At 68.6% G+C, this 114,780-nt stretch carries 101 protein-coding genes and 2 tRNA genes (2 of these 103 running past the window's edge); 59 read left to right on the forward strand and 44 right to left on the reverse strand.

What is annotated here, in order from left to right; all coding sequences use genetic code 11:
- On the forward strand, positions 1 to 713 hold the 3' portion of the coding sequence (tssH, locus tag ASE83_RS08820) for a type VI secretion system ATPase TssH (protein ID WP_055788357.1). The gene continues 1,909 nt to the left of window position 1, outside the view; the window shows 713 of its 2,622 coding nt (coding positions 1,910–2,622); the start codon falls outside the window, past its left edge; its stop codon occupies positions 711 to 713.
- A gap of 193 nt (positions 714 to 906) precedes the next feature.
- Positions 907 to 1,134, forward strand: coding sequence for a hypothetical protein (locus ASE83_RS08825; protein ID WP_055788358.1), 228 nt, complete (start codon positions 907 to 909; stop codon positions 1,132 to 1,134).
- 29 nt (positions 1,135 to 1,163) lie between these two features.
- On the opposite strand, the gene ASE83_RS18930 is transcribed toward ASE83_RS08825, so the two are convergent.
- Entirely contained in the window at positions 1,164 to 1,358 is a 195-nt protein-coding gene (locus tag ASE83_RS18930) for a hypothetical protein (protein ID WP_235515983.1), read from the reverse strand.
- On the opposite strand from ASE83_RS18930, the gene ASE83_RS08830 reads away from it, so the two are divergent.
- The 6 genes from ASE83_RS08830 to ASE83_RS08855 all read left to right on the forward strand — a co-directional run bounded on the left by ASE83_RS08830 (position 1,263) and on the right by ASE83_RS08855 (position 14,958).
- Positions 1,263 to 2,093: an NlpC/P60 family protein gene (locus ASE83_RS08830; RefSeq protein WP_235515982.1), complete on the forward strand. Its 831-nt coding sequence runs from the start codon at positions 1,263 to 1,265 to the stop codon at positions 2,091 to 2,093. The genes ASE83_RS18930 and ASE83_RS08830 overlap by 96 nt on opposite strands.
- Complete coding sequence (locus ASE83_RS08835) at positions 2,090 to 2,623, forward strand: hypothetical protein (RefSeq protein WP_156352943.1); 534 nt, start codon at positions 2,090 to 2,092, stop codon at positions 2,621 to 2,623. The genes ASE83_RS08830 and ASE83_RS08835 overlap by 4 nt, the downstream gene beginning before the upstream one ends.
- A gap of 100 nt (positions 2,624 to 2,723) precedes the next feature.
- Positions 2,724 to 4,418: a ShlB/FhaC/HecB family hemolysin secretion/activation protein gene (locus tag ASE83_RS08840; RefSeq protein ID WP_055788370.1), complete on the forward strand. Its 1,695-nt coding sequence runs from the start codon at positions 2,724 to 2,726 to the stop codon at positions 4,416 to 4,418.
- A 9-nt stretch (positions 4,419 to 4,427) separates the two neighbouring features.
- Entirely contained in the window at positions 4,428 to 11,072 is a 6,645-nt protein-coding gene (locus ASE83_RS08845) for a filamentous hemagglutinin N-terminal domain-containing protein (protein ID WP_055788372.1), read from the forward strand.
- Entirely contained in the window at positions 11,069 to 14,182 is a 3,114-nt protein-coding gene (locus ASE83_RS08850; RefSeq protein WP_156352945.1) for a CHAT domain-containing protein, read from the forward strand. Before ASE83_RS08845 ends, ASE83_RS08850 begins: the two co-directional genes overlap by 4 nt.
- 2 nt (positions 14,183 to 14,184) lie before the next feature.
- Positions 14,185 to 14,958, forward strand: a complete 774-nt coding sequence (locus tag ASE83_RS08855; RefSeq protein WP_055788378.1) for a CPBP family intramembrane glutamic endopeptidase — start codon at positions 14,185 to 14,187, stop codon at positions 14,956 to 14,958.
- A gap of 2 nt (positions 14,959 to 14,960) precedes the next feature.
- Here the strand turns inward: ASE83_RS08855 and ASE83_RS08860 are convergent, their stop codons facing one another.
- Positions 14,961 to 16,280 (reverse strand): M23 family metallopeptidase, encoded by a 1,320-nt coding sequence (locus ASE83_RS08860; protein ID WP_055788382.1) that lies wholly within the window; start codon positions 16,278 to 16,280, stop codon positions 14,961 to 14,963.
- A gap of 122 nt (positions 16,281 to 16,402) precedes the next feature.
- On the opposite strand from ASE83_RS08860, the gene tssK reads away from it, so the two are divergent.
- The 6 genes from tssK to ASE83_RS08890 are packed head-to-tail and all read left to right on the forward strand — an operon-like array spanning position 16,403 to position 25,580.
- The gene (gene tssK, locus ASE83_RS08865; RefSeq protein WP_235513191.1) at positions 16,403 to 17,737 is read left to right on the forward strand and encodes a type VI secretion system baseplate subunit TssK; all 1,335 of its coding nucleotides are present in this window, start codon (positions 16,403 to 16,405) and stop codon (positions 17,735 to 17,737) included.
- Positions 17,734 to 19,098, forward strand: coding sequence for a type IVB secretion system protein IcmH/DotU (gene icmH / locus ASE83_RS08870; protein ID WP_055789218.1), 1,365 nt, complete (start codon positions 17,734 to 17,736; stop codon positions 19,096 to 19,098). Before tssK ends, icmH begins: the two co-directional genes overlap by 4 nt.
- Entirely contained in the window at positions 19,098 to 22,592 is a 3,495-nt protein-coding gene (gene tssM / locus ASE83_RS08875) for a type VI secretion system membrane subunit TssM (RefSeq protein WP_055788385.1), read from the forward strand. The genes icmH and tssM overlap by 1 nt, the downstream gene beginning before the upstream one ends.
- Positions 22,589 to 23,032: a type VI secretion system-associated protein TagF gene (tagF, locus tag ASE83_RS08880; RefSeq protein WP_055788388.1), complete on the forward strand. Its 444-nt coding sequence runs from the start codon at positions 22,589 to 22,591 to the stop codon at positions 23,030 to 23,032. Before tssM ends, tagF begins: the two co-directional genes overlap by 4 nt.
- On the forward strand, positions 23,029 to 23,778 hold the full coding sequence (locus ASE83_RS08885) for a PP2C family protein-serine/threonine phosphatase (protein WP_055788390.1): 750 nt from the start codon (positions 23,029 to 23,031) through the stop codon (positions 23,776 to 23,778). The genes tagF and ASE83_RS08885 overlap by 4 nt, the downstream gene beginning before the upstream one ends.
- A complete protein-coding gene (locus ASE83_RS08890; protein WP_055788393.1) occupies positions 23,775 to 25,580 on the forward strand; it encodes a serine/threonine-protein kinase in 1,806 nt (601 codons plus the stop codon). Before ASE83_RS08885 ends, ASE83_RS08890 begins: the two co-directional genes overlap by 4 nt.
- Before the next feature lie 49 nt (positions 25,581 to 25,629).
- Here ASE83_RS08890 and ASE83_RS08895 read toward each other — a convergent pair.
- The 9 genes from ASE83_RS08895 to ASE83_RS08930 all read right to left on the reverse strand — a co-directional run bounded on the left by ASE83_RS08895 (position 25,630) and on the right by ASE83_RS08930 (position 34,252).
- Positions 25,630 to 25,705, reverse strand: a tRNA-Phe gene (locus ASE83_RS08895).
- 29 nt (positions 25,706 to 25,734) lie between these two features.
- Complete coding sequence (locus ASE83_RS18150; RefSeq protein WP_082443252.1) at positions 25,735 to 25,935, reverse strand: DNA gyrase inhibitor YacG; 201 nt, start codon at positions 25,933 to 25,935, stop codon at positions 25,735 to 25,737.
- Complete coding sequence (locus ASE83_RS08900; RefSeq protein WP_055788398.1) at positions 25,913 to 26,887, reverse strand: ribonuclease; 975 nt, start codon at positions 26,885 to 26,887, stop codon at positions 25,913 to 25,915. The genes ASE83_RS18150 and ASE83_RS08900 overlap by 23 nt, the downstream gene beginning before the upstream one ends.
- Positions 26,880 to 27,449, reverse strand: a complete 570-nt coding sequence (locus ASE83_RS08905; RefSeq protein ID WP_055789221.1) for a Maf family protein — start codon at positions 27,447 to 27,449, stop codon at positions 26,880 to 26,882. Before ASE83_RS08905 ends, ASE83_RS08900 begins: the two co-directional genes overlap by 8 nt.
- Before the next feature lie 28 nt (positions 27,450 to 27,477).
- Positions 27,478 to 27,696: a translation initiation factor IF-1 gene (gene infA, locus ASE83_RS08910; protein WP_003049127.1), complete on the reverse strand. Its 219-nt coding sequence runs from the start codon at positions 27,694 to 27,696 to the stop codon at positions 27,478 to 27,480.
- Between the two features lie 284 nt (positions 27,697 to 27,980).
- Entirely contained in the window at positions 27,981 to 29,915 is a 1,935-nt protein-coding gene (locus tag ASE83_RS08915) for an alpha/beta hydrolase family protein (protein WP_055788400.1), read from the reverse strand.
- A gap of 136 nt (positions 29,916 to 30,051) precedes the next feature.
- The gene (locus ASE83_RS08920) at positions 30,052 to 32,226 is read right to left on the reverse strand and encodes a sodium-translocating pyrophosphatase (protein ID WP_055788403.1); all 2,175 of its coding nucleotides are present in this window, start codon (positions 32,224 to 32,226) and stop codon (positions 30,052 to 30,054) included.
- 122 nt (positions 32,227 to 32,348) lie between these two features.
- Complete coding sequence (gene thiL / locus ASE83_RS08925) at positions 32,349 to 33,224, reverse strand: thiamine-phosphate kinase (protein WP_055789223.1); 876 nt, start codon at positions 33,222 to 33,224, stop codon at positions 32,349 to 32,351.
- Entirely contained in the window at positions 33,221 to 34,252 is a 1,032-nt protein-coding gene (locus ASE83_RS08930) for a DUF2332 domain-containing protein (protein WP_055788406.1), read from the reverse strand. The genes thiL and ASE83_RS08930 overlap by 4 nt, the downstream gene beginning before the upstream one ends.
- Before the next feature lie 50 nt (positions 34,253 to 34,302).
- Here ASE83_RS08930 and hisG point away from each other — a divergent pair, with 50 nt between their 5' ends.
- The 3 genes from hisG to nusB all read left to right on the forward strand — a co-directional run bounded on the left by hisG (position 34,303) and on the right by nusB (position 37,202).
- Positions 34,303 to 34,953, forward strand: coding sequence for an ATP phosphoribosyltransferase (hisG, locus tag ASE83_RS08935; RefSeq protein ID WP_055758115.1), 651 nt, complete (start codon positions 34,303 to 34,305; stop codon positions 34,951 to 34,953).
- Positions 34,950 to 36,251, forward strand: a complete 1,302-nt coding sequence (gene hisD, locus ASE83_RS08940; RefSeq protein ID WP_055788410.1) for a histidinol dehydrogenase — start codon at positions 34,950 to 34,952, stop codon at positions 36,249 to 36,251. Before hisG ends, hisD begins: the two co-directional genes overlap by 4 nt.
- Before the next feature lie 483 nt (positions 36,252 to 36,734).
- Positions 36,735 to 37,202, forward strand: a complete 468-nt coding sequence (gene nusB, locus ASE83_RS08945) for a transcription antitermination factor NusB (RefSeq protein ID WP_055788413.1) — start codon at positions 36,735 to 36,737, stop codon at positions 37,200 to 37,202.
- A gap of 289 nt (positions 37,203 to 37,491) precedes the next feature.
- Here nusB and ASE83_RS08950 read toward each other — a convergent pair whose 3' ends face one another.
- From ASE83_RS08950 to ASE83_RS08965, 4 genes are read right to left on the reverse strand one after another with little or no spacing between them, the layout of a single operon-like run.
- The gene (locus tag ASE83_RS08950) at positions 37,492 to 38,403 is read right to left on the reverse strand and encodes an alpha/beta fold hydrolase (protein WP_055788415.1); all 912 of its coding nucleotides are present in this window, start codon (positions 38,401 to 38,403) and stop codon (positions 37,492 to 37,494) included.
- Entirely contained in the window at positions 38,400 to 39,302 is a 903-nt protein-coding gene (locus tag ASE83_RS08955) for a pirin family protein (RefSeq protein ID WP_055788417.1), read from the reverse strand. Before ASE83_RS08955 ends, ASE83_RS08950 begins: the two co-directional genes overlap by 4 nt.
- A complete protein-coding gene (locus ASE83_RS08960; protein ID WP_055788420.1) occupies positions 39,302 to 40,006 on the reverse strand; it encodes a glutathione S-transferase in 705 nt (234 codons plus the stop codon). Before ASE83_RS08960 ends, ASE83_RS08955 begins: the two co-directional genes overlap by 1 nt.
- Positions 40,003 to 40,293 carry a BolA family protein gene (locus tag ASE83_RS08965; protein WP_055788425.1) on the reverse strand — a complete coding sequence of 97 codons (291 nt, stop codon included), beginning with the start codon at positions 40,291 to 40,293 and terminating at the stop codon, positions 40,003 to 40,005. Before ASE83_RS08965 ends, ASE83_RS08960 begins: the two co-directional genes overlap by 4 nt.
- A gap of 90 nt (positions 40,294 to 40,383) precedes the next feature.
- On the opposite strand from ASE83_RS08965, the gene ASE83_RS08970 reads away from it, so the two are divergent.
- Positions 40,384 to 40,944: a J domain-containing protein gene (locus tag ASE83_RS08970; RefSeq protein WP_200921880.1), complete on the forward strand. Its 561-nt coding sequence runs from the start codon at positions 40,384 to 40,386 to the stop codon at positions 40,942 to 40,944.
- A 157-nt stretch (positions 40,945 to 41,101) separates the two neighbouring features.
- Here the strand turns inward: ASE83_RS08970 and ASE83_RS08975 are convergent, their stop codons facing one another.
- Genes ASE83_RS08975 through ASE83_RS09005 form a run of 6 tightly spaced genes read right to left on the reverse strand, consistent with a single transcriptional unit; the run spans position 41,102 to position 44,627 of the window.
- A complete protein-coding gene (locus ASE83_RS08975) occupies positions 41,102 to 41,563 on the reverse strand; it encodes an SRPBCC domain-containing protein (RefSeq protein WP_055788431.1) in 462 nt (153 codons plus the stop codon).
- The gene (locus ASE83_RS08980) at positions 41,560 to 42,045 is read right to left on the reverse strand and encodes a VOC family protein (protein ID WP_055788434.1); all 486 of its coding nucleotides are present in this window, start codon (positions 42,043 to 42,045) and stop codon (positions 41,560 to 41,562) included. Before ASE83_RS08980 ends, ASE83_RS08975 begins: the two co-directional genes overlap by 4 nt.
- A complete protein-coding gene (locus ASE83_RS08985) occupies positions 42,042 to 42,809 on the reverse strand; it encodes a VOC family protein (protein WP_055788438.1) in 768 nt (255 codons plus the stop codon). Before ASE83_RS08985 ends, ASE83_RS08980 begins: the two co-directional genes overlap by 4 nt.
- Positions 42,806 to 43,531: a DUF1428 domain-containing protein gene (locus tag ASE83_RS19070; RefSeq protein ID WP_082443253.1), complete on the reverse strand. Its 726-nt coding sequence runs from the start codon at positions 43,529 to 43,531 to the stop codon at positions 42,806 to 42,808. Before ASE83_RS19070 ends, ASE83_RS08985 begins: the two co-directional genes overlap by 4 nt.
- Entirely contained in the window at positions 43,528 to 44,217 is a 690-nt protein-coding gene (locus tag ASE83_RS09000) for a glutathione S-transferase family protein (protein WP_055788441.1), read from the reverse strand. Before ASE83_RS09000 ends, ASE83_RS19070 begins: the two co-directional genes overlap by 4 nt.
- Positions 44,214 to 44,627 (reverse strand): VOC family protein, encoded by a 414-nt coding sequence (locus ASE83_RS09005; RefSeq protein ID WP_055789230.1) that lies wholly within the window; start codon positions 44,625 to 44,627, stop codon positions 44,214 to 44,216. Before ASE83_RS09005 ends, ASE83_RS09000 begins: the two co-directional genes overlap by 4 nt.
- A 71-nt stretch (positions 44,628 to 44,698) precedes the next feature.
- Here ASE83_RS09005 and ASE83_RS09010 point away from each other — a divergent pair, with 71 nt between their 5' ends.
- From ASE83_RS09010 to ASE83_RS09025, 4 genes are all read left to right on the forward strand, one after another.
- On the forward strand, positions 44,699 to 45,379 hold the full coding sequence (locus ASE83_RS09010) for a winged helix-turn-helix transcriptional regulator (protein WP_055788444.1): 681 nt from the start codon (positions 44,699 to 44,701) through the stop codon (positions 45,377 to 45,379).
- Positions 45,380 to 45,442: 63 nt separating this feature from the next.
- Positions 45,443 to 46,441: a cobaltochelatase subunit CobS gene (gene cobS, locus ASE83_RS09015; protein WP_055788446.1), complete on the forward strand. Its 999-nt coding sequence runs from the start codon at positions 45,443 to 45,445 to the stop codon at positions 46,439 to 46,441.
- Between the two features lie 188 nt (positions 46,442 to 46,629).
- Positions 46,630 to 47,016 (forward strand): acyl-CoA thioesterase, encoded by a 387-nt coding sequence (locus tag ASE83_RS09020; protein ID WP_055788449.1) that lies wholly within the window; start codon positions 46,630 to 46,632, stop codon positions 47,014 to 47,016.
- Positions 47,017 to 47,139: 123 nt separating this feature from the next.
- Positions 47,140 to 47,433 carry a hypothetical protein gene (locus ASE83_RS09025; RefSeq protein ID WP_055788452.1) on the forward strand — a complete coding sequence of 98 codons (294 nt, stop codon included), beginning with the start codon at positions 47,140 to 47,142 and terminating at the stop codon, positions 47,431 to 47,433.
- A 99-nt stretch (positions 47,434 to 47,532) separates the two neighbouring features.
- Here ASE83_RS09025 and ASE83_RS09030 read toward each other — a convergent pair whose 3' ends face one another.
- Together ASE83_RS09030 and ASE83_RS09035 are read right to left on the reverse strand one after the other, a co-directional pair.
- Positions 47,533 to 48,237: a GNAT family N-acetyltransferase gene (locus tag ASE83_RS09030; RefSeq protein ID WP_055788455.1), complete on the reverse strand. Its 705-nt coding sequence runs from the start codon at positions 48,235 to 48,237 to the stop codon at positions 47,533 to 47,535.
- Positions 48,234 to 50,048: a hypothetical protein gene (locus ASE83_RS09035; RefSeq protein ID WP_055789233.1), complete on the reverse strand. Its 1,815-nt coding sequence runs from the start codon at positions 50,046 to 50,048 to the stop codon at positions 48,234 to 48,236. The genes ASE83_RS09030 and ASE83_RS09035 overlap by 4 nt, the downstream gene beginning before the upstream one ends.
- A gap of 65 nt (positions 50,049 to 50,113) precedes the next feature.
- On the opposite strand from ASE83_RS09035, the gene ASE83_RS09040 reads away from it, so the two are divergent.
- Together ASE83_RS09040 and ASE83_RS09045 are read left to right on the forward strand one after the other, a co-directional pair.
- Entirely contained in the window at positions 50,114 to 50,584 is a 471-nt protein-coding gene (locus ASE83_RS09040) for a GtrA family protein (RefSeq protein WP_235513192.1), read from the forward strand.
- 1 nt (position 50,585) lies between these two features.
- Positions 50,586 to 51,308, forward strand: a complete 723-nt coding sequence (locus tag ASE83_RS09045; protein ID WP_055788458.1) for a class I SAM-dependent methyltransferase — start codon at positions 50,586 to 50,588, stop codon at positions 51,306 to 51,308.
- A 312-nt stretch (positions 51,309 to 51,620) separates the two neighbouring features.
- On the opposite strand, the gene ASE83_RS09050 is transcribed toward ASE83_RS09045, so the two are convergent.
- Positions 51,621 to 52,847, reverse strand: coding sequence for an ABC transporter permease (locus tag ASE83_RS09050; protein WP_055788461.1), 1,227 nt, complete (start codon positions 52,845 to 52,847; stop codon positions 51,621 to 51,623).
- Positions 52,844 to 53,764, reverse strand: coding sequence for an ABC transporter ATP-binding protein (locus tag ASE83_RS09055; RefSeq protein ID WP_055788464.1), 921 nt, complete (start codon positions 53,762 to 53,764; stop codon positions 52,844 to 52,846). The genes ASE83_RS09050 and ASE83_RS09055 overlap by 4 nt, the downstream gene beginning before the upstream one ends.
- Before the next feature lie 59 nt (positions 53,765 to 53,823).
- Between ASE83_RS09055 and queG the strand changes: the two genes are divergently transcribed.
- A complete protein-coding gene (queG, locus tag ASE83_RS09060; RefSeq protein ID WP_055788467.1) occupies positions 53,824 to 54,903 on the forward strand; it encodes a tRNA epoxyqueuosine(34) reductase QueG in 1,080 nt (359 codons plus the stop codon).
- 442 nt (positions 54,904 to 55,345) lie between these two features.
- Here the strand turns inward: queG and ASE83_RS09065 are convergent, their stop codons facing one another.
- The 3 genes from ASE83_RS09065 to ASE83_RS09075 form a co-directional block, all read right to left on the reverse strand.
- Positions 55,346 to 56,818, reverse strand: coding sequence for a GGDEF domain-containing protein (locus ASE83_RS09065; RefSeq protein ID WP_055788470.1), 1,473 nt, complete (start codon positions 56,816 to 56,818; stop codon positions 55,346 to 55,348).
- A gap of 48 nt (positions 56,819 to 56,866) precedes the next feature.
- A complete protein-coding gene (locus ASE83_RS09070; protein WP_055788474.1) occupies positions 56,867 to 57,526 on the reverse strand; it encodes a peptidoglycan-binding protein in 660 nt (219 codons plus the stop codon).
- 69 nt (positions 57,527 to 57,595) lie between these two features.
- Positions 57,596 to 57,937, reverse strand: coding sequence for a hypothetical protein (locus ASE83_RS09075; RefSeq protein WP_156352956.1), 342 nt, complete (start codon positions 57,935 to 57,937; stop codon positions 57,596 to 57,598).
- A gap of 98 nt (positions 57,938 to 58,035) precedes the next feature.
- Here ASE83_RS09075 and ASE83_RS09080 point away from each other — a divergent pair, with 98 nt between their 5' ends.
- The gene (locus ASE83_RS09080; protein ID WP_055788480.1) at positions 58,036 to 59,061 is read left to right on the forward strand and encodes a glycosyltransferase family 2 protein; all 1,026 of its coding nucleotides are present in this window, start codon (positions 58,036 to 58,038) and stop codon (positions 59,059 to 59,061) included.
- A gap of 258 nt (positions 59,062 to 59,319) precedes the next feature.
- Here ASE83_RS09080 and ASE83_RS09085 read toward each other — a convergent pair whose 3' ends face one another.
- The gene (locus ASE83_RS09085; RefSeq protein ID WP_055788483.1) at positions 59,320 to 59,571 is read right to left on the reverse strand and encodes a ribbon-helix-helix domain-containing protein; all 252 of its coding nucleotides are present in this window, start codon (positions 59,569 to 59,571) and stop codon (positions 59,320 to 59,322) included.
- Complete coding sequence (gene cobT, locus ASE83_RS09090; RefSeq protein ID WP_055788486.1) at positions 59,568 to 61,397, reverse strand: cobaltochelatase subunit CobT; 1,830 nt, start codon at positions 61,395 to 61,397, stop codon at positions 59,568 to 59,570. The genes ASE83_RS09085 and cobT overlap by 4 nt, the downstream gene beginning before the upstream one ends.
- Positions 61,398 to 61,627: 230 nt before the next feature.
- Between cobT and ASE83_RS09095 the strand changes: the two genes are divergently transcribed.
- The 22 genes from ASE83_RS09095 to ASE83_RS09200 are packed head-to-tail and all read left to right on the forward strand — an operon-like array spanning position 61,628 to position 75,906.
- Positions 61,628 to 62,245: a flagellar basal body rod C-terminal domain-containing protein gene (locus tag ASE83_RS09095; RefSeq protein WP_055788489.1), complete on the forward strand. Its 618-nt coding sequence runs from the start codon at positions 61,628 to 61,630 to the stop codon at positions 62,243 to 62,245.
- A complete protein-coding gene (locus ASE83_RS09100; protein WP_055788493.1) occupies positions 62,242 to 63,000 on the forward strand; it encodes a flagellar hook-basal body protein in 759 nt (252 codons plus the stop codon). The genes ASE83_RS09095 and ASE83_RS09100 overlap by 4 nt, the downstream gene beginning before the upstream one ends.
- 11 nt (positions 63,001 to 63,011) lie before the next feature.
- Positions 63,012 to 63,899, forward strand: a complete 888-nt coding sequence (locus tag ASE83_RS09105; protein ID WP_235513214.1) for a flagellar basal body L-ring protein FlgH — start codon at positions 63,012 to 63,014, stop codon at positions 63,897 to 63,899.
- The gene (gene flgI / locus ASE83_RS09110) at positions 63,899 to 65,008 is read left to right on the forward strand and encodes a flagellar basal body P-ring protein FlgI (RefSeq protein ID WP_055788499.1); all 1,110 of its coding nucleotides are present in this window, start codon (positions 63,899 to 63,901) and stop codon (positions 65,006 to 65,008) included. The genes ASE83_RS09105 and flgI overlap by 1 nt, the downstream gene beginning before the upstream one ends.
- A gap of 8 nt (positions 65,009 to 65,016) precedes the next feature.
- Positions 65,017 to 65,352 carry a flagellar basal body rod protein FlgB gene (locus ASE83_RS09115; RefSeq protein WP_055788502.1) on the forward strand — a complete coding sequence of 112 codons (336 nt, stop codon included), beginning with the start codon at positions 65,017 to 65,019 and terminating at the stop codon, positions 65,350 to 65,352.
- A 2-nt stretch (positions 65,353 to 65,354) separates the two neighbouring features.
- On the forward strand, positions 65,355 to 65,762 hold the full coding sequence (locus tag ASE83_RS09120; RefSeq protein ID WP_055788505.1) for a flagellar basal body rod protein FlgC: 408 nt from the start codon (positions 65,355 to 65,357) through the stop codon (positions 65,760 to 65,762).
- Entirely contained in the window at positions 65,759 to 66,055 is a 297-nt protein-coding gene (locus ASE83_RS09125; protein WP_055788508.1) for a flagellar hook-basal body complex protein FliE, read from the forward strand. The genes ASE83_RS09120 and ASE83_RS09125 overlap by 4 nt, the downstream gene beginning before the upstream one ends.
- Position 66,056: 1 nt before the next feature.
- Positions 66,057 to 67,223, forward strand: coding sequence for a flagellar basal-body MS-ring/collar protein FliF (gene fliF / locus ASE83_RS09130; protein ID WP_055788511.1), 1,167 nt, complete (start codon positions 66,057 to 66,059; stop codon positions 67,221 to 67,223).
- Complete coding sequence (locus ASE83_RS09135; RefSeq protein WP_055788514.1) at positions 67,210 to 67,512, forward strand: hypothetical protein; 303 nt, start codon at positions 67,210 to 67,212, stop codon at positions 67,510 to 67,512. The genes fliF and ASE83_RS09135 overlap by 14 nt, the downstream gene beginning before the upstream one ends.
- Positions 67,509 to 68,153: a hypothetical protein gene (locus ASE83_RS09140; protein ID WP_156352959.1), complete on the forward strand. Its 645-nt coding sequence runs from the start codon at positions 67,509 to 67,511 to the stop codon at positions 68,151 to 68,153. Before ASE83_RS09135 ends, ASE83_RS09140 begins: the two co-directional genes overlap by 4 nt.
- A complete protein-coding gene (locus ASE83_RS09145) occupies positions 68,150 to 69,457 on the forward strand; it encodes a FliI/YscN family ATPase (RefSeq protein ID WP_235513194.1) in 1,308 nt (435 codons plus the stop codon). Before ASE83_RS09140 ends, ASE83_RS09145 begins: the two co-directional genes overlap by 4 nt.
- On the forward strand, positions 69,450 to 69,896 hold the full coding sequence (locus ASE83_RS09150; protein WP_156352962.1) for a hypothetical protein: 447 nt from the start codon (positions 69,450 to 69,452) through the stop codon (positions 69,894 to 69,896). The genes ASE83_RS09145 and ASE83_RS09150 overlap by 8 nt, the downstream gene beginning before the upstream one ends.
- Positions 69,893 to 70,675, forward strand: a complete 783-nt coding sequence (locus ASE83_RS09155; protein WP_055788526.1) for a hypothetical protein — start codon at positions 69,893 to 69,895, stop codon at positions 70,673 to 70,675. The genes ASE83_RS09150 and ASE83_RS09155 overlap by 4 nt, the downstream gene beginning before the upstream one ends.
- Before the next feature lie 3 nt (positions 70,676 to 70,678).
- Positions 70,679 to 71,119, forward strand: coding sequence for a flagellar hook assembly protein FlgD (locus ASE83_RS09160; protein ID WP_055788529.1), 441 nt, complete (start codon positions 70,679 to 70,681; stop codon positions 71,117 to 71,119).
- Positions 71,120 to 71,122: 3 nt separating this feature from the next.
- Positions 71,123 to 72,301 carry a flagellar hook-basal body complex protein gene (locus tag ASE83_RS09165; protein ID WP_055788532.1) on the forward strand — a complete coding sequence of 393 codons (1,179 nt, stop codon included), beginning with the start codon at positions 71,123 to 71,125 and terminating at the stop codon, positions 72,299 to 72,301.
- Complete coding sequence (locus ASE83_RS09170) at positions 72,298 to 73,038, forward strand: FliM/FliN family flagellar motor C-terminal domain-containing protein (protein WP_055788535.1); 741 nt, start codon at positions 72,298 to 72,300, stop codon at positions 73,036 to 73,038. The genes ASE83_RS09165 and ASE83_RS09170 overlap by 4 nt, the downstream gene beginning before the upstream one ends.
- On the forward strand, positions 73,035 to 73,295 hold the full coding sequence (locus ASE83_RS09175; RefSeq protein ID WP_055788536.1) for a FliM/FliN family flagellar motor switch protein: 261 nt from the start codon (positions 73,035 to 73,037) through the stop codon (positions 73,293 to 73,295). Before ASE83_RS09170 ends, ASE83_RS09175 begins: the two co-directional genes overlap by 4 nt.
- Complete coding sequence (locus tag ASE83_RS09180; protein WP_055788539.1) at positions 73,283 to 73,615, forward strand: hypothetical protein; 333 nt, start codon at positions 73,283 to 73,285, stop codon at positions 73,613 to 73,615. Before ASE83_RS09175 ends, ASE83_RS09180 begins: the two co-directional genes overlap by 13 nt.
- Complete coding sequence (gene fliP / locus ASE83_RS09185; RefSeq protein ID WP_055788541.1) at positions 73,612 to 74,271, forward strand: flagellar type III secretion system pore protein FliP; 660 nt, start codon at positions 73,612 to 73,614, stop codon at positions 74,269 to 74,271. Before ASE83_RS09180 ends, fliP begins: the two co-directional genes overlap by 4 nt.
- Complete coding sequence (locus ASE83_RS09190) at positions 74,268 to 75,002, forward strand: sigma-70 family RNA polymerase sigma factor (RefSeq protein WP_156352965.1); 735 nt, start codon at positions 74,268 to 74,270, stop codon at positions 75,000 to 75,002. Before fliP ends, ASE83_RS09190 begins: the two co-directional genes overlap by 4 nt.
- A 14-nt stretch (positions 75,003 to 75,016) precedes the next feature.
- On the forward strand, positions 75,017 to 75,565 hold the full coding sequence (locus tag ASE83_RS09195) for a tetratricopeptide repeat protein (protein ID WP_156352968.1): 549 nt from the start codon (positions 75,017 to 75,019) through the stop codon (positions 75,563 to 75,565).
- On the forward strand, positions 75,565 to 75,906 hold the full coding sequence (locus tag ASE83_RS09200; RefSeq protein ID WP_055788550.1) for a hypothetical protein: 342 nt from the start codon (positions 75,565 to 75,567) through the stop codon (positions 75,904 to 75,906). The genes ASE83_RS09195 and ASE83_RS09200 overlap by 1 nt, the downstream gene beginning before the upstream one ends.
- Positions 75,907 to 76,029: 123 nt before the next feature.
- Here the strand turns inward: ASE83_RS09200 and ASE83_RS09205 are convergent, their stop codons facing one another.
- Genes ASE83_RS09205 through ASE83_RS09225 form a run of 5 tightly spaced genes read right to left on the reverse strand, consistent with a single transcriptional unit; the run spans position 76,030 to position 81,291 of the window.
- Positions 76,030 to 77,157, reverse strand: coding sequence for a tetratricopeptide repeat protein (locus tag ASE83_RS09205; RefSeq protein WP_055788554.1), 1,128 nt, complete (start codon positions 77,155 to 77,157; stop codon positions 76,030 to 76,032).
- Between the two features lie 4 nt (positions 77,158 to 77,161).
- Positions 77,162 to 79,198: a flagellar biosynthesis protein FlhA gene (locus ASE83_RS09210; RefSeq protein ID WP_055788557.1), complete on the reverse strand. Its 2,037-nt coding sequence runs from the start codon at positions 79,196 to 79,198 to the stop codon at positions 77,162 to 77,164.
- 3 nt (positions 79,199 to 79,201) lie between these two features.
- Positions 79,202 to 80,260: an EscU/YscU/HrcU family type III secretion system export apparatus switch protein gene (locus tag ASE83_RS09215; RefSeq protein ID WP_055788560.1), complete on the reverse strand. Its 1,059-nt coding sequence runs from the start codon at positions 80,258 to 80,260 to the stop codon at positions 79,202 to 79,204.
- Positions 80,260 to 81,012, reverse strand: coding sequence for a flagellar biosynthetic protein FliR (locus ASE83_RS09220; protein WP_055788564.1), 753 nt, complete (start codon positions 81,010 to 81,012; stop codon positions 80,260 to 80,262). The genes ASE83_RS09215 and ASE83_RS09220 overlap by 1 nt, the downstream gene beginning before the upstream one ends.
- 9 nt (positions 81,013 to 81,021) lie before the next feature.
- Entirely contained in the window at positions 81,022 to 81,291 is a 270-nt protein-coding gene (locus tag ASE83_RS09225) for a flagellar biosynthetic protein FliQ (RefSeq protein WP_055788566.1), read from the reverse strand.
- 206 nt (positions 81,292 to 81,497) lie between these two features.
- Between ASE83_RS09225 and ASE83_RS09230 the strand changes: the two genes are divergently transcribed.
- The 5 genes from ASE83_RS09230 to ASE83_RS09245 all read left to right on the forward strand — a co-directional run bounded on the left by ASE83_RS09230 (position 81,498) and on the right by ASE83_RS09245 (position 96,268).
- The gene (locus ASE83_RS09230; protein WP_055788569.1) at positions 81,498 to 91,487 is read left to right on the forward strand and encodes a LysM peptidoglycan-binding domain-containing protein; all 9,990 of its coding nucleotides are present in this window, start codon (positions 81,498 to 81,500) and stop codon (positions 91,485 to 91,487) included.
- A complete protein-coding gene (locus ASE83_RS18480) occupies positions 91,484 to 91,993 on the forward strand; it encodes an Imm26 family immunity protein (RefSeq protein WP_156352971.1) in 510 nt (169 codons plus the stop codon). Before ASE83_RS09230 ends, ASE83_RS18480 begins: the two co-directional genes overlap by 4 nt.
- Positions 91,994 to 92,226: 233 nt before the next feature.
- Positions 92,227 to 92,673 carry a hypothetical protein gene (locus ASE83_RS09235; protein WP_055788572.1) on the forward strand — a complete coding sequence of 149 codons (447 nt, stop codon included), beginning with the start codon at positions 92,227 to 92,229 and terminating at the stop codon, positions 92,671 to 92,673.
- Between the two features lie 149 nt (positions 92,674 to 92,822).
- Positions 92,823 to 94,916, forward strand: a complete 2,094-nt coding sequence (locus tag ASE83_RS09240) for a TonB-dependent receptor (protein WP_162236606.1) — start codon at positions 92,823 to 92,825, stop codon at positions 94,914 to 94,916.
- Entirely contained in the window at positions 94,913 to 96,268 is a 1,356-nt protein-coding gene (locus tag ASE83_RS09245; RefSeq protein WP_055788577.1) for a PepSY-associated TM helix domain-containing protein, read from the forward strand. The genes ASE83_RS09240 and ASE83_RS09245 overlap by 4 nt, the downstream gene beginning before the upstream one ends.
- A gap of 2 nt (positions 96,269 to 96,270) precedes the next feature.
- Here the strand turns inward: ASE83_RS09245 and ASE83_RS09250 are convergent, their stop codons facing one another.
- From ASE83_RS09250 to ASE83_RS09265, 4 genes are all read right to left on the reverse strand, one after another.
- Positions 96,271 to 97,248, reverse strand: coding sequence for a haloacid dehalogenase-like hydrolase (locus tag ASE83_RS09250; protein WP_055788580.1), 978 nt, complete (start codon positions 97,246 to 97,248; stop codon positions 96,271 to 96,273).
- Positions 97,248 to 99,296, reverse strand: a complete 2,049-nt coding sequence (locus ASE83_RS09255) for a phosphocholine-specific phospholipase C (RefSeq protein WP_055788583.1) — start codon at positions 99,294 to 99,296, stop codon at positions 97,248 to 97,250. Before ASE83_RS09255 ends, ASE83_RS09250 begins: the two co-directional genes overlap by 1 nt.
- 187 nt (positions 99,297 to 99,483) lie before the next feature.
- Positions 99,484 to 101,865, reverse strand: a complete 2,382-nt coding sequence (locus ASE83_RS09260) for a TonB-dependent receptor domain-containing protein (protein ID WP_055788586.1) — start codon at positions 101,863 to 101,865, stop codon at positions 99,484 to 99,486.
- Positions 101,866 to 101,981: 116 nt separating this feature from the next.
- Positions 101,982 to 103,199: a DUF5690 family protein gene (locus ASE83_RS09265; protein WP_235515980.1), complete on the reverse strand. Its 1,218-nt coding sequence runs from the start codon at positions 103,197 to 103,199 to the stop codon at positions 101,982 to 101,984.
- Positions 103,200 to 103,552: 353 nt separating this feature from the next.
- On the opposite strand from ASE83_RS09265, the gene ASE83_RS09270 reads away from it, so the two are divergent.
- Positions 103,553 to 104,548, forward strand: a complete 996-nt coding sequence (locus tag ASE83_RS09270) for a ligase-associated DNA damage response exonuclease (RefSeq protein ID WP_055788589.1) — start codon at positions 103,553 to 103,555, stop codon at positions 104,546 to 104,548.
- 473 nt (positions 104,549 to 105,021) lie between these two features.
- Here the strand turns inward: ASE83_RS09270 and ASE83_RS09275 are convergent, their stop codons facing one another.
- Both ASE83_RS09275 and ASE83_RS09280 read right to left on the reverse strand, forming a co-directional pair.
- Complete coding sequence (locus tag ASE83_RS09275; protein WP_055788591.1) at positions 105,022 to 105,450, reverse strand: immunity 8 family protein; 429 nt, start codon at positions 105,448 to 105,450, stop codon at positions 105,022 to 105,024.
- 342 nt (positions 105,451 to 105,792) lie between these two features.
- Entirely contained in the window at positions 105,793 to 106,494 is a 702-nt protein-coding gene (locus ASE83_RS09280) for a hypothetical protein (RefSeq protein WP_055788594.1), read from the reverse strand.
- Between the two features lie 275 nt (positions 106,495 to 106,769).
- Between ASE83_RS09280 and ASE83_RS09285 the strand changes: the two genes are divergently transcribed.
- The 5 genes from ASE83_RS09285 (at position 106,770) to ASE83_RS09305 (ending at position 111,365) form a co-directional block, all read left to right on the forward strand.
- Entirely contained in the window at positions 106,770 to 107,204 is a 435-nt protein-coding gene (locus tag ASE83_RS09285; RefSeq protein WP_055788597.1) for a DUF3576 domain-containing protein, read from the forward strand.
- A 10-nt stretch (positions 107,205 to 107,214) separates the two neighbouring features.
- Positions 107,215 to 109,710, forward strand: coding sequence for a leucine--tRNA ligase (leuS, locus tag ASE83_RS09290; RefSeq protein WP_055788599.1), 2,496 nt, complete (start codon positions 107,215 to 107,217; stop codon positions 109,708 to 109,710).
- Positions 109,707 to 110,192, forward strand: a complete 486-nt coding sequence (gene lptE, locus ASE83_RS09295; RefSeq protein ID WP_055788602.1) for an LPS assembly lipoprotein LptE — start codon at positions 109,707 to 109,709, stop codon at positions 110,190 to 110,192. The genes leuS and lptE overlap by 4 nt, the downstream gene beginning before the upstream one ends.
- Positions 110,189 to 111,193, forward strand: coding sequence for a DNA polymerase III subunit delta (holA, locus tag ASE83_RS09300; RefSeq protein WP_055788605.1), 1,005 nt, complete (start codon positions 110,189 to 110,191; stop codon positions 111,191 to 111,193). The genes lptE and holA overlap by 4 nt, the downstream gene beginning before the upstream one ends.
- An 85-nt stretch (positions 111,194 to 111,278) precedes the next feature.
- Positions 111,279 to 111,365, forward strand: a tRNA-Leu gene (locus ASE83_RS09305).
- Positions 111,366 to 112,095: 730 nt separating this feature from the next.
- On the opposite strand, the gene ASE83_RS09310 is transcribed toward ASE83_RS09305, so the two are convergent.
- The 3 genes in view from ASE83_RS09310 to ASE83_RS09320 are tightly spaced (at most 10 nt apart) and all read right to left on the reverse strand, a layout consistent with a single transcriptional unit that may run on beyond the window.
- A complete protein-coding gene (locus ASE83_RS09310; RefSeq protein ID WP_055788608.1) occupies positions 112,096 to 112,962 on the reverse strand; it encodes a class I SAM-dependent methyltransferase in 867 nt (288 codons plus the stop codon).
- Complete coding sequence (gene thrC, locus ASE83_RS09315; RefSeq protein ID WP_055788611.1) at positions 112,962 to 114,356, reverse strand: threonine synthase; 1,395 nt, start codon at positions 114,354 to 114,356, stop codon at positions 112,962 to 112,964. Before thrC ends, ASE83_RS09310 begins: the two co-directional genes overlap by 1 nt.
- 10 nt (positions 114,357 to 114,366) lie before the next feature.
- Positions 114,367 to 114,780, reverse strand: the 3' portion of a protein-coding gene (locus ASE83_RS09320; protein ID WP_055788613.1) for an SURF1 family protein. The gene runs 195 nt beyond the window's last position; 414 of the gene's 609 nt are visible here — the last part of the coding sequence; its start codon lies off the right edge, out of view — the gene reads right to left on this strand; it ends in the stop codon at positions 114,367 to 114,369.

The raw sequence follows: 114,780 nt of genomic DNA on the forward strand, positions 1-114,780 counted from the left end.
AGGCGCATACCGTATCGACGCTGAAAGGCGCACCCGCCGGCTATGTCGGCTATGGCCAAGGCGGCGTGCTGACCGAGGCGGTGCGGCGGCGGCCGTACAGCGTCGTGCTGCTTGATGAGGTCGAGAAGGCTCATCCGGACGTCCACGAGATGTTCTTCCAGGTGTTCGACAAGGGGTTCATGAACGATGCCGAGGGGCGGCACATCGATTTCCGCAACACGGTGATCCTGCTGACTTCGAACGTCGGGACCGACCTGATCGCGACGCTGACCGAAGATGAGGAGACAGCGCCCGCCCCCGATGCGCTGGCGACGGCGTTGCGGCCGGAGCTGCTGAAGGTGTTTCCGCCCGCGCTGCTCGGGCGGCTGTCGGTGCTGCCCTATTATCCGCTCACCCGCGACATGCTGGCCGGGATCGTCCGCCTGCATCTGGGGCGGATCGAACGGCGCATCCGCGACAACCACGGCATTGCCCTGACCATCGATCCGGCGGTGGTCGACCATATCGTCGACCGCTGCACCGAAGCGGCGTCGGGCGGGCGGATGATCGATGCGATCCTGACCAATTCGATGCTGCCGGACATGTCGGTCGCGCTGCTGGAACGACGGATGCGCAGTGATGAGGTGCGCTCGATCGCAGTTGCGGTGGACGGCGATGCGCTGTCCTATCGGTTCGACGGTGCTGTCGACGCGGTGGATGGGGTGGGCACATGATTGCCGAAGAACGGAGTCGCGCCGTACCCTGAGACCGATCGAGAGGAGCGTATATGCCTCAAGAGCGAATCCGGCGAGAACGTGGCGATGGTGGTCGCTGTCCGGTGCTGACCCTGCCGAACGGATGCTTACCGGCGATGCGCGGCACGGTCGATCTGTGGCCCCATTCCGTCGTGTCGGCGGGGGTACGCGGATGATGCGCACGCTACGCTGGATCGCGACCGGAATCATGGCGGCGGGGGCGGCGTGGATCGCCGTCGATATGCTGCAAGAGGCGTATGGCGCCAGGCCGCCCTATCACGGGCAGGTAGCGAACATGGACAAATGGACCAGCCCATGGCCGACGCTGATCGCCATCGAATGGCTGGCGCTGCTGGTCGCCCTGACGCTGCTGCGGGGGCGGACCGACAAAAGACGGTAAACGATGCATCTATTGCGAAGGCGGAACGTTCAACGTTCCGCCGATTTAAAGGCGGAGACGGAATCGTGCGATTTGGAGAGATCGATCGAGGCGCCCGGGGCCAGCAGGTCCAGATGTTGCAGCATCTGTTGAACACGACGGCGCGTCCCCGCCCCCCACTGGAACTGGACGGTGTATTCGGCCAGGCGACCGAACGCGCCGTGCGCAGCTATCAGCAGGGCCATGGGCTGGAGGTCGACGGCGTGGTTGGTGCGAAGACGTGGTCCAGCCTGGGCATCAACGGATCGGCACTGCCGCGAACCCCGTCGCCTGCGCGATCGTCGAACGGCACGCCGACCCGCGCGGTGACGGCACCCTCCATCCGTAACCTGCCGATCGGCGATGCGCCGCTGGGCCGAGGCATGGGCGGTACCGCGACGGCGACCCGGCCCGCCCCTGCGCGTCCGGCCCCCGCTGCACGACCGACACCGCATCGCAGCGCGCAACTGGAGCCGCCCGGCTCGACCATCGGCGCACCGTGGATGCGGGTGGCGTTGGCCGAAAAGGGGGTGTCGGAAGTGGCTGGGCGGTCGCACAACCCGCGTATCGTTGAATATCATGCCACCACCACGCTGGCGGCGAAGACCGACGAGGTCGCATGGTGCGCGTCGTTCGTGAACTGGTGCCTCGAACAGGCCGGTATCCGTGGCATCCGTAGCGCCCGCGCCGCCGACTGGGGCCGGTTCGGCGTGGCGCTGAGCGAACCGCGCTATGGCTGCATCGTCCATATCTATCGCACGCCGCGCGGCGTCGATGGCGCGACCGGATCGTCGTCGGGAAACCATGTGGCGTTCTTCGTGGGGCAGACCGCGACGCATATCCAGCTGCTGGGCGGCAATCAGGGGAACCAGGTAAAGGTCTCCAACTACCCGCTCAAGCAATACACAGTGAAGGCCATGCGCTGGCCGGAGGGACGATGAGGGGACCGGCGAAGATGACGATCGGGCTGGGTGCGCTGCTGCTGGTGTCGGCCTGTGGCGGTAACGAAACGGCGGTCGAGACGAATGTGACGGAGGCTGCCGCGCCGGTGGAGACACCGGTCGCGGCGGCTACACCGATGGCGGCGGCGACCGTGACGCCGGCGGCACCGGCGGAGAAGCAGTCGCTCGACGCATTCTGGACGAAGTTCCGCGCGGCGGCGCTGGCGAAGGATGCCGCCGGGATCGCCGCGCTTAGTGCGCCGGTGGTGGTGCAGCGCGGTGATCTGGACGACGCGCCCGAGAAGCGGCTGTCGCCAGCGCAAGTCCCGGCGGTGTTGGCCGCGCTGCTTGAGCAGACCGATGGCGTCGATGCGGCAAATCGCACCCAGCGACAGATGTTGCAGGCGATGCCCGTGCCGAAGCGCGACGGCGCCTTTCCGGAAGACCAGTTCCGCTTTGGCAACATGGAATTCGAACGCGGGGCGCAGGGCTGGCGGCTGGTACGGCTGTATTACGAAGCTGCCGAATAAGCAGGTCGACTGATGTCCGGCGACACGGGATCAACCGGCGTCGGCGACAAGGGGGAGTATCGGTTTGCGGAAGCTGGGTTCGGGACGTTGGAAGCTGCTGATGGGGGCGGTCGCGTTGAGCGTTCCCGCAACGGCATGGGCGCAGGTGGCGCCGCTGCCCAGCCGGCAGGAGGTGACCCCGCCCGCACCCGATCCCGGTCGGACGCCGCGGGCAGAGGTGGACGCACGCGGCGCGTTCGCCATCGGCAACTGCCCGTTCGCGGAGTCGCCGCTGCGTGTCTCGCTGAACCGCGTCGCCTTCAGCCGCGCCGACGGCGCACCGTTGCAGCCGCAGATCGCCGAGGCGCTGGCGAAGGTGCAGCCGACTACCGGCGACCAGTCTATCGCGACGGTGTGTGAAATCCGCGACCGTGCCAATGCCGCGCTGCGGTCCGAAGGGTGGATCGCGTCGGTGCAGATCCCGGCGCAGGAGATTGCCGACGGCGTCCTGAGGTTGGAGGTGGTGACCGCGCGGATCGTCGAACTGCGCGTACGCGGCGATGCCGGCCGCTACGAACCCCTGCTGCGCCAGCGCCTCGCGCGAATTCAGGCGATGGACCCGCTGAACGAGCGGGAGGCCGAACGGCTGCTGCTGCTGGCGGGCGACGTGCCGGGGCTGGACGTCGCGCTGTCGCTGCGCGCTTCGGGCGGCAAGCAGGGCGACGTGATCGGCGACCTGACGGTCAGTTCGCGCCGGTTTGCGCTGTTCGCCAATGTGCAGAATTATAATTCTGCGTTGCTCGGTCGGGAAACCGTCTATGCGCGTGGCGAATTGTACGGGCTGACCGGGCTGGGCGACATCACCTATCTGGGCGCGTCGGCGGCGGTCGATTTCCCCGAACAGTTCATCGTGCAGGGCGGGCATATCTTCGAGGTCGACAGTGCCGGCACCAGTTTCGGTGCGCGCGCGACCTATGCCTGGTCGCGGCCCGATCTGGGCGCGCTCGACCTGCGCACCAACACGCTGATCGCGGGGTTCGACGTGGCGCGGCCGCTGGCGCGATCGATCCGGTCGAACGCGCGGGTGCGCGGGGGGCTGGACTATATCGATCAGGTGTCGCGCGTCGGTGGCGGTCGCGATGCGGTGACGCTGACCCGCGACAAGCTGCGCGTGGTGTTCGTCGGGTTGGACGGCGACCGGCAGTTCGTCGACGCGAACGGCAATGTCTGGCTATCAATCGCGGCCAGTGGCGAACTGCGCAAGGGGTTGGGCGTCCTCGACGCCAGCGCGCGCGGGTTCGGCAGCGGCACCCTGACGTCGCGGCTCGACGGCAATCCCCAGGCGCTGGTGTTCCGCAGCGCCCTCGACGCGACGGTGCGGATGGGGCCGGTATTCAGCGTGGCGGCGCAGGGGCAGTTCCAATGGTCGAACGACCCGCTGCTCAATTACGAGGAGTTCGCGCTGGGCAGCCTGACGATCGGGCGGGGCTACGACCCCGGTTCGAACAGCGGCGATCACGCGGTCGGCGGCCGGTTCGAGGCGCGGGCGGACGTTCCGTTGTGGTCGCCGGTGCAGGCGCAGTTCTTCGGTTTCTACGACCATCTGTACCTGCGCAATCTCGACCGCACCGCGATCGAGGGGCCGCGTAATTTCAAGAGTGCGGGGGGGGGCGTCCGGCTGTCGCTGCCCGGCAGCGTCGTGCTCGACGTCGCCTATGCCAAGCCGCTCGACAAGGCGCTGTTGCTCGACGAACGTCGTCCACCGGCACGTGTGCTCGTTTCGTTGACCGCGCAGTTGCGCGATCGCGCCCGATAGGAAATCCCGATGCCCGTCGTCGCCACCGCTCGCCGCCTTCGTGCCGTCCTCGCGCTCACCACCGCCTGCGGTGCGCTGTATCCGGCGCTCGCCATGGGGCAGAGCGGGCAGGTACGCCTGCCGACCGAAAGCGACGTGCGCGACGTGCGGACCGACGGGTTGCGCCCCGACTTTCGCGATAGCAGCGACAAGTTGCGGGTCGACCTGCGCGGGCGGAACACCGTCATCGACTGGAACGGGTTCAACATCCCGGAGGGCAAGGAGGTCGATTTTACCGACGGGCGCCTGCTGGGCAGTCTGCGCGGCGACATCGCGGTGCTGAACCGCGACGTATCGAGCAAGCCGTCCCAATTGCTGGGCAAGCTCAGCAGCGATCCCAACGTCGCGGTATGGGTGCATAACGCGAACGGCATTCTGGTCGGATCGAAGGCGGCGTTCAACACCGGGTCGCTGGTGCTGACCACGCTCGACATCGCGCCGGAAGATTTCGTCCGGGCGGGCGACAGCTACCGGTTGCAGGCGAACGCCGGCAGCCAGGCGGCGATCATCGTCGAACAGGGCGCGAAGCTGCGCGTCGATGGCAGCACCCGTGGCCTCGTGATGCTGGCCCCGAAAATCGACGCCCATGGCGAATTCGTGGCGGAGGGGCAGGACGTCGCGTTCGTGACGGCCAGCGACGTGACGCTCGACTATCGTTCCGGCAGCCCGTTGTCGGTGACGCTGAACCGGGGCAGCGCGGTCGCCGGGACCAGCCAATATGTTCGCGGCACGGTGGCGGGCAACAACGCGATCTTCGCGCTGGCGTCGCAGAATACGCTGACGGATTCGCTGTTGCAGGTGTCGGCGGCGGTGACCACTGCCAGTACCGGATCGCGCGGGATCGTCCTGTCGGCGGGCGTGCCGACGACGGCGGTCGGCGGCATCACCGTCGCGGGCGATGCGGCGGCGACCGGCGGGGTCGCGCGGCTGCTGGTCGACGGGGCGCTCCGCACCGATAATCGTGACGCCGACATCGTTGCCGGGGCCAGCGGCGCGGTGACGCTTGGCGGGGCCGTGCAGACCCGCGACCGGCTGAGCGTAACCTCGGGCGCGGCACTGCGCGTTGCCGGCAACGTCACGGCCGGCGGCGATATAGTATTGTCCGGGCGTGGCGTGACGCTGGGTGCGACCGATCCGGTGACGCAGCGCGCGGGCGGGCAGTTCCAGGTGCGTTCGACCGATGGCGATATCGTCGGGATCGGTGCCGTGACATTGCGGTCGGGCGATACCGGTGATGCGGGCCTGTCGTTCGAAACGCTGGGCAGCAGCGCGGGCAATATCGTACTCGGCAGTCGCAGCCGGTTGATCGCCGGCGACGACCGGCGCGGCGGCCTGACGCTCACGCGGCGCGACAGTGCGAACACGATCGACATCGGGACGGTCGAGGCGCGGACGCTGCGTGGCGCGGTCGGCAGCGGCGTGATCGGCACCGGCGACGTGAACGTGCGCGAGGCATTGTCGATCGGCGGCACGAACGTGGTGACCGGTGCGCTATCGTCCGATCGCGCGATCGACGTGCGCGGGAGCGGCACGGTGACGACCGGTGCCATCGCCGGCGGTGCGGGCGTCAGCGTCGTCGCGGGCGGAGCGCTGACCATCGGTGGCGATGTCACGGCGGCCGACGATGTGGTCCTGCGGGGTGCATCGGTGACGCTGGGCGGCTCGGCGCTGCGCAGTGGCGGCGCGATCGACGTAACGGCGCTGAACGGCGGGATCGCGGGATCGCGTGCGCTGACGATCGCATCGACCAGCGGCCAGCGCAGCGACGTCATCAAGCTGCAGGCGGCGGGTGCGCAGGGTATCGTGCTGGCCGATGGTAGCACGATCACCGGCGGCAGCAACCGCGCGCTCGACGTGCGGGTGTTCGCGGCCAGCGAGGCACCGGTCAAGCTGGGCGACGTGACGGCGCGGTCGCTGGGGAGCATCGCCGCGTTGGACGGCGATACCGCAGCGGGCGGTGCGTTTCGGTCGGCGGGATCGCTGACGTTCGGGCGGCTCGACCTGACGAACGGCTTCGCGGCCGAAAGCACCGGCGGCAACCTGACGGTCGGGCGGATTTCGATCGCGGGCGCATTGCAGGGGATCGATCTGCGCGCGGCCGGCACGCTGTCGGTGCAGAACGATATCAGCACCAGCGGCGCGGTGACCCTGGCGAGCGGCACGGGATTGACGCTGGGCGCGATCGAGAGTCGCGACCGTGCGGTGACGCTGACCAGCGGCGGGACATTGCGGGCCGATCGGCTGACGGGCGCGACCGGCGTTATGGCCAGCGGAAGCGCCGTGACGCTGGGCGAGGTGCGCGGTGGCAGCGGCGCGGTGTCGCTGACCGCAGGTTCGGGCGACCTGTCGCTCGCCAGTGCCACCGGGCGCAGTGTCGCGCTGAACGCCGGTGGCGGGATCGGCGTTGCGGGTTCGCTGACCAGCGATGCGGGCGCGGTCGATGTCGGTGCCGCCCGCGCGATCGCGGTCGCGGGTGCGGTCCGCACCATGGGCGGCAATGTCCGTATCGCCTCGACGGGTGGCGCGGTGGCGGTGACGGGCGGGCTGACGTCAGACGGCGCGGCGACGCTGTCGGGATCGGCGATCACGCTGGGCGGTACGCAGGCCGCGCGCGGCGCCTATCGCGCCACGGCGTCGGCAGGCGGCATTACGCGCGGCGGCACCGGCCTGTCGATCCGGGCCGACAGCGATTCCAGCGGCGGCGAAGAGGTGACGCTGAGCGCGGCGGGCGGGGCGATTGATCTGGTTGACACGCGGATCGGCGCGGGCGGCACGGTGCGGCTGACCACCGATGGCGGGGGGATCGACGTCGGCGCCGTCGAGGCGGCCGGGCTGGTGGCCACCGGGGCAACGGCCACCGGTTCGGTGATCCGGACCGGCGACCTGACGGTCGGCGGGCCGGTCACGCTCCGCGCGGCGGGAGATGTAACGACGGGATCGATCGCGACCGATGGCGCGGTGACGTTGGCAGGTAACGCGGTGCGCTTCGGCAATATGCGTGGCGCCAGCCTGTCGGCGATCGCCACCGGTGGCCCGGTAAACGGGGGCGCGATCGATACGAGCGGCGGCGTACAGGTGCAGGCGGCGAACGGCGCACTCACGCTGGGGCGCGTCGCGACGACGCAGGGGGACGTGGCGTTGAGTGCGCTGGGCCCGGTCTTCGTACAGGGCGTGGCGTCGGGCGGTACGGCATCGGTCGTCGGTACGGGGGCGGGCAACGATGTCTCGATCGCCGATGGCGTCGGCGCCAATGGTGCGGTGACGGTGCGGTCGGGACGCGACATCCGTACGCCGTTCGTCCGCAGCGCGACCGGTGCGCTGACGGTGGCTGCGCCCAATGGCCGGCTGGCGGGCTTCGTCGCCGGGACCGGCACCAGCCTGTCGGCCGGGGCGGGGCAGCCCTTTTCGCTGACGGTCGGCACCGATGCGGTGCTGGGCGACGTGGTGGGCGGCAATATCGCGATCACCGCGACGGCGATCACCGCCAACCGGATCGATGGCGGCGCGCTGCCCGTCGCGCTGAACGCGACGGTCGGCGACCTGACCGTGACCGGACCGGTGACCGGCAGCACCGTGTCGCTGACGGCGGCGGGACGGGCGCTGCTCGGATCGGTTGATGCGTCAGGCGCGGTGACGCTGGGCGGGGCGCAGGGATTGTCGTTCGGCCGGGTATCGGGCGCGTCGATCAGCGCGACCGGCGGCGCGATCCGCGGAACCGCGTTGGCATCGAGCGGAACGGTCGCGTTGCGCGGTGGCGATGTCGCGCTCGACCGGGTCGACGCGGGCGCCTTGACGGCCGATGCGACCGGCACGCTGGCGATCGGCACGGTACAGGCGACCGGCGATGCGACGCTGAGCGGCGCGGCGGCCAATTTCGGCGACGTCACTGCCGGCGGCGCACTGGGTATCGCCACGACCGGCGCGCTGCGCTTCGGCCGATTGACCGGTCAGGCCGTCGCGGCGACCGCACAGGGCGGGGCGCTGGAGGGAACGGCGGTGGTCGCGCGCGGCGATGCGACCGTGGCCGGACAGTCGGTCGACGTCGGTTCGATCGACAGCGGCGGGGCGCTGTCGGCGAGGAGCGCCGCCGCATTGGCGATCGGCACGGTCAGGACGACGGGCGATGCGGTGCTCGCTGCGGGCACGACCGGCAGTTTCGGCACGGTGACCGCCGGCGGTGCGCTGCGCGCGACCTCGGCCGGGGCGCTGCGGTTCGATCGGTTCGCGGGGCGGAGTGTCACCGCCACGTCGCAGGGCGGGGCGCTGACCGGCGGAACGGTCAACGCGACCGGCGATGTCGCGTTGGGCGGCCAGTCGGTCGAGATCGGACCGGTCGAGGGTGGCGGATCGCTGATCGCCGATGCGACGGGCGGCGGGCTGCGGCTCGGGACGATCGCGATGGGTGGCAATGTCACGGCCCGCGCCACGGGTGCGGCGACGTTGGCGAATGCGGTGACGGCCGGTGGCGCATACCGGGTGACAGCCGGTTCGATTGCGCTGGATGGCAGCCAGCGGGCGGGCGGCGAGGTCCGGCTGATCGCGACCGGCGGCACGATCGGCGGCGGATCGGGGCTGACGCTCGCCAGCGGAACCGCTGCCGGTACCGCCGCAGGCGCGGCACCGGTCGTGCTCGACGCGAGCGCGGGCATCGACCTGTCGGGCGCGACGCTGCGGGTCGGTGCGGGATCGGCGCTGGCGGTGCGGGCCGGGCGGGGGCAGGCGATCCGCCTGGGATCGGTCGAGGCCGGATCGCTGGGCGGGTTCGACGGCAGCGCGCCGGTCGACCGGCTGACGCACGATGCGAGCGTGACGACCGGCGACCTGAAGGTCGGACGGGTGGCGATGACGCTGACCGGCGGCGACCTGACCACCGGGCGGGTCACGGCGACGGGGGCGGTATCGCTGATCGCGACCAACGGGTCGGTCCGGGGCGGCGACCTGAGCGCCGGTATGCTGGAGGCGCGGGCGGGGTCGACGCTGGCGCTGGGCACGGCGACGGTCGGCGGGACCGCCACGCTGGAGGCCGGCACGATCGACCTGCGGTCGCTGACCGCGCAGGCGCTGACGATCAGGACCGCCGGAACCCTGGGAGATACGGGGGGTGGCGCGACGGCGCTGCGCACGACCGGCGGCGACCTGACGGTGGAGGCCGGTACGGCGCGGCTGGCCGGCGTCGAATCGGCCGGATCGGCGACGCTGCGGGGCGGCGCGATTGAGGTGCGCGAGCGGTTGTCGGCGGCGCGGGCGTTGCTGGTCGAGGCGCGGTCGGCGCTGACCCTGCAGAACGCGGCGGCGGGCGGTGACCTGTCGCTGACCTCGGCGGGCGCGGTCAATGCGGGCGAGGTTACGGCGGGCGGTGCGCTGTCGGTCGACGGGGTCGGGGTCACGCTGGGCGCGGTGCGCGCCGGCGGAGCGTTGAAGGCGACCAGCAGCGGGGGACTGTCGCTGGCATCGGGCAGCGGGAACGGCATCGCCCTCGACGCGGCGGGGCTGGTGCGCGCGGGGGCGCTGACCGGCGGGCCGTCCGTGTCGATCCGTGGCGCCGATGCCGAATTGTCCGGGGCGATCCGTGGGTCCAACGTGCGCTTCGCCACCCGCGACCCGGCGACGACGGCGCTCAGGATCGGCGACGGAACGGGCTCGACCGGATTCCGGCTGTCGGCGGCGGAGGTCGCGCAGGTCGCGGCCGATACGCTGGCGTTCGACGGCGGCGCGGGAACGATGGAAATCGGCAGCGTGACGCTGGCGACCGAAGTCGGGCGGGCGGTCGAGATGCTGTCGACCGGCGATGTGCGCGTGACCGGACAGGTGCGGGCGAGCGGCACCGGACGCAGTGTCCGCATCGGTGGCGACGGGGCGAACGGCAATGCCGCGACGATCCACCTGATCGCCACCAGCGATGCGGGCGGGCGGCTGTTGCTGGGCGACAACGATCTCGACCTGCGGGGCAACCGGATCGCGGCGGGGTTGGCGCCGGGATTCCTTGACACGCTGGCACCGGGCGATGCCGGGCGGGCGCAGGCGCAGGTGCTGATTGGCAATCCCAATTCGGCGCTGTACAATACGCAGCTGGGCGGCGGGTTCTTCGCACCCGATGCGACGACGATGATCGCCGCCCGGTCGCTCACCGTCCGCTTCGGCGACTATGCGCTGTTCCAGAATACGGCGGTGCCCGGTCGGTCGTCGGGCGTCACCGTCGGGTCGCTGGCCGCGCCGGTCACGCCTGCGCTGCGCATCGCGACCTTCGGCACTCCGTCGACCGCCAGCTTCGCATTCTTCGGCGAGATCAACGGGATAACCGGGGCGGGGGCGGCGTTGTTGGGGAATCCGGTGATCGATATTCAACCGGCGCTGTTGCCCAACAGCCGGATCAACGGCTGTCTGGCCGGATCGGGCGCGGGGTGTCTGACGACCATCGTCATCCAGCCGACACTGCAGGTGTTCGACTGGGACAGCCAGGCGGTGTTCGGCATCCTGCAGGACGTGTCGTTGCCCTTCACCCCGATCATCGGCGGCAACAACGAAGCGTTGCTGAGCGACCTGCCGGCACTGTCGCCCGAGACCCCCGCCGATGCCGCCGCCCCCGCCCCGACTCTGCAGGAGCCGAAACCTTGATCCGTAGCCGTATTGCCCCGTTATTGTCGGGTGCCGCTGCCGCCGTCCTTGCCGGCTGCACCGCCACGCCGCCGGCACGGCTCGACAGTTTCAACCTGGGCAGCAATGCGGCGGGTGAGCGGTGTTCGGCGGCGCGCAACTGGGGCGATGCGGCGACGCCCGACCCGTTCTCGCGCGCCTACGCCATCACCTGTTCGAGCGTCGCGGCCAGCCGCCCGCTGGGCAGCGTCCGGATCGTGCCGGTCGAGCCGGCGGCGGTGGCGGCACTGGATGCGCAGTTCGATTGCGCCGACCGACGCGACGTGACGATCGCCGGCACCCCGGCGACGGCCGGGCGCTGTTTCGACCGGCAGACCGGGCTGGAATCGATCCGGCTGGACCTGACGCGCGGGCAGCGGCGCTATGTCGCGGCGGGTGCGCCCGCGATCTTGCCGCAGGTGGAGGAGGCGCTGACCATCGCCGCCGGGCTGCGCCGACCGGCTGTCGCCGCGACCTATGTCGCGACCGCCAGCGTCGATGCCGCCACGCTGCCGCCGCGCGCCGGCAGCGTGCCGGCCGATACGTTGCCGCTTCCCGAAGCGACCGCCAGCGCCGCGCTGACGCAGGGGATCGCGCTCAATCACAAGGGGCTGCATGTCGACGCGTCGCGCGTGCTTAACGACGCGCTGACCCGGCTGACCCCGGATGCACCGCCGGCGTTGCAGGCCGAATTGCTGCTGGAAGCGGGACTTGCCGATTCCAACATCCGGTTCCCCGATGCCGCCGCCCAGCATTTCGAGGCGGCGCGGGTGATCTTCGTCGCGGTGCCGGCGGCGCGGACGCCGTTCCTGCTGCGCAAGCTCGACACCTATCGCGCGCTGGACGCGATCAACCGGGGTGCCTTTGCCGAGGCGCTGGCGACGCTCGATCGTACCGGCGGGATGCCGGGTGCGACCGACCGGCCGCTGGAGGATGCCGCGACGCTGGTCGCGCTGAACCAGCCGGCGGCGGGCGACCGGGGAATGCCGGCGCTGGCCGATACGGCGCAGCTGTCGCGCCTCGTCCTCGATGCGCAGTCGCATTACGCCCGCAGCATCGCGCTGCTGGGGCAGGGCGACCGGGCCGGCGCGCTGCGCGAAATCGATGCCGCCGCCGGCATCTATCGCCCGTTGACCAACGAGCGGCTCGACCAGACGCAGCTCTATTGGCTCGGCGCACGGATCGCCCGGCAACAGGGGCGGCTGCGCGCACAGGCAGGCGAGTATCGCGCCGCGCTCGACCATTATACTACGACCGTCGACCTGCTGCGGCGCGGGTCGATCGCCAATGCGGGCACCGGCAGCGAGCCGGCGATCGCCGAGGCCGAGCTGGAACGCGCGGCGGTCTATGCCCGGGCCGGTGCGTCGCGGGCCGACGCACGTAGCGCGTTTCGCGATGCGGTCGATGCGGTCATCGCGTCGGGCGGGACCGCGCCCGGCGGTGCGATCGGCATGGAGGATTATCTCGACCTGCTGGTCGCCGAATCCGCCAAACCTGCGGCGGACACCTACGACCTGTTCTTCCGCGCGGTGCAGGCGGCGGGTGAACCGGCGGTCGCGCGGCAGATCACCGAGTTGCGCAACGTCGTCACCGCCGACCCGGCCGTCGGCGCGGCGGTGCGCGAGCGGGCCGATCTGGAGCGCGAACTCACCCGGCTTAGCTATGCGCTGTCGAGCGGCGGGGAGGGCGCGCCGGGCAGCTCCACGGCGGAATTGAACCGCGCGCGCGAAACGGCGGAGAACCGGCTGCTCGCGGTCGATGCGCAGCTTGCTGCCGATCCGCGCTATCGCACGCTCGACGAAAGCCCGGCGACGCTGGCCGAACTGCGCACCGCGTTGCGGCCGGGCGAAACGTTCCTGAAGCTCACCACGCTTAACCGCCGCATCTACGGCATGGTCGTGACCGCCGACCGGACCTATCTGTATCAGGTCGCGGAAAGCGAGGCGGCGCGCGGCGCGGTGCTGCAACTGGCCGAACAGCTGCGCGCGTCGATCGACGGCGATCTGGCGCTGGGCAAGCTGGTGCCGTTCGACGAGGCGCGCGCCTATACCCTTTATCGGTTGGTCAGTGGACCGGCGGCACCGGTGCTGGCCGGATCGCGGGCGATCGTGGTCGATCCGTCGGGACCGCTGCAACAACTGCCGGTCGGGGTGCTGGTCACGCGCTATACCCCCGACGCGCCGGACGCACCCCGGCGCGATCCGTTCGATTTTTCGCGCACCGCGTTCCTTGCCGCCACTGCGTCGATCTCGACCGCCTTGTCGCCGAGATCCTTCCTGGTGTCGCGCGCGTTGCCGGCGTCGCGGGCGCAACGGGCGTTTCTGGGCCTTGGCCAGAACCAGCCGGGATCGCCCGTGCCCGCGCCCGGCGCGAACGGAGCGATACGGGTAGGGTTCGGCTGCATGGTCGCCGCCGACCGGCTGGGCGCGATCGCCCGGTCGCTCAAACCGATCGACGGGCGCGAACTGACCATCGCCGCCGGCGCGCTGGGCACCCGCGATGCACAGTTCGTCACCGGCGCGGCGTTCAGCGATACTGGGGTCGAGGGCCGCAGCGATCTCGACCAATATGAGGTCGTGCATTTCGCGACGCACGGTATCGAGGAAGGGCTGTGGGGCTGTTCCAAATCGCCCCCCGCGCTGGTCACGTCGTTCGGGCAGCCGGGATCGGACGGGCTGCTCGACTTTTCCGAAATCGCGAAGCTGAAGTTCGACGCCAATCTGGTCGTGCTGTCGGCATGTGACACGGCGGCGGGCGTGCGGGGCGAGGCGCTGCGCCGCGCGATCGGGCAGGAAGGACCGGGATCGACGCTGGAGGGGTTGGTGCGGGCGTTCCTGACCGCCAATGCGCGGTCGGTCCTCGCCACCTATTGGCAGGTATCGGCGGAGCGGGAGAGCACCGAGTTCATGCGCAGCTTCTATGGCGAGGCGCGCACCCACAGCATCGGCGAGGCGCTGCAACGCGCGCAGCGGACGTTGATCGCGCAGCCGCGCTATTCGCATCCCTTCTACTGGGGGCCGTATTTCCTGGTGGGGGACAGCGCCAAGTCGATGCTGGGCGGCGGAGCAGGCGCGCGGGTCGCGGCGCGCTGACCATGCGCGCGCGGGCGATCGCGCTGGCCGGTGCCGGGGTGCTGGCGACCTGGGTGTGCCTGTGGGGCGTGACGCCGTTTGCCGATCACCTGATGCGGGGTGCTTCCCCGGCGGTGGCGGAGACCGGGTTCAATGTGGTCGTCTTCGGCGCGATCCTGTTGCTGGCGTGGGGGCTGGGCAGGGTTGCGGGCGTGTCGTGGCGATGGACCGGGTTCGCACGGGGGGCTGCGGTCGGGCTGGCCGCCGTGCTGCTGGCGGTCGGCTATTGCGCGCTGGCCGGGACGCTGGGTCGGGGTGGCGGCCCGTCCGCGTCGTTCACGCTGCCGCTGGGGCTGCTGGTCGTACTGGTCCAGGTGACGGCGGAGGAGGCGATGTTCCGGGGCCATGTCCAGCCGTTGCTGGTGCGCGCCGCGGGGGCCGGGGTGGCGGTGCCGCTGACGGCGGTGGCGTTCGCCGCGCTCCATGCGGTGCTGGGCGGGGTGGAACCGGTGATGCTCGCCAACATGCTGCTGGGCGGCGTGCTGTTCGGGCTGCTGGCGCTGTATCGCGGACTGGGAGCGGCGATCGGCGCGCATGTCGCGTGGAACGGTGTCGAGCAACTGGGCGTCGGGTTGGACCCGAACCCCGGCATCGGGCCGTTCGGGGCGGCGATCGACCTCGACCTGTCGGGTGCCGCCTTATGGGGCGGGACGACGGCGGGGCTGAACGGCAGTGTCGCCATGACCCTGGCGTTGCTGGCGGCGATCCTGTTCGTCGTCTGGCGGCGGCCGGTGTGAAGCTACATCGTCTCCGCCCGTTTCGCGTCGATCGCGTCGCGTACCTTGCGGAAGGCGGCCATCGCCGTGCCGGGGATCGATCGGCCGCCGCCGGTTTCGATCGACATCGGATCGACCGCCTGACCATCGATATGGACCTCGTAATGCAGATGCGGGCCGGTCGAGCGGCCGGTGGTGCCGACCTCGCCAATCTGCGTGCCCTGCGCCACGCGGCTGCCGGGCACGATCGCGGCGGCGATGCGGTTCATGTGCAGGTAGAGCGTTTCCCAGCCATTGTCGTGGCGCAGCCGGACGAAATTGCCGTTCGCGCCCTTCATGCCGGCAAAGGTGACGGTGGCGTCGCCCGCCGCGAAGATCGGCGTGCCGGTCGGCGCGGCGAAATCGGTGCCGCGATGCAGCTTGCGGAACCCCAGGATCGGATGGCCGCGCATCCCGAACCCCGAACTGATCCGCGCCGCATCGACGGGCGTGCGCATCAGCGCGCGCCGGCTGCTGCGTCCGCTGCTGTCGAACCATTCCGCCTCTGCCTCGCCCGGCAGGCGATAGTGATAGAGCGCGCGGGTCTTGGCGGCGGTGGCGAGCGAGGCATAGACCAGTCGCGGCGCGCCGACCGGTTCGCCATCGGCGTTGACGCGCTCCTCGAACCCCGCTTCGAACACGTCGCCCGCCGATACCTCGCGCTGGATGTCGAAGTCGTAGCGAAAGGCGTTGGCGAACGCGCCGACCAGGACGTCGTTGACCCCGGCCGCGACGGCGGAACTGTAGAAGCTCTCCCCATCCAGCTCGCCGCGCACGAAGCGCAGCCGGCGGGTAAGGTTCGCGGACAGCGGCCTGGCGATCAGCGTGCCGTCGCCGCCGCGACCGATCGCGACGCCGCCGCCATCGGCATGGGTGACGGTGACGTCGTGCAGGGTGGTGCCCGCCAGCGTGACGTCGAGGCGGAGCAGGCCCGGCGTGTCGCCCAGCGCGCCCTGCGCCAGTTCGGCGGCATGGGTAGCATCGGCGGCGGCGATGCCGAGCGAGCGCAGCGTCGGCGCGATGGCGGCAGTCCCGGCGATGTTGAGCACCCGCTGGTCATAGTTTGCACCCGCGCTGGGGACCGGCGCGGGCGTCGGGGCGACGGCACTTTTGTCCGCCGGCCGGGCGGCATAGGCGAGGATCGCTCCGCCCAGCGTGACGGCGACGCTGGCGATCAGCGGCGTCCGGTTCCGGGTATGCCCGACCGGCGGCGGTACGGCAGTCGACGCAGGAGCCGGTGCGGGGCGGGGGCGGCTCCACGAGCGCGGGTCGTAGGACGGTTCGGGATCGTCGCGATGCTGCATGGCCTGCCCTTGGAACCAATAGCGGCGCCGGGCGTCCCTCCGGCAGCTATTGCTGTGGCGAAACGATCTGGCGGTAACTTGGCTCCGGCGCGGTGTGTTTCGTTGGGAGGGGGAATAGGTTGGTGAAGAACCGCGTGGCATGGTCCGAGGGCATGTTCCTGCGGCCCCAGCATTTTCAGGCGCAGGACCGCCATGCCGAGGCGCAGCTGAACGCGCGGATCGCATCGATCCGGCCATGGGCGTGGGGTCTGACCGAACTGGTGATCGACGAGGATGTGGCGACGCTCGGCAAGTTCGCGGTGACGCGCGCGACCGGTATCCTGCCTGACGGGACGCCGTTCTCCATTCCCGACGACATCCCGCCGCCGCCGCCGCTCGACATCCCCGCTGACGCGCGCGACGCGCTGATCTCACTGACGCTGCCGGTGTCGCAACCGGGCGCGGTGCAGTTTCGCGAGGCGGACAGCGGCAGCCCGGACGCGCGCTTCCTGGTCGACGATGCCGAGGTCGCCGATTCCTTTTCCAGCGACCGGACCAGCGAGCCGGTCGGCCTGGCGCGCCCCAATCTCCGCTTCGGCGTCACCCGCGACCAGACCTATGGCCGGGTGACGCTGGGCCTCGCCCGCGTGCGGGAGGTGCAGAACAAGCGGGTGATGCTCGACGACCGCTATATCCCGGCGACGCTGGACATCGCGGCGGCGGCGCGGTTGCGCGGCGGACTGTCGGACATTGCCGGGCGCGCCGGGCAGCGCGCGGGCGAGCTGGCGCTGCGTGCGGTCGAGGCGACCGATGGCGGGTCGGACACCTTTGCCGGGTTCCTGCTGCTGCAGGCGCTCAACCGCTGGCTGCCGGTACTGGATCATCTCCAGCATCTGCCGATGGTCCATCCCGAACGGCTGTTCGAGGCGTTGGTGTCGATGGCGGGCGAGCTGGCGACGCTGATCCGGCCCGAACGCCGTGCACCGCCGCTGCCGCGCTACGACCATGAAGATCCGCAGCAATGTTTCGATCCGGTGTTCGACCTGCTCCAGTCGATGCTGTCGGCGGTGTTCGAACGCTCGGCGGTGCAGCTGCCGCTCGATCAGGCGGGGCCGGGGGCGTATGTGTCGCGGATCACCGACCACGCGCTGTACCAGACCGGCTATTTCTACCTCGCGGTATCGGCTGCCGCGCCGGTCGAGGAAATCCGCGGCCTGTTCCCCTCGGTCGCGAAGATCGGCGCGGTGCAGCGGATGCGACAGATCGTCGATTCCGCGCTGCCGGGCGTGCCGCTGCGCCATACCCCCACCCCGCCGCCACAACTGCGGGTGCTGCCCGGATTCGTCTATTTCGAGCTGGATCGCGGCGTGCCAGACTGGGCGGAATTCCAGCAGGCGACTGCGCTGGGGCTGCATGTCGCGGGTGACTGGCCGGGGCTGAAGCTCGAACTGTGGTGCGTGAAACGGAGCGCGCGGTGACCGAAGACGGCGACGAGGGCGACAAGACGGTCTTCCGGCCGTCGCCATTGCAGGGGCTGCGACAGAATGCGGCATCGAATGCGGGCTATGGCGCGCCGCCGCCGCTGTCGCGCACCGGCCACGCGCCGGGGGGGGCAAGCCTCGCCCCGTCGCGACTTTCCGAGGATGACGTGCCGCTGCCGGCCACGCCGCCCAAGGTCCGCAACATCATGCTGGCGGAGGCGGAGCCGGTACTCGCCCTGCTGGCGGCGGTGCGGGCGGGCCGGGTGCGGATGCCCATGCCCGAATTCCACCGCGAATGCGCCAAGGCGATCGCGACGTTCGAGCGCGCGATCGCCGCCCATTATCCCGAGGAAAAGCGCCAGCGCGCCAAATATGCGGTCTGCGCCACCGCCGACGACATCGCGCAGAACCTGCCGGGCATCGGCACTGACGGCGCCGAATGGGCGCGGCGGTCGATGGTCGTGCAGTTCTTCCACGAAAATATCGGTGGCGACCGGTTCTGGCAGCTGGTCGACGACATGCTGCGCACGCCGAACGACAATCTCGACCTAATCGAGCTATTCCATGCGTGCCTGGCGGCCGGGTTCGAAGGGCGGTTCCGCGTGATGCCCGACGGGCGGCGGCGGTTGCAGGAGATCATGACCCGGCTGTACGGCGCGCTGCCGCACGTCCGCAGCCTGTCGCAGGTCGAACTGGTTCCCAACTGGCGCGGCGAAAAGGCCCCGCCGGCGCGGATCGGGATGAACATCCTCGCGCTCGCGGCGGCGGGCGCGCTGGCGCTCCTCGTGCTGGTCTATGCCGTGCTGCGGTTGATGCTGGCGTCGAGCGGCGACATGCCGACCGACCGGCTGGCGGCGCTGAACCCCGACAGCCGCCTGACCCTGTCGCGCCCGGCCGAGACGATGGCGGCGGCGCGCAGCGAACAGGCGTCGCGCCTTGCCAAATTCCTCGAACCCGAAATCCGCGAAGGGCTGGTGACGGTCGAGGAGGATGCGCAGACGGTGCGGGTGCGCACCACGGTCGGCCAGCTGTTCGAATCCGGGTCCGACGAACTGGAGGCGGGGCGCGAGACGCTGTTCCACCGCATCGGTCGCGCGATCGAGGGGGAGCGGGGATCGGTGCTGATCGAGGGTCATGCCGATAACGACCGCGTCGCGACGGTGCGCTTCCCCGACAATATGGCGCTGTCGGAGGCACGGGCGGAAACGGTCGGGCGGCTGATCCGCGACGACCTGTCCGATCCGTCGCGCGTGACTACCAAGGGGCTGGGGGAAAGCGTGCCGATCGCCACCAACGATACGCCCGAGGGCAAGTCGCAGAACCGCCGGGTCGAGATCATCGTGCCGAGGCGTTCGTGATGCGGCGGTTCTTCACCAACTGGTATGCCGTCACGCTGTTGTCGGTGCTGGTGCTGGCGCTGATCGTCGTCTTCGCGCTGCCGCTGTTCTTCGCCTTCTTCCGCCCGTGGAGCGTGCGGATCGCGTTCGTCATCGGTATCGCGCTGCTGTGGGGCGCATGGTGGGGCTGGCGGCGCTGGCGGGCGAAGAAGCGGTCCGATGCGATCGCAAGGGAACTGGCCGGACCCGATGCGGCGGAGGAAGAGGGCAAGGCGCTGGGCAGCCGGATGGGCGACGCGCTGGCCAAGCTGCGCAGCGCGTCGGGCAATCGCCGCGATTATCTCTACAGCCGCCCATGGTATGTCATCATCGGCCCGCCGGGTGCGGGCAAGACGACGGCGCTGCTCCATTCGGGCCTGCGCTTCCCGTTCGTCGAACAGGCGGCGAAGGGCGTGGGCGGCACCCGCAACCTCGACTTCTGGTTCGCCGACGAAGCGGTGCTGGTCGACACCGCCGGGCGCTATACCACGCAGGATTCGGACGCGACCGTCGATGCGGCGGGGTGGAGCGCGTTCCTGAACCTGCTCAAGCGCCATCGTCCGGCGCAACCGATCAACGGCATCATCGTCGCGATCGGCGTCGACACGCTGGTCGGCAGCGACTGTGCGGCGATCGACGCCCATGCGAGCGCGGTGCGGCGGCGGCTGGTCGAGCTGCGCCGGACGCTGGAGACGGCGGTCCCGGTCTATCTGATCGTGACCAAGGCCGATCTGCTGGCCGGGTTCGATACCTATTTCGACGACCTCGACGTCGAGGGACGGCGCGCGGTGTTCGGTGCGACGCTGCCCTATGGCGATGGCCGCCCGAGCGCCGAGGCGCTGGCGCAGACGTTCGACGTGTCGGCGCAAGCGATCGCCGACCGGCAGGCCCGGCGGTTGTTCGAGGAAGTCGATCAGCGCCGGCGCGGCATGATGCTGGGTTTCCCGGCCCAGTTGCGGAGTCTCCGCGCACGGTTGATGCGGTTTGCCGAAGGGGCGTTCGTCGCGGGCGACGATGCCCCGGCGCAGCTACGCGGCTTCTACCTGACCAGTGGCGTGCAGGAAGGCGCGCCGCTCGACCGCATCCTCGCCGCGATGGGCGACGTGTACGAGGCGCCGGCCGGGGGCGTGGAGACGCGCAGCCGCGCTTATTTCCTCAACCGGTTGCTGACCGAGGTGATGTTTCCCGAAGCCGGGCTGGGGTCGACCGACCTGCGCGCGCGGACGCGGCATCGCGCGCGTCTGGTTGCGGCGCTGGCGGCGATCGGGATCGCGACCGCGCTGGTGCTGACGGCATGGGGCATCAGCTATGCCCGCAACCGCACGTTCCAGAACCGGCTGGCCGAGCGCGCACAGCTGGCCGAGAAGCAGCTGCGCGAAGCGGGCGTCGATCTGGTGCAGGTGCGCGAGGACGATGCCGACCTGCGCGCCGCGCTGCCCGCGCTGGATACGCTGCGCAATCTGCCGCGCGGCTATGCCGAACGGCGTGCCGGCGGACCGCCGCTGATGATGACGTTCGGGCTGTACCAGTCGAGCCTGAGCAGCCAAGCGGAGGAAAGCTACCGCGTGGCGCTGCGGCGGATCATGCTGCCGCGGCTGTTGCTGCGGCTGGAGGCGGTGATGCGTGCCGACGGGCGCGATCCGATGCGGCTGTACGAACCGCTGAAAGTCTATCTGATGCTCGGCCAGCAGGGGCCGATGGATGCGAAGGCGGTGAAGGCATGGGTGACCGCCGACTGGGCAGGCGAACTCTACCCCGGTGCCGACAGCCAGGCGGAGCGCACCGCGCTGACCCGGCATCTCGACGCGCTGCTGGAGGATCGCGACATGGCGTCGGTCTGGGCCAATCGCCGCCCGCCGCTCGATGCCGGGTTGGTGGCGTCGGCGCGGGCGGCGGTGCAGACGCTGAGCCTTGCCGATCGCGCCTATGCGGTGATGCGGCAGAAGGCGGCGTCGGCGGGGCCGGCATGGGAAGCGGCCAACATATTGTCGCAGGGCGATGTGCTGGCGTTCGCCAATCCGGATGCGGTCGCCGCCTATCGCATCCCCTATTTCTTCACCCGTGCGGGCTATGAGAAGGCGTATCTGCCGGGGTTGGCGACGGTGCAGCAGGATCTGAAGCGCGACCTGTGGGTGCTGGGCGGGGCCGGTGAGGCGGGCGTTGGCGAGGAATTGTCGAACGTCCGCCCCGGCGTCGCCGGCCTGTATGCGAAGGACTATATCGCCGCATGGGACGGGATCATCGCCGCGATGAAGCCCGGCGCCTATTTCCGCGATCCCGCCGCGTTCGGCGCGCTGACCAAGAGTCCGTCGCCGCTCAAGCGCGTGCTGCTCGAACTGCGCAAGAACACGATTTTCACCGGCGGGGTGCAGGCCGGGCTGGCGCGGGCCGGACGCTATGGCATGAACCGTTCGCGGCTGGGTCGTGTCGCCAACGAAGTCGGTCGCGACCGCGCCAGCGGGATCGACGCGGGCGACGAGATCAGCGGCTATTTCGCCAACCTGCACGAATATGTCGGTGACGGGCGCGGGTCCGCGCCGGTCGACGAGTTCATCGGCGGGATCAAGGCGGCGGGGCAGGCGGTGATCGCGGCGCAATCGGTCGGAGGCGGCGGCGGATCGGATGCGACGCAGGCGGCGATGGCCACCGCCCTCGCCACGGTCAAGGCATCGGCGGCGCAGGCCCCGCCGCAGCTGCAATCCTTCGTCAATGCGGCGGCGGGCGGCGGTGCCGCGGCGCAGATCGGCGCGGCGAGCGGTGCGGTGACCGATGCCTATGCCCAGAGCGTCCTCCCGGCGTGTCAGGGGGTTGCCCAGGAGCACTACCCTTTCTTCGCAAGCGCCCCGGATGCGCCGATGGCTGAGACGTTGCGCGTCTTCGGCATGGGCGGGGTGATCGATTCCTTCGTGCAGCAGCGGCTGGCGACGATGATCGATACCGGTGGGCCGGTATGGCGCTGGCGCGACGGCGATCCGGTGGCGGCGGCGCTGAACCCGGCCACGCCCGAGGCATTCGCGCGCAGTGCCGAACTGCGCGACCTGCTGGCCGGCGGGTTGCCGATCAAGGTGGCGGTGTCGCGCTTCGGGCAGGGAGTCGCGACGGTCGAGCTGTCGAGCGGCGGAACGCGCTATCGCTTCACCCCGACCGGCAATCAGCCGCGCCCGCTGCTCTGGTCGGCCAATGGCGGCCTGCCCGAGGCGTCGCTGATCCTCTATGGTCCGCCCGCGCCCGGTGCCGCGCCGGCCGGCGGCGATGCCCCGCCCGGACCGGAACTCGCCCGGATCGAGGCGGAGGGGCCGTGGGCGCTGTTCCGGCTGATGGACCGTGCCGAAAAGCGCAATGCCGGCGAGCAGCGGATCGAGGCGGGGTTCGGCGACGGCGCAGCGCGCAGCACCTTGGCCATCGTGCTTCCGACGAAGCGCAATCCGTTCAGCCGTGCCGGACTGTGGTCGTTTCGCTGCCCGAGGACGCTATGACGGCGTGGGTGTTCGGCAAATTGCCGGCCCATGGCGATTTCGTCGCGCGGGGCATAGATGCGGCGACGCGGGTGACGCTCGACGCATGGCTGGCGACGGCGATGGAGACCGCACGCCAGCGTTACCCGGACGATTTTGCCGATCGGTTCGACCGGGCGCAGCCGTGGCGTGCGGCAGGCGAGGGCGTGGCCGGGGCGATCGCGGCGTCGCAGGATGCGGTGGGGCGGCGCTTTCCGCTGCTGCTGCTGACCGACGGCGTTCGTCACGACTCCGCCGCGTGCGAGGAGCTGCTCTATGCTGCGATTACCGAAGGGTGGGACGCGGATCGCCTCGCGACGGTCGGTGCCGCGCCGCTTGGAGGCGTGGCGCGGTGGGTCGGGGCGGGGCGCGCATCGGACGGTGCGTGGCCGGCCGATCTGATCGCCGAGATGCTGGCATGAACGTTCGTGCGCGCGGGTTCGCCGCGACCCATCCCGGGCTGAAGCGCCGCATCAACGAGGACCGGTTCTGCGCGCGCCCCGACCTCGGCCTATGGGCGGTGGCCGATGGCATGGGCGGTCATGCGCATGGCGACTGGGCATCGAACGCGGTGGTGCAGGCATTGGAAGCCGTCATGCTGCCGGCCGACTTCCATGACGCGACCCGTATGGTCGCCGATGCCGTCCACAGCGCCAACCGCCGCATCTGGGGCGAAGCGCAGCGGCGCACGCAGCAAATGGGGTCGACCGTCGTCGCGCTGCTGGTACAGCATGGCTGCTTCTCGGCGATCTGGGTGGGGGACAGCCGCGCCTATGTGCTGCGCGACGGGGTGCTCCATCCGCTGACCCGCGACCACAGCCAGGTGCAGGAAATGGTCGATCGCGGGCTGATTTCCCCCGAGCAGGCGCGCGACCATCCGCGCGGCCATGTGCTGGCGCGGGCCGTCGGCGTCGGCGCGCGGCTGGAGGTCGATGTCGTGACTGACGATGCGCTGCCGGGCGACCTGTTCCTGCTGTGCAGCGACGGACTGACCGCGACCACCGACGAGGCGACGATTGCCGCCGTAATGGCACTACCCGACCGGCAGGCCGCGCTCGACCGGCTGATCGCGGGTGCGCTCGCGGGCGGTGCGCCGGACAATGTGACGATCGTGCTGGTCGCGGTCGAGGAAGCGACGGCGCTGTCGCCGGGACGGGGCGGGGCATGACCGGCGACGAGGACGACGACCGCACGGTGTTCCAGCCGGGCGAAGGCGATGGCGATCGGACGGTCTTCGAACCCGTGGGCGGTATGGTGTCGCAACGCAGTGCGCACATCCAGCCGGGCGACGTGCTGAACCACATGTTCGTCGTCCGCCGCTTCCTGGCGCGCGGCGGCATGGGCGAGGTGTTCGAGGGTGCGAACCTTGCCACCGACGAACGCGTCGCGATCAAGGTGATGTTGCCGGCGCTGGCCGCCGATCCGAACGTCATCACCCTGTTCAAGCGCGAGGCGCAGACGCTGACCCGGCTGCATCACGAAGCGGTGGTGCAATATCGCGTGCTGGCGATGGAGCCGGAACTGGGCGTCCTCTACATCGTCACCGAATATATCGACGGGACCAGCCTGTCGGACGTCTTGCCGACGCTGCATCCCGATCCGGCGGCACTGGGTGGGCTGCTCAGGCGGCTGGCGTCGGGACTGGCGGCGGCGCACCGGCTGGGCGCGATCCACCGCGACGTAGCGCCGGACAATGTCCTGCTGGGCGGTGGCGAGTTGCGCCGCGCGAAGCTGATCGATTTCGGCATCGCCAAGGACCTCGACCCCGGCACGGCGACGATCGTCGGCGACGGGTTTGCGGGCAAGCTCGGCTATGTCGCGCCGGAACAGCTTGGCGATTTCGACCGGGCGCTGGGGCCGTGGACCGATGTCTACAGCCTGGGGCTGTTGATCCTCGCCGTCGCGCGGGGGGCCGATCTGGGGCTGGGCGGCACCCTGGTCGATGCGGTCGACAAGCGGCGCGCGGGGCTGGACCTGTCCGCCGTGCCGGTGCCGTTGCGCGGCGTCGTCGAGCGGATGGTGCGGCCCGATCCGGCGCAGCGGCTGCGCGACATGGACGCGGTGCTGGCGGCGCTCGATGCGGCGGAGGTGCCCGGTGCCGCGCCCGCCGGCCTGCCGCGCCGCTGGCTGTGGGCGGCGGGTGCGGTGTTGGTCGCCTTCGTCGTCGCCATCGCGCTGCTGTTGTCGGGGCGCGGGGGCGACGACCGTCCCCAAGGCGACACGCCGCGCATGACGCGGGGCGATCCGGTGCAGGAGGCGCGATCGGCGATCGACACGGCGCTGCCGTCGGTCGGCTGTACCTGGCTCAGCATCACCGATGTCGCGGCCGCGGGCGGCGGGGTCGACGTCGCGCTGACCGGCGTGGCGGGCGATCCGGCGCAGGCGCAGCGCGAGATCGCCGAAACGCTCCGCGATCGTGGCATCGCCGCGCGCAAGATGGATTTCGCCGACGTGGCGGTCATCACCCCGGCGGGTTGTGCCGCACTCGATGCCTATCGCCAGATTCGCGCAACCGGACCCAATCGGCTGAGCGTGCCGCAACGCCGGTTCGAAATGCGCGCGCAGGCCGGCAACTCCGCCTATGCCGGGCGGCAGGCGGCGAGTGCGATCGTCGGCATCGACATTGCCGATCCGTCGCTCGATTTCGCGTTGCTGGGTATCGAGCCATCGGGGCGGATCGAGATGCTGATCGCGGACCGCCGTGCCTTTGCCGACGTGCTGCGCGCGTCGCGGAACGAGGTGCCGATCAAGGATTTCGGCAACGACCGCTACCGGTTGCAGATCGATCTGGACCATGCCGGCTGGTCGGGGCTGTTGCTGGTCACCGGCAAGGGACCGTTCGAACCGGCTATCCTGGCCCCGCCGCTCGGTAGCCGGGGCAGCGACTGGCGCGACAGGATCGCGACGCTGGCAGGCGAGCGCGGCTGGCGGACCGAGATGATCTGGTTCGAATCGGTCGCCGCACGCTGAACACGCTCGCTGGTGCAGCGTATCGGTGGTTTCGGCGATCGGGAGAAAGTGGTGCCCGGAGACGGATTCGAACCGCCGACACTGCGATTTTCAGTCGCATGCTCTACCAACTGAGCTATCCGGGCACGCCCGGTTGCCCGGGGGAGCGCGCCTGTTAGCGGTGCCTATCGTCGCTGTCCAGCCCGGTTTCACCTTTTTCATCGGACGATGCCGCCGGCCCCGGAATGCGGTATCCCTCCCCCATCCAGTGCAGCATGTCGCGGTCGCGACAGCCGCGGCTGCAAAAGGGGCGATAGGCGGCGTCCGTCGGGGCGGAACACAGCGGGCAGTTGTTACGGGAAGCGGGCCTGGACATGTCCGGCCGATATGGCGAGGCCGGCGTCACCCCGCAAGGCAAGCGTGGTGCCGAGCCTGCGTTCGGCCGCCTGTACCCAGTCCGGCCGTGCGGCGATGGCGGCGATGACGGCCGGGTGCGCGGTCAGCGTGCGTTCGCCGCTGCCCCGGTCGCGCTCCGCCTGCCGCAGCAGCGCGCGGGCATGGGCGGGAACGTGCGCGAACAGTTCGGGAAGCGACGCACGCGAGCGGCGGCGGACGATCTGGAGAAAGCCGAAGCCGTTGACGGCGGTGCGCTCATAGGGTTGCGGCAGGACCGCGTCGACCGCTTCGGCGGCGGCGAGGCGGACGGCCTTGTCACCCACCGTCGGCAGGTCGATGCCGATCGAACCGGCAAGGTCGAGCCGGGCGATGGCGCGTGCCGCCGCCCGTGCGCCGGTGATCGCCAGTTCGGCGGGCGCGCATTCGCCGTCAATGTCGATCAACGTCATGGCAGGCGTCAGCGCGATGGTGAGCGCGCCGCCGGGAAAGGCGACCTGTCCGGTGGTCGCTTCCTCGATCAGCAATGCCCAGCCCGCTTCGCCCAGTAGGTCGCGGTCGAACGGGCCGACGAGGCGCGCGCTTGGAAGATCGGCGAGGGAAGGGCCTTCGCATGGGCCGGCATCGGGCAGTGCGGGGCGGGCGCGGGCGCGCTTGGGCTTGCCGGGTTCGGGTGTGGCGGGGCGGGTGATCTCCACCAATAGCCTCGCGCCTTCGGTCACGGCGCGGGGGAGGGGGTGGAGCAGCGCCTCGCCCCCGTCCCAGGCGACGATCCCTTCGTTCCGCACGGTTATGCGGCGGACGAGACGGGCGGTCAGGATCGTGCCGGCGTGCAGGGCGTCGTCGGGTTCGATCCGCGCCTCGACGATCTCGCCATCCTCGATCCGCGCCGCGCGGACCTCACCGATGCCGCGCTCGACGATCCAGTCAGCCAAGCGGAACGCCGGCGGTTTCGAGGAGCGCGCGCGTGTCGAACAGCGGCAGGCCGATCACGCCCGAATGGCTGCCCGATAGGAAGCGGACAAAGGCTTCGGCGCGGCCCTGAATCGCATAGCCGCCCGCCTTGCCCAGCCCTTCGCCGCACGCGACATAGGCGTCGATCTCGCGCGGTTCGAGACGCTTGAAGGCGACGATGGTGTCACTGACACGGGTGCGCGCGGTGCCATCGGGCATCAGCACGCAGATGGCGGACAGGCAGTGATGGCGACGGCCCGACAATAGCCCCAGCAGCTCGCGCTGCACATCCTCCGTCGTGGCAGGGGGCAGGATGCGGCGGCCGAGCGCGATGGTGGTGTCACCGGCCAGCACGACGGCCCCCTCCTGCGGTCCGATCGCACGCGCCTTGGCCTCGGCAAGACGGAGGGCATAGCGGCGCGGCAGTTCGCCCTTCAGCGGGGTTTCGTCGATGTCGGGCGCCTCCACCCGGTCGGGCACCGCGCCGATCCGCGCCAGCAGGTCGCGGCGACGGGGCGAGGTCGAGGCAAGGATCAGGCGCATGGCCGAGCGTCCGGTCATGCGGACCCGCTTACTTGAAGCGGTAGGTGATGCGACCCTTGGTCAGGTCATAGGGGGTCAGTTCGACGAGAACTTCGTCGCCGACCAGCACGCGGATGCGGTTCTTGCGCATCTTGCCGGCGGTGTGCCCCAGGATCTCGTGATCGTTCTCGAGCCGGACGCGGAACATCGCGTTGGGCAGCAGTTCGACCACCTGGCCGCGCATTTCGAGAAGTTCTTCCTTCGCCAAACAAATACCTCATGAGATTATGGCGCACCGGCAACCGGGCGGGTTCCCATAGGCGCTAAACGATAAAAAGGAAAGCGCGAACGACCGGACCCGTGATGGACACGGCCGGTCGATGCTGCATCGGCAAGATAGGGGCCGGTGGCGGGAAGGGCAAGGCCGCGGCCCGTACGTCATCGCATTGCTACGAAGCATCCGACCCAGGCGGTACTTCGATACGCCATTTCGACAGGCTCAATGGCTACTCAGTACAAACGGCTGAATTGCTTCCTGCCTGCGTCCCCCTCCTATGACGGATTATGCTCCTTCAGGAACGCGGTCATCTCGGTCAGGAATAGCAGCCGGTCCTCGCTGCGCGAAAAGAAATGGTCGCCCAGCGGCTGTTCGACATAGCGGTACGGCTTGCCCGCGCGCTTCAGTTCGGCGGCGAGGGTGCGTGACTGGGCGACGGGCACGCGCTTGTCGACCTTGCCGTGCATCAGCAGGATCGGGGTCGAGAAATCCTCGGCATGGAAGCGCGGCGAGATCAGCTGGAAATCGGGAGCCTGGCTCTTCAGCCAGTCGCCGATGGTGCGCCCGTTCAGGAACTGGCTGTCATAGCGGCGCAGCGCAGCCAGGTCGGACACGCCGGCATAGCTGATGGCGCAGCGATACAGCTTCCCGTCGCGCTGCGCGGCACGCATCGCGGCGTATCCGCCATAGGAGGCGCCGACCATGCAGACCCGCTTCGGGTCGGCGATGCCCTGTTTCGCCAGATGGGTTACGGCATCGTTCAGGTCGTCCTGCATCTTCAGGCCCCATTCGCCCGCGCCCTTCTTGGCAAAGGCGACGCCATAGCCCGACGATCCACGGTAATTGGGCTGGACCACGACATAGCCGATCTCGGCCAGATATTGTGTCCACCAGTCCCAGCCCTCGCTGTCGCGCGCCGAGGGACCGCCATGCGGCAGGACGATCAGCGGCAGGTTCTTCTGCCCCGGCCGGTGGCGCGGCATGGTCAATACCGCTTCGATCGGCGTCCCGTCGCGCGCGGCATAGCGGATGGTGCTGACCGGCGAGAGGCGGCGGCTCTGCAATATCGGGCTGTTCCAGGCGAGCCGGTTCATCTTCGCATTGCCGGTGTCCCAGAAATACAGGCCGCCGGGCTGCGAGGGGGCGGCGACTTCGATCAGGAAGCGGGTGTGCGTGCGGTTCCACGACACGATGCGGGCGCGGCGGTCGCCGACCGATCCGTCGATCGCCTGCTGCAATTCCTTCAGACGCTCGTCGAACCATATCGAACGGCCAAACCGGTCGGTCACGGTGGCGCCGATGGCGTCATTTTCCTGCGGGTTGTCGACGATCCCGTCGACGTCATACCCCTCCACCCCATACAGCTTCTTGCCGAGCTTCAGGTCGGGCAGCGACACTTCGTAGAGCGAGGTGAAGCCGTCCTCGTCGTCGAATGCGACGGCGGTGGTGCCATCGGTGCGGAAGGTGAGCGGGATGGTCATTCCGTCCTCGTCCTTGCGCGCACGCCGAGCGATCGGGCGGAAGCTTTCGCGGTTGTTCGCGCGGTAAAGCAGCGCCGAACTGCGCGTGGCATCGTTATATTGATAGGCGGCGCGGACCTGCCCCTCGCCATCGGCATACCAGGTGTGGACGTTCGGGCGCCCCTCCGCCACGCGGCGCGACTTGCCGGTCGACACATCGATCTCGAACACCGACGGGTTGAAGTCGACCTCGGTTTCGATGCCGGTCTGTTTCGACAACAGGATGCGCGGGGTGCCGTCATGCGCGACCCAGATCACGTTGTCGGCGCGCACGCCCGAGCTGTTCCAGTCCAGCCTGCGCGTGGTCTTCAGGTCGGTGCTGATCGCCAGCACGCGGGTGACGTAGATTTCCTGTCCGAAATAGTCCTGCTGCGCGCCCAGGCCGATCACCACCCAGTCGTCATTGACCCAGCGCCACCAGTTGATGTCGGTATTGTCGGGCGCGCCCATGGTGTGGCGTTGCGTGGCATCGACCAGCGAGGTGAGGAGCAGGACCTGCCGCCCGTTCACTGCTCCCTTGGCCAGCAGGCGGGTGCCGTCGGGCGACAGGCTGGGCGATTCGAGCAGCGGCAGTTCGGCGAAGGTGGTGATCGGTACGGGTGCGGCCGGGTCGACCGCCGCGACGGGCGGCGGGCTTTGTGCCGGCAGGGCGGTGGCAAGCGCAATTCCGATCCATGGCAACAGCCGCATTCTGATCCCCCGTATGCGGTCCGGGGCCGGGCGGCACGCGGCGATGCCCCCGGCAGCGCGCGTCCGTCCTGTCGAAAAGCCCCCGCCGTTCAGGCGCGATGGTAGCGCGCGGGCGGCGGGGTGCAATCCGCAATTTCTACCCGGCACCGCCCCCGGCCAACGCCGCGAGCAGGAGCAGGGCGACGATGTTGGTGATCTTTATCATCGGGTTGACCGCCGGGCCGGCGGTGTCCTTGTACGGGTCGCCCACCGTGTCGCCGGTGACCGCCGCCTTGTGCGCCTCGGACCCCTTGCCGCCGTAATTGCCATCCTCGATATATTTCTTGGCATTGTCCCACGCGCCGCCGCCGCTGGTCATCGAGATGGCGACGAACAGGCCGGAGACGATGACGCCGAGCAGCATCGCGCCCAGCGCCGCGAACCCCTGCGCCTGTCCCGCGACCCATGTCACGATGTAATAGACCGCGACCGGCGAGAGGACGGGGAGCAGCGAGGGGATAATCATCTCGCGGATCGCGGCGCGCGTCACGATGTCGACGGTACGGCCATAGTTCGGACGGCTGGTGCCGGCCATGATGCCCGGATCGTCGCGGAACTGGGCGCGGACATCCTCCACCACCGATCCCGCCGCGCGACCGACCGCGGTCATGCCGAACGCCCCGAACAGATAGGGGAGCAGCGCGCCCAGCAGCAGCCCGACGATGACGTACGGGTTGGACAGGGAGAAATCGACGGTCAGGTCGGGGAAGAACAGCTTCAGGTCGGTGGTGTAGGCGCCGAACAGCACTAGGGCGGCAAGCGCGGCGGAGCCGATGGCATAGCCCTTCGTCACCGCCTTGGTCGTGTTGCCGACTGCGTCCAGCGCGTCGGTGCGGTGGCGGACCTCTTGCGGAAGGTTCGCCATCTCGGCGATGCCGCCGGCATTGTCGGTGACCGGACCATAGGCGTCGAGCGCGACGACCATGCCGGCGAGCGCCAGCAGGGCGGTGGCGGCGAAGGCGACGCCGATGATCCCGGCGAGCTGGTACGACGCGACCACCGCGACGACGATCACCAGCGTCGGCAGCGCGGTCGATTCGAGGCTGATCGCGAGGCCTTGGATGACGTTGGTGCCGTGGCCGGTGACGCTGGCCTTCGCGATCGACTTGACCGGGCGATAGGCGGTGCCGGTGTAATATTCGGTGATCCACACCAGGGCGGCGGTCACGGCCAGGCCGATCATCATGCACCAGAACAGGTCCATGCCGGTAAAGCTCTGTCCGGCGACGGGAGCCTGAGCGCCCAGCGCACCCTCGACAGTGAGCGTATCGCCGGCGGGATCGAGGAAGCCGGCCCCGCCGATCACGGCGTTCAGGTCGCCCAGCGCATAGCTGGCGGCGAAATAGATGGCGGGAACGGCGAGCAGCGCGGTGGTCCAGAACCCCTTGTACAGCGCGCCCATGATCGACTGGCCCTTGCCGAGGCGAACCATATAGGTGCCGAGGATCGAGGTGACGATGCACACCCCGCCGACGATCAGCGGCAGCGCCATCAGTCGCAGCAGTTCGGCGGGCGGCGCCTGTACCAGCAGCGCGATCGACACCATGGTCAGGCCGATGGTGACGACATAGGTTTCAAACAGGTCGGCGGCCATGCCCGCGCAATCGCCGACATTGTCGCCGACATTATCGGCGATGACGGCAGGGTTGCGGGGGTCGTCCTCCGGGATGCCGGCCTCGACCTTGCCCACCAGATCGGCGCCGACGTCCGCCGCCTTGGTGAAGATGCCGCCGCCCAGCCGCGCGAAGATCGAGATCAGCGAGGCGCCGAAGGCCAGCGCGGTCAGCGCCTCGATCACTTCGCGGTCGCCGGGACCATGGCCGGCAATGGCGACGAGGTACCAGAAGATGCCGGCGATCGCGAACAGGCCGAGGCCCGCGACCAGCATCCCGGTGATCGCGCCCGATCGGAACGCCATGGTCAGGCCGCCCTGCAACGAACCCCGCGCGGCCTCCGCCGTGCGGACGTTGGCGCGGACTGAAATCTCCATCCCGACATAGCCTGCCACGCCCGACAGCACCGCGCCGATAACGAAGCCGACGGTGGACAGCGCGCCCAGCGTCGGGAACAGGATGATGGCGACGATCACGCCGACGATGGCGATGGTGCGGTACTGGCGGCCGAGATACGCCTTGGCCCCTTCCTGAATGGCGGCGGCGATGTCCTGCATCCGCGCGTCGCCGGCCGGTGCGCGCAGCACCTGCATACTGGTGAAGATGCCGTAGAGTATGGCCAACGCGGCACATGCCATGGCCAGATAGACGATCGTCATCCGCAAACCCCTCCTGAACGGGGCCGCCCGGCTGTCTCGTCGGGTCGATGCCCTTGATGGGGCGCAGCTTATGCCGATGGGCGGGGGGTGCAACCCCAAATCCTGCCCGTGCCGGGGAGGATTTAGTGCTGGTAGCCGAGGCGGTCGGGCAGGGGGATGGGACGGCCGCCGTCGAGCAGCGTCAGCCCTTTGCCTGACGCGAACGTGCCGATGCGGGTGGCGGCGACCGGCGGCTGGGTGTCGCAGGCGAAGAGCAACTCGTAATCGTCGCCGGCCGTCGCGGCGGTCAGGGCGTCGTGGCCGAATGCCTCGAGGTCGTCCGACAGCGGCACCAGCGCGAGGTCGATCGTCACCGCAAGGCCGCTGGCCGCCGCCATCCGCCGTGCGTCGATCAGCAGGCCGTCGGACACATCCATCATCGCGTGAGCGACTGGAGCCAGGACCTGTCCTTCGGCAAGGCGCGGGGTCGGACGGCGATAGCGCGCGAGCAGGCTGGGCGGTCCCGCCGCTCCTTGCGCGATGGCGAGGCCCGCGCCGGCATCGCCGACCGTGCCGGTTATCCACAGGCCGTCCCCGACGCGCGCGCCGTCGCGACGCGGCGCATGGGCGCTGCGGCCGATCGCGGTCAGCGACAGGATGCGCGGGGCCTGCGGGGGCAGCTTCACCGTGTCGCCGCCGAGCAGCGGGCAGTCGTAGGTGCGCAACACGTCGTCGAGGCCGGTCAGGAAGGCGCGGTCCCATGCGTCGTCGCCGATCGGATAGCCGAGCATCACCCCGACCGGCACCGCGCCCTTGGCGGCGAGGTCGGACAGGTTGGTCGCGACCAGTTTCCACGCGACGTCGGCGGGCGGGTCGAGGGCAAGGAAATGCACCCCCGCAACCAGCAGGTCCTTGGTGAGTACGAGGTCGCCCAGATGCGCGGCGTCGTCGCTGAGGCCGTGTGCCCCGGCGTGAAGCGGCAGGCGGCGCAGCGCGGCGAGGAAGTCGGCTTCGGTCACCCGCCCGCGATCCACGCGCCATGGGCATGGGCGGTGGCGAGCATCCGGGGCGTGCCGTGGCCGGGCCAGCTCTGCACGATCAGTTCCTGCCGCTGCAATACGCGGTCCGGCTCCATCCGGACCCAGGCGAGCGGGCGGTCTGGCGTGGCATGGGCGGCGGCGGCCTCCATCATCGCGGTGATCGCCGCGCGGCGATCGTCACCCAGATATTGCCAGACGACTGAGTGCATCAGGACGCGGGTGATGCCCGCCGCCTGCGGTTCGGACAGGCGTTCGCGGAGCCAGTTGACCGCGTCGCCCTGCACCAGATCGACCGGCCGGGCGCGCTGCATCTGGGTGGCGGCGGTCAGGCGTGCCTGCCGCTCGGGCTGGTCGGCCCAGATATAGCCGGCGAGGCGGGTGGCGACCGCAGGATATGTCGCGTCGAGCGGCTGGATGTCGACGCCGCGTACCCGTTCGATGCGCAGCGGCTCGGGCGGTGGCGGTGCGCCGCGCCAGTCGGGACGGATCGTGACCGGCGCGTCGGGTGGGCCGACCGTCACCCCGCCCAGATCGAAGCGATAGCGGTCGATCAGGAGGTTCAGCCCGGCGCTCGACCCGATCTCCAGCAACTCGACCGCCGGACCATGGCGCGCCGCGACGGCGAGCAGCCCGGCCATGAGCACGCCCGATCGCATCGGTTCGTTGGTCTGCGGCGGACCGTCGAGCCAGGGCAGCAGCGCGGCGTCATGATCGGTCAGCACGCGGGCGAGGATCGCTGGCGCGTCGCCCTCCCCGGCGAACAGCGTGGTCAGGCCGGGATCGACGCCGGTGCGCGCCAGTGCGTGCAGCCCGCCGACCAGCCGCAGCGGCAACGCGTCGGGGATCGGTTCGCCCGGCCAGTCGAGCGTCCGTCGCCCGGTGTCGCTGTCGCGGGTCAGCGCATCGGCGAGCGCGGCGCAGACGCTCGCGGTGATCGGTGCGTCCATCGCCGCGCAGAACGCGGCCTGCTGGCGAAAGGCTTCGCGATTCGTCGGTTCGTCGGCCATGGGCCGCGTGTTGCGCCCGCCGTGCGCCCCAAGTAAAGCCCGGCGTGCCCATGACCGATCCCATCATCATCGCCGTGCCCAAGGGGCGTATCCTCGACGAAGCCATGCCGCTGCTCGCGCGGGCCGGCATCGTGCCCGAAGCGGCGTTCCGCGATCCCGACAGCCGGGCGCTGCGCTTCCGCACCGACCGCGCCGACATCGACCTGATCCGGGTGCGCGCCTTCGACGTGGCGACGTTCGTGGCGCATGGCGCGGCGCAGCTGGGCATCGTCGGGTCGGACGTGCTGGCCGAGTTCGACTATTCGGAACTGTACGCGCCGGTCGACCTGAAGATCGGGCATTGCCGTATCTCGGTCGCGGAACCGGCCGGCATGGCCGCGACCGACGATCCGCGCGGGTGGAGCCATGTGCGCATCGCCACCAAATATCCGCATACCACCCAGCGCCACTTCGCCGCGCGGGGCGTTCAGGCGGAGTGCGTGAAGTTGAACGGCGCGATGGAACTGGCCCCGGTGCTGGGGCTGGCGCCGCGCATCGTCGACTTGGTGTCGTCGGGACGGACGCTGAAGGAGAATGGCCTGGTGGAAGTCGAAACCATCGCCGAGGTGACGTCGCGGCTGGTCGTCAATCGCGCGGCGTTCAAGACGCGCGAACAGGTCGTGCCGCTGGTCGATGCGTTCCGCCGGGCGGTGGCGGCATGATCCGGCTGGATGCGGGCGCGGCGGGGTTCGCCGCCGACTTCGCCGCGTTGGTCGATGCCCGGCGCGAGGCGGACAGCGATGTGGCGCGTGACGTCACCGCAATCCTGCGCGCGGTGCGCGACGATGGCGACGCGGCGGTCAGGGCCTTTACCGAGAAGTTCGACGGGCACGATCCGGACGCGACCGGATGGCGGATCGAGCGGGCGACGTGCGAGGCGGCGCTGGCCGGGCTGGAGCCCGAATTGCGGGCGGCGCTGGAATTGGCGCACGACCGGATCGTCGCCTATCATGCCAAGCAGCGGCCCGAGGATCGCGACGAGGTCGACGCCGACGGCGTGCGGCTGGGCGCGCGGTGGAGCGCGGTCGCGGCGGCGGGGGTCTATGTCCCCGGCGGACGGGCGGCATACCCATCGTCGGTGCTGATGAACGTCGTGCCGGCCAAGGTCGCCGGGGTCGAGCGGATCGTGATGGTGACGCCGACGCCGAAGGGCGAAGTGAATCCGCTGGTCCTCGCCGCCGCCGCGCTGGCGGGGGTGGACGAGGTGTGGCGGATCGGCGGGGCGCAGGCCATCGCCGCGCTCGCCTATGGCACCGACCGGATCAGGCCGGTCGATGTCGTCACCGGGCCGGGCAATGCCTGGGTCGCGGAGGCCAAGCGGCAATTGTACGGCGTCGTCGGCATCGACATGGTGGCGGGACCATCGGAGATCGTGGTGGTCGCCGACGGGCAGAATGATCCGGAATGGATCGCCGCCGACCTGCTCAGCCAGGCCGAGCATGACCCGACCAGCCAGTCGATCCTGTTCACCGACGATGCGGGTTTCGCCGATGCGGTGGCGGAAGCCGTCGACCGGCAGATCGCCGAGCTGGCCACCGGACAGGTGGCGCGGGCGAGCTGGGATGCGAACGGGGCGATCGTGATCGTGCCGACGCTGGTTGATGCGATCCCGCTGGTCGATCGACTGGCGCCCGAACATCTGGAACTGGCGGTCGCGGACCCTGAACCTTTGTTCAAGGCGGTGCGCCATGCCGGGTCGGTGTTCCTCGGCCGCTATACGCCCGAAGCGGTCGGCGATTATGTCGCGGGACCGAACCATGTGCTGCCGACCGGACGGCGGGCGCGGTTCGCGTCGGGGCTGTCGGTGCTGGATTACATGAAGCGCACCAGTTTCCTGGGGCTGGACGCGACGGCGCTGGCGAAGATCGGGCCGGCGGCGGTGACGCTGGCCGGGGCCGAGGGGTTGCCGGCGCACGCGAGGTCGGTGGCGATCCGGTTGGGCGCGCCGGACCAGGCGTAGCGGAGCTGCGCCAAGCCGTAACAGGCGCGTCCGGCCGGTGGCGCTGGCAGCGCCATCCGACGCCACGGGCTTTGCCCGTGGCGGGCTTAGGTCGGGGCTTTCGGTTGCCGCAGGCCTACCTACCCCCCCGCTCCCTTGTCGGGGAGGGGAGTATTTTCGCCCCAAAGTTCACGAAGTTCACACTCGCCACACATTTCAAATGCGCGTCGCCCCAGCGTAGGCCGGGGCCTTTTGCGGCGAGGAGGGCGCTTCGTTACCGGGAGATCCCAGCCTTCGCTGGGATGACGTTCGAGGCGGCGGGCGACCAGCTTTCGCGCCAAAGTTCACAAAGTTCACACTCGTGCGCAATTCGCGCGCCGGGTGGATCGGGGCGTGCGGCGGGCGGACGGTTCAAAGAGCTTGGGGCGATGCTGGCACGGAGCGGGCATGTAGGAAAGCGGCCCCTCGACTTGGCCCCCAAGGTGGGTCTATGGGGCGGCGCTTATGACCAGCAAGAATTCCCGTCCGCGCGGCGCCCGTCAGGCCCGCGCCGCCGCCCGGTTGGCCGCCGTCCAGGCGCTGTACCAGCATGAGATGGAAGCGACGCCGATCCCGGCGCTGCTCCACGAATTTCACCAGCACCGGCTGGGCGCGACGATCGAGGACGTCGAATATGCCGAGGCCGACGTCCATTTCTTCGACGATGTGGTCAAGGGCGTCGATGCCCGCCGCGAAGAGATCGACGCGCTGATTTCGACCAAGCTGTCGAGCGGATGGACCATCGACCGGCTGGACAAGCCGATGCGCCAGATCCTGCGCGCGGGCACGTACGAGTTGCTGGCGCGGGTCGATGTGCCGGTGGCGGCGGTCATCAGCGAATATCTTGACGTGGCCGATGCGTTCTATGACCGGCGCGAGAAGGGGTTCGTGAACGGGCTGCTCGATTCGGTGGCGAAGCAGGTTCGGGCGTAGATTCGTCCGGCCCCTCCCTTCCGTCCTTTTGCTTCGAGTGCAGGTTCGAGCCTATCGAGGAGGGGGTGCCCCACGCGGGCCGTTCTCGACAAGCTCGAAGCTGCTCGAAACGAACGGGGCGGGTGTGGGTGCAGGGAAGGGGTGTACCTACCGCCATCCCGTTCGTCCTGAGTAGCCACTGAGCCTGTCGAAGGGGCGTATCGAAGGACCCGCGCCGAGGATGCTTCGATACGGGCCTTCGACTTCGCTCAGTCCCTACTCAGCACGAACGGGTGGGTGGCGCGCTGCCTCACCCAGCACAAACGGTGGAGGCTTCGGGATGCGTAGTGAGCCACCCCCGGATCGCCCGATTCACCGCCTCCGGCGCCTCCCACGGCACGAAATGCCCGGCCTCGACCTCCACCACCGTCAGGACGGGCACATACTCGCCCAATCCTGCCAATTGCACCGGCAACAACGCCTGATCCTGCGTGCCCCAGATCACCAGCGTCGGCTGCGTCACCGGCGGGAAGGGGGCGTCGAGCCAGGCCGGGCGTGCCGGCGTTTCGCCCGGCGCGGGTACGACGATCGACGAGGCGCGATACCAGTTGAGCATTGCGGTCATCGCGCCGGGATTGGCCCATTCGGTCAGATAGGCCGCCTTGTCCTCGCCCGCGATGGTGCGGGTGACGAACTTGGCGAAGCCGGTCGCGAAGAAGCGTTCCAGCCCGGCGCCGACCAGCCCCTGGTCCAGCGCGGTGTCGCGGAAGCGGGTCATATACTGGCTGGCGGCGCGCTGATCCGGGTCGTCGAACAGCGAGCGTTGAAAGATCAGCGGATGCGGCGCGTTCAGGATGACCAGCCGTTCGATCCGGTCGGGATGGTTGAGCGCCGCCATCCACGCGATCGCGCCGCCCCAGTCATGCCCGACCAAGGTGAAGCGATCGATGTCCAGCGCATCGGCCAGCGCGATCAGGTCGGCGACCGGTTTGGCCGGCGCATAGTCCGCGACCGCCGGCGGCTTGTCCGACCCGGCATAGCCGCGCTGGTCGGGGGCGACGACATAGTGATCGCGGGCGAATTCGGACAGTTGATGCCGCCACGTCCGGTGCGATTCGGGAAAGCCGTGGAGGAAGATCATCGCCGGCCGCGTGCGCTTCCCCGCCACCGCCACGTCGAGCGACACGCCGGTCGACAAGGCGATGCGGGTGAGGGGGGTCATGGGTAGCTGACCGTCTTCGGCACTTCGGGGATGGGGATGAACTCCTCGGCATCGCCCGGCACCTTGGGGAAATTGCCCGCCTTCCAGTCGGCCTTCGCCTGGTCGATGCGGTCGCGGCGCGACGAGACGAAGTTCCACCAGACGAAGCGGGGGGTCGTGAACGCCTCCCCGCCGCACAGCATCACCCGTGCGCCGCCGGACGATCGCAGCGTGGCGGCGATGCCGGGGCGCAGGACGTAGAGCGTCATCGGTTCGAGCGGCACGCCGTCCAGCGCCGCGTCGCCATGCGTCAGGTAGAGCGCGCGTTCGTCGGCCCCCGCGTCGATCGGGATCGCGCCGCCACCCTCCAGCACGATGTCGGCATAGATGGTCGCGGCATATTGGGTGGTGGGGGCGGAGACGCCCCACAGGTCGCCCATGACCACGCGCGCGGTGGCGCCGCTGGCGGAGACGATCGGCAGCTTGGCGGCTTCGACATGTTCGAACGCCGGGTCCATTTCCTCCCGGTCCTCGGGCACCGCCAGCCACGTCTGGATACCCGACAGCAGCGGGCCGCCGGCGCGTTCGTCCGCCGGCGATCGTTCGGAATGGACGATGCCATGGCCCGCAGTCATCAGGTTGACCGCGCCGGGTTCGATCCGGGCATAGGTGCCCAGCGAATCGCGATGGTCGATCGCCCCGCCGAACAGATAGGTGACGGTGGCGAGGTTGATGTGCGGATGCGGGCGGACGTCGATGCCCTGTCCGGGGTCCAGCTCGGCCGGACCCATCTGGTCGAAGAAGATGAACGGGCCGACCATCGTCCGCGTCCGGGTCGGTAGCGTCCGATGCACCTTGAACCCGCCCAGATCGTGGGTCACCGGCTGGATCGTCTGCAGGAAGAAACGGTCGTTTTCCATCAGTCGGCGTCCAGTTCGGGATAATGGCGGAAGATGCCGTCGGTGTTGAACGCGATCCGGCGGTCGCTGGCAAGATAGGCGGCGATGCCCGGCAGTTCCGCCACGCGGTCGCGAAGGGCGATCAGGCGGGGCAGGTCGCGCGCCAGCGTCGCCATCCGCCGGGGAAAGGCATAGCGCAGCCCCTCGACGATCTGGAACAGCGAGGTATCGACATAGGTCCAGCGATGGTCGATCGCCCATGGCCCATCATGTTCGCCGATCAGCGTGTCGAAATAGCGCAGATATCTGGGCAGGCGTTCCTTCAGGAACTGCTGCGCGGTGCGCGCCGCCTCCGGCCGCTGTTCGTCATAATAAGCGGACATCGCGACCGGGTGATGCACGGCGTGCACTTCGTTCACCAGATCGGCGATGGTCAGCTGCCACTGGTTCGACCATTGCCGGTCGCGGATGCTGGACAGGGCAAGGCCGTGGCGTTCGCCCAGATATTGCAGGATGTTGGCGACCTGCGCGATGCGCAGCCCGTCGAATTCGAGGAACGGCGGGGCAAAGGGCGCGCGCGGGATGCGGGCTAGATGGCGCTGCATCGCCTCCACCCCCTCCACCCGTGCACAGTCGCGATAATCGATGCCGGCGGCCTCCATCGGCAGGCGGATGAACTCTCCGCGTCCCTGAATGGTCGGCCAGTACCAGAGGTCATAGATCAATCGCTGTCTCCAGGGGCGCGGGCGCGGATCGCCAGCGCGTGAATGCGGGTCGCCAGCAGGTCGGCCAGCGCACGGTTCACCAGCCGCTGCCGCGCGACGCGCGACTGGCCGGTGAAGGCGTCGGCGACGATGTCGACCGAGAAATGGGTTTCGCCGGTGCCGTCGTCGCCCATATGGCCAGCGTGATGATGGCTGTCGTTGGTCACGGTCAGCCGGGCAGGCGAAAGGGCTTCGCGCAGGCGGACGTCGATCAGCGTGGCGAGCGGCATGGTAGCGGTGTCGGTCATTCGACCTATATAACGCGTTTTGCCAAAGGGAGTCGCGTGGCGCGCGAGAGAGTTTCCAAGGATCGCCCCACTGCCCGGTTCCACGGGCGGATGGAGGCGAACGGCCGGCCCTGCGAAGTGCCCGGATGCGCGGAGGCGGGTGAGTTCCGTGCGCCGCCGCTGGAGGGCGCGCCGCAGGGCGGCGACCGGCCGAACGCCTATCGCTGGTTCTGCCTCGACCATATCCGGGCGTTCAATGCGGGGTATAATTACTTCGCGGGCATGACGGCGGAGGAGATCCACGACGCCCAGCGGCCCTATGCCGGGTGGGAGCGGGAAACGCGCGCCTTTGCCCGTGCGGGAACCGATCCGGGGCCGGCCTGGGCCGATTTCGCCGATCCGCTGGACGCGATCGGCGCGAAGTTCCGCGGCGTGCGCGAGGCGCGGGCCGAACGGCAGGATGGGCGGCCGCTCAGCCCGGCGGACCGCTCCGCGCTGAAGGTCATGGGGCTGGCGGTCGATGTCGACCGGACGGCCTTGCGCAAACGCTATTCGGAGCTGGTGCGGCAATATCATCCGGACCGGAACGGCGGGGATCGCAGCCACGAGGCGGCGTTGCGGCAGGTGATCGCGGCGTATCAGCAGTTGAAGGGGGCGGTGGCGTTTGCGTGAGGATATTGGCCCAGCCTCAGCCGTTCGTGCTGAGTAGGGGCTGAGGGCAGTCGAAGACCCGTATCGAAGCATTCTGCCGCAAACGGTCCTTCGATACGCCCTTCGACAAGCTCAGTGGCTACTCAGGACGAACGGTTGCTGGTTACATCGGCAGCCCTCAACCCAGCCCCAGCGCCACCGCCTCCAGCTGCTGCGCGACTATTCCCCAGCCGCCCTCGAACCCCATTTCTGCGTGCATCGTCGCCGTTTCCGCGTCCCAGTGACGGGCGGCGGCGCGGTACAGGGTCGCGCCGTCGCCGTCGGGCGCGAAGGTGAAGAGGCCGACGAACGCCAGTTGCTGCGGCTGCGGAATCCAGCCCGGCGCAAAGGCATTGGTGAAGGCGATGCGTTCGTGCGGCACGACGTCGAGGATCACGCCCTCGCCGGTCATCGCTTCCCCGCCCGGGCCGCGCATCGTGGTGGCGAAGCGGCCGCCGGGGATCAGGTCCAGCCCGAGCAATTCGGTCGTCCAGGGCCGGGGTGCCCACCAGGTCGGCAGATGCTGCGTCCAGGCGCGCCAGACGGTATCGACCGGTGCCGGGATGCGGCGTTCGATGGCGAGTTCGTGTTCGATGGTCATGGAGTATCTCCCGTTCGGGCCGCCTCGATAGCCGCAATGTCGATCTTCTGCATCGTCATCATCGCCCGCATCACCCGCCCGGCGACCGCCGGATCGGGATCGGCCATCCCCTCCATCAACGCGCGCGGTGTGATCTGCCACGACAGGCCGAAGCGGTCGCGGCACCACCCGCAGTCGCGCGCCTGCCCGCCATCCCCGACGATCGCGTCCCAGTAGCGGTCGGTTTCCGCCTGATCGCCGGTCAGCACCTGGAACGAGATCGCGTCGGAAAAAGGCGTCGGCGGCCCATGGTTCAGCGCGAAGCAGGGCTGGCCGAGGAGGGTGAATTCGACGACCAGCGGATCGCCCGCCTTGCCGCCGGGAAAGTCGCTGCCGGCGGCATGGATTCGTCCGATCGCGGTTTCGGGAAAGGTCGCCGCGTAGAAGCGGACCGCCTCCTCCGCGCGGCCGTTGATGACGAGGCACAGTTGCAGCCTGCTCATGCGCGCGGGCCGACCAGTCCGAAGCGTGCGCCCACCGGATCGCTGGCGACGACCGAAAAGCTGCCGCCCGGGATTTCGTCCGGCCCCTGCAGCACCTGCCCGCCGCCCGCGACGATCCGTGCGGCGGCGGCGTCGATGTCGCCCACCAGCGCATAATATTGCCAGCCGGCCTGTCCGCCGGGCACCATGCCCATCGCCGCACCGATGCAGGTCGTGTCGTTGTGCAGGAACTTGTACTCGCCCAGCGGCCCCATCGGCATCCCGCCCTCCTGTCGCCAGCCGAACCGGTCGGCGTAGAAGGCGATGGCGCGGTTCTGATCGGGGGCGGTCAGTTCGTTCCAGACGAAATGGCCGGGCGTCGCCTGGTCCGATCCGCAGAAGGAGGTGCTGGGCGCGGGATTGTCGCTGCGCATCAGGTAGAGCGCGGCATGTTGCGGATCGGTCAGCATCGCCATGCGGCCGACGCCGGGCAGGGTGGTCGGCGGCATGTGCTGCGTTGCACCCGCGCCCACGAACGCCGCCGCCGCCGCATCGACATCGTCGACCGCGACATAGCCGAGCCAGGTCGGGGCGGGCATCGGCGTCGGCATGGCCATCAACCCGGCGACCGGTTGCCCGTCCGGGGCGACGAACAGGCGGTAGTCGATGCCCAGCGTGCCCGAATCCTGCACGGTCCAGCCGATCACGTCGGCGTAAAAGGCCGCCGCCGCGTCGACATCGCGGGTCAGCAGTTCATACCAGATGAAATCGCCCTGCCGGTTCATGCGCCTGCTCCCATGCTGCGGTCGAAGATCGGCGTGAAACCGCCGTAAATCATGCGTTTCCCGTCGAAGGGCATGGCGCGGTCGGCCATGCGCGGATCGGCCATCACCGCCTGCCAGCCGGCATTGCGCGCGTCCTTCGACGGCCATTCGATCCACGAATAGCAGGCGACCTCCCCCGGTTGCAGATCGACCGCGCGGGCATAGTCGGTCCGCGTGCCCGGCGGCACGTCGTCGCCCCAGCCCTCCACGACGCGCAGCGCGCCATGGTCGCGAAAGACCCGTGCCGATTCGGCCGCGAAGGCGAGGTACGCGTCGCGGTCGGCGGCGGCGACCGGGGTCAGGCAGCCATCGACATAGCCGGGCGTGGCGTCGTCTCCGCTGACCATCGCGCCGTCGAACCCGCCATAGATCATGCGCTTGCCGTCGAAGGGCATGTCGAGGTCGGCCATGCGCGGATCAGCCATCATCGCCGCGCCCGCCGCATCGCGGGTCGCACGGTCGGGATATTCGATCCAGCTGAACAGGACGTCCTCGCCCTCCTGCAACGCGACCGATCGCGCGAAGTCGGTATGCTGGCCGGCGGGGACGTCGTCGCCCCAGCATTCGACCAGCCGCGTGGCGCCCAGGTCGGCGAAGATCGCCGCCGCCTTTGCGACATGCGCTTCGTAGGCGGCCCGGTTGCCGTGCGGTACCGGGGTCACGAACCCGTCGATATAGGTCATGTACAGTCTCCCCTGGCCGCCCATTGCGCATAGCCGGCGGGCAGTGCGCCGGTGAATCCGGCCAGTTGCGCGGCGATCGCGCGGCGAAAGGCGGGGCGGGCGGTGCCGCGTTCGACATAGGCGACCAGCGTCGGATGCGCGGCGAGTTGTGCGCTGTCCGCCATGATCCGCAGCACCGCGACCATCATCAGATCGCCGATGCTGAAGGCGCCGTCATACCACTCCCGCTCGCCCAGCCGCGCGGCGACCTCGCCGAAGCGTTCGGCGATCCGTGCCTCGATCGCGGGCAGGCGCGGTCTGGACCAGGGGCGGTCGCGTTCGAACAGGGTGGCGATGGCATGGTCCATGATCGGCGGCTCGACGGTGTTGAGCGCGGCGAACAGCCATTCGGTCGCGCGTGCCCGGCCCGCCGGATCGGCCGGCAGCAGCACGCCGTGGCGCTCGGCGACATGCAGCAGGATCGCGCCCGATTCGAACAGAGTCAGGTCGCCGTCCTGATAGGTCGGCACCTGTCCGAAGGGTTGGCGCGCGCGGTGCTCGGCACCCTTTTGCGCGCCTTGCGACAGGTAGCGGACGTCATAGGCCTGTCCCGCTTCCTCCAATATCCAGCGGACGCGCAGGTCGCGGACCTGGCCCCGGGCGAAATCAGGGACCCAGTCGAAGGCGGTGATGACCGGGCGGGTCACCCCTGTTGCCCGGCGAACGCCGTCACGTCCATCGTGAACGGACCCCAGCCATGGCCGTCGAGATCGGCGAAGGCGCGGCTGTACATATAGCCCTCGTCCTGCGGATCATGCAGCTCGCGTCCGCCCGCGAGGATCGCCGCTTGGGTGATCGCATCGACGCCCGCCCGGTCGTCGAACGACAGCGCCAGCAGCACGCCGCTTTCGGTATGCGCGTCGATGATCCGCTTGGGCGTGAAGGTGGCGTAGAAATCCCGGTCGAGCAGCATGACGTGGATGGTGTCGGACCAGACCATCCCCGATCCGCGCTCGTTCGAGAATTGTTCGTTCTTCGTGAAACCGATCGCTTCGTAGAAGGCGGTCGCGGCCGCGACGTCGGTGACGGCCAGGTTCACGAAAATCATCTTCGGCATGACACCCTCTCCCAAGGTCGTGACGAATCGCTGTTTGTGTTGCGTGCGCCCATCGATTACGAAATGCAACGATGGAGTTAGAAAAAGTAACCAGGCAAGCGAAGCGGCGGTATGACGATGCCTGCGGAGCCGCGCTGGGCATGGAGTATGTCGGCGAACGGTGGGCGTTGCTGCTGATTCGTGAATTGTTGCTGGGGCCGCGCCGGTTCGGCGAAATCCGCGCGGGCCTGCCGGGGATCAGCGCGAACGTGCTGACGCAGCGGCTGGCGGGGCTGGAGGCGGCGGGGATCGTCGAGCGCCGGCGGCTGCCGTCGCCCGTCAATGCGCAGGTCTACGCACTGACGCCATGGGGGCGGGAGGCGGAGCCGGTGGTGCTGGCGCTGGCCCGATGGGCGCTCCGGTCGCCGACGCACGACCCGACGCTGCCGTTTTCGGCGGTGTCGCTGATGCTGTCGCTGAAAATGCTGCTGCGGCCCGAACGGGCAGGGGACTGGCGGGCGCGAATCGCGTTCCGGTTGGGCGACGATCCCTATGTCGCCGATCTGGCGGCAGGCGTGCTGGCGGTATCGCGCGGGGTGGCCGACGACGTGGATGCCACGCTGTCGGGGCGACCGCCGGCGTTCCTGCCGGTCGTCTTCGGCGGCAGGCCGCTTCCGGCGGCGGTGAACGAAGGGGCAATCGCGCTGGTGGGGAACCGTGCCATCGCCGAACGGTTCGTCACGCTGTTCCAACTGCCGCCGAAGGTTGAGTAGGCGGCCCGCTTCGTCCTAAAGACCGCCGCGGCGCATCGCTTGGCGCCCACGCGAAAGGCCCGCATGACCACCGATACCCCGCCCCAGCCGTCCGACACCACGATCCTGAGCGCACCCGACCGGATGGTGAAGGTGCGCGAAATGTTCGGCATCGACAGCGACCTCGAAGTGCCGGCCTTTTCGATCGCCGACGAACGCGTGCCCGACGCCGATCCCGCCTATGTATTCGATCCCGACACGACGCTGGCGATCCTGGCGGGCTTTGCGCACAATCGGCGGGTGATGGTGCAGGGCTATCACGGCACCGGCAAGTCGACCCATATCGAACAGGTCGCGGCGCGGCTGAACTGGCCGTGCATCCGCATAAACCTCGACGCGCATATCAGCCGCATCGACCTGATCGGGCGCGACGCGATCGTGCTGAAGGACGGGCAGCAGGTCACCGAGTTCCGCGAAGGGCTGCTCCCCTGGGCGTTGCAGACGCCAACCGCTTTGGTGTTCGACGAATATGACGCCGGCCGCCCCGACGTGATGTTCGTGATCCAGCGCGTGCTCGAAACCGAGGGCAAGCTGACCCTGCTCGACCAGAATCGCGTGATCCGGCCGAACCCCTATTTCCGGCTGTTCGCGACCGCCAACACGGTGGGTCTGGGCGATACCAGCGGGCTGTATCACGGTACGCAGCAGATCAACCAGGGCCAGATGGACCGGTGGAACATCGTCGTCACGCTGAACTACCTGCCCGCCGCGACCGAGGCGCGGATCGTGCTGGCCAAGTCGGGCGAGTATGACAAGGTCGGGGGCAAGGAAGCGGTCGAGAAGATGGTGCGCGTGGCCGACATGACGCGGCGCGGTTTCGTCAACGGAGACATCTCGACCGTCATGTCGCCCCGCACCGTGATTACCTGGGCGCAGAATGCGCTGATCTTCGGCGATGTCGGCTTCGCGTTCCGGCTGTCGTTCCTGAACAAATGCGACGAAGCCGAGCGGGCGCTGGTTGCGGAATATTATCAGCGGGTGTTCGGCAAGGACCTGCCCGAGAGCGTGGTGGGGAAGGCTTAGGGCTGCTGGGTCAAAACCTCCATTCGTGCTGAGTAGAGGCTGAGCCTGTCGAAGACTCGTATCGAAGCACCTGAGGCGGTCCTTCGATACGCCGCTTCGACAGGCTCAGCGGCTACTCAGGACGAACGGTTTTGGAATCGAGAGCAGCCTCGTTGACTCGCCTGTCAGCAAGCCCCATCCCCATTCGCATGTCACACCAGCATCCGCTCGCCGTCGCGCCGGGCGACATCGACCATATGGGTCACGTCAATAACGCAGTGTATCTGTCATGGGTACAGGACGCGGTCGTCGCCTATTGGGAGCGGGTCGCGCCGGCCGATGCGGTCGCCAAGCATCTGTGGGTCGCGCTGAAGCACGAGATCACCTATCGCCGGCCTGCCTTCCTCGACGATCCGATCGTCGCGACGGTCGTGGCCGAGCGGGTTGAGGGCGTGCGCGCCTATTTCTCGACGCTTATCAAGCGCGGCGAGGAGGTGCTGGCCGAGGTGCAGAGTACCTGGTGTTCGCTGGATGCGATCACCAAGCGTCCGGTGCGGGTGGCGCGCGACGTGGTGCATCGCTTCCTGCCCGAATAACGATTTCGTTTTCTGCAATTGCGCTGAAGACCTGTGCAGTTGCGATATTGCGCTGCACCATGCATTTCTCCGGTAACGAACGGCGCCCGAGCGTCGGATCCTTTCAAACCCGGAGACAGACCCATGCGCAGCCTTGCCGCCGCCGCCGCCTTTCGCGTTGCCCTCGTCGCTGCGGGCATGTTGATCCCGACCCTCGCGTCGGCCACCGAGATCGAGCGCGACGGGTACAAGTTCGATTACAGCCGCACCGTCACCGACAAGGGCGACACCGTGCTGTCGGGGACCATCAAGTCGACCGGCGAACCGTTCCGCCTCGTCGTGTGCGACCGCACCGTGACCGGTGACGTCGGCGGCCGCGCGGTCCGCTTCCGCATCGCCAAGCCGCTGCCGAGCGCGGCACAGGTTGCCGCCCGCTAAGACGGTTCTGCTCCCTGCAGGCTTCGACGCCCGTCCCCGCAAAGGGGGCGGGCGTTTTTGCGTTCGGGGATGGCGCGGCTTCCGAGCAGTCGGAACGCGTCAGTCGTGCGGAGTGCGGATGACTTCCCATTCGCCCAGCGATTCGAACCCGGCCGAACGGGCAAGCGCGATCGAGGCGATATTGTCGGTCTGACAACGATATTGCGGTTCCAGCCCCGAAGCGGCGGCATGGTCGACGATCACGCCGACCACCGCCCGGCCAAGACCGCGACCGCGCGCGTCGGGCAACGTTAGCACGCCGAGGTCGCCCAGCGGGCTTTCGCGCCAGCGCAACATGCTGGCGGCGCAGACTATGCGGTCGCCGTCGAAACCGCCGAACACGACCGGATGGTCGAACTCGACCCATGCGTCGTCGAGGTCCTGATCGGAAGCTGCGTCGCGGAACCGTTCAAACGCGTCCCGGTCGTCCGGGCAGAGCCGTCGGACGATGTGCGGCTCTGGCAATGGCGTCGCCGCTGGCGAGCGGTAAAAGAGGTGGTCGGGATCGTGCAAGGGGATGCCGCTTTCCGTCAGTCGTTGTCGAATGTCAGCGAGCGAAATCGGGCCGGTGTCGGACAGGCCGGTGCGTTCGGCCAGCGCCGGCGCGATCGCGACCGCGGCCGTGCCGTCGTACCGGGTCAGGATCATCACATAGGCTTCGCCGAGCGAATCGTCGGTACGCAGCGAAAGCCGTCCGTCGTCGAACACGCATCGGCCGCTGCCGAACGCCCGTTGCCAATAGGCGGTGACGGCCGGCGGGATCATCGGTATTCGATCCGCCACAGTTTCAGCGGCGACCCCTTGGGCAATGCCACCGGGGCCAGCCATGCCGGCACCTTGCCATGCGCCAGCTGGTCGTAGAAGCCGCCGGGCGACCGCGCGCGATAGACGGTGGTTTCGGCCATGTTGGGACAGGTCAGCAGATAGGTGGCACCATGTCGGCGGGCGATGATGCGGAAGTTTTCCGGATCGCCCTGGAATGCGTGGTGCACGTCGAGGATCGCGTCGCCGTTGCGGTGATAGGGGCCGGTGATGCCGTCATGGTGCGTCGCGACGATCAGGCGGGGGCCGAGATCGACATGGGTGAACATCACCGCCGCCGGGATGCGGTTGAGCGCCTGTAGCGCGGGCAGGCTGGCGCAGCGTGAACCGGCGCGCAGCACCTGTTTGGTGCGGGCGTCCTGCGGCGCGATGCGGACGTGCCTGGCAAGGCCGCTGTCGGGCAGCTTCGACAACAGCTTGCCGACCTGATCGACGGCAAGGTTGCCGAGCAGGAGGAGCGAGACCGCCGCCGCCGTTCCCAGCACGCGCACCGCCGCGCTGTTGCGCGACAGCAGCCACGGGATCACCATCCAGGCGAGCGCAACCGTTCCGGGGATCGCCAGGAGCTGTGCAGCGGGACCCGATCGGATTTGCCAGAACAGCATCGCCACCGCGAACAGGGTGAACAGCGTGGTCACCGCCCAGCCGACGAAACTGGCCGAACGGCGCGCGCGCCACGTCGCGAAGATCGCCCCGAACAGGCCGATGATGGGGCCGGTCACGATCAGCAGGATCGTGCGGCCGGGCATGGTGTAGAGCGGTTTCGCCTCGCGGACGTTGTTCAACCAGGTGCGCGCCAGTTCCTCCGATATGCCTTCGGGGCGGCCGAGGCATTGCGGGAACAGCGCCGCGAATGCCGCCGCCAGCGCACCGCCCGCGACCAGCGCCAGCACCAGCCGCACCGCCCACGCCCGGGGGCTGATCCACGCCAGCAGCACCAGCGCCGCGCCGCCGGCCACCACCGCCGACAGCCAGACCGGGGTCAGGGCGTCGCAGCGCATGGCGTAATTGGCGTTGGAGGCGAAGGCGACGAAGCCCACTGCGCTCGCTCCCGCCAGCGTCGCGCCATAGACGGTCAGCCGCCGTGCCTCCGCTCTGTCCCACACCCAGCGCAAGGCGACGATCCCCCCGGCCATCGCGCAATAGGGCAGGAGTTCGAGGCCGATGGTGAGCGAACAGGCCGACGACAGCCCGACGACCATCCCGCCGCGCGCGCGCTTCGGATCGGCAAGACCTGCGACGGTCCAGGCGAGGCAGGCGAGCTGCCACCCGTGATGGTCGATGCGTTCGGGCATGAACATCAGCAGGGTCGACGAACAGCCGAGCAGGAACACCACCGCGAGCGGCCACGCGACCGGCGCCACCAGCCGCCGCACCGTCGCCGCCAGCGCCGCCATCGCGACGCCCATCGGCAGCAGCGGCGCGATGCCGACCGCGAGGCGTTCCGCCCAGACCGGCCCGGCAAAGGGTTTGAGCAACAGGATCAGGCCGGCGATCGGCAGGTCGACCAGCCGCGACCAGTGGATGTCGAGGCCGCCGGGCGGGTTCAGCCGATACTGGCGCAGGTCGTACCACCCCTGACCGCCCATCCACGCCCGCACCTGCATCAGCCGCATATTGTCGTCGGTGTCCGACAGGGCGAGCCAGTGGACCGCGTTCCAGCGTTGCCACAGGAACCACGCGGCGATCGCCACCCAGGCAAGGAACAGCCAGCGGCCCCAGTGGCGGTCGAGTTCGTTGCGGCGCGCGGGCATGTCGGTCAAAATCGCTTTCCCCAGACCGCCGCGCATTCTACGGCGGCTGTCCCGCCATGGTGGCGGTGGCCAAGCGCTGTATCGGATGGCGCGCAAAGGACAAGGGTGGCACGCGGGTGATCGCGCGGATCGAACGGTTGATGGCGAACGGGATGCTGGGGCAGTTGATCCGCTTCGGCATCGTCGGGCTGTTGGCGACGGGCGTCTATTCGGCGGTCTATCTGCCGCTGGTCTATCATGTCGTGCCGACCGGCTATGCGTTCGTCGCGGTGATCCCGGCGTTCGTGGTCGCGGCGACCTTCGGCTGGTTCGCGCACGGCCGCTGGAGCTTTCAGGGGCACGGCACGCGGACCGAAGGCGCCGGGCAGCCGATCAAGTTTCTGCTGGTGCAGGGGTTCGGCATGGTGCTGAACGGCCTCTTCACCCTTGGCATGGTCGATCTGGGTGGCCTCGCGGACTGGACGCCGCTGATCCCCGCCGTGCTGGTCACGCCCTTCGCCACCTTCGCGCTCAATCGTTCATGGGTATTCGGATAAGATGGACCGCATCGTTTACGACCGCATGGCGGCGCACGACTCGACGCATTGGTGGTATCGCGCCCGCCGCGAGATCCTGGCCGATTATGTCGACCGCTATGCCGGCCTGAAGCCCGACGCGCGCATTTTGGAGATCGGGTGCGGCACCGGCCACAACCTGCCGATGCTGGGCGCGTTCGGCGAGGTCGACGCGATCGAGATCGATCCGGCCGCGCGCGAAATCGCCAGCGAACGGCTGGGCAAGCCGGTCGGTACCGCGCCGCTGCCGACGCTGGCCGGCGTGACCGGCCAGTATGACATGATCGCGGTGCTGGACGTGGTCGAGCATATCGAGGACGACGTCGCGACGTTCCGCGGCATGGCCGACCGGCTGGCGCCCGGTGGCAAGATTTTGGTCACGGTCCCGGCGCACCAGTGGATGTGGAGCGCGCACGACGTCGTGAACCACCACCACCGCCGCTATTCGAAGGCGACGCTGGCCAGGGCGATCGCGGATGCGGGGCTGAAGCATAACGGCCTGCGCTATTTCAACTCGCTGCTGTTCCCCGCCGCCGTGGCGGCGCGGGTCGCGGGCAAGATCCGCGGCAAGGACGACAGCGACGATTCGCCCCCGCCCAAGCCGCTCAACACCGCGTTCGAGGCGATCTTCCGGCTGGAGCGGTTCCTGATCGGCCGGGTACCGATGCCGCCGGGGCTGTCGATCGTGACGCTGGTGACGAAGTAAGCGGCGCTTGCCGCGACGTCGCCATTCGATCAGCGTGCCGGTATGGCAGGAAGCGATTATAAGGGTGGTACGTTGCCGACGGTCATCGTCGGGGTCGCGCTGTTCGTAGCGGTTCGCTGGATCGTCAACTGGTTTGGCCGATCCCGCAGTGGCTCTGACTAGGCCGTATCGATACGCTTTCCTCATCGTCCCCTGGACTTGTTCCGGGTCCACGGTGCGGCGATCGGTGCGGCTGGAGGCTGTATCGACGGCGTGCGCTGGCAGGTGGACCCCGGAAAACGTCCGGGGTGACGGTAGAAGGTCGTCCGCGACCTACCCCCGCCGGAACCACTTCCACTTCGGTCCCGCCGATTGCAGCACCCCGCGCCGGAACAGCCGCGCACCCAAACTGATGGTGATCGCGACCCACAACAACTGCCATGCGAGCGCCGCGACGTGCGGCCAGATGTCGGCGCTGGTCGCGGCGCGGCCGGCCATGGCGAAGGGGGAGCTGAACGGGAATAGCTCGGCCGCCGTCGCGACCCAGCTGTCGGGGCGGCCGATCGCGGCCAGTGCGAAGCCGAACATCGCCATCTGGAAGATGGTGATCGGCAGCGACAGCATCTGGATTTCGCGTGGGGTCGTCGCCTGCGCGCCGACGGTCAGGAACACCGACCCGAGCAGCATATAGGCAAGGGTGAAATACAGGATGTAGAGCAGCACGAACCCCGGAAAGCCGATCGCGGGCGCGATGCCCGACAGCCCTTCGGCAAAGGCGGGTGGCAGCAGCGCGCCGATATTGGCCCCGACCGTCGCCCAGAAGGCGAGGAACAGGATCGCCACGCCGAACATACCGATCAGCTTGCCGAGGAACACCGATTCGAGCGGCACGGCGGCGGCCAGCACCTCGATCACCTTGTTCGAGCGTTCCTCCGCCATGGTGCCGACCGCCTGCCCCGCCAGCATCAGCGTAACGACGAACAGTGTGACGACGGCAAAGGTGCCCGCCGCGCTCTTGCCGCCCAGCGACGTGCTGTCGCGTTCGACGCGGGTGAAGGTCGGTCGCGACAGGGGGGCACCGTTCAGGCCGGTCCGACGATCGCGCTCCGCCTGTTCGGCCAGCGCCGCCAGATATTTGACGGTGGTGGAGGTCACGTTGGCATGGATCAGCTGCGGCCGGTCGAGCGGACCGTAGAGGACCGAGGGGACGTCCACCGCCGGATCGGACAGCAGCGCGCGCGCCTGTGCGGGGGGATCGGCGGCAGGGGCGATGGTGGCGAGCGGCGGCAGGCCGCGTTCGTCGGCGATGGCGGGGCGGATTCGCGCGTCGGCGGCCCGCAGCCGCGCGGCATCCGCCGGCGTGGCGATGGCGTAGAGCTTTTCCTTGCCCTCCGCGGTCTGGCCGACGGTCATCGCTCCCAGGCTGCCCATCGCCCCGAAGCCGGCGAACAGCAACGGGGCGAGCAGGAAGAGGAGGAACATCGGCGTCATCACCGTCGCGGTGAAATCGCGCCGGGCGATGGTCAGCGTCTGGCGGATCAGCTTGCGCGGATTGTTCATGCCGCATCCTCCCGCGCGGCATCGCCGACGATCCGAACGAATGCGTCGTGCAGCCCCGGCCGTTCGATCGACAGCCCCGAAATACCGTAGCCCGCGTCGATCAACCGCACCAATATTCCTTCGATGCCGTCCGCCGGCAGGGTGAAGCGCCAGCCGCCGCGATCCTCCTGCGCATCGGTGGGCAGCAGGCCCGCGATACCGGGCGCGGGGCGATGCGGCACATAATGCGCCTTCATCGGCAGCAGCGCGCGGGCATCGTCCACCGTCCCTTCGAAGCGGCGACGCCCCCCGGCGATGACGCACAGCCGGTCGCACAGCCGTTCGGCATGGGCCATGACGTGCGTCGAGAACAGGATGGTCGCGCCCCGGTCGCGCTCGGCGCGGATCAGCGCCTCCAGCCGTTCCTGATTGACCGGATCGAGACCGGAAAAGGGTTCGTCGAGGACGAGGAAATCGGGCTGGTGCACTACGCTGCCGAGCAGTTGCACGAATTGCGCCATGCCCTTGGACAATTTGCGGATCTTGCTGTCGATCGCATGACCCAGGCCCGCCTGTTCGAGCATCGTCGCCGCACGCTTGCGCCCGACCGACCAGTCGAGGCCGCGCAACGCGCCCATGAACGCGATCGCCTCGCGCGCCTTCATGCCGGGATAGAGGCCGCGTTCCTCGGGCAGATAGCCGACCTGGTCCGACGCGTCGCGGGGCGAGCGGTGGCCGAGCAGCGTGCGGGTGCCCTCATCGGGTTCGATAATGCCCAGCAACATGCGCAGCGTCGTCGTCTTGCCCGCGCCATTGGGGCCGAGCACGCCGTACACCGCGCCGGTGGGCACGGACAGGTCGATGCCGTCGACGACCCGCCGGTCGCCGAAGCGCTTGACCAGTCCGGTCGCGTGCAAGGCCAGATGTTCGTCGCGCAACCGCTATCCCCCCAAACGACGCTCTTTAGCGTGCGCTGTGAAAAGCGTAGCGGGGGGAAGTGATCCAAGACAAGGCCCGCCCCATCGATATTGTCGCGCGGATTCGCGCCAAGGCGGCCGAATGCGGTTTCGTCGCGTGCGGCATCGCCCGCGCCGACGCCGCGCCGCGCACCGCGCAGCGGTTGCGGGAGTGGCTGGACGAGGGGCGGCACGGGTCGATGATCTGGATGGAGGAGCGTAGCCAACAGCGCGGATCGCCCGCCGGCCTGTGGAGCGACGTACGGTCGGTCATCGCGCTGGGCATGAGCTATGCACCGGCCAGCGATCCGCTGGCGCTGGAGGGGGTGGGCGACCGGGGGCGGATTTCGGTCTATGCGCAGGGCGGCGATTATCATGACGTCGTGAAGAAAGCGCTGAAACAGCTCGGCCGCTGGCTGGCGCAGGAATCGGGCTGCGACCTAAAGGTGTTCGTCGATACCGCGCCGGTGATGGAAAAGCCGCTGGCGGAGGCGGCGGGGCTGGGGTGGCAGGGCAAGCACACCAATCTGGTCAGCCGCGACCATGGCAGCTGGCTGTTCCTCGGCGCGATCTACACCACGCTCGACCTGACCCCCGACCGGGCGGGCCGCGACAGCTGCGGGTCGTGCGATGCGTGCCAACGGGCCTGCCCGACGGGGGCCTTTCCCGCGCCCTACCGGCTGGATGCGCGGCGCTGCATCTCGTACCTGACGATCGAACATGCCGGACCGATCCCGCTCGACCTGCGCGAAGGGGTAGGCAACCGCATCTATGGCTGCGACGACTGCCTGGCGGTGTGCCCGTGGAACAAGTTCGCGGCAGCAGCGGCGGCGAACCGGGCGTTCGCGGCACGGGCGGAACTGGCCGCGCCGCGCCTGGCCGACCTGATCGCGCTGGACGATGCCGGTTTTCGCGAAGTGTTCCGGGGGTCGCCGATCAAGCGGATCGGGCGCAACCGGATGGTGCGCAACGCGCTGATCGCGGCGGGCAATAGCGGCGATCCGGCGCTGATCGACCCGGTGCGCGCGGCGTGCGGCGACCCGGACGCGGTGGTCGCCGAAGCGGCGCAATGGGCGCTGACGAAGCTGGAGCCGATCGACATTCAGCCGATCCGAGGGTGATCGCCGGGCTACGTACGCCCCGTCGTCACCCCGGACGTGTTCCGGGGTCCATCGCGCGGCAATCGGTGCGCTTTGAGGCTCCAACAACAGCATTTGTGGCATAGTGGACCCCGGAACAGGTCCGGGGTGACGATACAGATGGGAATGTCGATCGGTCACCGGACGGATCGACATTCAGACGCCGGTGGGAGATGTCCACGCGACGACGGCGAAAACCCCCGGAAGTCGAATTTTCGCGCGGAGGCGCGGAGGACTCGCGCACGTGGCTGGTCGCAGGGTCGATTACCGGTCGGCCCGACATCGTTGCGTCGATGAGGAGAGTGTCGCTTTGCGTCAAGCGCCGTTCTCTGCGTTCTCCGCGCCTCCGCGCGAACCATCTTCTTTCTTCGCTTCGCCGCTTCGCACGAACATCGCGCACCGATACATTGAATGTCGACCGGCCCTATGCGGCCTGTAGGGCTAGCGCAGCGGGATCGAGCCATTCGATCCGGTTCCGCCCGGCATGTTTCGCGCGGTACAGCGCCGCGTCCAGCCCGCGCAGCAGCGCCTGTGGCTCCACCGGCCAGCGGTCGAGGTGGCAGGCGCCGATGCTGGCGGTCACGCGGATGCCGGTATCCTCCCACGGCACGACGATCGCCGCGATCGCATGGCGCAGCCGTTCGGCGATGGCGGCGCTCGCCTGCGCATCGGGTGCGTGCAGCGCCAGCGCGAATTCCTCTCCGCCCAGCCGTGCCGACAGGTCGTCGGGGCGGCAGCATTGGGCGATGGTTTCGGCGATGGCGCGCAACACCGCATCGCCCGCCGGATGGCCGTGGCGGTCGTTGATCGCCTTGAAATGGTCGAGGTCGAGCCAGAGCAGTGCCAGCCCGCCGCCGGGCGTCGACGGGGCGTCCAGCCGCCGGTGCAGTCGATGCTCGAACGCGCGGCGGTTGAGCAGGCCGGTCAGTCCGTCATGGTCGGCGGCCTGCTGCAACTGCGCCATCAGATCGTCGCGCACCGCCATCGCGCTGCTGATCGTCAGGGGCACGAGCGCGAGGAACGCGACCGCGATCCGCACCGAAATGACCATGCGGGGGATCGACAGATCCTGTCCGATATCGACCATCCCCAGGCCGATGGTAATCATGCACCCGCTGCCGAGCACCATGGTGATGAGCGCGGCGGTCGATACCGAATAGGTCATTGCGCACAGCAGCAGCGCCGGCATCGGGAACATGATGCTGCCAGGGCCATCGAACCAGACCGCGAGGGTACAGGAGAATGCCAGCAGGACCAGCGGCCAGACCGGCTTTACGACAGGCGCGGGCATCGCCGCGCGCCGCTCGCCCCGCCAGGGGGGCCGGACGGTCAGCATGGCCGGCAGGAAGATCAGGTAGTTGGCGATTTCGCTGGCGGTCCACGTCATCACCGTCTGGGTGGCCGATCCGTGGAACTGCACGACGACCATCGCCGCGCCGACCGACGCGGCGGCGAAGCTGCCGGGCAGCAACCCGACCGAAATCCGCATGACCGAATGGACCCGCCGCAGGCGCAGGTCACTGGCCCCGAGTCGGCGGAGCAGCAGCACGGCGACGCTGGTGCCGGACAGATTGGCGGCGGCGAACCAGCCGCCCAGTTCCGGCGTCTGGCCAAGAATCAGGTCGGCGAGGATGAACCCCGCCGCCGCGCCGGCCCATCCCGCCGGCCGGTTGAGATGCGGTGCGCGCAGCATGATCCCGACCAGGATCGCATTGACCGGCCAGAAGGCGACGGAAAAGGCATGGCGGGTGACAAGGCCCAGCGTCGCCCCGCCGCCGACCACGACGCACACCAGCAGGAAGGCGCGGAGCGCGCCGATTGCGGAAGCGCCGCGATCAGGGCGCGAAACGCGCCATGCGGGGGCGGTGGGCGCGCCGGATCGAGCGGTGGTCGACATGGCCGCAAGGATAGATGGCGATGATGAATAACCGGTAACGCCAAGGTATTACGCCCCGCTCGCCCGTCGTACCGCCGCCAGTTCGCCATTGTGCTTGCCCTGCACATGCGCCCAGTCGCGGAACTTCCAGTCGCCGCCCCATACCAGCCCCTCGGCCTTCGCCGCCTTGCCCAAAGCGCGGAAAAAGACATGGGCATCGGGTTCGCGCCAATACCAGCGTTCGTCGACCAGATCGGCGGCCCAGGCGGTGGGCAGGCCATCCGGCGTCTGCGCATTGTGGAAGCTGAAGCGGACCTTGCTGCTGCCGGCGCGGAACAGCCGCTGCTGCACCGCGACCGATCGCCAGCCATAGACGAGGACCGGCCGGAACCGTTCGGCGCGCAGCCGGGCGATCACCGCCGTCACGCGCGGGCGGAACCGGGGGTGGAGGCTGGCGAGCTTGCGTTCCTGCGGCCAGTTGCTGCTGTCGCCGTCCCAGCGGGCGGGCGCCGCGCGCAGCCGGGCGAGGGTGGTGCCACCGGGATCGACCCGGCCGTCGGGTTCGATCCCGAAACGGTCCTGCGCGGTGCGGATCGCGGCGATCAGGCGCGGGCCGGCGATGCCGTCGATCCCGCCCGGATCGATGCCGATGCGCAGCAACAGCCATTGGAGTGTGCGTACGTCGTCCGCACGGTTCGCGCCGCCTTCACCGACCGCCGCGTCGATCATCGCCCATCCTTCCTGTCGTTGCCGGGGGCGGGGACGCTGGCGGGCGAAATCCTACATTGCAAGCGCGGTTCAGCGCGGCCGGGCGCGCGCCGCCGCGATCTGTTCGCGCAGTGCGCGCGTGCGCTGGTCGAGCGCGCCGGTGTTCGCGAAGGCCGGCCCGCCGGCCCGTGCCTGTCGCGCAAGTCGTTCGACCATCGCGCTTTCGGCCCGCAGGGCGCGCGCTTCCGATCGGCTGAGATCGCCCTGTCGCCGCCCGTTGCGGATCGACCGGTTGATATCGCCCAGATCGCGGTCGAACGTGGCGGCGGGCGGGGCCGCCGTCTCGCGCACGGCGGAACGGCCCCCGTCCCAGATTTGCGCGCCGGCCGGCGTGGCCAGCGAGAGGAACAGGATCGGCAGCATCGCACGCATCGGCATTCTCCCGTGGGGGCGGGTGCATCCTATCGTCGTGCGATCGCCTGCGCCATCCGGCTTTTCCTGTCGCGCGGCTTGGGGTAACGCCAGCCCCCATGATCCGTCCCGCGCTGTCCATCGTCGTCCCCTGTTATAACGAGGCCGCGTGCCTCGACGTGCTGCACACCCGCATTTCGGCGGCGGCGCGCGCGGTGGTCGGCGACGATCACGAGATCGTGCTGGTGAACGACGGGTCGCGGGACCAGAGCTGGGCGGTGATGGAGCGGCTGGCGGCGGCCGACCCCCGGCTGGTCGCGATCAACCTGTCGCGCAACCATGGGCATCAGCTGGCGCTGACCGCCGGACTCGACCTGTGCGCGGGGACACGCATCCTCATCATTGATGCCGATCTGCAGGACCCGCCCGAATTGCTGGGCGACATGATCGCCGTGATGGAGGCCGAGAGCGCCGATGTCGTCTATGCCGTGCGGCGCAAGCGCGAGGGCGAGACCTTCTTCAAGAAGCTGACCGCCGCTGCCTTCTATCGCGTGCTCGACCGGGTGACCGATACGCCGATCCCGCTCGACACCGGCGATTTCCGGCTGATGAGCAGGCGGGCGCTCGACGCGCTATTGTCGCTGCCCGAACAGGCGCGCTTCATTCGCGGCATGGTGGCGTGGGTCGGGTTCCGGCAGGTGCCGTTTCCTTATGACCGCGACGAGCGGCTGGCGGGCGAGAGCAAATATCCGCTGGGCAAGATGATCCGCTTCGCGCTCGACGCGGTGACTGGTTTCTCCACCGCGCCGCTGCGCCTCGCCAGCCATATGGGGCTGGTGCTTACGGGTCTGTCGCTGCTGCTGTTCGCTTATATCGCGATCGGATGGATTTCGGGCAGCGCGGTGCAGGGGTGGACGTCGACGATGCTGGTCGTCGTGTTCCTGGGCGCCGTGCAGATGTTCGTGCTGGGGATGATTGGAGAATATCTCGGGCGGCTCTACGTCGAATCGAAGCGGCGGCCGCTGTATCTGGTCGCCGACGTCGCCGGGCCGGTGAAGGGGCGGGCGAGCCTTGGCTATCGCGCTGGGGACCGGGGGGACGTGACGGTGTCGCCGATCCTGCCGGAATTGCCCGAACAGCAGTAGACAGAGTCGGTTTCACGCGAAGGCGCGGAGACGCGAAGAGAAGAAGGTAGATTTCGCGCAGAGACGCGGAGGCGCAGGGAGGTTTCGCGCTGGGTGAGCGCGCGCGACCAGGAGGCGCCATCTTTCGCTGCAACGAAGATCAAGGCCGCTGTCGCGGCAGAAACCTGTCCGCGGCCGCAACCTCTCTGCGCCTCCGCGTCTCTGCGCGAACCCATTTCTCCTACTCTTCGCGTCTCCGCGCCTTCGCGTGAAAACGACTTACCGCCCGCCGACCTCGCCCAGCAACCACGACCGGATCGCACTCGCCAGGTTCGGCGGATCGTCGCTTTCGATCCGCACCGCGTCGATCGCCGCGACCAGCGCCGACAGCGGCAGCGACCGCCTAGCCGCCGCGTCCTCCAGCGCCGTCCAGAAGCCGGGTTCTAGGCTGATCGAGGTCGCGTGGCCGGCGATGGTGATCGATCGCTTCACCGGCCCGCGAAATCCGCCGGGCGGGGCGGCGGGCTTCATTCGGTGTCGAACAGCGACGCCAGCTGCTCGATCATCGTGCCGGCGAGCTGTTCGGCATCCATGATCGTCACCGCGCGCCCGTACCAGCGGGTCACGTCATGGCCGATGCCGATCGCGACCAGTTCGACCGGCGACTTGCTCTCGATCCACGCGATCACCTGTCGCAGATGCCGTTCCAGATAGCTGCCCGAATTGACTGATAGCGTGGAGTCGTCGACCGGCGCGCCGTCGGAAATGACCATCAGCACCTTTCGATCCTCGGGCCGCGCGATCAGCCGGCCATGCGCCCACAACAGTGCCTCGCCGTCGATATTCTCCTTCAGCAACCCTTCGCGCATCATCAGCCCGAGCGACTTCTTCGCGCGGCGCCACGGTTCGTCGGCCTGCTTGTAGACGATGTGGCGGATGTCGTTCAGGCGGCCGGGCTGGGGCGGGCGACCGGCGGCCAGCCACGATTCGCGGGCCTGCCCGCCCTTCCATGCGCGGGTGGTGAAGCCGAGAATCTCGACCTTCACGCCGACGCGTTCCAGCGTGCGGGCGAGGATGTCGGCGCTGATCGCGGCGATGCCGATCGGGCGGCCGCGCATCGACCCCGAATTGTCGATCAGCAGCGTGACGACGGTGTCGCGAAACTCGGTATCGCGCTCGATCTTGTAGCTCAGTGACTGTGCCGGGTTGATGACAACCCGCGCCAGCCGGGCGGCGTCGAGCAGTCCCTCTTCCTGATCGAAGTCCCAGGATCGCGACTGTTGCGCCATCAGCCGGCGTTGCAGCCGGTTGGCGAGCTTCGTCACCACCCCCTGCAACTGCACGAGCTGCTGGTCGAGATAGGCGCGCAGCCGTTCCAGTTCGTCCGCGTCGCACAGCTCGGTCGCGGCGATCACCTCGTCATATTTGGTGGTGAAGGCGCGATAGTCGAACTGGGCGTTCAGGTCGGCAAAGGGGCGGTTGGGGCGGACCGGCATCATGCCGCCTTCATCCTCGCCATCGGCCATGTCGTCGCCTTCGGCGTCGACATCCTCCGACATGTCGTCGGACCGGGCATCGGCCTGGTCGTCGCTGCGGTCCTCGCCGCGTGCCTCGACCTGGCCGTCGCCGCCCTGCTGCTCGCCCTCGTCCTCGCCGTCGTCCTGTGGGGTTTCCTCGTCCTCGCCCTCCGCATCGTCGCCGCCGTCATCGGCCTGTTCCGGCTCGACCTCGCCCTCGACCAGTTCGAGATCGGTGAGGATGCGGGTGATGCCGCGCCCGAACGCCACCTGATCGTCGACCAGCGCGGCGAGGCCGTCGAGCTGCGTGCCGGCGCGCTCCTCGATCCAGTCGGAGACCAGCGCCATGGCGGGGATGGCGGCGGCGGGCGGCATCCGCCCGGTCAGCCGTTCGCGCACCATCAGCTGCACGGCGGTCGACAACGGCACCTCGGCCCGCGTCCGCGCCCGCGTGATCGGGTCGGACCGCATCCGCATCGCCAGCGCATGGTCGAGATTGTCGGCGATCCCGTCATAGCCCGCCGATCCGACCGCATCGACCCGCGCCTGTTCGACCGCATCGAACACCGCGCGCGCCACCGCATCGCCCGGTGCCGCGCGGGCGTGAAGCGCGGTGTCGTGGTAGCGCATCTTGAGCGCGAACCCGTCGGCCAGCCCGCGCGCCTCCGCCACCTGATCGGCGGGGAGCGCGCGGGCGGGCATCGGCACCTTGATATGCTTGCCCGATGCGACCGGCGCGTCGGCGGTGAAGCCCAGCTCCACCTCCGGCTCCTCCGCGATTGCGCGCGATGTGCCGCGCAGGACGTCGCGAAACCGGTCGAGTGGGGATTCCTGTGCCATGGCGACTGCTTTGGGGATTGGCCGGAGCAAGGGCAAGGGGGTGGTGCGGCCCGTTCGGGCAAAGCCGGCGGGTTGCGGGGCGCAAGCACACACCTCTCCAAAACGGATACGATCCTGCGGAACCACCACCAAACCCAACCGGACCGTCGTTGAAGCCGCCCGTCGGCCCGCTCTACGCCAGGGCCAAGGACCGAGCGGGGGCTGGTGTGACCGATTTGATGGAAAGTGCCATGGCGATCCTGCGCCTGTCGTCGTCGCGACTGGCGCAGGTGTCGCAGAATGTCGGCAATGTGTCGACGCCGGGATACAAGCGCGGTGTCGCCTATCGCGCGCTGCAGGCGGCGCTGGATGCCGATGGCGTGGCGTCGACATGGCACGACCGGACGCAGGGCAAGCTGCAGGCGACCGGCGCGCCGCTCGACCTCGCGATCGAGGGCGAAGGCGCGTTCGAGCTGCGCGATGGTGAGCAGATGGTCGCGGCGCGCAGCGGCCAGTTCCACCGGCTGGACGATGGCCGACTGGCCGATGGGCGCGGGCGGATCGTACAGGATCTGGGCGGCGGCGACGTCGTGTTGCCGCGGGGCACTGTGACGATCCTGCCCGACGGCACCATATTGGACGGACAGCGCCCGGTCGCGCGAATCGCGCTGCGGTCGGACAGCGGCGGCGAGGCGGAAGGCGCGATGCTGCGGCAGGGCATGGTCGAGGCGTCGAACGTGGCGCTGGGCGACGAGATGCTGGCGATGATGACCGCGATGCGCGAGGCGGAGGGCGGCGCGCGGCTGGTGCAGGTCTATGACGAACTGATGGGCCGCGCGCTCACCACGCTGGGGCAGGGCGGGCGATGAGCGACGCGTTCAGTATCGGCGCGCTGGCGATGCGCACTCAGCAACAGGCGCTCGAAGCGCTGGCCAACAACATCGCCAATGTGAACACGGCCGGGTTCAAGCGGGCGCGGGTGCGCTTCGCCGACCTGTCGGCCAATGTCCCGACCGTGACCGGCCCGGCGACCGCCACGGCCGATGCCGGGGTCCGGTTCGACACGCAGCTTACCATCGACCAGCAGGGCGAGGTGCAGCGGACCGGACGGCCGCTCGACGTAGCGATCGAGGGGGCGGGCTTCATCGAACTGATGGGACCGGGCGGGCAGACGTTGCTGTGGCGCGGCGGCACGATGAAGGTCGATGCCGATGGGTTGCTGGCGAGCGATGGCGGCCTGCCGCTGCGCGCGGCGGTGACGATCCCGGCGGATGCGAGCGACGTGCGGATCGCGCGCGACGGCATCGTGCGCGCGATGCTGGGCGATGGCACCGAAGCGGTCGAATTGGGCCGGATCGAGCTGGTCCGCTGTGACGACCCTGACACGCTGGTCCGGCTGGACGGCGGGGTGTACCGGATGACCGACGATGCGCGCGGCGTGGCGGTCGATCCGGGCGAGGATGGCGCCGGGCTGCTGGTGCAGGGCGCGGTCGAACGGTCGAACGTGCAGCTGACCGACGAGATGGTGCAGCTGATGCTGGTGCAGCGCGCCTATGCCGCCAATGCCCAGATCGTGCAGGCGGCCGACCAGTTGATGGGCATCGTCAACGGGTTGCGGCGATGATCGGCGTGGCGATGCTGCTGGCGACGGCGATGGCGGGGCTGCCGTGCATGGCGTCGCGCACTCCGCTGGCCATCGGCGAGCCGGTGCAGGCGCGGGCGTTGCAGCCGGTTGACTGCACCGCCGCGCGACTTCCGGCGCTGCGCTACGACCGGAAATCCGGGCTGGTGCTGGCGGCCGAACCGATCGCCGCCGGCGTGTCGCTCGGGCGGTTGCGTCTTGATCCGCGCACGGCGGTCGCGCGTGGTGAGACGTTATTCCTGCGCTCGGCGATCGGTCCGGCCACGATCGAACGACGGGTGGCGGTGGTGCAGGGCGGCCGTTCGGGCGAGCGGCTGTTCGTGCGCGATGCGGGCGGTCAGGTGTTCGCCGCCGCGCTGGTGCTGGGGCAGGACCTGTTCCACGACGGCAACTGGCCGGCGCTCGCCACCGACCGCCGGGCCAGCGCGCGCGGCGACGTGCTGACCATCGTCGTCCATCAGGTCGCCGAATCGTCGAACGTGACCCAGCGCGCACGCCGCCGCGCGACCGATACCGGCGGCAGCGTCCGCCTCGGCGACGTGGACGAGGATGCCGGCATCCGCCTGGGCGGCGGTTTTTCGGGGCGGGGTGAGGTGCGGCGATCGGAACGGCTGCTGACCAGCCTGACCGTCACGATCGACGACATCCTGCCCAATGGCGACCTGCTGGTGCTGGGGCGGCAACAGGTGCGGGTGAATGGCGAGCGGACCGACATTGCGGTGCGCGGACGGGTGCGTCCGGCGGACATCGCCAGCGACAACAGCGTGTTGTCCAGCCGCATCGCCGGGGCCGAGATCGATTATGCCGGCAAGGGTTTCGTGACGCGGGGCAGCGGCCCCGGTCTGGTCGACCGGCTGTTCGGCCTGCTGGGACTGGGCTGATGCGGCGGGTTCTTCTCGGGCTGATGCTGGCCGGTGCGTGGCCCGTCGCGGCGGAGGCGCAGCAGGTCCCGATCAAGGGGCTGGGCCGCTTTGCCGGATGGCGCGACAATGCGCTGGTCGGATACGGCCTCGTCACCGGATTGTCGGGGTCGGGCGACACGCGGCGCAGCGGCGTCACGCGGCAGGCGCTGCGCAATATCCTCACGCGGCTGGGCACCAATGTCGCCGACGACCAGATCAGCAGCCGCAACGTCGCGGTGGTGATGGTGACGGCGGTGCTGCCGCCCTCCGCCAATGTCGGCGACCGGATCGACGTCAACGTGTCGTCGATCGGCGATGCGCGCAGCCTGGCCGGCGGCACGCTCATCATGACCCCGCTGCTGGGGCCGGACCAGCGGCCCTATGCGCTGGCGCAGGGCGCGTTGCTGGCCGGGGGACACCGGTTCGACAGCGACCTGAACCGCGAACAGCGCAATTACCCGACCAGCGCGATCCTGCCCGGCGGGGCGACGATCGAGATGGCGGTGCAGTCGAGCGTCGCGGGCGCGGATGGCGAGGTGTCGTTCCTGCTCGCCAGCCCCAGCTTTTCGACCGCGGAGCGGATCGCCGCGCGGATTTCGGCGCGGCTGGGCAGCGGCGCGGCGCGGGCGGTCAACGCCGACGAGGTCCGCATCCGCTATGGCGGCGCGCCGGGCGCGGTGGCTGGGTTCATCGCGGGGATCGAGAATCTGCCGGTCGAGCCGGACAGCGTGGCCCGCATCGTCATCAACGAACGCACCGGCACCGTCGTCGCGGGCGCGGAGGTGATGATCTCCAGCGTCGCCATCGCGCAGGGCGACATCAAGGTGTCGGTCGTGGCGGAGAACATGGCGTCGCAGCCCGGCTTCCTCGCCGGTTTCGCGGGCGATGCGCGCAGCCTGATCGTGACCAACACCGCGCTCGACGTGCGCGAGGGCGTGGGCGACGCCGCGCTGCGGCTGCCCAACAGCTCGGTCGCCGATCTGGTGCAGGCGCTGCACAGGGCGCGTGTCGATACCCGCCGCATCATCTCCATCCTGCAGGCGATCCGCGCGGCGGGCGCGTTGCACGCCGACATCCTCGTTCAATAGGGACCGACATGGACGCCATCACCTCGCTGACGCTGGCGCGTGCGCTGGACGGACTGCACCAGCGGCAGATCGCCACCGCCTACAACATCGCCAATGCCGGTACGCCGTCGTTCCGGGCGCTGACGGTCCGGTTCGAGGAGCGGCTGCGGGCGGCGGCGCAGCAGGGGCCGGCGGCGCTGGCGCGCGTGACGGCGCAGACGGTGCAGGGACCGACGCGCAGTAGCGAACGGCTGGACCTGGAGGTCGCGACGGCGAGTGAGACGGCGCTGCGCTATTCGGCGCTGGTCGAGATCGCCGGGCGGCGCATGGCGATCGACCGCGCCGTCGTCAGCGGGGGCCGCTAAGCATGGACGCCGCACGGATCAGCCGCACCGGCCTCGACGTCGAATGGCAGCGATTGCAGGTGATCGCGCTCAACCTCGCCAACATGAACAGCAGCGATGCGCCGGGCACGGCCGGCTATCGCGCGATGCGGATGGTGTCGGGACCGGTGCAGAGCTTCTCCGCGATGCTCGACCGGCCGGCGGGTGTCGGCGTGCAGGCGATGGTGGCGTCCACGGCCACGCGGCGGGTGCATGAACCCGGCCATCCCCATGCCGATGCCGGCGGCTTCGTGACCTATCCCGAGGTGGATCATGCGGGGGAGATGACGCTGATGATCCGCACGGCCCGCGCCTATGAGGCGAACCTGACCGCGCTGGCGACCGCGCAGCAAATGTATGCCCGCGCGCTCGAACTGGGCAAATCGGCATGAGCGGGATCGAGGCGATCGCGGCGATCGGCGCGGCGGCGGTGCCGGCTTATGCTCCGCCGGTCCCTGCGACGGGCGGCGGCTTCGGCGCGCTGCTGACGCAGGGCCTGCAACACGTCGATACAAAACTTGCCCAAGCCGACGCACTCGCCCGCCAATTCGCAGTCGACGACAGCATTCCCGTGCATCAGGTGACGATGGCGCTGGAGGAAGCGCGGCTGGCGGTCGAGCTGGCGATGCAGGTGCGCACCCGGCTGCTCGACGGGTATCGCGAACTGATGGCGATGCAGCTCTGACATGGCCGAGGCGTCTGCGGTCCCGTTCAGGCGGGTGATCCTGATCCTATTGCCGGTGCTGCTGCTGGTGGCCGGCGGCTGGTGGTGGCTGTCGCGGCCGGAGTATGTCGTGTTCGCGCAAGGGTTGCGCGCCGCCGACGCGGCGGCGGTCGTCGCCGAACTCGACAAGCGGGGCACGCCGTACCGGCTCGAAGGTGGCGGCACGACGATCCTGGTGCCGGCCGATCGCGCCGCCGATACCCGTGTGGCACTGGCCGGGAGCGAGGTCGCGGCACGCGGGCTGGTCGGGTTCGAACTGTTCAACGAATCCGACATGGGGCTGACCAATTTCGCCCAGAAGATCAATTACCAGCGCGCGTTGCAGGGGGAACTGACCCGGACCATCCTGATGATGGACGGTGTCGCCGCCGCCCGCGTCCATCTGGCGCTGCCCGAAAAGGCGCTGTTCCGCGGTGATCGGGCGCAAGCCAGCGCGGCAGTCGCGATCGAGATGAAGCCGGGGGCGGTGCTGGACCGCGCTCGTGTCGCGGGCATTCAGCGGCTGGTCGCCGCCGCCGCGATCGATTTGCCCGAGGCGCGCGTCGTCGTGCTCGACGGGGCGGGGCGGCAGATCGGTGGTGGCGTGGAGGGCACCGCGCCCGACGAGCGCGAGGCGCTGCGCCAGTTGTTCACCGCCCGCGCCAGCGATGCGGTGGCGGCGGTGTGGCCCGGCCGGGCGTCGCGCGTGACGGTGCGGATCGTCGCGGACGGGCCGGTCGCGTTGGACGGGGGTGAGCGGACCTTCCCGCTGGCGGTGCAGGTCCAGACGCCGGCGCAGCCGAGTGCCGAGGATCGCGACCGCATCGCCGAGTCGGTGAACGCCGCGCTTGCCATCGATACCGCGCGGGGCGACGCGGTGACGTTCGTCACCGGGCCGGTCGATCCGATCGCGATGCCCCTGCCGCCGACGCCGGTCGCGACCGGTTCCGTCGCTATCGAACCCGAAAGCACCCCCCTGCCGGTGGCATCGGGGTGGAGCTGGTGGATCGCGGCGGGCGCCGCGTTGGCCGTGCTGGGGATCGTCGCGCTCCTCAGGCGGCGGGCGCGGCCGGCGATGGATGTGGCCGACCAGGAAGCGTTCGCACTGCGCCTGCGTCAGACGCTGGAGGCCGCCGATGTCCGGTCCTGACGACAATCTGCACCAGATCGTCACCGAGTTCCGCGCGCTGCGCGAGGCGGATCAGCGGGCGGTCCTGTCGCGGTTGCGCTTCGACGAACGGCTGCGGTTCGAGGCGGTGCTGCACCCCGGTGCAGAGTCTTCCGGCGTCTCGCCTGACCTTGCCGCATTGGCGCGTGGCGAGGGCGCGGGGGTGACGGACGCGGCGCGCGCGGCGCTGTCGGCCGCGCTGGGCGAAGGGGTGGCCGCGCCGCTTCCGGTCCATCGCCCGAGTCTGATCGACCGGTTGTGGCGGCGATGAGCGCGTTGCTGAAATCGCCGCACGCCGTGGCTGCGCTGCCGCTGGCGACGGTCGCCCTGCCCGAACCGGTGGCCGATCCGCGCGACGCCGTCATCGCGGCGCTGCGGCAGGACGTCGCGCAACTACAGGCCGCCGCCCGCGACGCGGCGGCGGCACAGGCGGCGCGGATCGTCGAGGCCATCGAACAGGCCGGGCGCAAGGCGCGCGATGCCGTGCAGCGGGACGATGTTGCGCGCACCGCTTTGCTGGAAAAGGCGTTGATAGCCGCCCGCGCGGCGCTGGACGACCGGCTGGCGCTACTCGACCGGTTGGCCCCGGCGCTGGCGCATATGGTGCTCGACCGCCTGTTCGTCGCATCGGCGGATCGGGCGGCATGGGTCGAGACGATGATCGCGCGGCGGCTGGAGGGCTTTCGGCGCGAGGCGGTGGTAGCGGTCGCGGTGAGCGCGGCGGATGTGGACGACACCGCGCTCACCGCACTTGGCGAGCGGCTGCCCGGCGTCAGCGTGCGCCACGACCCGCAACTGGCCGGTGGGCAATGCCGGATCGAGGCACGGCATGAGACGCTGCCGCTGGACCTCGCCACCGAATGGGCGACGCTGGCGGCCGTGCTGGACGCGATGGCGGAGGGGCGGGCGTGAACCATCCGTTCCTCACCCGGCTGGCGGCGGTGGTCCCCACTCCACCCGAAGGGCGGCTACGCAAGGTCGGGCAGGGGCAGTGCGTGGCGGTCGGTCCCGATGCGACGCTGGGCGACCTGTGCGCGATCGAACGCGACGACGGCGGCCACGCGCTGGCCGAGGTGATCGCGGTCGACGGCGGTGAACTGGTGCTGGTGCCTTTGGAGCAGGAGGCGGGCCTGCGCCCCGGCGCGCGGTTGTGGCGGTCGGTAGCGGGTGGCCTGACCCCGGTCGGGAACGGCTTTGTCGGACGCGCGATCGATGCGCTGGGCCGCCCGATCGATGGCGGGCCGCCGGTCGTCGGCGATGCGCAGCGACCGATCGTGGGGCGCATCCTGTCGCCGATGGAGCGCACCATGCCGCACCGGGTGGTCGAAACCGGCATCCGCGCGATCGACGGCCTGCTGACGCTGGGCGTCGGCCAGCGGATCGGCATCTTCGCCGCCAGCGGTGTCGGCAAGACCAGCCTGATGGAACAGATCGTCACCCAGACCGGCAGCGACCGGTGCGTGCTGTGCCTGGTCGGGGAGCGTGGCAAGGAGGTCGAGGCGATCTGGCGGGTGCTGTCGGCGAGGCGGGATGCCGCGCGCTTCACGCTGGTCGCGGCGACGTCGGACCAGAGCGCGTCGTTGCGCGCGCGGGCCAGCGGGGTTGCGCTGGCCATCGCCGAACATTGGCGCGACCAGGGCGAGCATGTGCTGCTGACGATCGATTCGGTCACCCGGCTGGCGATGGCGCTGCGCGAGATCGGGCTGGCGGCGGGCGAACCGCCGACCGTGCGCGCCTATACACCGAACGTCTTTGCCGCTCTTCCCCGGCTGGTCGAGCGCTGCGGCGCGGCGGCGTCGGGCGGGGCGATCACCGCCGTCATGACCGTGCTGGCCGAAAGCGACGAGATCGACGATCCGGTGGCGGAGGTGATGAAGTCGCTGCTCGACGGGCATATCCTGTTGTCGCGCACGCTGGCCGAGCGCGGGCAATTCCCCGCCATCGACCTGTCGCGCAGCATCAGCCGGCAGGCGACGCGGCTGATGGAGCCGGCCCATGCCGCCGCCGCGCGGCGGGCGGGCGCGATGCTGGGCGTGTATGACGAAGCGCGCATCCTGATCGAAAGCGGCATGGTGCAGCCGGGGGCCAGCGCCGAGATCGATGCGGCGATCGCCCTGCGCCCCGGCCTGCTCGATTTTCTGCAACAGGGGCAGGCGGTGCGCGTGGCGTTCCGCGATGCAGTGGCGCAGCTGGTCCGGGCGACGGCCCGTGGCTGAGCGGACCCTTACCGCGATGCGCCGGGTGGCGGCGGTCCGCGCCGCACAGCGCGTGCTGGCGGAGCGCGCGTTGCAGGCAGCGACCGGGGCGGTCGCGGCGGCGGACGATGCGTTGGCGGGTGCCGGGGAGCGGGTCGAGGACGCCTTCGCGACATGGCGGGCGCAGGCGGATGCCGCCTGTTTCCTGCCCGAGATCGAACGGCACCATGCGGCGCAACTGATCGCGCGGACCGGGGAACAGGACGCGGCCCGCACCGACCGCGCCCAGGCGGAAACGACGTTGACCGGTGCGCGGCAGGGGCTGCGCCGTGCCGATGCGGCGGTGGAACAGGGCGAGAGGATCGTGCGCCGGCTGGCGCGCCGCGACCGGATGCGACGCGAGGAACGGCAGCTTGCCGACCATGCCGACCGGGTGACGCAGCGATGGGGGAAGCAATGATCGACCTGATGGCGAGCGGCGCGGCCGCAGCGTTGTCGCCACCGGTCCCGGCCGAGCGCCGGGACGAGGGCGGGCCGGCCTTTGCGATCGTGCTGGCGCAGGCGTTGACCGGACCGGAGATGGTGCCGGTCCCGATTCCCGAACCGCCGATCGATGCGATGCCGGTTGCGCCGGCAGCGGTGGCCCTCGTCGATCCGGCGAAACGGCCTGTGGTTGCCGATCATGCGATCCGCTTCGATGCGCGCGGCATGATCGCGATGGCGGCGGGCGGAGCGAATGCGCTGGTGGAAGCGCCGGTCGTCACCTCCCCGGTCCCGGTCGCGACCAATGCTACGGTCCTGTCGATGGCGATGCCTCGCGACGCCGTGATGCCGTCGAGCATCGGGGGTGGTCACGCAATCGCCGCGACGGCGGTGGTGGCCGTTCCCGCCGACCGCGCCGTGCCGGTCCGGCCGTCGCCGTCGCCCGCTCCCCTGCACGGAACGGCGGTGGGCGAGGCCCCGCCCGCGCCCGCTCCGCCAGAGGAACCCGAGCTTGCCGTCGCGCCCGCAGCCCGGCCCTGCGCCCGCCTTGCCGCGATGGCGCAGGGCGCGCCGCAGGTCGCGGTCATCGCGCTGGCCGAGGGCCTCGCAGTGTCGGCGGCGGTGGGGGCGTTGTCCGAGGGCGAGCGTCACCGGATGCGCGACGCGATCGCCGCCACCCTGTCGCGCCACGGGCTTCGCCCGCGCGCCGTCACCCTGCTGGCGATGCCGGCTCCCACCTTGCGCACGGAGCGCTGAACCATGTTCCAGACCCAAGCCGTCGGTACCGCCACGTCGGCGGATGCCGGCGCATCGGCGCAGGGCGCCACGGCCACCAGCGCGTTCGGCTTGGGGTTCGATTCGCTGCTGAAGATCATCCTGACCCAGCTGACCTATCAGGACCCGCTGAAGCCGATGGATAATTTCCAGTTCGTGTCGCAGCTCGCCCAGTTTTCGCAGGTCCAGCAGGGGCAGGCGATGAGCGACCGGCTGAACCAGATCCTTGCCTCCACCGTCACGGTGCAGGCGACCGGGCTGCTGGGCAAGCGGGTCGATGTCCCGGCCGGGGCGGCGACGCTGACCGGGACGGTCGTCGGCATCGCCTTTGCGAACGGCACCCCCACCGCGACCATCCAAACCGACAAGGGGCAGACGATCGGCAGCGTCGCGATCGGCTCCATCACACAGATCAGGGAGAAATAGGCGATGTTCGGTGCCATCTATATCGGGCTGAGCGGGCTGAACGCCCATGCCGCCGGGCTGAAACAGGTCAGCAACAACGTCACCAACCTGAACACCGCGGGGTTCAAGGGGACGACGGTATCGTTCCGCGACTATTTCGGGTCGTCGGACAGCGGCGGCCTGTCGCTGACCGGGGGCGGGCGGCCGGCGGGGCATGGCGTTGGGGTCGGCGACGGGACGCTCGACCTGAAGCAGGGCGAGTTGCGCCAGAGCGACCGCGCGCTCGACCTGGCGGTCGACGGCACCGGCTTTCTGGTGCTCCTCGACGGCGACAAACAGGTCTTCGCGCGCACCGGCAGTTTTCAGGTCGCGGAGGATGGGCATATCGTGATGGCCGGCACGACGCTCAGGCTCGCCACGCTGGATGCCGCCGGGCGACCGGTCGCGCTGTCGGTCGATGCCGCGCGGACCAGCGCGCCCAAGCCGACCACCACCGTCAGCTTCGCCGACAATCTGTCGACCACCGCCACCAAGCCGGTCAGCGTGGCGGACATCGGCGTCTATGACATCAGCGGCGTGCGCCATCTGTGGACCGCGACCTTCGAAAAGGACGGGACCAATGCGTGGAAGGTGAGCGTCGCCGACGACAAGGGCGCGACGATCGGCACCGGCGCGCTGAAGTTCACCACCGCCGGCACGGTCGATCCGACGACGATGACGCTGGCGTTCGAGGACAAGGGCAGCGGCGCGAAGGTGACGTTCGACTTTTCGAAAGGGGTCACGGCGTTTTCGTCGGGCGACGTGTCGACGCTGCGGACGGCGTCGGTCGACGGGCAGGGGGCGGGGACGCTGACCAATGTCGCGGTCAATGCCGAGGGCAAGCTCGAACTGGCCTATTCGAACGACCAGAAAACGGTGCTGGGCGCGGTGGCGCTGGCCGATTTCCGCGATCCCGGGTCGCTGGTACAGCGTAGCGGCGGGCTGTTCGACCACGCCGCCGGACAGGGCGTAGCCTATGCGAACAGCGCCGACCCGCGCGTCGGCAAGGTGCTGTCGCGTCGGCTGGAGGCGTCGAACGTCGACCTGTCGCGCGAGTTCGGCGACCTGATCCTGATCCAGCGCGGGTTCCAGGCGTCGTCGCAGATCGTCAGCGTGTCGAACGACATGATCCAGCAGTTGTTCGGGATGCGGGGGCAGGGATGATCGGATCGGCCTGGGTACCGCCGGGCGCGACATCGGTCGCGCTCGACCACGATCTGGCCGCGCTGGCGAGCAGCTGGGGCGAGGCGTGGTTCGGTTGTCCGCTGGAGGTGTTGGACGACAAGCCGGCCGGGGAAGCGCTGCACGTGCTGGGCGAGGATGTGGCGATCGGCCTTGGCGGCGACGATCCCGGCGCGATGGCGCTGGGGCGGCGTTTTGCCGGGCCGGGCAGCGCGGCGGATCGGGCGTTGCTCGACCGGGTCGGCGATGCCGCCCGCGCGGATATGCGGCAGCGTGTGGCGGCGGCGCTCGCTTGCGGCGGCGACTGGCGCGGGCCGGTCGAGCGGTTGCCGTGGCGGCCGGCACGGGTGCTGCGGTTCGGCGATGCGGCGGGGCGGCTGTCGCTGTCGGTCCAGCTGGGCGAGCGATGCCTTGCCGCCGGGATCCTGGCGCGGTTGCCGGCGGCGGTGACGCCGGATCGGCCGCTGACGCCCTTGTCGCGCGCGATGGCGGGGCGGGGCGTGCGGCTGTCGGCGCGGCTGGGACGCTGCACGCTGCGGCTGGCTGAGATGCGGGGGATGGTCGTGGGCGATACCTTGGTGTTCGACGCGGGGGTCGAGGATGCGTTGCCGGTCGTGATCGACGATGGGGTGGTGGGAATCGCGACCGCGCGCGTCGTGCGCGAGGCAGCGCACTGGACGCTCAAGGTCGATACCAACCGCATGGGGAAGGCCGCATGAGCGCGGTGCAGGAAGGGATCGATCCCCGGCTGATCGACACGGTGTCGGTCGAGGTCGAGGCGGTGGTCGGTGACGCGCGGATGACGGTGGGGGAGCTGACGACGCTGACGCCCGGCGCCACCCTGCCGCTCGATGCCGCGCTGAACCGGCCGGTGTCGCTGCGGCTGGAGGGGCGGGAGATCGCGCGCGGCGAGCTGGTCGCGGTCGACGGCCGGTTCGGGGTGCGGCTGACCGATATCGCGCCATGGGCTTCGTGATCGCCACCGCCGCCGCCACGGCGCAGGTCCCCCGGCTGGGCGGTGGAACTGCCGTGGAGATACCATGGCTGCGGATCGTGGTCGCGCTGCTGTTGTGTAGCGCGGTTGCGTGGGTAGCGGTGCTGTGGTTGCGGCGGGGCGGGGGCTGGCCGCGCGCCCGGCCGGTGCGGGCGGGGATCGAGGTGATCGAGAGCCGGCGGCTGAACCACCATGCCGACCTGTCGCTGGTCCTAGTGCACGGCCGCGAATATGCGATCCTGAGCAGCGCGCAGCAGCAGCGCGTGCTGTCGAGCATCGCCGTGCCGGACGACGCCCGATGACCCCGCTATCGGAAGCGATCGGCGCGGGCATGGGCACCGATGCGATCCGCACCATGCTGGTCCTCACCCTGCTGGCGGTCGTGCCGGCGGTGTTGGTCAGCATGACCAGTTTCATCCGCATCGTCGTCGTGCTTTCGATGGTCCGCCATGCGTTCGGGATGCCGGAGACGCCGCCCAATATCGTGCTGGTCAGTCTGGCGCTGTTCCTGACCGGCTTCACCATGACCCCGACGCTGGACCGGTTGAACGAACAGGCGGTGACGCCGCTCTTGAACGGACGCATCTCGGTCGAACGCGCGATGGAGCGGGGGCAGGCGCCGCTGAAGGACTTCATGCTAGCGCAGACCCGCGATTCCGACATCGAGGCGATCTACGCCATCGCGAAGACGCCGTTGCCAGCGCGGGCGGAGGAGGTGCAGTTGTTGAAGCTCGCCCCCGCCTTCATGCTGAACGAACTGCGCGTCGCCTTCACCATCGGTTTCGTCGTGATGCTGCCGTTCCTGCTGATCGACCTGATCGTCGCCAGCATCCTGCTGGCGCTGGGCATGATGATGGTGCCGCCCGCGACCATATCGCTGCCGATCAAGATATTGATGTTCGTGCTGATCGACGGGTGGAGCCTGATCCTGCAGGGCGTGCTGGGCAGTTTCCGGTGAGAACCGCGCGCGGACGGGGCATGGCGCTGGTGGCGATCCCGCCGCGCGTGGAGGCATCGCTGTGGCGGCGCTGGCGCTACGAGGCGGAGAGCGGGTGTCGCGAACAGATCTTCGTCCGCTACCGATCGCTCGCCAAGGCGATCGCCGCGCGGCAATTGTCTCGGCGTCCGGCGCATGGCGCGGAGCTGGGCGACATGCAGCAATTCGCCTATGAAGGACTGTTGCTGGCGATGGAGCGGTTCGATCCGTTGCGCGGCATCCCCTTTTCGGCATTCGCGCGGCGGCGGATCGTCGGCAGCATCTCGAACGGCGCGGCGCGGCTGGGCGAGCTGGACGCGCAGCATCATGCCCGCCGCCGGGTCGTGCAGGAACGGGTGCGGTCGCTGACCCCTGCGGACACGGGCGGCGCGGTCGAACGGCTGGGCGACATGGCGGCCGGCCTTGCCATCGGGGTGATGCTGGCGGATACCGGGCTGGTCGAGGATGCGGATCGCGGCGACCATCGCCCCGATGCCTATGAAAGCCTGGCGTGGCGCGAACTCCACGCCCTGCTGGGTGCGGCGATCGACCGCCTGCCGGACCGCGAAAAATGGGTGATCCGCGAACATTACGAACACGGCGTCCGCTTTGCACAGATCGCGCAGGTCCTGGGCATCAGCCGGGGGCGGGTGTCGCAACTGCACGCGGCGGCGATCGGCCGGTTGCGCGGCGCGATCGGGTCGGGGCGATGAAGGAACGGGACGATATGGCGTTGGCGGACGAACGGGCGATGCAGGCGTTGCTGCGGCTGGTGGGCGATGATGCGGCGGCCGGGCTGGCGCAGGCCGACGCGTTGCTGGCCGATCATCCCGACGACGCGCGGCTGCATTTCCTGCGCGCATCGCTGCTGGTCGGCGCCCGCCCGATCGAGGCGCACGCGGCGTTCCGGCGTGCGGTGGCGCTGGCCCCCGATTTCGCGCTGGCACGGTTCCAGCTGGGCTTTTTCGAGCTGACCTCGGGCGAGGGGGCACGCGCGATCGCGACGTGGGAACCGCTGCTGGCGCTGGCGCACGACCATTATCTGCGCTGCTTCGCGGTCGGGCTGACCCATCTGGTCCATGACCGCTTTGCCGAAGCGGTCGCGGCATTGCGCGAGGGGATCGCGCTGAACACCGAGACCCTGCCGCTGAACGGCGACATGCAGTTGCTGATCGCCGAGTGCGAGGCACAGGCAGGCGGCGCGACGGCCCCGGTAGAGGCATCGGCGACGTCGTTCCTGCTCGATCCGCTGGGCGGCGGGCGCGTTCTGCACTGATGGCGGAAATCGGGCGGGCCGATCCGGTCCTGCTGCTGTTGCGCGAGCGGCTGCAGGGACGGGGGGAGACGAAGGTCCGGTCGGCGACGCGGGCCGCCGTGCCGATGCTGTCGCCGTTGGAACGGGCGCTGGCGGTCGCGGCGTTGGCGGTGCTGGACCCGGACGGCCGCCGCCGGTTGGTGGTGCGCGCGCTGCTGGCGGAACGGCTGGGCGAGGGGGTCGCCAATGACGCGGCGTTTCAGGCGCTCGGCGACCGGGTTCTGGCGATGCTCGACGAAACGCCGGAAGGGCGGTCGCTGGTCGTGGCGGCGTTGGCGGAACTGGACCTGGAATCCCGCTGACAAAGCCGTCATCCCAGCGAAGGCTGGGATCTCCCGGTGATAGCGCGCTGCAAGAGCCGCTTGATGCCCCAGCCTCCGCTGGGGCGACGGTACGGGGCGAGCAGGATGTCGTCCGAAGCGCGATCAATCGCGCTGTCGGCCCGCCTGCACCATCGCCTGCGCCAGCGTCCGGCCGGTTTCGTCGATCGGCGCGTGCAGCGCGGTGGCGAGGATCGCCTGCACCCGGTCCGCGTTGCCTTCGCCCTGTGCGAGCAGAACCTGCCCCAGCGCCGCCGCGAAACAATCGCGATCGAGCCGGGTCGCCACCGCGATCCGCCGTCGGGCCGCTGCGGCATCGCCGGCGAGGAGGTCGAGTACGCCCAGCGCGCCATGCGCCTCGGCGAAATTGTCGTCCAGTTCCACCACATGGTCGAAGCGGTCGCGGGCGGTGGTGTGGTCGCCGCGCAGGAAATGGGTCCAGCCGGCCGCGATCCACGACCCGAGATGCGTTGCGAACAGCGTCGCGCCGCGATCGATTTCCACCGCTGCCGCGTCGGCATCGCCGCCCGCCGCGATGCGGGCAAGGCCGCTGCCGACCAGCGCGCGCGGGGCATCGGGATTGCGGGCCAGCGCGTCGGCGAATTGCGTGGCGGCGGCGGTGGGATCGCCCTGATCCAGCGCGATCGTTCCCAGCGTCACCAGCGCATCCGGATGGTCGCCCGCCGCATCGGCACAGCGGCGGGCAAGCGACAGATCGTCCATGTCGGTCGCCAGCGTCGCCACCGCCGCGTTCAGCCCGCGATGCGCGCCATGGCGTTCGAGCGACTCCCGTGCCTGCGCCATCGCCGCGTCCATTTCGCCGGCATCGTGAAGCAATTGGACGCGCAGTTGTGCCGCCTGTGGCAGGTCGGCGACCGTTTCGGGATCGAGCAGGTCCAGCCCCTCATTCCCCCGCCCGGCCATGGCGAGCGCCCATGCCCGGTTGAAGCGCACCGGCGGCGGGGCGATGCCATCGTCGATCAGCCGCGCGAACCAGCCCTCTGCCGCGCTCCAGTCGCGCTGTTGCAATGCCGCCAGCCCGGCCGCGTGGATTTGCGCGGGCGCCAGCGGCTGGACCACCGCCAGCCGGTCGAGCAGCGACGTCGCCGCTTCCCAGCGACCTTCGGCCTGTGCCGCCTCCACCGTATCGGCGAGCAGATGCGGGTTGTGCGGGTCATGGGCCAGCAGGCTGGTCAGGCGGGCGAAGCGGCCATCGGGCGAAACGGGGTGCATCGGGTCAGCCCTCCAGGCGAACGACATCGAAGGATTTGAGCGTTATGCGCATCGGAATCTCCTGTACCGACAATATCGCCAGCCGGGGAACCGCCCGCCTGGTCAGCGTGCGGAACGCGCGGCGGGTTTCGGCGGCGCACAGCAGCACCGGGCTGCGCCCCTGCTGGAACATGCGGTCGGCGAGTGGTGCCAGCTTGCGGACGAGCTGTTCGGCGAGGCGCGGGTCGATCGGCATCGCCGACCCGCCGCCCGACGCCGACAGCGCGGTGGTGATCTGGTTCTCGATCCGGGGATCGAGGCTCAGCACGGCGAGGTCGGGATGGCGGCCGCGCAGCTGGTTGCAGATGCCGTGCGCCATGCGCTGCCGGATCAGTTCGGTCAGTTCGGCCGGGTCCTTCTGCGTGCGGCCGAGGTCGGTCAGATGTTCGACGATGGTGTCGATCTGCGCGACCGACACGCCTTCGGACAGCAGGTTCTGCAATACCCGCTGTACATCGGGCACGGCGAGGATGTTGGGGACCAGCTCCTCGACCAGTCCGGGTTGGCGCGCGCGCACGCGGTCGAGCAGTTCGATCGTCGCGGCGCGGGTCATCAGCGTGCCGATCTCGCCGCGCACGATTTCGCCCAGATGGGTGACGAGGACGGTGACGGGATCGATCACCGAACATCCCGCCGCCCGCACCGCATCGGCACGGTCGGGGGCGATCCACCATGCCGGCAGGCCGAAGGCGGGGTCGATGGTGGCGATGCCGTCGACCACCGGCGACGCGCCCTGCGCCGCGATGGCGAGCAGATGGTCGGGCAGGATGGTGGCGGCGCCATAGCGCGCGCCGAACAGGCGGATGGCATAATCGTCGGTGCCGAGCGTCCGGTCGGGGAGCAGCTTCACCGCCGGCAGCGCCACACCGAAATCGCCCTCATGCACCTGCCGCAGTCCGGCGATACGGTCGAGGATCACCGCTTCCTCCGGGCGCCAGCGATCGGCCAGCGTCGCGCCCATCGCGATGTCGATCATCGCGCCGGTCGCGCGGGCGCCGTCGTCCGCCTCCTCCTGCGCAGCGGTTTCGCCATCGTCGGACCCGGCCAGCCGCCGCACGCGCCACCACGCGGCGGCGGCGACCAGCGCGATGAGCAGGATCGGCCATTTGGGCATCCCCGGCATCAGCAGCAGCGCCAGCAGCACGGCAGCGACGATCAGCGGGATGCGCGGTTCGGAGGTGAGCTGGCGGAAAATCTCCAGCGACAATTGCCGGTCGGCGGCGGAGCGGGTGACGATGATCCCGGTCGCGATCGAGATGACGAGCGCGGGCAACTGCGTCGCGATACCGTCGCCGATGGTCAGCAGGGTGAAATGGTGCAGCGCCTCGCTCCACCCCAGCCCCATCTGCGTCACGCCGACGATCCAGCCGGCGACGATGTTGATGAGCAGGATGATGATGCCGGCGATCGCGTCGCCCTTCACGAATTTCGACGCGCCATCCATCGCGCCATAGAAGCTGGCTTCCTTTTCGAGCGCGGCGCGGCGGCGGATCGCTTCCTTTTGGTCGATCAGGCCCATGTTCAGGTCGGCGTCGATGCTCATCTGCTGGCCCGGCATCGAATCCAGCGTGAAGCGGGCGGCGACCTCCGACACGCGCTGCGCGCCGGCCGTGACCACGACATATTGCACGACGACGAGGATCGCAAAGACGACCAGCCCGACGACGAAATTGCCCTGCACCGCAAAGGCGCCGATCGATCCGATCACCTCCCCCGCGTCACCACCGGTCAGGATCAGCCGGGTGGCGGCGACGTTCAGCGACAGGCGATACAGCGTCGCTACCAGCAGCAGCGAGGGAAAGGTCGAAAAATCGACCGGCTTGCCGACATAGAAGGTCAGCAGCATGATCGACAGTGCGAAGCCGAAATTGAGGATGATGGCGAGGTCGAGCAGCGCGGTCGGGATCGGCGCGAACAGGATCGTCAGGATGGCAATGGTCGCGCCGACCAGCGCCAGATCCTTGTTGTCGGCCAGGGTGTTGCGCCATGTGGCGGTCGTCATGCTTCAAGTCCTTGGGGCGGCGCGCGCGAGGTCGATGTAGAGCTGTGCCACCGCGCCGTAGTGATCGGACGGGATGGCGTGGCCTGCCGTCGCGCCGTGGAACAGCGCGCGGGCGAGCGGCGGATTGCGGATGACGGGAATGCCCAGCGCCACCGCCCGTTCGCGCAGGGCGAGTGCGAAGCGGTTGCGGCCCTTCGCCGACACCTGTGGCGCGTCCATTCCCGCCGCATCATAGCGCAGCGCGACCGCGAAATGTTCGGGATTGACGATCACCATGTCCGAACCGGGCAGCTTTTCCAGCCCCTCCGACTGGCGGACGAAATCGGTGTGGAGCTTCTTGCGCTTCTGCTTGATGCGGGGATCGCCCTCGCGGTCGCGCGCCTCGCGGGTCACTTCGCGGCGGCTCATCCGCATCTGTTTGGCGAAATCGCGGCGGACCAATAGCTGGTCGAGCAGGGCGAAGCCGACCGCGATGGCGATATAGGTCAGCAGCAGGCGCAACCCGGTCGACAGCAGCAGCGACGGCAGCCGGGCGGTGTCGCCCGCGACCTCGGCGAAGCGGCCGATGCCATGGGTCACGGTCAGGAAGGTCGCGGTGCCATAGACGGCGAGCTTGGCGACGCTCTTGCCCGTTTCCTTGAGCAGACGCAGCGAGAAGAGGCGCTTCAGTCCCTTGGCCGGGTTCAATCGCGAGAAATCTGGTTTGAGCGGATGGGTCGAAAACACCAGTCCGCGCAACTGGACCAGTTCGAGCAGTACGACCAGCGCCACCACCGTGCCCCCGAACAGCGCGAGCGGTCGGAACAGGTGCCAGCCGTCGCCGGGTACGCCGATGGGACCGGATGCGGCGGAGGCGATGCCGGCGACGAGGATCGTGCGGACCAGCGCGGCGAGATCGGCGGCGATCCGGTCGGCGGAGGCGAGGGCGAACGCCGCCAGCGCGACCATCGCGGCGAGGAACGCCGGTTCGGTGCTGCGCGCGACCTGCCCCCGTTCGCGGGCGCGGCGCAGCTTGAACGGGGTCGCGTCCTCGCTGCGGTTCTGGTCCTGCTGTTCGGCCATCAGCCGGCGTCCCGCATCATGTCGGTCGCGCGGGCGAGGATGCGCAACAGGAGCGCGCCCGACAGGCCGAGCGCCAGCGGCAGGGTGGCGACGGTCGCGATCGCCTTTACCTGAAACCCCAGCACCAGCACGTTCATCTGCGGCAGGGTGCGCGACAGCAGCGCGACGGCGAGGTCGAGCAGGAACAGGACCAGCAGCACCAGTCCCGCCAGCCCGACCGCCAACAGCGCGACGCCGGAAAGATAGTCGAGCAGCGGCTGCGGCGACCCGCCGGCCACCGCACCCAGCGGCACGCGCTCCAACGACGCGGCCCAGAGGCCGAGGAAGTCGCGCGGGCCATCGGTCGCAAAGAAGATCGCGCCGGCCAGATAGACGAACAGCGTGCCGACCAGCGGCATCTGATTGCGGGTGGCTGGATCGACCAAGGTCGCGATGCCGAAGCCGGCCTGCACGTCGATCGCGCGTCCGGCCCACAGCAGCATGGCAAAGGCCAGTTGCGGCGCGAGCGCGAGGGTCAGGCCGAGGAACAGCTCGGTCGCGGCCGTCACCGGCACGCCCGCCGTCCGGAACGGCGTGCCCGTGGTCGCATCCGGATACCCCGCGACCAGCCATGCCGACAAGGCGATGGCGAGGATGACGCGCACGATCGCGGGCACGCGGAACAGGGTGAAGGGCTGGGTAAAGGCAAAGACCGGCACGATGCGCAGGCTGAGCAGCAGGCACGCAACGGCCCTGTCGACCAGATCGACCATCGTGGTGGCCTATTGCACCAGCGAGGGGAGGGCGATCAGCAACGATCGCGCGAAATCGGTGATGCGCGCGATCATCCACGATCCGGTCAGCAGCAGCAGCGCGGTCGCGGCAAGCAGCTTGGGGATATAGGACAGCGTCGCTTCCTGTAGCTGGGTCGCGACCTGCACCACGCTGACCGCCAGCCCGACGATCAGCATCGCGGCCAGCAGCGGGCCGGCGACGGTGACGCAGGTCCACAGCATGTCGTTCATCAACCCGATCGCGCGATCCGAATCCATCACCAGTCCCCCGCCGTCCCCCGCGCGCTTCTAACGGGTGGTGTCGGGCGGGGGCGGTCAAACCCGCTCCGTTTCGGGGGAGGTCGGGCGATGCTGCATCCGTTTCGGCGGTGCAGGAAAAATCGGCACCCGCCCCCCTAAACAATCCGGCGAACCCGCGGATCAACTCTCCGGCTGCGACAGGTGGCCGACAGGGGGATTGGGGCATGGTTGCGATCTTCGCGGGCGCCGGCACGGGGCTGGAACGCGGTTCGGGGAACATCATCGGCGCGGGCGGGACGGTCGGTTCGTCGGTGTTCGGGCGCGGCGGCAGCCAGGTGCAGGTGAACGCCGCCAACGGCAATTTGGTCATCGCGCGGCAGGACGAGTTCCTGAGCGCGGTCGGCGACGATGTCGCGCTGCTGCGCGTCTATAACAGCCAGGGCGACCTGTCGGACACCAATGGCGACAATTGGCGGATGGGTGAGAACCGGGCGCTGCGGGGGCTGATCGGAACGGCGAACGGACCGAACAGCAGCATCGAACGGGTCGGGGCCGATGGGACGGTCGCCATCTATTACCGCGATGGTTCGGGCTACGTCGCGACCGATGGCGCCGGCGCGTACGACCGGATCACCTGGGACGGGACCAACTGGCGCTGGCAGGACGGCGACAGCGGGACGATCGAAACCTATGGCAGCGACCTGCGCCTCGCCCGATCGACCGACCGGTCGGGGCATGTCACCCAGTTCGCCTATAGCGACGGCAAGCTGTCGCGGATCACCGGCCATGACGGCGGCTATCTGGAATATGCGTGGTCGGGCAATCTCATCACCGGGATCACCAGCGTCAGCCAGGGCGCGACGACGATCCGCACCCGCTATGGCTATGACGGCTATGGACGCCTTTCCAGCGTAACCGTCGATCGCACGGCCCAGGACAACAGCATCGCCGACGGTGATGTCTATACGACGACCTATGGCTATCACGGCAGCTCGCGGCTGATCGCATCGATCACCGAGACCGACGGGTCGTCGCTGCAGATCTTCTATGACGGGTCCAACCGAGCGACCCGGCTGGAGCAGTCGGTGGCGAGCGGCGTCACCCGCACCACCACCCTGACCTACAATGCCGGCAACACGGTCATCACCGACCCGCTGGGCCAGGCGACGACACTGTCGCACGACGGGGCGGGGCGGCTGGCGACGATCACCGCGCCGCCGGCGGTGGCGGGCGGTGCGGCGCAGGTCGTGCAGTTCGGCTATAACGGCAATGGCGACCTGACCAGCGTGACCGACGCGGCGGGCGTCACCGCCACCTATGGCTATGACGGCAACGGCAACCTGCTGCGCCAGACCGACCGGACGGGCGACGAGGTCACCCGTACCTACAACGCCGCCAACGAAGTGCTGACGGAAACGCGCACCGGGTCGGATCGTTTTTCGGCCGCATCGCTGCAGACGACGCGCTACGCCTATGACTCGCTCAACCGGCTACGCTATGTCGTCAGCGCGGACGGCCGCGTGCGCGAGACGCGCTACGACGGCGGCAGCGGGCTGGTCGCGTTCGTCATCGACTATAACGCCAACGTCTATGACCTGAGCGGATTGTCGGCGTCGACCGCGCTGTCCGAGGCGCAACTCAACAACTGGCGCGGCAATACCGACCGTGCGCAGTCGTCGGTCACGCAATTCTACTACGATGCGCGTGGCAATCTGGCGCAGAAGATCAGCTATGGCGCGACCAATGCCGATGGCGGCGCCAACCGGGACAGCGGCTACACCCACGAGTATTTCATCTACGACGCCGCCGGTCAGTTGCTCAGCCGAGGCCCTGCCGGCCGGGCCAAGGAAACCTACAGCTATGACGGGCTGGGGCGGGTCATCCAGTCGACCGACGTCAATGGCGGCACCACGCGCATTACCTTCAACGATGCGGCCACGCAGACGACCGTCACCATGGCCGATGGGTTCGTGCGGACGTCGACCTACAGCAAGGCGGGCGAACTGCTGAGCGTGACCGAGTCCGGCAGCTATGTGACCGGGGGCACGAACAGCTACCAATATGATGCCGGGGGCCGGCTGCGCATCGCCACCGACGCGACCGGGCGCAAGCGCTATACCGTCTATGACGGCGCGAACCGCCGGGTCGCCGACATCGGCGGCAATGGCGAGATGACCGAATATCGCTACGACGCGAATGATCGCATCGTCGGGACGGTCCTGTACGCCACCTTCATCACCATACCCGCCGCGCTGAACGATCCGAACGCGTCGGTGTCGGTCGCGGCGCTGCGTCCGGCAGCGAACGCGACCGGCGATCTGTGGGACTGGACGGTGTACGACCGCGAGGGGCGGGTGCTCCAGCTCGTCGATGGCGACGGGTCGACCAGCGTCAACGCCTATGACGATTCCGGGCGGCTGATCGCGACGACGGCCTATTTCAACCGGCTGACCGCCGCGCAGATCGCTGCGTTCCGCAACAACCCGCCCGGTGCGGTCACCCTGCCCACGACCCATGGCAACGACAGCGTGTCGCGCATCTTCTATGACCGCGACGGCCATGTCATCGGCCAGTTGAACGGCGAGGGGTATCTTTCGCAGACGGTGTACGATGGCGGCGGGCGGAAGGTCGAGGAGATCGGCTATGCCGGCGCGACCGCCGCCAACCTGCGCGCAGGCGGCAGTTTCCAATCGCTACTGGATAGCGCCGTCGCGGCCGGCGAGGCGCGTTCCACCCGCTATGTCTATGACCAGCAGGGCTATCTGCGCTTCACCATCGATGCGCTGAAGCGGGTTACCGAACACGGCTATTATTACGACGGCTGGAAATGGAGCGCGTTCGGACCGGTTCGCCAGACCATCCGCTATGCCCAGTCGATCGCGACGCCCGCCACCTTCACGGTCGACGGCGTCCGGGCGGCGCTGGCCACGATCGCGAGCGATCCGGCTAACCGGACCGACTGGGCGGTCTATGACGCCACCTGGCGGCTGACCCATGCGATCGACGCAGCGGGTGCGGTGACCGGATACCGGTACGACAATCGCGGGCGGGTGATCGCCCGGGTCGACCATGCGACATTGCGCCCGACCAGCAGCCTGCCGTCGCCGGAGACGATGGCGGGCTGGGCCAACGACAATCGCACGGACGCAGACCGGACCACGCGCTATTATTACAACGCGCGGGGCGAACTGCGTTTCACGGTGGATGCCGAAGGGTATCTGACCCACAATGATTACGACGCCGAGGGGCGTCTCTTCTTCACCGGCCGCTGGAGCACCCGTGTCGCGGCGACCGACAGCTGGACGATCGATACCGCGTATAACGCGATGGCGGGTGACATTACCGTCGTATCGCGATCCTACGACGCGCGCGGGCGACTGAGTTCGGTGTGGGACAATGCCGGGCGGTCCACCCGCTATGCCTATCGCGCCAACGGCCAGCTGACCTGGGAAATCCGCAGCCAGGGCAAGGCGGACGAGGCGACAATCCTCTACGGCTACGATCAGGCGGGCCGCCAGTCGTACAAGACGACCGCCCACGGCACGGCCGACGCCAGCACGACCTCCTATGTCTATGACGGCCTCGGCAATCTGCTTCGCACCGTGGACGGGCAGGGGGCGGTATTCGATCGGACCTATGATCGGGTCGGCCAGATGCTGACCGAAACCAACGCCCAGAATGCGGTCACCCGGCACCAATATGATGCCTATGGCAATCGCGTGCGGACGACCGATGCGCGTGGTGCCGTAACCTATCGCTATTTCGACAAGTTGAACCGTACGGTCGCGATCCGCGATGCCGAGAATTTCGTCACCGAAACCGCCTATACGACGTTCGGCGAGGTCGCGTCGGTCAAGCGTGCCTATAACCGCGCGACCAACACGGCGGATGTCGCGACGCTGCCGGTCTATGCCGCGCACGGCCTCGATGCGAAGACGTCGTTCCAATATGACCGGCTGGGCCGCGTCGTCGCGACGATCGATGCCGAAGGCTATGCCGAACGCTACACGCTGAACGCGTTCGGCGACCGGGTGAGCGTCACCAACAAGCTGGGTGGCGTCACGATCCAGACCTATGACCGGCGCGGGCTACAGACGTCGCAGACGTTGCCGATCACGTCGGTGACCGAGGATGGACACATACAGGCGACCAGTGTCGTCAACCGGTTCGAATATGACTCGCGCGGCAACCGGACCCGCACCATCGAGGCCGAAGGCCTGATCGAAGAGCGCGCCACCCGCTATGCGTATGACAAGGCGGACCGGCTGATCGAGGTGCGCGGACCGTCGGTCCCGTATTTCAATGCGTCGTTCGAGGTCGGCTATACCGACCTTATCGCCAGCTACCGCTATGACACGCGGGACAATCTGATCGAGAGCCGCGATGCCAATGGCGCGCGGACCCTGTCCTATTACGACGATAATGATCGGAAGATCGCGCAGATCAGCCCGACCGGCACGCTGACGACCTATGTCTATGACAAGACCGGCGACCTGACCACGACGCGCGTGTACGGGACGATCGTCGCGTTGCCGGCCGATCCGGGCGGCCCACCGCCCGCGGCGCCCGGCGGTGAATATCGCGAAACCGGCTATGGGTATGACAATCTGGGCCGGTTGCGCAGCACGACCATCACCGACATCCGCTCCGGGCGATGGAACGGCAGCGCGTTCGACCTGACGACCGACCCGATTACGACCAGCTATCAATATGATGCGGTCGGCAACCTGATCGTGGAAACCGATGCCGAAGGCGGTTCGGTCTTTTCCTTCTACGACCGCAACCGCAACCGGATCGCGCAGGTCGACAAGGAAGGATATGTCACCCGCTGGTGGTACAACGCCGAGGGCAATGTCGTCGGCGAGCGCCGCTATGCCAACCAGACCAGCGGTGCGGCGGCGGGTGTCCTACCCGCCACGGTCGACAGCCCGGCGGACCGGCTCACCGATTTCGCTTATGACCGGAACGGCAACCGCCTGACCGAACAGCGGCGCAACGTCGCGATCGCGTCGGTCAGCGGCGGCACGATCCAGACGACGACCGCCACGTCGATCGTCCGCTATGCCTATAACGGGCTGGGCAAGATCGTTTCCAAGAGCGAAGCGACCGGCGACACGACGAACTATGCGTTCGACACCATGGGGCGGCTGACCGAGGAGCGCCATGCCTCGTTCCTCGACCAGACTGACAACGAAGTCCGCTCCCGGCTGACCTATGCCTATGACGGTACCGGCAACCTGACCCGCGCGGTGCAGGGCGACCGCGAATATGCCGGCGCGTTTCGCGTCACCAAATATTACTACGGGTTGACCGGGCGGCTGCGCGCAACGATCGACGCGGCGGGCGGGCAGGTCAATTACGAGCATGATGCCGCCGGCAATGTCGTGCAGGAAAGTCGCACCCGCCTGACCAGCGACGGCACGATGGTGACCGAGGCGAAGCTGACCGTCCGCGATCTGGCCGGGCGGATCGTGTCGCAGGGCATGGGGCGCTGGAACGGCAGCGGATGGGACCGCGGCGACATCCAGCAGACCGCCTACAACGCCTATGGCGAGGTCAGCCAGCGGGGCACCAACGGCGGCTGGCAGGAACAATTCGCCTATGACCGGGCGGGCCGCTTGTACCGCAGCAACGCGGGGGACGGCGTGTGGCGCTATTTCGTGTACGACCGGCTGGGCAACCAGACCGCCGCGATCGAAAGCGAAGGTACCGCGATCGATGGCCAGACGCTGGATGGCATGTTGTCCTATGCGACGCAGGGCTTCGCCTACGCGCTGGGCGCGCAGTACATCAATGGCATCACCACCACGCTGACCGCTTATGACCGGCGGGGGCAGGCGACCCGGACGATCCAGCCCAACCGGGAATTGTACGATCCGCAATATGTGTTCAATGGGTCGAACCACCAGGCCACGATCGAGACGGCACGCGCCTACAACGCGTTCGGCGAGGTGGCGTGGGAGCGCGATGCGCGCGGCTACTATACGCACATGGCCTATAACACGATGGGCCGGCTGCTATGGCGGCAACGCCCGCAGGTGGAGGTGACCGACGAGAACGGCGCGACCCGGACGGTCAATCCCACCGAATATTTCCATTACGATGCGTCGGGACGGACCGTCGCTTCGCGCGATGCGCGCGGCGCGCTCACCACCCGGACATTGCTCACCGGCACCGGCTATGACGGGTCCGAAGCGTTGGTGGTGCGCGAAACGACGGCCGACGGGGCGGTCGTCGCCCGCCGGTACAACCAGTTCCTCGAACAGACCGTGGCGATCGACGGCATCGGTCGATCGACCTACATGACGTATGACGCGGTCGGGCGACTGACGCAAGTCACGCGCCCGAGCGGCCAGTCCGACTATTACGCCTATGACGTGTTGGGCCAGCGTATCCGCCACTGGGACAGCTATTATGGCGAGGCGAATGCCGAGCGGACCGATTACGACATGCAGGGTCGCGTCGTCCGCCAGGTGTCCGCCGGTGGCAGCGAAGGAATCGCCGATACCACGACCACGACCTACAACTGGTCGTCGACGCTGGCGACCGACGGCATGGGCATTTTCGGCGGGTGGGTCGCCACCACGACCTATGCCAATGGGCTGACCAGTATCGCCCATACCGATCTGTTCGGGCGGACGATCAAGTCGATCGACCTGGGTGGGAACAATGCCAGCTTCACCTTTGATCTGGCGGGGCGGATGACGTCGCGCTGGGATGGCGTACCAGGCAACGGCTCGGCGACCGACTATCACTATTACAATACGGGCTTGATCGCCGGGATCAGTCGGGGTGAGGACCTGTCATGGTATCCGCGGGACAGTTCAAACCCCGGCCCCTCATGGACCTATGAACGGACCAGCTACGGTTATGACGCGGCAGGCAACCGAACAACCGAACGACATGAAATCCAGCGAGGGATTTGGCAGAACGAGGGCGGCGGCTACTATAATGGCTATGAATATGAATATAGCGACAATTGGGTCTATTCTGAAGAACGCGAGCAGTATCAAAATGCCGTCATAGACTACGACGCATTGGGGCGCATCACCCGCTGGTCTGAGGGCGGAGGGCAGACCCGCTCCACTGCATCGCTCGATTACAAATATGATGAGAACGGCAATATCCGCCGATCGCTGGCCAATTTCTACAGTCTCGACCAGAATGGCGGCATCACGCCGGGGGTGCAGGATAATTGGTATCGCTACGACGCGCTGAACCGCGTGACGACGGCGAAGGGGCAGCTGGCGGGCGGTCAGATCGTGGCCGGCCATGGCGGGGCCAGCTATCAATACGACCTTGCCGGCCAGCGTGTCGCATCGTCACGGACGATCATGGCCAGCGCCTGGGTCCAGAACCCGTACGACTATGACTATGGTGGCTCGACGACGGTCTATTACGACGCGGAGCAGCGCGAAACCTATGGCTACGACGCCGATGGGCGGCTGACTACGGTCCGCATCGCGACGCAGGGCTATGACGATAATGGCGACGGCACCGTTACCGCATCGGCAATGGGCAAGGCCGAGCTGAAGGCGATGTTCGGCTATGACGGCGTGGGCCGTCAGGCGAGCCAGATCGACTATCTCTACGACGGCGACACCAACGGTACGGCGGCATGGCAGCGTTCGACCGGCTTCAATGCGCGCGGCCAGGCGACGAGCGAGACGACGTGGCAGCGGCAGGGCAACGATACGATCCGCACCACGACCAGCAACAATTACGGATCGGGCGCGAACTATGCGCTGGGATCGATTACCAGCAGCAGCAGCCAGACGTTCAAGAACAACAAGTCGCAATACAGCGCGATCACGACCAATGCCTATATTTGGCGGGCGGGAGCGGCGCTGTCGTCGACGACCTACAAACAGTCGGATCAGTCGGCGCGGACCAGCAGCTATCATTATGACGAAAGGGGGCAGCTGAGTTCGGTGGACATCGCCGACGGCCGGCCGCGCAACGTTTACTTCATCACCGACATGACCGGACAGGTCGTTCGACGCGACGAATCCGATCGGGACTATAACAAGGGCGATCCGCACGAAATCTGGTACCGCTTCAACGGGCGCACGCTGGGCTATGTCGGCAATAACGGGACGCAGGACACCAGCTACCAGGCATCGATCGACAAGCGGACGCGCAGCCAGGGGACGGGCGCGTTCGACGGCGGGTCGGCGTACGGCGTGTCCTATGCCGATTTCGACCAATCGGTGGCGCCGGTCACCAGCTTTGCGCAAGGGTCGGGCGGCGGCAGCTACAGCGTACGCTCGGGCGATACGCTGGCGGGAATCGCCGCGCAGCTATGGGGCGATGCCGGCCTGTGGTACAAGCTGGCCGAGGCGAACGGCCTGAGCGGCGCGTCGGCGCTGGTCGCAGGCCAGTCGCTGACGATTCCCGCGGGCGTGCAGAAGGCGACGCACAGCGCGGCGACCTTCACCCCCTACGACCCGGCCGAAGCGCTGGGCGACACGTCGCCCAGCGTCCAGCCCAAGGCGAAGAAGAACAAGTGCGGCGCGTTCGGCGCGATCCTGCTGACGGTGATCGCGGTGGCGGTGACCGCGCTGACGGCGGTGGCGCTGCCGGCGGCGGTCGGCCCGGTGCTGACCGGTGCCCTGTCGGCGACGGCGGGCAGCGTGGTGAGCCAGGCGGTTGGCGTCGCGACCGGTATCCAGGACCGGTTCGATTGGAAGGGCGTGGCGATTGCGGGCTTGAGCGGCGCGATTGGCGGGGCGCTCGGCAACATCAGCCCGTTCGGATCGGGCAAGGACTTCCTGACCGGCTTCGCCAACGGGGCGGTGCGCGGAGCACTGGGCAGTTTCGTCACGCAGGGGCTGGCGGTCGCGACGCATCTGCAAAAGGAGATGAACTGGCTGGGGGTCGCCACCGCCGGCGTGGGTGGCGGCGTGGCGGGAGGGCTTGGCAATGCCCTCAAGCTGGGATCGCTCGCCGACGATTTCTCTGCCGGCAACATGGCCCGCACCGCGCTGACCAACACGGTCGGCGGCATCGCCAACGCAACGATCCGCGCGATCGCGACCGGCACGAGCTTCGGCGACAATGTGCTGGCGGTGCTGCCCGATGTGCTGGGGCAGACAGTGGGGGAATTGGTAAGTGCGGGGCTTACCGGGCATGGGCGCGACATCGGCTCTGCCGCTGCCCCCGCGACGACCTCGGATTTAAGCAGTGAAACGGGCGATACGGCCAATTCCGTCTCCGGCGGAGAAAGCGTAGTAAGCGGACAAGATGGGTTGGTGCGGTCGCCAATGCAGGGCGTAAGCCGCGTCATTGATGCCGGTTCAAGTAACGGTGATGGGCAAATGCCCGATATTGTCGTCACGGCTAACCGGTACACGTTCGACTTGTTTCGCAGTCTGAATGGATATCAATTAGGCCACTATATCCAGCAATATGGCGAGGTATCCTTCATCGAAGGTGCGCAATGGGCGTCGCGGCTTAGTACGCCAACGACATCGCCATACCATCTTACTTCTCACGATGGTCCCCTTGGTCGATATTTCACGCAAATTGGTAGCGCATTCCAAGGGTTTTCATATGGCGGGCGAGATTATTCGAGTGCGGCCGCTGCACAAGCGGGTGGGATGCCCGTCGTGGCGAACGGTCCCAGCCAGTCATATCTCTATGCGAGGCAGCGTGATGCGGCCTTCCTGGCATCGATCGGTGATGGAACGCTGGGACTGGGCCCAATTGCCTATGTCGCTGGAGGCAGTCCGCACCTGATCAATGCTAGTGGGCAATTGGACCGCGCCCTGGGCGGTCTCGCCATAGGGGCGGCAATCGGAAGTGGTTCGAGGGCCGTATTGCCCAGGCCGGGTCGACCGGTGGCAACAGGGCCGGTGGACCCGTTATCCGGTGCTGGTCGGCAGAATGCTGCACAGGGCGAGGTTGCTGACGGACTTGTTTATCTTCGTACGGATAGCACAGGGAAGCTCGCGCCCTATGTCGGCCAGACCACGGAAGCCAACGAACTTGCCCGACAGGCTGCCCATGCTCGCACGAATCCAAATTCCCGGTTCGAATTTGAAACGCTTGAAAGCGGCATACCCAAGGGTGCTCAGTTGGATATAGCTGAGCATAATGCGATACAGGCACGTACTGGAGGCGTCGCTGCGCGGCGTTCGTCAGCCGTGTCAAATCAGCGTGATCCGGTCGGCCCCCGTCGTAGGCCTGCCTTTGGATTGCCGGAGCCAAGATGAGCGGAGCGAATATGAGTGTAATACCTACAGTTGGCGATGTCTTCCTCATCCCGCTAGACGACGTATCGGCGGTGGGTGGCCACGTGGTGGCCATTCGTGAACACGAGGAACTGTACGTAGCCATTATGGGCCATCGGGTTCGTCGGGACGAGAACGATCCAGAAGTTGCCATCGCTGGCGAGCCGGTACTGCTCACCCTATCGTTCGATGCTAAACTATCAAACGGCGATTGGGCGATTATCGGTAATTTAGCAGGTGCTGTGAATCGCTACCCCCACCCCGCATTCAAGATAAAATATGTGGGTGCGATGCTTATCGAGTCTAGAGATAGAAGCGTCCGGCGTCCTGCAACTAACGACGAGTTAGATATACTACAGAACCGCTCGGTTGCATCGCCGATGGTAATCGAAGATGCGATAAGGGCGCACTTTGGCTTGGGTGAATGGAGCGAAAGCTACAACAAGCGTCGTGCTGAGTATGCTGCGAAATCGTCCGAGCTAATTTGAACGTGATCTACGTGCTCTGTCGCTGCAGGGAGAACGGCGATCGGCAGCGGAGCGGGGGGTATTGTTGGAACTTACCACGACTTGATCGCAGCAGGCACGAACGGCGACAACATCACGCCGCACCCCATCAGTTCAGTATCTGCTGCCGATCGAGCATGAGACGGGCGTGAAGAAGGCTGCGCCATGCCCGCAACGGCCATGACAACCACCGCCCGCTCCGCTAACACCGCCCGGTGTCTCGCCTCCGCCGCCTGTTCCTGACCCATAACGCACTGGCGGCGTTGGTGATTATCGTGACGCTTGCGATGAAGGCGGTGGTGCCGGCGGGGTTCATGCCGATGCTGGTCGAGGGGCGTGTCGTCATCGCGCTGTGTTCGGGCTTCGGTCCCGTCATCCCCGTTGCGGCTCCGCCCAAGATGGCCGGGATGCACCATGGCGCGGCGATGGGCGCGGATCACGGGCGCCACGCCCCCAAGGATGGCGGGCAACACGACGACAAGCCGCAACCCTGCGCCTTTTCCGGGCTAAGCACGCCGTCGCTGGCGGGGGCCGATCCGGTGGTGCTGGCGATCGCCATCGCCTTTGTCCTGACGCTCGGCCTGCATATCGTCGTGGCCCTGCCGGTGATGCGGCCCGGTCGGCTATGGCCGCCGCTTCGAGGGCCGCCCGCACTCGCCTGATTCCGTTCGGTGCGTCGAGCTTCCCCGCGTTGGTCGTGGGGGCCGGCGTGCCGGTGTCTTGCGCGACGTTCCGCCTATCGCCGTCCGGCGATGCGGGCCGTGCGGTGGTGGGCCGTGACCCGCCACCCGGATTTGAAGGGTTAGTTTACATGTCATCATCATGGGCCGCATCGGCGGCCATGCTGTGCCTTGCGCCGGTCGCACAGGCGCAGGAGCGCGACGAGACGCGTGAACCCGCTCGCGACGACACCATCGTCGTCACGGGCACCAAGGCGGGGGATTTCGGTGCGAAGTCGGGCATTCCGATCGACCGCGTGCCGCAATCGATCCAGGTTCTCGACGACGAGGAACTGATCGCGCGCGGGGCGCGCAGCGTCGGCGACATGCTGCGCGCGGTGCCATCGGCCAATGTCGGCGGCAGCCGCGTGTCGCGCTACCAGAGCTTCGGCCTGAAGATCCGCGGGTTCGTCGCGGACCAGATGCGCAACGGCATCCGCCAGCGTTATTATGAGGACGTCGATGCCTCCGCCCTGTCGAACATCGCGCGGGTCGAGGTGCTGAAGGGACCATCGGCCGTCCTCTATGGCCAGTCGGCGGTGGGCGGCATCCTGTCGATCGTCACCAAACAACCGACCGATGCGCCCGAAGCCTCGGTGGCGCTGACCGGGGGCATGTACGGGCAGAAGATGGCGACGATCGACGCATCGACGCCGGTCACCGACACGCTGGCCATCCGCCTGACCGGGGAGGTCGAGCGGTCGGGCACCTTCGTCGATGTCCAGACGATGGACCGCGAAAATGTCGCGCTGACGCTGGCATGGCGGCCGAGCGCGACGGTATCGGCGCATCTGGTCACCGAATATGTCCGGCGCACCACCGCGAACAATCCGGGTCTGCCGGTGGTCGGCACGGTGCGGAGCAACGGTGTCGCGAGCGTGCGGCGATCGGCGTTTCTGGGCGAGCCGAACTTCACCGATCTGGTCGCCGACGCACCGCTCATTCAGGCATGGGTGGCGTTCGACATGGGCGCGGGATGGGCGCTGACCCCGCGCTTTCAATATTCGGAATTCAACACCTCGCTCGATCAGGTGCGGCTGCTGGCCCCGGTCACCGGCCAGCCGACCCGCATCCAGCGCAACGGCCGGCGTGGGCGCGAGGCGGATCGCTATACGATCGCCCAGCTCGACCTGACCGGACAGGCGACCACGCTGGGGATCGAACACAGGCTGCTGTTCGGGATCGAGCATAGCGCCGAGCGGCCGACCTTTCGCCAGTTCGATATCGTCGCGGGCGACATCCCGCCGATCGATGCGCTGGCCCCGGCCTATAGCTATGCGACGCGACAGCCCCGGCTGGCGTTCAGCTTCTTCACGCGGGGCAAGGTCGATGGCTTTGCCGCCTATGCACAGGATCAGATCGCGCTGACCGATGCGTGGAACGTGGTCGCGGGCGTGCGTCATTCGTCGTTCAATTATGAGAACCGGCGCACCACGCCCGGTGGCACGACGCGCGATGCCGATACGATCGCGAACACCATATGGCAGCTAGGCACCACTTGGCGGATCGGCGGCGGATGGTCGTTGTTCGGGGGCTATAACAAGGGGTTCGACATCGACCCCGTGGTCGGATCGCGCAGCCGCGACGGAACGCCCTTCCGCCCCGAAACATCGGATCAGGTCGAGGCGGGCATCCGCCTGACCCGCGACCGGCTGCGCGCCAGCCTGTCGGCGTTCCGCATCCGTCGCAACGATGTGGCGGTAACCGATCCGGTCGATGTGAACTTCCAGGTGCAGGAAGGGCAGTTGCAGGTGCGCGGTGCCGAGGTCGAGGGGGAATGGACCCCGGTCGATGGCTGGTGGATGCAGGGCGGCTATGCGGTGCTCGACGGGCGCGTCACCCGTACCACCACGGCGGCACTACGCGATGCGCGGCTGGGCGATACGCCCGGACACACCGCCACCGCATCCACCCGCGTGACGCTTGGACCGGTCGAGCTGCGCGGCGGAGCCTATCATGTCGGTGCGCGGCGGCTGGTGAACGGCAGCGCGGTCACGCTCGACGGCTATACGCTGTTCGATCTGGGGCTGGGGACCGACGCCGGGCCGGTCCGGATCGACGCGATGCTGACCAATGTCGGCAATGCCACCTATTACACCGCCAATGGTGGCGCGAACTTCGTCTATCCGGGCGATCCGCGCACGCTGTCGGTCCGGGTCGGCTACCGGTTCGGGGGGCGGTCATGAGCGATACGCGCCTCTATCGCACGATCTGGCGCTGGCATTTCTATGCCGGGCTGATCGTAGCACCGTTCCTGCTGATCCTGAGCGTCACCGGCGCGATCTATCTGTTCAAGGACGAGTTGAACGACGCACTGATGCCCGATCTGCAGATCGTGGCACCGGTCGCCAAGGCACTGCCGCCGTTGCGGATGATCGCGGCGGCGGTGGCGTCGGTGCCCGGCGTCCCGACGCGGATCGACCTGCCCGAAGCGTCCGATCGTCCGGCCAGGGTGTGGATCGATGCCGCCACCGGCGAACCGCGACAGGTGATGGTCGATCCGGGCTCGGGGCGGGTGCTGGGCAGCTATGTCTATACCCATACGCTGGTCGGGTTCGCCGATGTGATGCACGGTTCGCTGACCTTCGGCCCGTGGGGCGATGCGGTGGTCGAGCTGGCGGCGTGCTGGGCACTGATGCTGATCGCGTCGGGCCTGTTCCTGTGGTGGCCGCGCGGGCGAAGGTCGCTGGCGGGGGTGTTGTGGCCCCGGCTGCGCGCGCGAGGGCGCGTGTTCTGGCGCGACCTGCACGCGGTGACGGGGGTGTGGAGCGTCGCGCTGATCGCGTTCCTGCTGCTGACCGGCCTGCCCTGGGCCGTGGTGCAGGGGCCGCTGGTGCGCGGGGCGTTCACCGCGCTCGGCATCGGGAATGAGGCGGCGCGCTTCGGGCATGAAGCGCCGCACAGCGCGCCGATGGGAACGCTGGGCGACGTGCCGTGGAGCCAGATGACGGCGTCGATGCCGGCATCCGATCCGACCCATGCCGAGCATGGCGGCGGGCATCTGTCGGTCGCGGACCCGGCTGCCGTCGCGGGCACCGATGCGATCGCCGCCAAGGCACGGGCGGCCGGGATCACCGGCGGCTATCGGCTGTACCTGCCGTCCGGTCCGACCGGCATCTACACCGTGCTGGTATCGCCCCGACAGCCGGAGGGGCAGCGGACCTTGCAGTTCGATCGCTGGTCGGGGCGGCTGCTGTGGCGGAATGGCTGGAGCCGCTACGGCGTCGGCGCGAAGGCGGTCGAACTGGGCGTGCAGATCCATATGGGCCGCTATTTCGGGCTGCCGAACCAGTTGCTGATGCTGCTGCCGTGCATCGCCACCGTCCTGCTGGTCGTCAGCGGGGTGACGATGTGGTGGCGCAGGCGACCCAAAGGCACGCTGGCCGCGCCGCCGCCGGTCAGCGGGGCGCGGCTGCGCGGGGCCATTACGCTGCTGGTCGTGGCGGGCGTCGTACTGCCGCTGTTCGGGGCGTCGCTGCTGGTGCTGGCGGTGGTCGACCGGATCGTGACGGCATTGCGCCGCCCCGCCGTTGCCTGAGATCAGTCGACCGGCGTCAGCGCGCGCCGGTCGACCTCGACCCAGCGCGCCGCACCGTCGCCGCCGCGCGCGGCCCGCATCGCGCGCAGCCGCTGCGTGGTCGGCGCGTCGTGATCGATCCACAGCCGCACGCCACCCGAATGGAACAGCATCGCCCAGTCGCTGCCGCTGTCGCCCGCGACCAGCATCGGCCGGCGCACCGGATCGATATAGGCCATGATCGCGGCGACCTTGCCCTCCTGCCACGGCGACGGCGACCATAATGTCGTGGTGGGGACAAGCGCGACACGCCCAGACCAATAGCCGGGTGTCGCCGCCGTCCCCCGCGCGATGTCACGCCGCGCGGTGGAGATCGTGCCGGCGGAATCACGCAGCAGCATCGACGTGCCGATCACCTGTTCGGGCGGGATCGACAGGCCATAGCGCGGGTCGGACGCGACCATGCGCACCACCTCCTCCTGCGATGCGCTGACGATATAGACCGCCACGCCGCGTGCCGTCAGCGCCGCGATCAGCGCGCGTTGCGCGGCATAGACGCGGGGCGCCTCGATCACCTCCTCGACCGGCTTGCCATCCCTGATATAGCGGACGGGGATGCCGCCGCGATGGGCGAGCAGGGCGTCGAACCGCTGCTTGAGGACGCCCAGCGGTTGTCCGGCAAAGACCTGCGCGCTCCACGGCAGGCACAGTTTCGCGTCGAAATCGCACAGGCGGCGGTAATAGCCGTACAGGCTCTCACCGGCCATGACCGGTATCGGGCGCAGCTCGGGCGGCAGGCGGTCGACCGACACCCAGCCTTTCTGTTCGAAGAACGCGATGCCCGCCTCCTCGATGTCGCTGCTCCACAGCGTCCCGTCGGCGTCGAACACCGCATAGTCGCCGGGGCGCGCCGCCGCGACGGCGCGGTCGAGATCGGCCTGTGCGGCGGCGGGCCATGGCGTGGCGGCGGCGAGCATCAGCGCGAACAGTGGCAGGGGCATCAGGACAGGCTTTCGACGAAGGGATCGCTGACGCTCGCTCGTCCTGCGCGATCGTGCCGCCCGGCGATGCGGCGGCGATAGGCGGGATGCGCCGCCTGGGTGAGCGTCATGTCGTACCAGCCGAGCGCCTGTTCCAGCGACCAGCGATGGCGACCGGCGTGCAGCGCCTCCTCCGCCACGCCGCCGCCGGGGGTCAGACGGCGCAGGCGGAACCCGGTGCCGGGCAGGGTGAGAGTCAGGCCGGCGTTGCCGATGGTCCATGCGACCGGCGTCCCGGCGTCGTCCCGCGTGCCGACGAAATGCCGGTGGAAGCCGTTCGGTCCCAGCACCCACAGGTCGTAGCGCCCCTGTGCGTCGAACGTCCACTGCCCCTCGATCCGGTCGCCCGCGCCGACGACATAGCGGCGCGGCGGCTGGTCGCGCCGGTGGCGGTCATAGACATGGAACACCGCCCCCGCGCCATCGGCGGCAAAGCGCAGGGTCAGGCCGTCCGCCGCAACATGCTCGGTAACGTCGAGGCGATAGGGCAGCGGGCGCGATCGGCGCACGCCCGGTTCCTGCCACGGCGCGGCGGCGGGCGGGGCGGGGGGATCGACCTGCCCTTTCAGCGCGGCGGCACGGCGGGCATCCTCGCCCGGATTGGGCAGGCGCGGCGTTGCGGTATCGCTGGCGGCGAAGTCGAACGCGCTGGTCAGGTCGCCACACACCGCCCGCCGCCAGGCTGCGATATTGGGCTCGTGGAAACCGAACCGGGTTTCGAGGAAGCGGATGACCGAGCTGTGGTCGAAGGTCTGCGAATTGACCCAGCCGCCCCGGCTCCACGGCGACACGACATAGAGCGGCACGCGCGGGCCGAGGCCGTACGGACGCCCGCGATAGGCGGGCAGGTCGATGTCCTTGTCCCCGACGCTCGGCACGTCATGATACGCGCCGGCCAGATCGACGGTCGATCCTCCGCCCAGTGCCCCGTCCGGCCCCCGAGACGGCGGGGCGGGCGGGGGCATATGATCGAAGAACCCGTCATTCTCGTCGAACATCACCAGCAACACGGTGCGCGCCCAGACCTTCGGATCGGCGGTCAGCGCGTTGAGCACGCCCGCGATATAGTCGGCGCCCTGTGCCGGGCTGGATGGCCCCGGATGTTCGGACCCGGCGGCGGTGGCGATGACATAGGATACTTGCGGCAGGCGACCGGCGAGCACATCGGCCTTCAACTGCTCCGGCCCGCGCGTGGTCAGCGCGCGGTCCTTCAGCACGGGATCGCCGCGCCCGGCATGGGCGTCGCGAAACGCCGCGAAGCCCGCCAGCGGATTGTCGGTGAAATTGTCGTCCATGTCCTGATAGATGCGCCAGTCGATCCCCGCCGCCTGCAGTCGCTCGACCGTGGTGGTCCAGCGATAGGGATCGGGCGCGCCGCCCTTCTCGACGAAATCGTCGTGCGAATTGCCGATGGCGGGGCCGCCATGGCTACCGGCCGGATCGTTGGTGCCCGTCCACAGGAACAGGCGGTTGGTATTGGTCCCGGTCTGGACCGCGCAGTGATAGGCGTCGCAGATGGTGAACGCCTCGGCCAGCGCGAACTGGAAGGGGATGTCGGCGCGGCGGTAATGGCCCATCGCGCGGGGATGCTTCGCTTCGGGCCAATGCGCCATGCGCCCTTCGTCCCAGGCGCGCTGCGCATCGGGCCAGGCGTGCGGCGTGCCCTCCATCCGCATCAGCTCGAACTGGCGGCGGGTGTCGAGGTGAAAGGGAGACATCGTGCGGGGACCGCCGGGCAGGGTGCGGTCGACCTGTTGCCAGACGGTGCCGTTGGACGTCGGGATGGGCAGCCGGTCGCCAAAGCCCCGCACCCCGCGCAACGTGCCGAAATAATGGTCGAAGCCGCGATTCTCCTGCGCCAGGATCACGACATGCTGGACATCGGCGATGGTGCCGGTGCGCCGGTCGGGCGCGATCGCCGCCGCACGCGCGATCGCCGCCGGCAACGCCGCCGCCCCGGCAAGGGCAGCACCGGTGGACAGGAGCGTGCGGCGCGAGAGATCGACCATGGGATATCCCGAAAGCTCGGCAGTATTGCCAGTTACCAAACCAATCCGGTTGTCCTGAGTAGCCACTGAGCTTGTCGAAGGGGCGTATCGAAGGACCGCTTTGGGCAGGTACTTCGATACGGGTCTTCGACAAGCTCAGCCCCTACTCAGCACAAACGGGTGTACGCGATTGTGTTGACGGGGTAGCTCAGAAATCGAACGTCAGCGCCGCCGTAACGGTGCGCGGCGTGCCGAGGAACGCCGACCCGCCGTCCGCCCCCGCCAGATAGCGGCGATCGGCAAGGTTCGTCGCCTGTACCGTCAGCGACATCCCCTTCATCACCGCGTTGACTTCGCCCAGATCGACCCCGGCATAGGCGTCGACCGTGGTGAAGCTGGGCGCAGTGGCCGTTCCGTCGCTGCCGATGAAGCGGTCGCCGACGAACTTCGCCGCGCCGCCGACCTTGAAAACGCCATGGGCGTAGTCGGCGGCGGCGACCCACATGTTGCGCGGGGAATTGATGACCTGCCGCCCCGGCGTCACGCCGATATCGGCATCCTGCGCGGCGTTGCCGGTGCCGAGATAGGTGGCGTGGTTATAGGTATAGTTGCCCGACAGAGTCAGCCCCTGCGTCACGCGATAGGCGAGCGCAGCCTCGATCCCCCGGCTCTTGATGCCGCCGACGTTCAGATAGACGCTGTCCTGTTCCTCCAGATAATCGATGCCGGTGACCAAGTTGGCCGAAATCGACTGGATGCGGTTGCTGAACTTGATGTCATAGGCCGTCAGCGACGCCTTGACGCGGGCCGTCGAATAGCGCGCGCCGATTTCCAGGTTGTTGGCGGTTTCCGGCTTGATCCGGGCGATCACCTCGCGCGGTTCGCCCAAGGGGCCATTGCCGATCGCGGCGAAGTTCTGCGAATAGCCGGCAAACGCCTCCAGCCCGTCGATCGGCGCGTGATAGACGATGCCGGTCGAGATCAGCGGGCGGCTGTTCGAGCTGAGCTTCGTCACGGCACGGTCGTTCAGCAGCTCGGCGCGACGTTGGTCGAGGAAGAACTGCTTCACGCCGAACCGCGCGGTCAGCGGGCCGAACGTCACCGCATCCTCGACATAATACATGATCTCGTCGAGGTCATAGTCGGTGCTGAACTGCTGGTAATAAGGCTTGCCGTCGAACGCCGGGCCGACCAGCGCGTTGGTGATCTTGTGCCAGTCGCGCAGCTGGTTGGCGCGGCCGCGCTCCCACCACAGGCCGCCGCGCAGCGTGTTCTCCACGCCGCCGAAATCATGCGTCCACGCGGCATCGGCGGTCAGGCCGCCCCGGTCGTTCTCATAATGCGTATGGCGGTACGACATGACCGGCGTCGAACCCGCGGCATAGCAGCTCGGCGAATAGACCGCCGGGACCAGCGCCGTGCCCTGACATCCGGTCAGGAACGTCGCCTTCGCACCCGTCGGGGTCACGAAATAATAGCGGCCAAGATTGCCGCCGCCGATCTGCGTCGGCTGGCTGCCGGTGAATTCACTCTCCGGATTACCGGTGCCGTCGTTGCGCACGTCGACCAGATAGGGGGGCGCGAAGTCGCCACGACCGCGCATCCGGTGATAATAGCCGGCACCCGACAGCTTCACTTCGCCCAGATCGGTCTCGGCGCGCAGATAGCCGAACAGGTTGCGGCGCAGTGCACGCGAGGTCGAGCGATAGCCCTGATCGATATAGGGAATGCCGGTCCAGTCGTCGGTATAGGCATCGTGGTTCGGGTCGTTGGCGAACATTTCGGGGCTGACCGACCCGAATTCGGCTTCGTCGGCATCGTCATAGCTGACGAAGCCGGTCAGCTTCACCTGGTCGACATGGCTGACGAACTTGGCATCGACATGGTCGCGGCGCGTCTCGCCCGATCCACCGATCCAGTCCTTGACGCGTGAGGTCGAGGCGCTGACGAACGCGCGGGTGTCGCCGGCGAACCGGCCGGTATCGACGCGGCCATAGATTTTCCGCGCACCGAAATCGCCGCCGGCCAGCGTGAAGCGCACGCGCTGGTCCGCGAGCGGATCGGCGGTCACATAGTCGAGCGTACCGCCCAGCGCCTCGTTCGAACGTGACGAGATGTCGGCGGTGCCCTGCGATACGATGATGGTCTTGAGGTCGAGCACGTCGAGATAGCGGTTGGCGCGCGACCCGCCGCCATAGCCCGACCCGCCATTGGGCAGGCCGTCGATGGTCGAACCGATCTGCTGGCCGCCACCGCCGCCCGAGCTGAAGCCGCGGATGCTGATCGAGGTCGCCCAGTCGGACGAACCGAACGCATCGCCCTCCGCCACGAACACGCCGGGCAGTTCCTTGATGAGGTCGTTGACGCTGGTCAGCGCCGACTGGCGTTCGATCATCGGCTGCGTGACCTGCGTGTTCGCAAAGGTCGTCGCCTTGCCAGTGACGACGATCTCGCCGCCGCTGCGCGATTCGTCCTGCCCGGCGCCGCCGGCCACCTCGGTCGTCGTCGCATCGGCCGGGGCCGTCTGCGCATGGGCGTGCGTCGTCCCCGCCGCGATCGCCATGATCGCCGCACCCGTCATCCAGTTCATGAAAGTCTCCCCGGCGGCCTGGCCGCTTGTGTCCCGGCCGGTGGTCCGGCCCTGACGCGCCTCTGGCAGCGGTTGATGACGTGTGTGTGACTATTGTGGGAAAGTGACTGTCATCATCACGATGTCATCGCATTTCCATCATGTGGTCGCGAATATCGCCGGACAAACCACAATGCGGAAACCAGCGTCCCACAGGCCAGCACGATTCCGGTCACCAGCGTCGCCGCGGTGAAGAAGCCCAGCCAGTGCGCGCGGTCGTCGGACAGTTCGCGCAGCAGCAGCAACCCGACGCTGCCGGCATAGCCGAACGAATCGGCCAGATAGATCAGGAAGCCGGCATTGCCCGGCGACCGGTTCAGCGCCATCATCCGGTCGAACAGCACCGCGCTGAACGGTGCATAGGCGCTGTAGATGCCGATCCCGATCCACACCGTCCACGCGACCGGTCCGATCGCGCCCAGCCGGAACAACAGGGTCGCTCCGCCCAGCACCACCGCCCCGAACAGGATCGCACCGTGGATGGCCAGCAGCGCGCGCACATTGCTGCGGATCGTCGCCAGCAACGCCATGCCGATCAGCACGACGATCGTCACCGGCACCTCGGTGACCGAAAACATCGCGGCGGGCGCACCATTGCCCAGCTCGGCCCAGATTTCCGCGGCGAAATTGTCGCGGAAATCGCGCAGGGAGGTCAGCAGGGTATAGCCGAGGATCAGCATCGCCAGCGGCAGGGCGTTGGCGCGGACATAGCCGCGCCGGGCCGGGCCATCCATCGCCGCCCGTTCGCCGCGCGCCGCCCGGTCGGCGGCATCGGGCGGCGGGGTGCGTGCCAGCACCGCCAGCGCCGCGACCAGCAGCGGCGCGAACAATATCCCGGTCGCCGCCGGCATCCAGAACGGCGACAGACCGTGCTGCACCAGCAACGCGCCCGCCGTCCTGGTCGCGCCCGACGACAGGATGAAACTCGCGGTCAGCATCGCGGCCAGCATCTCCGACACCCGCCGCCCCTCCAGATAGCGGAAGACGAGGCCCCAGATCATGCCGAGCGGCAGGCCGTTGAGGAACAGGCACAGCGGCCCGAACCGCGCCGGGAGTATCGCAAAGCCGAGCAGCGCGACCCATGCCGCGCCGATCAGCGACAGGATCAGCCCGGCGCGCCGGTCGCTGCGATGTTCGGCAACGACCTTTACCCCGATCATCTTCGACAGGGCATAGCCGAGCGCCTGCGCGATGATGAGCGTCGCCTTGTAATCCAGCAAATGCCACAGCGACTGCTGGTCGGCGAAGGCGACCGCCATCACCGGTTTGCGGAACGCATACATCGCGAAATACACGCAGAACGCGGCCAGTCCCGCCGCGAACAGGGGGACACGGGAGGGGGCTGGCGTCGGCAAGGGCTGGCAATCGATACGAAACCCCCTTCTCCTCTGACCGGTCGACATTCGGCTACTCCCGGTGTCGTTCCCGATCGATGCTTCCAGCCTCTCCGTCACCCCGGACCTGTTCCGGGGTCCACCGATCCGCGATCGCGGTCGATAGAGGCTCGCACCGCACCGATTGCCGCGCCCTAGTCCCCGGAACAAGTCCGCGGTGACGAAATAGAATGTGGATGTCGATCCGACCTAGGCTGCGGATATGTCGGTTCGATGACCTTGGCACCGGCTCGGGCACGTCCCATGTCGCTATAATGGCTCTTGCCCGATGGATCACCCCGCATCCCAGCGGCATTCACCTGCCGGCGATCGACCTGTGGATCGATCCGTCGGAGCCGGTCGCGCGCGCGCTCGTCACGCACGGCCACGCCGATCATGCGCGCGGCGGTCATGGGCAGGTCTGGGCGACGCCCGAAACGCTGGCGATCATGGCGACGCGCTACGGCCCGCAGAACGGGGTGCCGGTCGCCTATGGCGAGAGCATCCGGATGGGCGGGTACGACATCTCGTTCGTGCCCGCCGGCCATGTGCTGGGGTCGGCGCAGATCGTGCTGGACCATGCCGGCGAACGGGTGGTCGTGTCGGGCGATTACAAGCGGCGGCCCGATCCGACCTGTGCCCCGTTCCAACCGGTGCCGTGCGACGTGTTCGTGACCGAGGCGACGTTCGGTCTTCCCGTTTTCCGCCATCCCGAGACCCGCGACGAGATCGGCAAGCTGCTGGCCGCGCTCAGGATGGAGCCGGAACGCTGTGTGCTGGTCGGTGCCTATGCGCTGGGCAAGGCGCAGCGGGTGATCGCAGAGGCGCGGGCGATGGGGTTCGACGATCCGATCTACCTCCACGGCGCGATGCAGCGCCTGTGCGACCTCTATATCGAACTGGGTGTCGATCTGGGCAAATTGCGGCCGGTGGCCGGCGCGACGAAGGCGGAATTGCAGGGACGGATCATCGTCGCGCCGCCCTCCGCGCTGGGTGACCGCTGGTCACGGCGGCTGCCCGACCCGATCACCGCGATGGCGAGCGGCTGGATGCGCGTGCGCGCGCGTGCCCGGCAGCGTGGTGTCGAACTGCCGCTGATCCTGTCCGATCACGCCGACTGGGACGAACTGACCCAGACGCTGACCGAGATCGCGCCCAAGGAAGTCTGGGTGACCCATGGCCGCGAGGACGCGCTGGTCCATTGGTGCATGACCCGCCAGATCAAGGCGCGGGCACTAGATCTGGTCGGGTTCGAGGATGAGGATGATTGAGGGGCGGGCTTAGGGCCGATCGACCTTCAGCTATGCCTGGTGTCGTTGCTGATCGACGCCTCCAACTTCTCCGCCACCCCGAAACACGTCCGGGGTGGCGATAGGCATCCGTCCCAGGAAGCGTGAACCTGGGCAAGCCGTCCCGCGACGATCGCATTCGCTTGGGGCATTCGACGCAGTCCATTCGGTTGAACACTGATACGCCGCTCCGATGGGGCGAGCCACTTCAGACGCAGGATCGTCACCCCGGACTTGATTCGGGGTCCCACTGCTTCTCCTGCGGTCGGCAGAAAGCCGGCTCCCGGCTCAGGGCTGGGGTGACGGCAATGCTTGGCCGTCGTCACGACTGACACCGGCCGCTGAATGCTGATCCGTTTGCCTGTCGTCGCCGCGATCGGGGTGACGCGCAGCCTCCGAAGCCGGTGAAGTCGCCCCATGCCGCCGCTGAATTACCTCTTGAGCGCGAAAACGCTCTATCGCTTGGGCGGGAGTTCCACATAGTCTTCGAACTCCCATCGCGACCATCGAGCCAGCTTGGTCGCGATCTCCGGCCAGTCGGTCCCGGTCGCCTGCGCAATCCGCTTGGCAACGTAACGTTCGACAGCGGTAAAATCGAAGCGGACCATGAACAGATGGAACCGGCCCGAAACCAGATGCTCGCGTTCGACTTCGGCAGCAAGCCATGCGGGCGAGCATAGCTCGAAGTCGAACGACTCCTCACCTGGCAGGTCCACGGGTCCGACCACGGCGCGGAGCGTCAGGCAGAACGTCTCGCCCGGCGCGTAGGACGCCAGATCGTCGACATCGGTGCTGAACAAGGATCGCAGTTCGGCTTGCATTCGCTGATTGTAGAAGAACGGCCCGCGCTCGCCAATCGCATAGGCGTGCAGGGCAAAAAGCACCGGCTAGGACCGATCGACATTCACATGCCACTTCGTCACCCCGGACTTGTTCCGGGGTCCGCCGGGCCGCAATCGCGGTCGCCAGAGGCGCACACCGTACCGATTGCCGCGCTGTGGACCCCGGAACAAGTCCGGGGTGACGAAGGGACTCGAGGCGTCGATCAGCAACGACACAGGAAGTAGCTGAATGTCTATCGGCCTAAGACATCTGAGACGTCGCTTGGTAATCGGGAGGCGTTACCGCAGCCGAAAAACTAACTTCATGAGAGACTGTCCGGCGAAACCGGGCTTACACCCTGCGAGCCATCTGGAAAGCCGGCCGCTGGGCGACCTGCGCCCAACTCAGAAGCGGAACGCAGTACCCACATAGATCGCCTGGCCCTCACGGCGATCCGGCGTGACGCGGAGCATCCGTTCGCGATCGGTGCGATAGCGCATCCCGGCTGTCACATCGAGGTTGCGGGTCAGCTTGTACGACCCACCGCCATCCAGCGAATAGCCCGAGGTGTCGGCCACCATCTTCGGCTGGTCGGTCAGCGCATGGTCGGCGGTCACCGGGGTCCGGGTGCTGAACTTGCGCGGCGCGTAGCCGATGCCGATCGGATCCCGGCTGCCCGGCTGCGTGCCGATGTCGAGTCGCGTCAGGTCGCCGATCGCGGCCAATCGCTTGCCGCCGACCGATCCACCCAGATTATAGGTGACCGGGTTCAGCGTCATCGTCGGCGTAACGGCGGCGACGCGGTCGGTCGGGCGCTCCGCCTGCATCGTGGCGCTGCGAACGGCGGCCTTGATCGCACGGCTACCGATCACGGCGCCTTCGGACGGGGTGAACTGGAAACCGGTCGGATTCAGTGCGGTACGCGACAATGCGGCGGCAAGCCGCGGATCGGCCGACGCCGGCGTGAACGATCCGAAGCCGGCGATGGGCATCCGGCCCATGTCGAGCTGCTTCAGGACACGCGGCGCGCGCTGTTCCTGCGCGAACAGGGCCGGTGACGCACCAAGCCCGGCGGCGATCAACGCCCCCAGTCCGATGCCAACCATGATCCTGCCACCCGTCATGTCAAACCTCACTCCCCGCTAATGGCGCTATCACGATTCGGTTGCCTGTATCCACCGGCCGGAGTCGCTTTCCCGACCAGTGTTGCACCGAACACACATATTTGTCCGACCACGGCAATCGATGGCGCGGCGCGCGCGGCAGCGTGCCGTTTCCGCACGGTTCGGTGTCCGCCGCACCAACCCGCTTGCCGCGTCCGCGCCACCTCCTATAGAAGCGGGCCGAACTGCCATATTGGCCTGTAGTCAAGGAACCGCCGATGAACCGCCCGCTGCTGATCGCGTTGCTGGCAACGCTTGCTTTGCCGATGGCCGCGTGCAGCGGGGGCAAGGGGCGCGTATCGGGCGACCTTGCCGCGTCGAAGGTGACGACGATCGGCGTGAACAGCTATCTGTGGCGCGCCAGCCTCGACACGCTGTCGTTCATGCCGATGGCGCAGACCGATTCGAACGGCGGCGTCATCGTCACCGACTGGTACGTCAATCCGGCCACGCCGACCGAGCGGACCAAGGTGACCGTCACGATCCTCGACCAGGACCTGCGCGCCGACGCGCTGCGCGTGGCGCAAATCCGACAGGTCAACCAGGGCGGCCAATGGGTCGAGGCCCCGGTCGCCGCCGCCACGGTGCAGAAGCTGGAAGACATCATCCTGACCCGTGCGCGCGACCTGCGCCGCGGTGCCATCACGGGCTGATCCGACGACCATGACCCCGCGTTTTTCGCCGGCCGATGCCGATGCCCGCTGGCAGGCCGCATGGGATTCGGCGCGCACCTTCGTCGCCGACGACCATTCGTCCAAGCCGAAGCGCTATGTGCTGGAGATGTTTCCCTATCCGTCGGGGCGCATCCATATGGGGCACGTCCGCAACTATACGATGGGCGACGTGCTGGCGCGCTTCCTGCGGATGACGGGGCATGAGGTGCTGCATCCGATGGGCTGGGACGCCTTCGGGATGCCGGCCGAAAATGCGGCGATGGAAAAGAAGGTCCATCCCGGCACCTGGACCTATGCCAATATCGCGGCGATGAAGGCGCAGTTGAAGCGGCTCGGCCTCGCCTTCGACTGGTCGCGCGAGTTCGCCACCTGCGATCCGGAATATTACGGGCACGAACAGGCGCTGTTCCTCGAACTGCTCAAGGGCGGCCTGGTCTATCGCAAGGAATCGGCGGTCAACTGGGATCCGGTCGACATGACCGTGCTGGCCAACGAACAGGTGATCGACGGCCGCGGCTGGCGGTCGGGCGCGCTGGTCGAGAAGCGCAAGCTGTCGCAGTGGTTCCTGAAGATCACCGACTTCGCCGACGACCTGCTCGACGGGCTGGGGACGCTCGACCAGTGGCCCGACAAGGTCCGGCTGATGCAGGAAAACTGGATCGGCAAGTCGGAGGGGCTGCAATTCTCCTTCGCGCCGGTCGCCCCGTTCGATCAGCGGATCGAAGTCTATTCGACCCGCCCCGACACCATCTTCGGCGCGAGCTTCGTCGCGATCGCCTCCGATCATCCGATCGCGCGCGCGCTGGCCGAGGGTAACGCGGACGTCGCGGCGTTCATCGATCTGTGCAAGCAGGGGGGCACCACCGCTGCCGAGCTGGAGACGGCGGAAAAGCTGGGCTTCGATACCGGCCATCGGATGCAGCATCCCTTCGATGCCGCGATCGAACTGCCGGTCTATATCGCGAACTTCGTGCTGATGGACTATGGCACCGGCGCGGTGATGGGCGTGCCGGCGCATGACCAGCGCGACCTCGACTTCGCGCGGAAATACGGCCTCGAGGTCCGCCGCGTCGTCGCGGATGGCGAGAACGCCGATCCGGTGTTCGAGGGCAACGAAGCCTATACCGGTCCCGGCCGGCTGGTGAACTCCGACTTCCTGAACGACATGGACGTCGCCGCCGCAAAGCGTGCGGTGATCGACCGGTCCGAATCCGGCGGCTGGGGCAAGGGCACGACCGTATGGCGCCTGCGCGACTGGGGCGTGTCGCGCCAGCGTTACTGGGGCACGCCGATCCCGATCGTCCATTGCGACGATTGCGGCGTGGTGCCGGTCCCGACCGACCAGTTGCCGGTCAAGCTGCCCGAGGACGTGTCGTTCGACATCCCCGGCAACCCGCTCGACCGCCATCCGACGTGGAAAGCTGTCGACTGCCCAGCCTGCGGCAAGCCGGCGCGGCGCGAAACCGACACGCTCGACACCTTCGTCGATTCGTCGTGGTATTTCATCCGTTTCGCCAGCCAGCCCGATGACAAACCGTTCGACCGTGCGGTGGCGGAAAGCTGGCTGCCGGTCGGGCAATATATCGGGGGGGTCGAACATGCGATCCTCCACCTGCTCTACGCCCGCTTCTGGACCCGCGCGCTCAACCATGTCGGGCTGATCGACCTGAAGGAGCCGTTCGCCGGCCTGTTCACGCAGGGCATGGTCACGCACGAGACGTACAAGTCGGCCGATGGTCGCTGGCTTGCCCCGTCGGAAGTGACCGACGGCACCGAGACAGCGACCGGCGATGCGATCACCGTCGGCCGCATCGAAAAAATGTCGAAGTCGAAGAAGAATACGGTCGATCCCGAACCGATTCTCGATCGCTACGGTGCTGACGCCGCGCGCTGGTTCATGCTGTCCGACAGCCCGCCCGAACGCGACCTGCCGTGGAGCGAGGCCGGCATCGAAGGCGCCGAACGCTTCGTCAAGCGGGTGTGGAAGCTGGTCGCGGCGCACGTAGCCGGCGGCACCAGCCCGGATGCGCTGACCCGTGCCATCCACCGTACCATCGCCGGCGTCGCCGACGATATCACCGGGCTGCAATTCAACAAGGCGGTGGCCAAGCTCTACACATTGCTGGGCGAGGCGGAGAAGGCCAAGGGCATGTCGGACGCCGACATCGACGCGCTGCTGCTGCTGGTCAGCCCGATGATCCCGCATCTCGCGGAAGAGGCATGGTCGCAACTGGGTCGTCCCGGCCTGATCGCCGATGCCGCATGGCCGCTGGTCGACGCAGCGATGCTGGTCGAGGCCGAATCGACCATCGCGGTGCAGGTCAACGGCAAGCTGCGCGACACCATCGTCTTGCCCAAGGGCATTGCCAAGGAGGATGCCGAGGCCGCCGCGCTGGCGAGCGAGAAGATCGTGCGTGCGCTGGAGGGCAAGGCCCCGCGCAAGATCATCGTCGTGCCCGACCGCCTCGTGAACATCGTCGCATGATCCGCGCCGCCATCCTCGCTACCGCACTGCTGCTCGGCGGCTGTGGTCTGCGTCCGCTCTATGCCGGCGGTGAGGGCGGGGTGGTCCGCCAAACGCTGTCGGGGGTCGAGGTCGCGCCGATTGCGGGCCAGAATGGCTGGCTGGTCGCCAACGCGCTGCGCGACCGGCTGCGCGCCGAGGGGCCGGCACGCTACCGGTTGGAGATCAAGCTCGACGACGACATCACCGGCCTTGGCGTGCGGCGCGACGATTCGATTACGCGCGAACGGCGGACGCTGCGCGCGCGCTATCAGTTGATCGACCTGTCGAACGGCGCGGTCACGATCGACGCGACGGCGGGGTCGGATGCCGGCATCGACGTGGTGCGATCCGAATATGCGACCATCGCGGCGGAACGCACCGCGCTCGAACGCCTGTCGGTGATCGTCGCCGATCAGATCGTGACCCGGATCGCGCTGAACCTTCCCAAGTCGGGCTCGTGAAGCTCCGGCCCGAGCAGGTCGCGGCCAAGCTCGACCGGCCCGGCCCCGATATTCGCTTCTATTTGTTCCACGGCCCCGACACGGCCGGCGCACTGGCGCTGGCCGGCCGCCTTGCCAAGGGTGTGGGCGAGGGGGCCGAGCGCGTCGATATGGACGGCGCGATGCTGAAGGGCCGTCCGGGCGTGCTGGCGGACGAAGCCGCCTCCATGTCGCTGTTCGGCGATGCGCGCTTCATCCGCGTGACGGGCATGGGCGAGGAATCGGTCGAGGCGGTGACGCTGCTGCTCGCCGCCGAGCGGGCCGGCAATCCGGTCGCGGCGATCGCGCCGACGGTCAAGGGCACGTCGAAGCTGGTGAAGCTGGTGACCGCCTCACTGAACGCCGTCGCGGTCGCCTGTTACGTGCCCGATGCGGCGCAGGCGGCGAAGCTGGCGGTGGCGATGGCGCGCGACCACGGCCTGCGATTGCTGGGCGACGTGCCCGATCGGCTGGCGGCGGTGACGGCGGGCGACCGCGCGGTACTGGCCAGCGAGATCGAAAAGCTGGCGCTGTATCTCGACGCCTCGCCCGATCGGCCGCGCGATGCCGATGGGGAAGCGTTCGACGCGATCGGGGCTTCCATCGCCGATGCCGAAATGAACGGCATCGTCAGCGCGATGATCGCGGGCGATGCCGCCGCCGCCGCGCTGGCCGAAGTGCCCGGCGGGCCGATCCCGCTGCTGCGGGGCGTCGCCCGGCGGCTCTTGTCGCTGGCGGAGATGCGCGCCGATATCGATGACGGCGACAGCGTCGACCGGGTGATGGAGCGCCACCGCGTGTTCTTCAAGGAACAGGCCGCGACGGCGCAGGCGCTGCGCCGTTGGGATGCCCCGCGCCTCGCCCGCGCGCTGGAACGGGTGCGCGATGCCGAACGCGCCGCGCTGTCGGGCAGCGGCCTTGGCGACGTGATGACCGCCGCCGAAGCCATCGCGATCGCCCGCGCCGCCGCGCGCGGACGATAACGCATAAAAGCATTTGCACGACCGCCGGTGCGCTGCTAGGGGCACCCTCCTGCCAGCCAAGGGGGCGACCCCAAGGTGTTCACGTGCGGTCGTGGCGGAACTGGTAGACGCGCAACGTTGAGGTCGTTGTGGCCGAAAGGCCGTGGAAGTTCGAGTCTTCTCGACCGCACCATTTCCGGTCAAGGGCGGGTATCAGGCCCGCCTTGACGGGAAGTCCGATCGGGCCGCCGTTTTGCGGTGCCGATAGCGGACCCGGGACGATGGTCCCGCACCGGCGCAAGGCCGATCAACTCCGATCATTTTCGAACCTGACGCGGGTAGGGTATTTAGCCTGTCGCAATGGCCGCCCCGCCGCTAATGCACGCAGCCTCATGGTAGCGCATTCCTGCTAGAGTGGTTTCCGATCAGGTTGGATCACCGACACGGCGGTGATTTCGGTTCGAGGCAAGGCGGGAGGAGGGAGCGATGCTGAAGCATCGTGACCGACGAGCAACGCCGCCCCGGATCGAAAGCGCCCCGCTGCGAAGCAGGCGCCCGAAGGGCGATGACGGCGGTTCAACTTGGTCGGAAACGGCTCTAGGGCCAATCGACATTCACCGGACATCGTCACCCCGGACTTGTTCCGGGGTCCACCGAGCCGCAGTCGCGGTCGATAGAGGCTCACGCCGCACCGATTGCCGCGCCGTCGACCCCGGAACAAGTCCGGGGTGACGGAAAGGATGTGAATGTCGACCCGCCATAGGTTCTGATCCAACCACACGGAATCGTCGCCCTAGCGAAGGCTGGGGCCACAGGCGGCTCCTGCTGCGTGCCAGCCCCAAGCGATCCTACCCTTCGCTGGTATGACGTTCGGTGCAAACAGGGCGAGAAGCGAACCGCCCACCCCCAGCAGGCTGCGCCGCTTACCGGCTCCAGCGCGCGAAAATGGCGGTCGGCAGGGTCAGGCCGCGGGCTTCCTCGCGCACGCCCAGTTCGCCGCATTCGACCTGCCCGCCCAGATCGCCCAGCGACTGACGCAGCAATTCACCGATCGCCAGCGCCGACATCCGCACCGCGTACACGGTCAGGAACAGGAAGCGCGAGTTCGCATCGAGCAACTGCCGGCAATCGGCGATCATCGCCGGCAGGTGCTCTTCCAGCTTCCACACCTCGCCGTTCGGGCCGCGGCCCCATTTCGGTGGATCGAGGATGATGCCGTCATAACGCCGCCCGCGCCGCACCTCACGGGCGACGAACTTCGCGGCATCCTCGACCAGCCAGCGCACCGGCTTGTCGGTCATGTCCGACAGCGCGGCGTTGCTCCGTGCCTGTTCGACCGACTTCTTCGACGCATCGACATGGACGACGCGCGCGCCGGCCGCCGCCAGCGCCAGCGATCCGACGCCGGTATAGCCGAACAGGTTCAGGCATTCCGGGTCACTCGCCCCGTCCAGCCGACCGCGCATCCAGTCCCATACCGGTGCCATGTCGGGGAAGAAGCCGAGATGGCGGAACGGGGTGTTGCTCGCCGAAAAGCGCACCTCGCGCCACGTCAGCGGCCAGTCGCGCGGGGGCTGTTTGAAGAACTGCCAGCGCCCGCCGCCATCCTCGTCCGATCCCGGCACGAATTCGCCATGCGCGTCCCAGTCGGCCAGCGCCGGCGCCCACATCGCCTGTGGTTCGGGCCGGATAAAGCGATAGGGGCCATAGCGTTCGAGCTTGCGACCATGGCCGCAGTCGATCAGCCCGTAATCGGTCCAGGGTTCGCCGATAAGTGCGATCGGGTCCATCAGGCGCGCGGGGTCGCCCGTTCGGCGATCCAGGCGGTCACCGCGTCGAAGGTCGCGGGCAGGGTGACATAGCGTTCCTCGCGCTCGAACAGGTCGCCGACACGCGGCGGCAGCGTGGCACGGGTGCCGATGGCGCGTTCGACCGCATCGGGGAACTTGGCCGGATGCGCCGTCGCCAGCGTCACGATCGGCGCGTCGATCCCGCTGTCGAGCGCGGCGGCAAGGGCGATGGCGGTGTGCGGATCGATGGTCTGCGCGGCATGACCGCACGCCCAGCGCATCGCCTGCGCCATGCGGTCGCCATCGACCCGCGCGCTCTGGAACAGCGACGCGGCGCCCTGTTGCTGGGCATTGGTCAGGCGCATCGCCCGCGTCGCCTCGAACCCGCGCATCTGGTCGCCCAGCGCCCGTCCGTCGCCGCCGCCCAGATCGTGCAGCAGCCGTTCGAAGTTCGAGCTGACCTGGATGTCCATCGACGGCGTGGCGGTGGGCGTCACTGTCGCGCTCGAATAATCGCCGTTGGTCAGCGCGCGGTGGAGGATGTCGTTGACGTTGGTCGCGACGATCAGTCTGGCGATCGGCAGCCCCATCTGTGCCGCGACGTACCCTGCAAACACATCGCCGAAATTGCCGGTCGGGACCGAGAAGGCGATCGCCTTGTCCGGTCCGCCCAGTCGCACGGCGGCGTAGAAATAATAGACCACCTGCGCCATCAACCGCGCCCAGTTGATCGAGTTCACCGCCGACAACCGGAAGCGACCCGAAAAACCGGGATCGTTGAACATCGCCTTGACCAGCGCCTGCGCGGTGTCGAAATCTCCCTCGATCGCGATGTTGTGGACGTTGGGCGACAGCACGGTGGTCATCTGCCGCCGCTGCACGTCGGAGACGCGGCCAGCGGGGTGCAGCATGAAGATGTCGATATTCTCGCGGCCCGCCACGGCGTCGATCGCGGCAGAGCCGGTGTCGCCGCTGGTCGCGCCGACGATGGTCAGCCGCTGGGACGTGCCGGTCAGGAAGCGTTCGAAGAACAGCCCGAGGAGCTGCAGCGCCACGTCCTTGAACGCCAGCGTCGGGCCGTGGAACAGCTCCAGCAGCCATTGGTCATGGTCGAGCTGGACCAGCGGGGTCACCGCCTTGTGGCTGAACCGGCCATAGGCGGTATCGCACAGCACGCGCAGTTCGGCTTCGCTCAGCGAATCGCCGACGAAGGGCAACATCACCCGCACCGCCGTTTCGGCATAGCTGAGGCCCGCCAGCGCGGCGATCTCGGCGTGCGTCAGCGTCGGCCATTCGGTCGGGACATAGAGTCCGCCGTCACTTGCCAATCCGGCCAGCGTCGCGCCGGCGAAGTCGAGTTCGGGCGCATCGCCCCTGGTGCTGACATACCGCATGGGGGTGCGGTTAGCGGCTGCGGCGGCGAAGTGCCAGCAAGTATATGATGACCGCCGCCAAGGCGAAGCCGAACCATTGCAGCGCATAGCCCAGATGATTGTCGGGCAGGCTGGCGGGATCGGGCCGCTGGCTGGCGGACAGGCCGGGAGCGGAGATGTCCGACACGATCATCGGCGCAGGGCGTTTGGCGTGGCCGGTCATCCGGTCGAGCAATGTCGGGCCACCGGGTGCATGGCTGAGCGTGCCTGCGACCGGCCCACCGGCCCAAACCGGGCGCAGCTTCGGATCAGCGGCGACCCCCATGTCGACGCCGAAGCGCTGGCCGGCGGAGGATACACAAGCGGCGATGTGGCGATAGCCCGGCTTGCCGTCGGTCGTGCGCCCTGCGCCCATCGTCCACCCCTCGACCCGCGCGCACGTCGC

It is taken from the genome of Sphingomonas sp. Leaf32 (genome assembly GCF_001421765.1).
Classification (GTDB): Bacteria; Pseudomonadota; Alphaproteobacteria; order Sphingomonadales; family Sphingomonadaceae; genus Sphingomonas.

What these genes read in the sequence shown, in the direction of transcription:
- ASE83_RS08825 (WP_055788358.1), top strand. Translation starts at nt 907, where the DNA reads ATGATGCGCACGCTACGCTGGATCGCGACCGGAATCATGGCGGCGGGG.
- ASE83_RS18930 (WP_235515983.1), bottom strand. Translation starts at nt 1,358, where the DNA reads ATGGCCCTGCTGATAGCTGCGCACGGCGCGTTCGGTCGCCTGGCCGAA.
- ASE83_RS08835 (WP_156352943.1), top strand. Translation starts at nt 2,090, where the DNA reads ATGAGGGGACCGGCGAAGATGACGATCGGGCTGGGTGCGCTGCTGCTG.
- ASE83_RS08840 (WP_055788370.1), top strand. Translation starts at nt 2,724, where the DNA reads ATGGGGGCGGTCGCGTTGAGCGTTCCCGCAACGGCATGGGCGCAGGTG.
- ASE83_RS08845 (WP_055788372.1), top strand. Translation starts at nt 4,428, where the DNA reads ATGCCCGTCGTCGCCACCGCTCGCCGCCTTCGTGCCGTCCTCGCGCTC.
- ASE83_RS08855 (WP_055788378.1), top strand. Translation starts at nt 14,185, where the DNA reads ATGCGCGCGCGGGCGATCGCGCTGGCCGGTGCCGGGGTGCTGGCGACC.
- ASE83_RS08860 (WP_055788382.1), bottom strand. Translation starts at nt 16,280, where the DNA reads ATGCAGCATCGCGACGATCCCGAACCGTCCTACGACCCGCGCTCGTGG.
- tssM (WP_055788385.1), top strand. Translation starts at nt 19,098, where the DNA reads ATGCGGCGGTTCTTCACCAACTGGTATGCCGTCACGCTGTTGTCGGTG.
- tagF (WP_055788388.1), top strand. Translation starts at nt 22,589, where the DNA reads ATGACGGCGTGGGTGTTCGGCAAATTGCCGGCCCATGGCGATTTCGTC.
- ASE83_RS08885 (WP_055788390.1), top strand. Translation starts at nt 23,029, where the DNA reads ATGAACGTTCGTGCGCGCGGGTTCGCCGCGACCCATCCCGGGCTGAAG.
- ASE83_RS08890 (WP_055788393.1), top strand. Translation starts at nt 23,775, where the DNA reads ATGACCGGCGACGAGGACGACGACCGCACGGTGTTCCAGCCGGGCGAA.
- ASE83_RS18150 (WP_082443252.1), bottom strand. Translation starts at nt 25,935, where the DNA reads ATGTCCAGGCCCGCTTCCCGTAACAACTGCCCGCTGTGTTCCGCCCCG.
- ASE83_RS08905 (WP_055789221.1), bottom strand. Translation starts at nt 27,449, where the DNA reads ATGCGCCTGATCCTTGCCTCGACCTCGCCCCGTCGCCGCGACCTGCTG.
- ASE83_RS08915 (WP_055788400.1), bottom strand. Translation starts at nt 29,915, where the DNA reads ATGCGGCTGTTGCCATGGATCGGAATTGCGCTTGCCACCGCCCTGCCG.
- ASE83_RS08920 (WP_055788403.1), bottom strand. Translation starts at nt 32,226, where the DNA reads ATGACGATCGTCTATCTGGCCATGGCATGTGCCGCGTTGGCCATACTC.
- ASE83_RS08930 (WP_055788406.1), bottom strand. Translation starts at nt 34,252, where the DNA reads ATGGCCGACGAACCGACGAATCGCGAAGCCTTTCGCCAGCAGGCCGCG.
- hisG (WP_055758115.1), top strand. Translation starts at nt 34,303, where the DNA reads ATGACCGATCCCATCATCATCGCCGTGCCCAAGGGGCGTATCCTCGAC.
- hisD (WP_055788410.1), top strand. Translation starts at nt 34,950, where the DNA reads ATGATCCGGCTGGATGCGGGCGCGGCGGGGTTCGCCGCCGACTTCGCC.
- nusB (WP_055788413.1), top strand. Translation starts at nt 36,735, where the DNA reads ATGACCAGCAAGAATTCCCGTCCGCGCGGCGCCCGTCAGGCCCGCGCC.
- ASE83_RS08950 (WP_055788415.1), bottom strand. Translation starts at nt 38,403, where the DNA reads ATGACCCCCCTCACCCGCATCGCCTTGTCGACCGGCGTGTCGCTCGAC.
- ASE83_RS08955 (WP_055788417.1), bottom strand. Translation starts at nt 39,302, where the DNA reads ATGGAAAACGACCGTTTCTTCCTGCAGACGATCCAGCCGGTGACCCAC.
- ASE83_RS08965 (WP_055788425.1), bottom strand. Translation starts at nt 40,293, where the DNA reads ATGACCGACACCGCTACCATGCCGCTCGCCACGCTGATCGACGTCCGC.
- ASE83_RS08970 (WP_200921880.1), top strand. Translation starts at nt 40,384, where the DNA reads ATGGAGGCGAACGGCCGGCCCTGCGAAGTGCCCGGATGCGCGGAGGCG.
- ASE83_RS08975 (WP_055788431.1), bottom strand. Translation starts at nt 41,563, where the DNA reads ATGACCATCGAACACGAACTCGCCATCGAACGCCGCATCCCGGCACCG.
- ASE83_RS08980 (WP_055788434.1), bottom strand. Translation starts at nt 42,045, where the DNA reads ATGAGCAGGCTGCAACTGTGCCTCGTCATCAACGGCCGCGCGGAGGAG.
- ASE83_RS08985 (WP_055788438.1), bottom strand. Translation starts at nt 42,809, where the DNA reads ATGAACCGGCAGGGCGATTTCATCTGGTATGAACTGCTGACCCGCGAT.
- ASE83_RS19070 (WP_082443253.1), bottom strand. Translation starts at nt 43,531, where the DNA reads ATGACCTATATCGACGGGTTCGTGACCCCGGTACCGCACGGCAACCGG.
- ASE83_RS09005 (WP_055789230.1), bottom strand. Translation starts at nt 44,627, where the DNA reads ATGCCGAAGATGATTTTCGTGAACCTGGCCGTCACCGACGTCGCGGCC.
- ASE83_RS09010 (WP_055788444.1), top strand. Translation starts at nt 44,699, where the DNA reads ATGGAGTTAGAAAAAGTAACCAGGCAAGCGAAGCGGCGGTATGACGAT.
- cobS (WP_055788446.1), top strand. Translation starts at nt 45,443, where the DNA reads ATGACCACCGATACCCCGCCCCAGCCGTCCGACACCACGATCCTGAGC.
- ASE83_RS09020 (WP_055788449.1), top strand. Translation starts at nt 46,630, where the DNA reads ATGTCACACCAGCATCCGCTCGCCGTCGCGCCGGGCGACATCGACCAT.
- ASE83_RS09025 (WP_055788452.1), top strand. Translation starts at nt 47,140, where the DNA reads ATGCGCAGCCTTGCCGCCGCCGCCGCCTTTCGCGTTGCCCTCGTCGCT.
- ASE83_RS09030 (WP_055788455.1), bottom strand. Translation starts at nt 48,237, where the DNA reads ATGATCCCGCCGGCCGTCACCGCCTATTGGCAACGGGCGTTCGGCAGC.
- ASE83_RS09035 (WP_055789233.1), bottom strand. Translation starts at nt 50,048, where the DNA reads ATGCCCGCGCGCCGCAACGAACTCGACCGCCACTGGGGCCGCTGGCTG.
- ASE83_RS09045 (WP_055788458.1), top strand. Translation starts at nt 50,586, where the DNA reads ATGGACCGCATCGTTTACGACCGCATGGCGGCGCACGACTCGACGCAT.
- ASE83_RS09050 (WP_055788461.1), bottom strand. Translation starts at nt 52,847, where the DNA reads ATGAACAATCCGCGCAAGCTGATCCGCCAGACGCTGACCATCGCCCGG.
- ASE83_RS09065 (WP_055788470.1), bottom strand. Translation starts at nt 56,818, where the DNA reads ATGTCGACCACCGCTCGATCCGGCGCGCCCACCGCCCCCGCATGGCGC.
- ASE83_RS09070 (WP_055788474.1), bottom strand. Translation starts at nt 57,526, where the DNA reads ATGATCGACGCGGCGGTCGGTGAAGGCGGCGCGAACCGTGCGGACGAC.
- ASE83_RS09075 (WP_156352956.1), bottom strand. Translation starts at nt 57,937, where the DNA reads ATGCGTGCGATGCTGCCGATCCTGTTCCTCTCGCTGGCCACGCCGGCC.
- ASE83_RS09080 (WP_055788480.1), top strand. Translation starts at nt 58,036, where the DNA reads ATGATCCGTCCCGCGCTGTCCATCGTCGTCCCCTGTTATAACGAGGCC.
- ASE83_RS09085 (WP_055788483.1), bottom strand. Translation starts at nt 59,571, where the DNA reads ATGAAGCCCGCCGCCCCGCCCGGCGGATTTCGCGGGCCGGTGAAGCGA.
- cobT (WP_055788486.1), bottom strand. Translation starts at nt 61,397, where the DNA reads ATGGCACAGGAATCCCCACTCGACCGGTTTCGCGACGTCCTGCGCGGC.
- ASE83_RS09095 (WP_055788489.1), top strand. Translation starts at nt 61,628, where the DNA reads ATGGCGATCCTGCGCCTGTCGTCGTCGCGACTGGCGCAGGTGTCGCAG.
- ASE83_RS09100 (WP_055788493.1), top strand. Translation starts at nt 62,242, where the DNA reads ATGAGCGACGCGTTCAGTATCGGCGCGCTGGCGATGCGCACTCAGCAA.
- ASE83_RS09105 (WP_235513214.1), top strand. Translation starts at nt 63,012, where the DNA reads ATGCTGCTGGCGACGGCGATGGCGGGGCTGCCGTGCATGGCGTCGCGC.
- flgI (WP_055788499.1), top strand. Translation starts at nt 63,899, where the DNA reads ATGCGGCGGGTTCTTCTCGGGCTGATGCTGGCCGGTGCGTGGCCCGTC.
- ASE83_RS09115 (WP_055788502.1), top strand. Translation starts at nt 65,017, where the DNA reads ATGGACGCCATCACCTCGCTGACGCTGGCGCGTGCGCTGGACGGACTG.
- ASE83_RS09120 (WP_055788505.1), top strand. Translation starts at nt 65,355, where the DNA reads ATGGACGCCGCACGGATCAGCCGCACCGGCCTCGACGTCGAATGGCAG.
- ASE83_RS09125 (WP_055788508.1), top strand. Translation starts at nt 65,759, where the DNA reads ATGAGCGGGATCGAGGCGATCGCGGCGATCGGCGCGGCGGCGGTGCCG.
- fliF (WP_055788511.1), top strand. Translation starts at nt 66,057, where the DNA reads ATGGCCGAGGCGTCTGCGGTCCCGTTCAGGCGGGTGATCCTGATCCTA.
- ASE83_RS09135 (WP_055788514.1), top strand. Translation starts at nt 67,210, where the DNA reads ATGTCCGGTCCTGACGACAATCTGCACCAGATCGTCACCGAGTTCCGC.
- ASE83_RS09140 (WP_156352959.1), top strand. Translation starts at nt 67,509, where the DNA reads ATGAGCGCGTTGCTGAAATCGCCGCACGCCGTGGCTGCGCTGCCGCTG.
- ASE83_RS09155 (WP_055788526.1), top strand. Translation starts at nt 69,893, where the DNA reads ATGATCGACCTGATGGCGAGCGGCGCGGCCGCAGCGTTGTCGCCACCG.
- ASE83_RS09160 (WP_055788529.1), top strand. Translation starts at nt 70,679, where the DNA reads ATGTTCCAGACCCAAGCCGTCGGTACCGCCACGTCGGCGGATGCCGGC.
- ASE83_RS09165 (WP_055788532.1), top strand. Translation starts at nt 71,123, where the DNA reads ATGTTCGGTGCCATCTATATCGGGCTGAGCGGGCTGAACGCCCATGCC.
- ASE83_RS09170 (WP_055788535.1), top strand. Translation starts at nt 72,298, where the DNA reads ATGATCGGATCGGCCTGGGTACCGCCGGGCGCGACATCGGTCGCGCTC.
- ASE83_RS09175 (WP_055788536.1), top strand. Translation starts at nt 73,035, where the DNA reads ATGAGCGCGGTGCAGGAAGGGATCGATCCCCGGCTGATCGACACGGTG.
- ASE83_RS09180 (WP_055788539.1), top strand. Translation starts at nt 73,283, where the DNA reads ATGGGCTTCGTGATCGCCACCGCCGCCGCCACGGCGCAGGTCCCCCGG.
- fliP (WP_055788541.1), top strand. Translation starts at nt 73,612, where the DNA reads ATGACCCCGCTATCGGAAGCGATCGGCGCGGGCATGGGCACCGATGCG.
- ASE83_RS09195 (WP_156352968.1), top strand. Translation starts at nt 75,017, where the DNA reads ATGGCGTTGGCGGACGAACGGGCGATGCAGGCGTTGCTGCGGCTGGTG.
- ASE83_RS09200 (WP_055788550.1), top strand. Translation starts at nt 75,565, where the DNA reads ATGGCGGAAATCGGGCGGGCCGATCCGGTCCTGCTGCTGTTGCGCGAG.
- ASE83_RS09205 (WP_055788554.1), bottom strand. Translation starts at nt 77,157, where the DNA reads ATGCACCCCGTTTCGCCCGATGGCCGCTTCGCCCGCCTGACCAGCCTG.
- ASE83_RS09210 (WP_055788557.1), bottom strand. Translation starts at nt 79,198, where the DNA reads ATGACGACCGCCACATGGCGCAACACCCTGGCCGACAACAAGGATCTG.
- ASE83_RS09215 (WP_055788560.1), bottom strand. Translation starts at nt 80,260, where the DNA reads ATGGCCGAACAGCAGGACCAGAACCGCAGCGAGGACGCGACCCCGTTC.
- ASE83_RS09220 (WP_055788564.1), bottom strand. Translation starts at nt 81,012, where the DNA reads ATGGTCGATCTGGTCGACAGGGCCGTTGCGTGCCTGCTGCTCAGCCTG.
- ASE83_RS09225 (WP_055788566.1), bottom strand. Translation starts at nt 81,291, where the DNA reads ATGGATTCGGATCGCGCGATCGGGTTGATGAACGACATGCTGTGGACC.
- ASE83_RS09230 (WP_055788569.1), top strand. Translation starts at nt 81,498, where the DNA reads ATGGTTGCGATCTTCGCGGGCGCCGGCACGGGGCTGGAACGCGGTTCG.
- ASE83_RS18480 (WP_156352971.1), top strand. Translation starts at nt 91,484, where the DNA reads ATGAGCGGAGCGAATATGAGTGTAATACCTACAGTTGGCGATGTCTTC.
- ASE83_RS09240 (WP_162236606.1), top strand. Translation starts at nt 92,823, where the DNA reads ATGTCATCATCATGGGCCGCATCGGCGGCCATGCTGTGCCTTGCGCCG.
- ASE83_RS09245 (WP_055788577.1), top strand. Translation starts at nt 94,913, where the DNA reads ATGAGCGATACGCGCCTCTATCGCACGATCTGGCGCTGGCATTTCTAT.
- ASE83_RS09250 (WP_055788580.1), bottom strand. Translation starts at nt 97,248, where the DNA reads ATGCCCCTGCCACTGTTCGCGCTGATGCTCGCCGCCGCCACGCCATGG.
- ASE83_RS09255 (WP_055788583.1), bottom strand. Translation starts at nt 99,296, where the DNA reads ATGGTCGATCTCTCGCGCCGCACGCTCCTGTCCACCGGTGCTGCCCTT.
- ASE83_RS09260 (WP_055788586.1), bottom strand. Translation starts at nt 101,865, where the DNA reads ATGAACTGGATGACGGGTGCGGCGATCATGGCGATCGCGGCGGGGACG.
- ASE83_RS09270 (WP_055788589.1), top strand. Translation starts at nt 103,553, where the DNA reads ATGGCTCTTGCCCGATGGATCACCCCGCATCCCAGCGGCATTCACCTG.
- ASE83_RS09280 (WP_055788594.1), bottom strand. Translation starts at nt 106,494, where the DNA reads ATGGTTGGCATCGGACTGGGGGCGTTGATCGCCGCCGGGCTTGGTGCG.
- ASE83_RS09285 (WP_055788597.1), top strand. Translation starts at nt 106,770, where the DNA reads ATGAACCGCCCGCTGCTGATCGCGTTGCTGGCAACGCTTGCTTTGCCG.
- leuS (WP_055788599.1), top strand. Translation starts at nt 107,215, where the DNA reads ATGACCCCGCGTTTTTCGCCGGCCGATGCCGATGCCCGCTGGCAGGCC.
- lptE (WP_055788602.1), top strand. Translation starts at nt 109,707, where the DNA reads ATGATCCGCGCCGCCATCCTCGCTACCGCACTGCTGCTCGGCGGCTGT.
- ASE83_RS09310 (WP_055788608.1), bottom strand. Translation starts at nt 112,962, where the DNA reads ATGGACCCGATCGCACTTATCGGCGAACCCTGGACCGATTACGGGCTG.
- thrC (WP_055788611.1), bottom strand. Translation starts at nt 114,356, where the DNA reads ATGCGGTATGTCAGCACCAGGGGCGATGCGCCCGAACTCGACTTCGCC.